The sequence below is a fragment of the Bradyrhizobium nanningense genome (genome assembly GCF_004114535.1).
Classification (GTDB): domain Bacteria; phylum Pseudomonadota; class Alphaproteobacteria; order Rhizobiales; family Xanthobacteraceae; genus Bradyrhizobium; species Bradyrhizobium nanningense.
The window spans coordinates 1-114,022 of sequence record NZ_LBJC01000079.1 but is presented as its reverse complement, the minus strand read 5'-3'; the positions used below and the strand labels follow the sequence as shown (position 1 = coordinate 114,022).

Below are 114,022 nucleotides of genomic sequence, written 5' to 3'. Positions count from 1 at the left end.
CGCGATGTCGAGGCCGTTGCCGAACGGCCGGACGGCTCCCGGATCTGTTTCGTGCCATATCCGACACCGCTGCGCGACGAGCACGGCCGACTGGTTGGCGCGGTGAACATGCTGGTCGACATCACGGCACGCAAGCAGGCGGAGCAGCGGATGATGCTCCTCGCCTACGAGGTCGATCATCGTTCGAACAATCTGCTCGCCGTGACCCAGGCGATGTTGCGGCTGACGAAGGCCGAGACCGCGGCAGAATTCCAGGCCGCGTTTCAGGGTCGGCTAAGCGCGCTGGCGAACGTGCAGAGGCTGTTCTCGGCATCGCGCTGGACCGGCGCGAGTCTGAAGACCATCGTCGAAGAGGAACTCCGGCCATACGGAAGCGGAGACGGCGAACGCATCCGCATCGCTGGAGAGGACATCCGCCTGCCGGCAACGCTCGCCCAATCGATCGCAGTCGCCGTGCACGAGCTTGCGACCAACGCCGCCAAATACGGAGCACTGTCGACGCCCTCGGGCAGGCTGGAGATCCGCTGGGAGACGGGAGGCGCAGAGCCTCTCGTGCTGCGCTGGTCGGAGCACGGCGGTCCGGAGGTCAAGGAGCCGACGCGCAAAGGCTTCGGGATCGGCGCCGTCGACGGTATCATCCGGACCTTGCAGGGACGGATTACCCGGCAGTGGAGGCCGGAAGGACTGGTTTGCGAATTGTCCTTCCCGGAGGCGTAGCCTTAGGCCTCGCGCACCACCGTCTTCAGATAATTATACGCCTTGATGATCTCGATCAGGCGGTCTTCGGTGGAGCGGTCGCCGCCATTGGCGTCGGGGTGGTGCTGCTTCACCAGCGCCTTGTACTTGGTCTTGACGTCGGCCAGCGTGGCGCTGGGGCCGAGGCCCATGACCTGGAGCGCCTTGCGCTCGGCGTTCATCACCTTGCGCGTCTCGGCCTGGGGCGCGGCTTCGGGGCCCTTGCGCCAGCTGGCGCGGCCGTTGATCTCGGAGAACATGCTGAACGGATCGGACGCCATATCGATCTCGGCTTCCGCACCCTTCTTGCCGCCATTGGCGCCCATCTTCCAGGTCGGGCGGTGACCGGTCAGCGCATCCTTCTGGTAGCGCGCGACGGCGTCGGCGTTCATGCCGGAGAAGAAATTGTAGTTCTGGTTGTACTCGCGCACATGGTTCAGGCAGAAGTGCCAGTACTCGCGCTGGTTCTCACGGCCCTTCGGGGCGCGATGCGCGCCCTTGTTCTGGCATCCGGCCCACTCGCAGCCGACGGCGGCGTCGCGCGGCTTCACTTCCGGCTGCTTGCCCCGCGGCTTGACCCGGATGGAGTCGAAGAATTTTGATGAATCGATCGGCATGGCTGACTTTGACTACGCAATGCAAAAACCTTCAAGTCTTGACATTGCAATTAGCTGCGAACCCGGCAATTAACGGGGCGTGATCTCTGCACCCGAATGGCACACACATGGCTATGCGCGACACTATCAGCAACAAGTTGCAGGAAGCTTTCACCCCGGAAAACCTGCAAGTCGTGGACGAGTCACATTTGCATGAGGGCCACGCCGGCCATCGGCCCGGCGGTGAGACACACTTCCGCGTCTATATCGTGTCTGATGCCTTCAAAGGGAAGAGCCGGGTCGAGCGCCACCGCATGATAAATTCGGCGCTGACCGCGGAACTCGCTGGCCGCGTCCACGCACTGGCGATCCAGGCAAAGGCGCCGGGGGAAGGGTAACTTCGCCTCAGCCTCCCGCGGAGGCTTCGCACGTAAACACACGAGGTCGTCATGCCCGGGCTTGTCCCGGGCATCCACGTTCTTGGTGCGACCGGAAAGACGTGGATGGCCGGGTCAAGCCCGGCCATGACGATGTGGAAGCCTCAGAGCCTCCAAACTGCCCCATTAAAACGACGTCCCCGCCCGTCTCGGCTTGGCCTCTTCCAGCTCCGCCTCGCGCGGCACCGGCGAAATACGGAGCGCGGTGATGCGGTTGCGTTCGCGGCGGAGAACGCGGAAACGGAAGCCGTGGAAGGTGAAGCTCTGGCCGCGGTCGGGGATCGAGCGCGCCTCGTGAATGACGAGGCCGGCGACCGTCGTTGCCTCTTCATCGGGCAGATGCCAGTCCATGGCGCGGTTGAGGTCGCGGATCGGCACCGAGCCGTCGACCACGACCGAGCCATCCGGCTGGGCGCGCACGCCGGCGACCACGACGTCGTGCTCGTCGGAGATGTCGCCGACGATCTCTTCCAGAATGTCTTCCAGCGTCACGAGGCCTTCGACTTCGCCGTACTCGTCGACAACAAGCGCGAAATGGGTTTTTCGCCGGCGGAAGGCCTTGAGCTGCTCGGACACGGGCCGCATCTCCGGCACGAACCAGGGCGGCAGCGCGATCGTGGAGACGTCGATGCGCGAGGTATCGCCGTCGGACGCGCGGATCGCGCGCAAGAGATCCTTGGCGTGGAGCACGCCGATGATGTTCTCCGGCTTCTCACGCCACAGCGGGATGCGGGTGTATTCGGTCGCCAGCACCTCGCGCACCAGCTCTTCCGGGGGCAGGTCGGCGTTGATCATCATCATCTCGGTGCGATGGATCATGACGTCGGAGACCTGGAGCTCGCGCAAGTCCAGGAGACCGCCGAGCATGTCGCGATCCTGCTTTTCGAACTTGCCCTCGTGATGCAAGAGATCGACCGCGCCGCGCAGACGCTCGGTCGGCGACAGGATCGCCTGGTGCTCGCCGGCGAGGCCGAACAGGCGCAGCAATAGGCGCACGATGACTTCGACGATGCGCAGCAACGGACCCAGCACGTACATGGTGAGCCGCATCGGGCGCGCGACCGCGAGCGCGACACGATCGGGCGCGTTGATCGCGATGGTCTTGGGCAGCACTTCCGCGAAGATCACGACCAGCGCGGTCATCACGCCGGTGGCATAGAGCACGCCGACATCGCCGAACCAGGCCGTGAAAATGGCGGTCGCGATCGCCGAGGAGCCGATATTGGCGATGTTGTTGCCGAGCAGCAGCGCCCCGATCAGGCGCTCGCGCATGTCGAGCAGGTCCGAGACGACGTCGGCGTCGCGATTACCCTGCTTGGAGAGGCGGAGCATGCTAGCGCGCGAGGCGCCGGTCAGCGCCGTTTCGCTGGCGGCGAAGAACGCCGAAACCAGCAGGCAGAGGACGACGATGGTGAATCCGAGCCAGTCCATGCACCACTCAAGTTTCTTTTGACGCGTTTTCCTGACGCGAACCGGTATCCACTTCGCTCAAAACGCTTTGGCAATCATCAGCCGCGCATCAAGCCTTCTGCGCAAGCTTCTCCTTGAGGAAGTCGCGCACGGGGACCGGATCGACATCCCTCGCGATCACCGCGCGCCCGACGGCTTCCAGCAGGATGAAGGTGAGCTTGCCGCGCTTGACCTTCTTGTCCTGCGCCATCAGGGCCATCAGCGCGTCGGCATCGGCAAGCCCTTCCTGCGCGAAGCCGGCGATATCCTGCAGGCGGGTCGGCAGGCCGGCTTCAATCAGATGCCGCTCGATGCGTGCGGCATCTGATTCTCCGATCATGCCGAGCTTTGCCGAGAACTGCGCCGCCAGCGTCATGCCGATCGCGACGCCCTCGCCATGGAACAAGCGGTCGGAAAAGCCGGTCGCCGCTTCCAGCGCGTGGCCAAAGGTGTGGCCGAGATTGAGCAGCGCGCGCTCGCCGGTCTCGCGCTCGTCGCGTGACACCACGCCTGCCTTGGCGCGGCAGGAAGTCGCGATCGCGTGCTCGCGCGCCGCGCCGCCCTTGACGATGTCCGAATGGTTCTTTTCCAGCCAGGAGAAGAAGGCCTCGTCGCCGAGCACGCCATATTTGGCGACCTCGGCATAGCCGGCGCGAAACTGGCGCGGCGACAGCGTGTCGAGCACGGCGGTGTCGGCGATGACCAGCACCGGCTGGTGGAAGGCGCCGAGCAAATTCTTGCCCTGCGGAGAGTTGATGCCGGTCTTGCCGCCGACGGATGAATCGACCTGGGCCAGCAGCGAGGTCGGCACCTGCACGAAATCGACGCCGCGGCGCAGGATCGAAGCGGCAAAGCCGGCGAGATCGCCGACCACGCCGCCGCCGAGCGCGATGACGAGATCGTTGCGCTCGATCTTGGCGGCGATCAGGGCTTCGCTGACCTTTTCCAGGCCGGCATAAGTCTTGGAGATCTCGCCTTCCTCGACCACGATGTGCGAGGTCGGGATGCCGCTCGCCGCGAGCGAAGCCTCAGTCGGCTCGAGCCAGTGCTTTGCCACGTTGCGATCCGTCACGATCGCTGTGCACACGCCGGGACGCAAACGCGCCACGCGCTCGCCGAGCGAGCCGAGCACGCCGCGGCCGATGACGATGTCGTAGGCGCGATTCTCCAGCGCGACCTCGACATTGATGGGATCGGAATGTTTCAACGGCGCAGTCATCTTAACGCACTCGCAACGTCGGCAGATGGTGGAGCGGCCCGGTCGCCGCAAAGATGGGCGCGCAGCGCCTCGATGCATTCCTCGACGATTCTGTCGTGCGGCACGTCGCGCGAGGCGATGGTGAGGTCGGCATGGCCATAGACCGGCTCGCGCTCGGTGAGCAGGCGCGTCACCGTCCCTTCCGGATCGGCGGTCCGCAGCAGCGGACGGTCGGCGCGACGGCGCACGCGGCGCATGATGACGTCGTGGTCGGCCTTGAGCCAGATCGACACCGCCTTTGCCGCGATGCGCGCGCGCGTCTCCTCGCGCATGAAGGCGCCGCCGCCGGTCGCCAGCACCATCGGGCCGCTGTCGAGCAGCCGCGCGATCACCCGCGCCTCGCCATCACGGAAATACGGCTCGCCGTGGCGCTCGAAGATCTCCGGGATACTCATCTGGGCCGAGGTCTCGATCTCGGTGTCGGCATCGACGAAGGGCAACTTGAGCCTGAGAGCCATGCGACGGCCGATGGTGGATTTACCCACCCCCATCATACCGACGAGCACGATCGAGCGTGTCCCGAGCGCCGACAGGATGTCGGCTTCGGGCGAAGCTGGTATCGGCAACGCGGCGTCGGACATGTCTCGCTCGATTGGATCTCGCTCGATCTGCCGCCCAAGGCGGCACGCTTTGGCCACCTATACGACCCCGGAAGGGGCCTCGCCAGAGGACTCTTGCCACGAAACGGCGAACATGTTGGATGATTTCATTGATTAATTTGCCCGTCTGGACCTTCTCCCGAGACCTTGCCCGATGCCCAGCCTGTTCCGCTTCCTGACGGTCGTCGCCGTGATCGCCGGCATCGTCTATGGCGTGGTCTTCGCACTGGCCAATTTCGTCAGTCCCAAGTCGCGGGAAATGACGGTGACGATCCCGCCTGACAAATTTCTCAAGAAATAGGAGCTAGGCTTCAGGGCATGCGCAACCCGCCCTCCGACGCCAAGCTCACCGGCCTGTTCCTCGACATGCTCGCGGCGGAACAGGGCGCCGGGCCCAATACGCTCGACGCCTATCGCCGCGACCTCACTGATTTCTCGGAGTTTCTGGGCCGCTCCGGCCACAGTTTTGCGGACGCCGAGACGCAAACGCTGCGCGACTATCTCGCCGATCTCGACAGCCGCGGCTTCAAATCCACCAGCGTCGCGCGGCGGCTGTCGGCGATGCGGCATCTCTATCGCTTCCTGCTGAATGAGCGCATCCGCAGCGAGGATCCCGCCGCGATCCTGTCCGGCCCCAAGCGCGGCCGCGGCCTGCCGAAAGTGCTGTCGATCGCCGACGTCGACCGCATGCTGCGCCGTGCCAAGGAATTGAGCGAGGCGGACGATGCCTCGCCCGCGAAGCGGCTGCGCTCTTTAAGGCTCTATTGCCTGCTCGAAGTGCTCTACGCCACGGGCTTGCGCGTCTCCGAGCTGGTGGCGCTGTCGCGCTCGGCGGCAAAGCGCGATGCCCGCATGATCGTGGTGCGCGGCAAGGGCAACAAGGAACGCCTGGTGCCGCTGAACGAGGCCTCGCGGCAGGCGATGGCGGATTATCTCGCAGCGACCGAAGCTGCCAAGGCCGACAAGAAGAGCAGCGTGGCCGCCTCGAAATGGCTGTTCCCCTCGTTCGGCGAGAGCGGACATCTGACGCGGCAGCACTTCGCCCGCGACCTCAAGGAGCTCGCGGTCGCCTCGGGCCTGCAGGCCCGGCTGGTTTCCCCGCACGTGCTGCGCCACGCCTTTGCCAGCCACCTCCTGCACAATGGTGCCGATTTGCGCATCGTGCAGACCCTGCTCGGCCATACCGATATTTCCACGACCCAGATCTACACCCATGTGGTCGAGGAGCGGCTGAAGAGCCTGGTGCGCGACCTGCACCCGCTGGCGGAGAAGTAATTGTCGTCCCTGCGAAAGCAGGGACCCATACCGCGCGATCTATCTGTGGCAGCCGCCGCGAGTACCGCGGAAGTCCTTTCACCGCCAGTCTTCGCCTAACTGCTCCCTGTGGTTATGGGTCCCTGCGTCCGCGGGGACCGACGGCGCAGGCCGAAACCGCCTTGACTTCGGCCACATCTCCGCAGAAAGAGCCGTGGCCTTCCGCATGATTTGGCTCCCTGCCAGGAGCGCACAAGCCAAACCATTGAAGACGCTACACTTCCTTCCGCGGCCCCGACCTCGCTTCGCTCTCAAGCCCCGTCCCCCTATATTGAGTTGATGCAAGACCAGATGCGCAGCTATCTCGACTTTGAAAAGCCCGTCGCCGAGCTCGACTCCAAGGTCGACGAGCTCAGGACGCTCGCGGCCTCCGGCACGGATATCTCTGACGAGATCGGACGGATCGAGGACAAGGCGGCGCAGGCGCTGGCCGACCTCTATCAGAACCTGTCACCGTGGCAGAAGATGCTGGTGGCGCGGCATCCGCAGCGACCACACTTCAACGACTTCATCAAGGGCCTGATCACCGAATTCACCCCGCTCGCCGGCGACCGCAAGTTCGGCGAGGACGAGGCGCTGGTCGCCGGCTTCGGCCGCTTCCGCGGCGAGCCGATCTGCGTGATGGGCCAGGAGAAGGGCGATTCCACCGAGAGCCGGATCCGGCACAATTTCGGCATGGCGCGGCCCGAAGGCTATCGCAAATGCGTGCGGCTGATGGAAATGGCCGAGCGGTTCGGCCTGCCGGTGCTGTCGCTGGCCGATTCCGCCGGCGCCTATCCCGGCATCGGCGCCGAGGAGCGCGGCCAGGCCGAAGCCATCGCCCGCTCGACCGACGCCTGCCTTGCGCTGACCGTGCCGAACGTTGCGATCATCACCGGCGAGGGCATGTCGGGCGGCGCTATCGCGATCACCACCGCCAACAAGGTGCTGATGTTGGAGCACGCGATCTATAGCGTGATCTCGCCGGAAGCTGCCTCCTCGATCCTCTGGCGCGACGGCACCAAGGCGCAGGAAGCGGCCAACAACATGAAGATCACCGCCCAGGACATGCTCCGCTTCGGGGTGATCGACCAGATCCTGAAAGAGCCGGTCGGCGGCGCCCACCGCGACCCCGCCGCGATGATCGCCACCACGGGCGAGGCCATCGCAACAGCCTTCGACGAGCTGCGGGGCCTGGACGGCGACGCCATCCGCAAGCAGCGGCGGCAGAAATTCCTCGATATCGGCCGGAAACTGGGCTGATTCGGGCCGATTCCGGTCTCGTAGGGTGGGTTAGACGGCGTCTGCGCGAAGCGCAGGCGCCGGCGTAACCCACCACTTTTGCCCCCGCGGATGCCAACAATGGTGGATTACGCCTTCGACTAATCCACCCTACGAGACCTCCCAGGTGGGCCTCCGCTAACCCCGCATTAACCCTTTTTTTGCCCAAATCGGCGATCTCTGTCCCCATGGGCCCAAAAGGCCCAAGTTCCGTCCAAAGTTCCGTCCAAAGTCGCGTCCATTCAGTCTTCGTTGACCATGCCGATGGGCCAACGGCCTCGTGATCCCCGCTCGGGTTGCGACCACATGACCCAGAGGTTAGAATTTTAATCAATGGCTTCAGGGCATAAGCGCTGGGGCGTGAGCTGAAAAAACCCGTCACGACGGGTCCGGTTGTCCGGTCGGATCATGCGCCAAACGAATTGGGGTTCGCGCTCTCTGCCCCGGCACGGTGTGGGGTCCATCTTGATTTCTCGTTCGCTTGCTCGCGCGCTCTTGGCTTCGGTTGCGCTGATGACGGCCAGCGTTCTGCTGGCCGGCTGCGACACCGACCAGGTCTCGCTCGCGACCAACGCCAAGGCCAATCAGCCGGTGCCGCCGAAGCTACTCGCCGCGATGGCCGAGAAGGATATGGATCTGCAATCGCCGATCCTGGTCCGCCTGTTCAAGCAGGAGGCGGAGCTCGAGGTCTGGAAGCAAACCCGCTCAGGCCAGTTCGCATTGCTCAAGACCTATCCGATCTGCCGCTGGTCGGGCGACCTCGGACCGAAGGTGCGCGAAGGCGACCGCCAGGCGCCGGAGGGATTCTACTCGATCAACCCGGGCCAGATGAATCCGCAGTCGGCCTATTACCTGTCGTTCAACACCGGCTACCCGAACGCGTTCGACAAGGCGCTGGGCCGCACCGGCTCGCAGCTGATGGTGCATGGCGACTGTTCCTCCCGCGGCTGCTACGCGATGACCGACGAGCAGATCGCGGAGATCTATTCCTTGGGCCGCGAATCCTTCTTCGGCGGCCAGAAGGCGTTCCAGCTGCAGGCCTATCCGTTCAAGATGACACCGGTGAACATGGCCAAGCACCGGAACAATCCGAACATGCCGTTCTGGAAGATGATCAAGGAAGGCTATGATCATTTCGAGGTGACGCGGCAGGAGCCGAAGGTCGATTTCTGCGAGAAGAAGTACGTCTTCGACGCGGCCAAGCCCGCGGATGCCAAGCGCGATCCGGTGTTCGACGCCTCGGCAAAATGCCCGGCCTATGTGATCCCCGAGGACGTCGTCGCCGCCGTGCGGGGGAAGCAAGCCAAGGACGAGGCGGAATACGCCAAGCTGGTCGCCAAGGGCACGCCGGTGGCGCGCATGAACACCGGCATCGACGGCGGCATGAACAAGATCTTCGCCGCGAAGATTCCGGAAGGCTCGACCGGCCTGTCCGAGGGTGCCGAAGGCACCACACTGCAGATGCTGGCGATGGCCAAGGCGCCCGGCACGATCCCGGGCCACGTCAATCCGCCGAAGCCGAATCTCGATGCGGTGGCGTCCGCGCCTGCGCCGCAGGAAGAGCCTGTGGTCGCCGTGCCCGCGGCTAGCACCCGCGTCGCGTCGGCCCAGCCTGCCGAAAAGTCCAGCGGGTTCTTCTCGAGTCTCGGCCGCAAGATGGGCATGGGCACCGCCGACACCACGGCGACCACACCGCCGCCGCAAGCCACGGCGTCCGTCGCTCCGGCCGCCACGACCCCGACACCCACGACCGCGGCGTCGAGGCTGAAAGCCGCCGTGACCCGGTTCGTGCCGGGGCACGACAAGTCCAAGGATACGGCGAAGGATGCGCCGAAGCCGGCCGTTGCTGCCGCCAAGCCCGCCGAGCCGGCAAAGCCCGACACACGCCTCGCCGCAACGCGGCCGGGGCTGAAGCCGTTGGTGTCGGATGGTGCCGCTGACAGCGGCCAGATGGCGGGTGCGGCGCCGGTGGTGTCGTCGAACTCGTTCGACAGCCGCTTTGGGGCGATGAAGTAGGAGCGGCGCCCGGCTTCCGGAGTAAGCCAAGCATAACAGCGTGATTGCCCTTCCTCGCAGATGGGCTCGCCGCTGCACTAGCAAGCCCAACCTTGCCGAGCGGGATGCCAGAAATCGCGACAAGAGCGCGACAAAAGCCGTCAAACCACTGCGCAGAGACGGGCCAAGGACGAAAAGTCGAACTAAATCAATATTATGGGGTCAGTGTGTCGCCCACCGTGTCGCGATCTGGCGCACCAAAGAGTTTTTGCATCCATAGACCTCACCGCCGCAGTTCCGCACGCACCCGTGTTTTCCCGATCGGGCAAGCGTCGGGAAGCGAACAGACCCGAGCCCCTGTGTCAGCAAAACTGACCGGGTTTCAATGCCGTGATGATATTGGCTAGCGCTCAGGCCCGGTGGTCTTCTAGGGTTGCGACTGCCGGGCCTGATTTGCTCTTCCCTGACGCAGATCAGCCGGCCGCACCCGCCTCGCGGTGCGAGAAGCCATGGACCGCAACGCGCTCCTCAGTGATGAGTGCGCGCCGCTCCGCCTCAAGCACGCGGGCGCGAAGGCTTTCCAATTCGGACAATTGAGAGGAGAGCTGTTCTAAATGCTCGTGCAGCTGCACAGCGGCGTCAACCGCTCGACCGGGATGTTCGTGCATGTCGTGTAAGCCCCCAACCAAGTTTTGAACCAAAACTTGGATCATGGCCGCCGTTGGCCAATCGGGAAAATGATGCAATCGCGACTGAAGTCCCGCCGGCGTTGTTCCGGCACTTACATTTGTGAATCCTATGTTGCTTTCGCCGAAAGTTAATGTGGGCTGAGTGCGGGCAGGCGCGGCGCGGATGCGCGGCCAAAGTTTGCGAGTGGGTGAAATGACCGACAGCCCGTAACCCGGATGAGCGCAGCGATATCCGGGAATGTCGCGAGCGCCCCGCATGTCGCTTCGCTCATGCAGGCTACGAAAGCTCGAGTTACGGTGCCAGATATCGCATCAGCTCCGGATTGCCCCTCACCTCGCCCGCCTCCCCCTGCAGCGCGACGCGGCCGCGATCGAGCACGTAGGCGTAATCGGCAACGCGCAAGGCGAGGTCGAGGTGCTGCTCGACGATGATGACGGCGATGGTCTTGGCGAGCTCGATCAGGCGCTCGGTGATCTCCTCGATCACGCCGATCCAGACGCCTTCGGTCGGCTCGTCCAGCAGCAGCAGCTTGGGATCGCCCAGCATGGCGCGGCCGATCGCCAGCATCTTGCGTTCGCCGCCGGAGAGCGTGCCGGCGGACTGGTCGAGGCGCTGGCCGAGTTTCGGGAAGATGGTCAGCACGCGGTCGACCGCGGAGGCATCCTTGTTCGCGAGCGAGCCGACCGCGAGATTGTCGCGCACCGACAGGCGCGCGAACACCGAATGCTCCTGCGGCACGTAGCCGATCCCGGCGCGGACGCGCTCCTGGGTGGCGCGGCGGCTGATGTCGCGGCCGTCGAAGGCGACCTCGCCCTTCCACGCCGGCAGCTCGCCGACGATGGTCTTCATCAGCGTGGTCTTGCCGGCGCCGTTGCGGCCGAGCACAGCGACGCCGCCGCGCCAGGGAATGCCGAGGTTGACGTCGAACAGCACCTGGCTGCGGCCATAGCCGGCATCGAGATGGCTGATGTTGAGAAATTGTTGCTCAGGCACGGCGCAGATAGATCTCCTGGACGGACGTGTTGGCCTGGATCTCCGACACGGTGCCTGACGCCAGCACCCTGCCCTGGTCGAGCACGGTGAGGCGGTCGCAGATGTCTCGGATGAAATCGAGGTCGTGCTCGACGATGACCAGGGAGCAGTGCTGCTTGATCGGCTGGAGCAGCTCGCCGGTGACGCGGCGCTCCTCCAGGCTCATGCCGCCGGTCGGCTCGTCCAGCAGCAGCAATTTCGGCTTGCCCGCGAGCGCCATCGCGATCTCCAGCCATTGCTGCTGGCCGTGCGACAGCGCCGCCGCCGCATCGAAGGCGCGGTCGGCCAGGCGGAACTGCCTCAGCATGTCCATGACCTGGTCGTGCAGCGCGTCCCGCGTGCGCGAGAACACCAGGTCGAACAGCGAGCAATGGGCCTGCAACGCCAGCAGGATGTTGTCGTACAGCGTCAACGACGGCAGCACGGATGTGATCTGGAATTTCAGGCTCATGCCGGCCCGCGCGCGCTCGGTCGGTGTGAACGCGGTGATGTCGGTGTTGACGAAGGCGACTTTGCCCTGCGTCGGCACTTCGGCGCCGGCGATGCATTTCATCAACGTACTCTTGCCGGAGCCGTTCGGGCCGATCAGGCCGTGAAACTCGTTCTCGCCGACGCTGAGCGCGGCATCGTCGAGCGCGGTGAGCTTGCCGAAGATCTTCTTGATGCCGGCGGCTTCAAGGAGCATCGCGCGTCTCCTTTTGCCCGGCACCGAAGCTGCCGACCCGCTCGCGTTCGCCCAGCACGAAGCTGATGAGACCGAGCGGCCGGAACAGAATCACAAGCAGCAGCAGCAATCCCAAAATGATCGGCCAGATGTCGCGGTAATTGTCCGACAGCCAGAAGCTGACGCCCTCGACGATCACGGCGCCGATGACGGCGCCGATCAGCGTGCCGGAGCCGCCGAACAACACGTAGAGCACCACTTGCGTCGAGACGACGACGCCGACCATATTGGGCCAGACGAAACCTTCGTGGAAGGCATAGAGGCTGCCGGCAAGCCCGGCGACGCCGCCGCCGACGGTGAAGATGATCGCTTTCAGGTGCTGCGCCTTGTAGCCGAAGAAGGCGATGCGCTGCTCGTTTTCGCGCAAGCCCGCGAGCGCGAGACCGAACTGCGAGCGCACCAGGAAGCGGCAGAGCAGGTAGACGACGACGAGAATGCCGAGCACGAGATAATAGAACGCCGGCCCTTCCGTGAACTCGTAACCGCCGAGCGTCATCGGCGCGATCGAGGGGATGCCGTTCTGGCCGCCGAGATAATACCAGCCGCGCGCCAGCCGATCGGCGGCGTAGGAACCGGTGAGCGTACCGAGCGAGACGAAGATCACGCTGGAGGGATGCCGGCCCAGCAGCAGGAAGCCGCCCAGCAGCAGCGCAAAGGTGAGGCCGATCAGCGTTCCCGCCGGCAGCACCAGCAAGATGTTGGTGATGTCGAGATCGCGCGCGAGCAGCGCCACGCCATAGCCGGCCGAGCCGAAGAACAGGGCCTGGCCGAAGCTCATGATGCCGGCATAGCCCCAGACCAGGTCGAACGACAGCGCGAACAGCGCCAGGATGATCACGCGCGTTGCGAACACCGTGAGATAGTCCTGCAGCACCAGCGGCGCGAGCAGCGCCGCGACGAGCACGACGCCCTCCACGATCGGCAGGACTTTTCGCCCTGCCTTGACGCGGTCCTTGGCTGGTCCCGCCGCCGCGCCTTCAGCCATCGCACCGTCCATTTCGTCGCCTGCATCGGCGACGATGGCCTGTCGTACCACACTCATCGGCTTCAACATTCCGCCTCAGCATTCCATTTCAGCATTCCTTGGGATCGACCAGACCCTCGCTGCGCGCGACGATCTCGTAGTTCCCGCCCTTGGCGACGGCGGTGTACATCTTCATCTTGCAGTGCCGCTTGCCCGGCACCATCTCGGCCGGTCCGCCGGGACCTTCGGCGATCTTGGCGTGGTCGAGCGCGGCGGCGACCGATTCGCGGTCGATCTTGCCGGCTTCCTTCACCGCGGCCTCCCATAGCTTCAGACCGCGATAGGTGCCCGTCGCAGCGCTGCCGGCGGCGAACAGGAAGTTACCCGGAAAGTCCTTCTCGTAGGCCGCCTGGATTTTTGCGTCGAACGGGTTCTCCTTGGTCAGCACCTTGAAATAGTCGAGGCAGCTGGCAAGACCCTCGATTTCCGCGGCCTGATTGATGTTGAGCGTGTTCTCGTCATAGTAGACGCAGGCGAGGCGCCCGCCGTTCTTGAGGAAGCCGGCTTCATAGAGCTGCTTGAAGAACGGACCGACGCCCGGCGGGATGACGGTGTTGAAGACGACATCGACCTTGTTGGAGATGATGCGGTTGACCGTCGCGGAGAAGTCGACCTGGTCGAGCGGATAGTATTCCTCGAACACGACCTCGCCGCCGTTCGCCTCGATCACCTTGCGGGCATAGACGTTGAGCGTGTGCGGCCAGACGTAATTGGCGCTGGGCAGCGCGAACCTCTTGCCGCCGTTCTTGATCAGCCAGGGGATGAACTCATCGCATTGCTGAGCCGGGGTCGGCCCGGTGCAGAACAGATAGGGCGTGCACTCCTTGCCCTCGTAGAGCTGCGGATAGATGTAGAGCGTCTTGCCGCGCGCCACGATCGGATCCTTGATCGCGTTGCGCATCGACGAGGTGATGCCGCCGAGCACCATGTCGACCTTGTCGCGCTGGATCAGCTTGCGGACGTTGCCGACGGCGACGGATTCGTTCGAGGCGGTATCCTCGATGTAGAGCTCGAGCGGACGGCCGAGCAGACCGCCTGAGGCGTTGATCTCCTTGATCACCATCTTGGCGACATTGGCGTCGGCATTGCCGGCATAGGCGATCGGGCCGGTAAGGTCGGTGGCGATGCCGACCTTGATCGGAGCCTCGGCGGCGTTGGCCCAGGGCGCCGGGATCACCCAGCTGCCGACACCGGTTGCGACCGCACCGGACGCGAAGGCGAAATTGGAGAGAAAGCGGCGGCGTGAGAGCTGAGTGCGATCGAACATGACTAAACCCCTTTTCCAGCGATGAGACCCTGCGGGCGGAATTTGATGAAGACAATGGCGAGCACGAAGACGAGGACGTCGGCGACGACGGGCGCCATCACCCATGGCAGCGCCGCGCTGAGCGTGCCGATGACGCCGGCGCCCGCGACCGGCCCGATGAAGGAGCCGACACCGCCGACCATGACCGCAACGAAGCCCTGGATCAGGAAGCGCAGGCCGAGATCGGCGAACAGGCTGAAGACCGGCACGATCAGCGCGCCGGCAAGGCCAGCGAGCGCCGCGCCGAAGGCGAAGGTGGCGCCGTAGATCAGCGGCGTGGAGATGCCCGAGGCGCGGGCGAGCGATGGATTCTCCAGCGTCGCCCTCACACGCAGGCCGAAGCTGGTGCGCGACAGCAGCAGATAGCAGCCACCCATCACCAAGAGCGTGATGACGATGATGGTGAAGCGCCAGGCCGAGATGTGCATGGCGCCGATGTCGATGGAGCCGCCGATCGGCTCGGGCACGGTGAGATAGAAGCCGCCGATCAGCCCGCGCACGGATTCGCGGATGATGAGGCCGAGCGCATAGGTGCCGAGCATGGCGACGATCGGCGCGGCGTAGAAGCGGCGGATGATCAGGGCCTCCAGCACGAAACCGAGCCCACCGACCAGGAAGGGCGCGGCGACCATGCCGGCCCAAATCGGCAGGCCCTTGGCGTAGGCGAGATAGGTGACGTAGGCCCCGAGCAGGACGAACTCGCCCTGCGCGAAATTGAAGATGCCCATCATGCTGGCGATGATCCCGAGCCCCAGCACGATCAGGACGATGATCGCGCCGAAGCTCAGGATCTCGAACGCTGCGACGAACGCGTTAGCCATGCGTTAGAGCCTGCATCAACGCCCCGCTCACATCTTCTTCCAGTCGCCGATCTGCTCGAAAGCATGCGCGGCGCGGTAGATGGTGGATTCCGCGAACATGCGGCCGACCAGCATCAGGCCGACTGGCAGGCCATCGACCATGCCGCAGGGCAGCGACATCGCGGGGTGATGGGTGATGTCGAACGGCGCGGTGTTGGAGATCATCTCCAGCGCGCGGGCGACGTATTCCTCGCGGCTGGCATTGGGCTCAGGCAGCTTCGTCGCCTTCATCGGCGTGGTCGGCATCAACAGCAGATCGTAATCGCTGAACGCCTTGTCGTAGGCGGCGGTCAGGCGGCGCGAGATGTTGAGTGCCTTGCCGTAGAAGCGCGGGCCGAAATTGTTGTTGATGTAGGTGCCGAGCATCATGAACAGCTTCGTGGTCTCGGACAGCGAATCCGCCTGCCGGCGCCAGCCGCGATGGAAATCCATCAGCGAGGTCGAATAGAGATCGCCGCGGCTGAGGCCGTAGCCGTCGCCGAACATCATGGTCTGGGTCAGGCCTTCGGTGCCGATCGGGGTCCAGATCGCGCCGCCCAACAGGTGCATCGGAATCGAGACGGTCTCGACGGTGGCGCCGAGATCCCTGAAGCGCTTTGCGGCCTCGCGCACGCTTTCATTCACAGCAGCCTCTGCGACCGGCTGCTCAAAACCTTCCTTGAGGATGCCGATCTTCATGCCCTTGACACCCTGGCCGAGCGCCTTGGTGTACTCCTCGACCTTCGGCGCCTTGATGCGCGGATCGTAGCCGTCGTCGCCGGCGAGCACTTCGAGCAGCAGCGCGTTGTCGGCGACTGTCGCCGTCATCGGGCCGGTATGGTCGACATAGATCTCGATCGGCATGATGCCGGTATAGGGGACGAGGCCCCAGGTCGGCTTCATGCCGTAGACGCCGCAAAACGAGGAGGGCATGCGGATAGATCCGCCCTGATCGCCGCCGATCGCCATGTCGACCTCGCCGAGCGAGACCACGACGCCCGAGCCTGACGACGAGCCGCCGGCCGAGTAGCCCATCTTGTGCGGATTGTGCACCGGCCCGTAGGAGCCGGTGTGGCTGCCGCCGGACAGGCAGAAGTGCTCGCAATGCACCTTGCCCTTGATCTCGGCGCCGGCATCCAGCATGCGCGTGACGATGGTGGCGTCGAAATCGGGTACAAAGCCTTCCAGCGTCGACGAGCCGTTGGTCATGGCAACGCCGGCCAGCATGATGTTGTCCTTCAGCGCGACGGTCTTGCCCTTGAGCTTGCCGCTGGCGGCACCTTTCACGGTCGACTTGCGATACCAGGCGTTGCGCGGGTTCTCTTCGGCCGAGGGCCGGTGGCCCGGCGTGCGCGGATATTTCACCTCGGGCACCTCGTCCGGCATCGCGGCAACGAGATTGTAGGCCTCGATCGAGCCCTGCATCAGGCCGCGGAATGAGGCGACGTCCTCATCGCTGAGCGAAAGGCCGCACTGCTCGGCGACACTGCGAAGTTGGGCTGGCGTGGGAAGGACAACTGTCACGGCGCTCTCCTGGAGTTTGGATCAGTCCTTTGGGCGTGCGGCCGCGTTTTGCGCCACGAGCGCACCGGCCCGGCCGAAACATTCAAAACGGAAATATTTTCCTTTTCAAGTATTATTTTGCACCTCCGCCCGCATGGATGGCCGCGGCGAGGTCAGAGCGGCTTGATCAGCTTGAAATCGAGACCGTCGGCCTCGGCGAGATGCATCGGCATCCGCGCGTGCCCGTTGCGGATGGCGACCGGACCGCGCGCGCCGCTGTAGACGATGTTGCGGCCGGCCGCGAGCATCGGCCGCATCGAGAGCGAGCCGGCCTTGTTCGCGACGGCTTCGAGAAACCGCAGGCCTTCGTAGCTGGACTGTCCGACCGAGCCGATCGGCGGCGCATTCGGCCCGAACATCGCGTGATAGCGGCTCTGGAAGTCGTCGTTGGCGCGCGCGCCGGTGCCGGTGAAATAGCCCGAGGCGCAGAACATGTTCTCGCTGTTGTCGGCGCCGATGCCGAGCAGCACCGTCTCGTCCATCGCGCCTGCGAGCCGCAGTGTCGTGGCGCCAAGCCCGCATTCACCGAAGGCGCGGTTGAAGGTGATGCTGTCGGTGCCGATCAGCGAGATCAGCACGACGTCGGGCCTTGCGGCGTGGATTCGCGCCAGATGCGGCTCGTGATTGTCCTCGCCGAGGGGAACGAATTCTTCGCCGACGACGTGGCCGCCGGTTTCCCTGATGTAGTTCTTGACCGCGCGGTGCGATTGCCAGGGCCAGACATAGTCGCTGCCGATCAGGTACCAGCGCTTGGCCTTCTTGACGTCGGCGAGCCAGTGGATGGCGGGGCGGCTCTGCCAGCGCGGCGTCTCGCCGATCGCCATCACGCCAGGGGTGCGCTCGCCGCCTTCGTAGACCGGCGTATAGATGTAGGGGATGCGATGGCGCGTGGTGACGTCGCGCAAGCCGACGCGAACCGCGCTGGTGTGCAAGCCGACGATGAGATCGACCTCGTCGAACGCGATTGCCTGCTCGGCGCGGTCCAGGACCTCATCCAGCGGCCCGCCGGCGTCGTAGATGGACAGCTCGATCTCGCGGCCGAGGATGCCGCCGCGCTTGTTGATCTCGGCAACCGCGAGCTGCGCGCTGTTGGTGGCGCAGGGACCCCAGACGCCGGGCGAGCCGGTGCAGCAGATGAAGCCGCCGATACGGAGCTTGTTGGCGCCGCGCCGCTTGAACAAGGCGTGATCGTTCGGCGACAACGCACCGCCAGCTGCCGATGACGACAGATTCCTGAACAGCAAAGACGGCAACGCCGAGCCGCCGTGAGCCGGGAAGTTCACCGTCGCGCGCACGCCAACTCCTGTCTGGGACCAGACCTGAAAGCACATTCTGCGGGCGGCCGCGGCTTCCGCCCCTTTGTTGGGCAATGATCCTATTTTGAAAATATTGAATATTCAACAATTGAAGTGCATATAGATGCAGCATTGATTGCAAGACATTCACTCAATTGGGTCAAGACGAAGTCTTAGCCGTGGCAAAACCGACCAAAGCAAACATCCCGATCACCGAACACCTCGCCTACCTGCTCGCGCAAGCCAACCGGGAGATCAACCGGCAGCTCGAACTGCGGTTGAGCAAGGAAGGGGTTCCCGTCGAGCAATGGCGTATCCTGAAAGTGCTGTCGGATGGCAACGGCCATTCGATGGGCGAGCTCGCAGAGGCCGTGCTGCTCAATCATCCGACGCTGACCAAGATGATCGACCGCATGGTCTCGGACACGCTGGTCTACCGCGTGCAGGACCCGAACGACCGCCGCAAGGTCCTGATGTTCATCTCCGACCGCGGCAAGGTGTTGAGCAAGAGGCTCAACTCACTCGCGGTCGACCAGGAGGAGCACATCCTGGAGAGCTATGGCGACAAGTCGACCAGCGAATTGAAGCGGCTGCTGGAGAGCTTGATCGACAGCTCGAATTGAGGGGGTGGCGCGTTTCACGAGGGTCGCGATACAGCCAACCCAACAAAGACTGTCGTCCCGGCGAACGCCGGGACCCATAACCACAGGACGTGGTTGTTTCAAAGACCAGTAGTTGCGGGTGTCTCGCGCGGTACGACGACTGCGCGCCGCCGATAGATTCCGCGGTATGGGTCCCTGCGTTCGCAGGGACGACGGCGCGGGGGCATTGCCCGCCTCACTCTCAACTGTCATCGCCCGATTCAATCGGGCGATCCAGTATTCCAGAGACGGTTGTGATGGAATCGAGAGGCCGCGGCGTACTGGGTCGCCCGGTCAAGCCGGGCGACGACAGTCGAGAACGAGGCGCGAGCATCACGCCTCACGCGCGGATGAAGCCCGAAACTAGCCGCTACGCATACCGCCCGTGGCAGTGCTTGTACTTCTTGCCCGAGCCGCAGGGACAATCCTCGTTGCGGCCGACCTTGCCCCAGCTTGTCGGGTTCTTCGGGTCGCGCAGCGCGGCGTCGGTGGCCTGGGCGCCGAGCGTGACGCTCGCGAGCGCCATCTCGTCCTCGCCGGTGTTCGGATCGAACTTGTGCGCTTCCATCGGCGGCAGGACGGGAGCTTCCTGCTCCGGCGGGACGATCTCGACGCGCATCAGCTGAGCCGTGACGGCCTCGCGCAAGTGAGCGCTCATCTCCTGGAAGAGATTGAAGGCCTCGGTCTTGTACTCCTGCAAGGGATCACGCTGGCCGTAACCGCGCAGGCCGATGACCTGGCGCAGATGGTCGAGCATGATCAGATGCTCGCGCCAGAGATGGTCGAGGGTCTGCAAGAGGATGGTCTTCTCGACGTAACGCATCACGTCGGGACCCCATTGCGCCACCTTGGCCGCCATGTGCTCGTCGGCCCTGGTCTCGATGCGATTGAGCAACTCCTCGTCGGCGATGCCCTCTTCCTTGGCCCATTCGTCGACCGGCAGGTCGAGATCGAGCACGCGCTTCAGCTCTTCCTTCAGGCCGGCCGTGTCCCACTGCTCGGCATAGGCATGCTCGGGCACGTGCTTGGCGACGAGGTCGTCGATGAAGGCGTGGCGCATGTCGGCGACGGTCTCGGCGACGCTCTCGTCCTTCATCAGCTCGACGCGCTGGTCGAAGATCACCTTGCGCTGATCGTTCTGGACGTTGTCGAACTTGAGCAGGTTCTTGCGGATGTCGAAGTTGCGCGCCTCGACCTTCTGCTGCGCCTTCTCCAGCGCCTTGTTGATCCAGGGATGGATGATGGCCTCACCCTCTTGCAGGCCGAGACGCTGCAGCATGCTGTCGAGCCGATCCGAGCCGAAGATGCGCATCAGATCGTCTTCCAGCGAGAGGAAGAACTTCGAGCGGCCGGGGTCGCCCTGACGGCCGGAGCGGCCGCGCAGCTGGTTGTCGATGCGGCGGGATTCGTGACGCTCGGAGCCGATGATGTAGAGACCACCCGGCTTCTTCACGGTCTTGGCGGGCTTGCTCCCCTTCGCCGGCTCGATCTCGACGGTCTCCTCGGCCTTCAGCACGATATTGCGGAAGGTCTCGATGTCGGCCTTGATCTGCTCGATCTTCTTGGCCTTCTCGGCCTCGTCCTCGATACCGACCGTCTCCTGCTGGATGCGCATTTCCAGCGAGCCGCCGAGCTTGATGTCGGTACCGCGGCCGGCCATGTTGGTCGCGATCGTGATCGCGCCGGGCACGCCGGCTTCCGCGACGATATAGGCTTCCTGCTCGTGGAAGCGCGCGTTCAGCACGGCGAACAGCTTGGCCGGCTTGCCGGCGCGGGCCGCCGCATAGAGCTTGTCGAGGGCGTGCTCCTTGCCGAAGTCGATCTGCTTGTAACCGTTCGATTTGAGGAATTCGGCGAGCACTTCCGACTTTTCGATCGAGGCCGTGCCGACCAGAACCGGCTGTAGCCGTGAATTGGCGCGTTCGATCTCGGCGAGGATCGCCTGGTATTTTTCCTTCTGGGTGCGATAGACCTCATCGTCCTCGTCGAGGCGCGCGATCGACAGATTGGTCGGGATCTCCACGACCTCGAGCTTGTAGATGTCGAACAGCTCGTCCGCTTCGGTCGCGGCCGTGCCGGTCATGCCGGCAAGCTTCTCGTACATGCGGAAGTAGTTCTGGAAGGTGATCGAGGCCAGCGTCTGGTTCTCGGGCTGGACCTGGACGTGCTCCTTGGCCTCCAGAGCCTGGTGCAGGCCTTCCGAATAGCGGCGGCCCGGCATCATGCGGCCGGTGAACTCGTCGATGATGACGACCTCGTCGTCGCGGACGATGTAGTCCTTGTCGCGGGTGAACAGCGTGTGGGCGCGCAGCGCCTGGTTGATGTGGTGCACGACGGAGACGTTCTCGACGTCGTAGAGCGACTCGCCCTTGAGCTGGCCGGCATCGCGCAGCAGCGTCTCGATCTTCTCCATGCCGGCTTCGGTCAGCGTCACCGTGCGCTGCTTCTCGTCGACCTCGTAATCGGACTTGTCGAGCTTGGGCAGGAAGCCGTCGATGGTGTTGTAGAAGTCGGAGCGGTCGTCGAGCGGGCCGGAGATGATCAGCGGCGTGCGCGCTTCGTCGATCAGGATGGAGTCGACCTCGTCGACGATGGCGAAGAAGTGCGGCCGCTGGACCATGTCCTCGAGCCGGTACTTCATGTTGTCGCGAAGATAGTCGAAGCCGTATTCGTTGTTGGTGCCGTAGGTGATGTCGCAGGCATAGGCCGCCTTGCGCTCGGCATCGTCGAGACCGTGCACGATGACGCCGGTGGTCATGCCGAGGAAGCCGTAGATCTGGCCCATCCAGCCGGAGTCGCGGCGGGCGAGGTAGTCGTTGACGGTGACGACGTGGACGCCCTTGCCGGCGAGCGCGTTGAGGTACACTGCAAGCGTGGCGACCAGCGTCTTGCCTTCGCCGGTCTTCATCTCGGCGATATCGCCCTCGTGCAGCACCATGCCGCCGATCAGCTGGACGTCGAAATGGCGCTGGCCGAGCGTGCGCTTGGCGGCTTCGCGCACGGTGGCGAAGGCGGGCACAAGGAGGTCGTCGAGGGTCTTGCCCTCGGCAAGCTGCTTCCTGAACTCGGCGGTGCGGGCCTTGAGCGCCTCGTCGGAAAGTTTGGAAACCTCGGGCTCCAGCGCGTTGATCGCGTTGACGCGGGACTGATATCCCTTCACCCGCCGGTCGTTGGCGGAGCCGAAAAACTTGCGGGCGAGCGCGCCGATCATGCCTAGTTCCTGTGTTCGCGATTCAACCGCGTTGGGCCCAAGAAGTTGTCCCCCGCCTGCCTATCAACTCACCGTGACGCCTCGCGGCGTCAGAGCCCGGACTGCGGGGGTCGTCCGCCATATGGGTGGGAATTGGGCAAGTCTGGGTTCAACGGCCAAAAACGCAGCAAAATAAACGCCATCGCCATGGTCGCGACCGGGCAGAGATATGGCCCGGTCAGGGCCTTGTCAACGGCGGGCGCATTGCGGCTAATTCATCATTTTGACAGACTTTTCGCGTTGCCAAGCCCCCCTGAATTGGGCGAGTGTCCGCCCCGCTCGAGCAGCCCCCTGCTTCAACATAAGGATTTTCCATGACCACCTCGTTCCCGGTAACCAGAACCGGCCTGCGCTTTGGCCTCGCCACCGCCCTCGTGGGCTGCCTTGCGCTGGCGCTGATCGCAGGTCCCGGCCGGGCTGCCGACGATCCGGTGCTGGCGAAGGTCAATGGCGCTGAAATCAAGAAGAGCGACGTTGCCATGGCCGAGGAGGAACTCGGGCCGAGCCTCGCCCAGATGGACCCGGCGACCAAGGACGAGAACGTCCTGTCGTTTCTGATCGACATGAAAATCGTCAGCAAGGCTGCCGAAGACAAGAAGGTCGCCGACAGCGAGGAGTTCAAGAAGCGCCTGGCCTTCGCCCGCAACCGCCTGCTGATGGACAGCCTGCTCGCAGGCGAGGGCAAGGCGGCCACCACCCCTGATGCCATGAAGAAGGTCTATGAGGAGGCCTCCAAGCAGATCACCGGCGAGCAGGAGGTGCGCGCCCGTCACATCCTGGTCGAGACCGAGGACGAGGCCAAGGCGGTCAAGGCCGAGCTCGACAAGGGCGCCGATTTCGCCGAGCTCGCCAAGAAGAAGTCCAAGGATCCGGGCTCGGCCGACGGCGGCGACCTCGGCTTCTTCACCAAGGAGCAGATGGTGCCGGAATTCTCGGCGGTCGCCTTCACGCTGGATCCCGGCAAGATCTCCGACCCCGTGAAGTCGCAGTTCGGCTGGCACGTCATCAAGGTCGAGGAGAAGCGCAACCGCAAGGCGCCGGATTTCGAGCAGGTCAAGCCCCAGATCGAGAGCTACGTCACCCGCAAGGCCCAGGCCGAATACGTCGCCAAGCTGCGCGCCGAGGCCAAGGTCGAGCGGCTGGACCAGCCAGCGGCGGACGCGTCGAAGGATGCGAAGCCGGCCGACGCGGCCAAGCCGTCCGACAGCAAGATGGCGCCGCCGGCGAAGAAGTAAGAATTCGCTGTCACTTCACGGACGCCGATAGTATCTAACGTCGCAATGGCCGGGCCAAAAGTGCGAAACACGTTTTCGCACTTGATGGTCCGGCCATCTGCATATTCAGAACCCATCAAGGCGCCCCGCGATGTCCTCAACCGTCTCCCCGCTCGCCCCGAAGCACGTTCCCGATATGCCCGTGATCGCGGGCGTCCGCCTGGCGACGGCGGAGGCCGGCATCCGCTACAAGAACCGCACCGATGTGCTGCTGGCGGTGATGGACAAGGGCACTGCGGTCGCCGGCGTCTTCACCAAATCGAAATGCCCCTCCGCACCGGTGGAATGGTGCCGCGCCAAGCTGAAGGGCGGCAAGGCGCGCGCCCTCGTCGTCAATTCCGGCAATGCCAATGCCTTCACCGGCAAGACTGGCCGCGCCTCCACCGCGCTGACCGCCAAGATCGCGGCCAAGGCGGTCGGCTGCAGCGAGGGTGAAATCTTCCTGGCCTCGACCGGCGTGATCGGCGAGCCGCTGGATGCGACCAAGTTCGACGGCGTGCTCGGCCGCCTCGCCGAGACCGCCGCGCCCGGCGATTATCTCACTGCTGCCAAGGCGATCATGACCACCGATACCTTCCCCAAGGTCGCGACCGCGACCGTCAAGCTCGGCAAGGCCAAGGTCACCATCAACGGCATGGCCAAGGGCGCCGGCATGATCGCCCCCGACATGGCGACGATGCTGTCCTTCATCTTCACCGACGCGCCGATCGCGCCCGCGGCCTTGCAGGCACTGCTCAAGAGCGGCGTCGAGGACACCTTCAACGCGGTGACGATCGACGGCGATACCTCGACCTCTGACACGCTGCTGGCCTTCGCGACCGGCGCTGCCGCCGAGCACGGCGCACCAAAGATCAGCCGCGCCAGCGATCCGCGCCTGAAAGCGTTCGTCAAGGCCTTCAATCAGGTGCTCGCCAACCTCTCCGAACAGGTCGCCCGCGACGGCGAAGGCGCGCGCAAGCTGGTCGAAATCACGGTCGAGGGCGCCAAGACCAAGGCCTCGGCGCGCAAGATCGCGATGTCGATCGCCAACTCGCCGCTGGTCAAGACCGCGATCGCCGGCGAGGACGCCAATTGGGGCCGCGTGGTGATGGCGGTGGGCAAGGCCGGCGAGCCGGCCGATCGCGACAAGCTCTCGATCTCGTTCAACGGCATCCGCGTCGCCAAGAGGGGTGCACGCGATCCGTCCTATGACGAGGCCCAGGTGTCGGAAGCGATGAAGGCGCCGGAGATCGCGATTCTGGTCTCGCTCGGCCTCGGCAAAGGCCGCGACCGCGTGCTGACTTGCGATCTCACCAAGGAATATGTCGCGATCAACGGGGACTACAGGTCGTAAGCTCAGGCATGGCCGATCTCAAACTGACACTGGTGGTGGCCTGCGCGCTTGTAGATGCCGACAAGCGCGTTCTGATCGCGCAGCGCCCCGAGGGCAAGGCGCTGGCCGGCCTCTGGGAATTTCCCGGCGGCAAGTGTGAGCCCGGCGAGCGGCCGGAGCAGAGCCTGATCCGCGAGCTGCACGAGGAGCTCGGCATCATTGTCGCCGAGCCGTGCCTCGCGCCGCTGACCTTCGCGAGCTACGCCTACGAGACGTTCCATCTGCTGATGCCGCTCTACATCTGCCGGCGCTGGGAAGGGATGGTGGCCGCGCGCGAGGGCCAGACCCTGGCCTGGGTCCGCGCCAACAAGCTGCGCGACTACCCGATGCCGCCTGCGGACATTCCGCTGATCCCGCATCTGATCGATTTGCTGATGTGAGTTGCCGTGCCCCGGACGCAGCGCAGCGCCCTTGCGGTGCGCTGCTGAGCCGGGGCCCATGCTCACCGCAGACTGGATCCCGGTTCTGCGCAGCAGCGTAAGAACGCTGCAGCGCGTCCGGGTCACACGTCACTTCTCTCCCGCCTTCTTCACCGCTTCCGCGAGACTCGCTTTCGCCGATCCCGGCTTCAGCGGCTGCTGCTGGCTCGCATGCGGGGCCCAGCCGGAGAGCCAGATGATGTCGAACGTCGCAGGGATGCGGCCATCGGCATCGGCAAAGCGCTCAGTGTAGATTTCTGCCATCCGCAGCAGCGTTGCGCGCCGCGACGGTGAGCGCCGCCGTTCGATCAGCACGTTGGCGGCGCCCATGCGACGAAGATCCTGCATCAAGGCGAACGCATTGGCGTAACGCACCACGACGCGATCGACATCGGTGACCGGCAGCGCAAAGCCCGCCCGCTGCAACAGCGCTCCGATGTCACGCAAGTCCGCAAACGGCGCCACTCGCGGCGAGACGCCGCCCTCGCATTCGGCCTCGGCCGCGGCGAAGGCTTGCCGCAGCTCGGTCAGACTGTCGCCGCCGATCATCGCGGCGAGCAGCAGCCCGTCCGGCTTCAGCGCGCGACGGATTTGCGCCAGCACGCCCGGCAGGTCGTTGACGAATTGCAGCGCCAGCGCCGAGACGACGAGATCGAGGCTTTCCGGCGCAAAGGGCAGCTCTTCTGCACCCGCCGCATCGAGCGCGATGTGCGCGCTGGACGGAAGCCGCGCACGCAGGGTCGCGAGACCTTCGCCTGGCGTCCAAAGATCGATCGGCGCGTGAAACTCGCGCATCACCGCGGCCAGCCGGTCGGACATGTCCTCGGCAACACGATCGAGCAGGAAGCTCACGGAGCCCTGCGCCTGTGCGCGCCGCTGCCGCGCATGCAACAAGGCACGATCAAACAGGGCGGGAGGAATTTGCGGAGGCTGAGCCATGCCGCTGGTTACGCTGATCGTGCGGGTCATTGCAATCTCTCTCGTGTCCCGGACGCGCTGCAGCGCTTTTGGCGCTGCTGCGCAGAGCCGGGACCCAGAAAGCAACACCGCAAGATGCCGAGAGATGGGCCCCGGCTCAGCAGCGCACCGCTCCGCGCTGCGCTGCGTCCCGGGCACGAGAGCGGCTTGAGCCAACAGACGCGGAACGCTAGCCTCCCCGCATGGAAGCCGACACCGCCCCTACCCGCTCCGTCGCCGCACCGCTCCGCGCCGCATGGACCGCTGGCCGCCACGTGCTGTCGCGCGCGGCACGGCTCGCGCTCGACATCGCGCTGCCGACGCTGTGCGTGTCCTGCCGCGAGCCGGTCGATGGCGAGGGCGTTTGCGCCTCGTGCTGGGCCCGGCTGTCGTTCATCGAGCGGCCCTATTGCCCGCGGCTGGGCATTCCCTTCGTCTACGACCCCGGCCCCGACATGCTGTCGATGGAGGCGATCGCGAGCCCGCCGGCCTACCAGCGCGCCCGCGCGGCGGTGCGCTATGACGACGTCGCCCGCACGCTGGTGCATGCGCTGAAATACCAGGACCGCACCGATCTGGCGCCCGCCATGGGACGCTGGATGGCACGGGCGGGCGGCGAGCTGCTGACCGGCGCCGACATGCTGGTGCCGGTGCCCCTGCACTGGCGGCGGGCCTGGCGCCGCCGCTACAATCAGTCCGGGGCGTTGGCGCGAATCATCGAGCGGCAGAGCGGGGTGAAGGTGCGGGGCGAAGTGCTGCGCCGAGTGCGCGCCACCGAGCAGCAGATCGGCCTGTCGCGGGCCCAGCGCGCCACCAATGTGCAGGGCGCATTCCAGGTATCCCCCGACCGTCAGGCCGAGGTCCACGGCCGGTGCATTGTCCTGATCGACGATGTCCTGACCTCGGGCGCAACGCTGGATGCTTGCGCGAGGGCCCTGCTGCGTGCCAAGGCCGCCCAGGTCGACGTGCTGGTCTTCGCCCGGGTTGTGGAGGTCAGGTAAAGTCCCATATAATTCAATGAATTCATCACATGAGAGCGCCAGACGAGATGAACGCTGCTGTCGAGATCTACACCCGGCCCGGCTGCGGCTATTGTTCCGCCGCCAAGTCGCTGCTGACCCGCAAGAAGGCGGCCTTCACGGAATTCGACGTCGCCAAGAACTCGTCCTGGCGGGCCGAGATGTATGATCGCGCCGGCCAAGGCTCGACCTTCCCGCAGATCTGGATCGGCGGAACTCATGTCGGCGGTTGCGACGACCTCTATGCACTCGATCGCGAAGGCAAGCTCGACGGCATGCTCGAAAGCGTGAAGGCCAACTCATGAGCGAGAACCGCACGTTCACCGCCGCGATGGTGCAGATGCGCACCGGCCTGATGCCGGGACCGAGCCTCGAGCAGGCCACGAAGCTGATCCGGCAGGCGGCAGCCAATGGCGCCGACTACGTGCAGACGCCCGAGGTCAGCAACATGATGCAGCTGAACCGCAAGGCGCTGTTCGAGCATCTGCAGAGCGAGGAAGACGACACCTCGCTGAAGGCCTACCAGGCGCTCGCGGCGGAGCTGAAGATCCATCTCCATGTCGGCTCGCTGGCGCTGCGCTTTTCACCGGAGAAGGCGGTCAACCGCTCTTTCCTGATCGGGCCCGAGGGCAACGTGCTCGCGAGCTACGACAAGATCCACATGTTCGACATCGAGCTGCCGGACGGCGAGAGCTATCGCGAATCCGCCAATTACCAGCCGGGCGAGACCGCGGTGATCTCCGACCTGCCCTGGGGCCGCGTGGGCTTGACGATCTGCTACGACGTGCGCTTCCCCGCGCTTTACCGTGCCCTCGCCGAGAGCGGCGCCTATTTCATCACCGTGCCCTCCGCCTTCACCCGCAAGACCGGCGAAGCGCATTGGCATGTGCTGCTGCGTGCGCGCGCGATCGAGACCGGCTGCTTCATCTTCGCGGCGGCCCAGGCAGGACTGCACGAGAACAAACGCGAGACCTACGGCCATTCGCTGATCATCGATCCCTGGGGCGAGATCCTCGCCGAGGGCGACGTCGAGCCCGGCATCATCATGGCAAAGATCGATCCGTCCAAGGTCGAGACCGCGCGCCGCGCGATTCCCTCGCTCCAGCACGGCCGCCGTTTCGGCGTGTCCGACCCCAAGGCGGGGCCGGATCATCTGCACCTCGTACGGGGATCGGCATGATCCGCTACGCACTGCGCTGCGACCGGGACCACGATTTCGAGAGCTGGTTTCAGAACTCGTCGGCCTACGATTCCCAGGTCAAGCGCAAGCTCGTGACCTGCCCGATCTGCGGCTCGGCCAAGGTCGAGAAGGCGATCATGGCCCCGCGCATCGTCGGCAAGAAGGGCCGCGGGCGTGCGACGCCACCGCCGGAAGCGACGACTGCTCCGACGCCCGAAGCCGCGCCGTCAGGTCCGACCTCGCTGCTGATGGCGCAGGAGAAAGAGCTGCGCGCCAAGCTGAAGGAGCTGCGCGATCATATCGTCAAGAACGCCGACAATGTCGGCGAGCGCTTCGCCAACGAAGCCCGCGCGATGCATTACGGCGACAAGGAGCACCGCCCGATCTACGGCGAGGCCTCGCCCGAGGAGGCGAAGTCGCTGATCGACGAAGGCATCGAGGTGTCGCCACTGCCGACATTGCCGGAAGACCGGAATTAACGATTGCTGTCGTTCCGGGGCGCGCGTTAGCGCGAACTCTGATGCGCAATTGCGCACCTGAGAACCTCGAGATTCCGGGTTCGATGCTTCGCATCGCCCGGAATGACGACTACACTCCCACCAGCACCGCCACCCCGACCACGATCAGCGCGATACCAAAAATCTCGCGCGGCGCGATCGGCTGCTTGAACGAGTAGTAGGCGACGCCTTGCGCGAACAGCACCTCGATCAGCGCAAGCGTGCGGACATTGGCGGCAGCCGTCAGCGCGAAGGCCAGAAACCAGAATTGCGAGGCGAAGGCGCCCGTGAAGCCGGCCAGCATCGACGGCCGCCACATCGCGAGGATACCCTGCAGCACCTTCGGCGCGCGCCAGAGCAGATAGACCGTCAGCACCAGCGTCTGCACGAACAGGCCGAGCACCAGCGTGACCGACGCCGCGGTCACGAAGGACACGCCTGGCACATTGATGATGGCGCCGCGAAAACCGACCGCGGAGAGCGCGAAGGCCGCCGCCGCAACGAGGCCGGTGATGGTGGGCTTCAGCTCCGCAAAGCTCTTCTCGCCGCCAGGGCGGAGCGCGGTGATGACGACGCCGATCGTCGCGATCACGATCGCCAGCACCTTCAGCCAGGTGAGGTGATCGCCGAGGAAGACGAAACCAAAGATCGCGGTCTGGATCGCTTCGGTTTTGAGGTACGCCGTCGTCACCACGAAGGAGCGGTCGTTCATGGCGAGCAGCATCAGACCCGTCGCGACGATCTGGCTGAGCGCCCCCAGCAGCAGCCACGGCCAGAACGCGGTCGGCGGCATGCCGAGACGGTCGCCGGTCGCGACCAGCACCACGCCCAGAAACAGCAGTGAGAACGGAAAGCCGAACAGGAAGCGGATATTGGTCGCACCCCACGTCCCCAGCGGCTTCGTCAACGACCGCTGCATCGCATTGCGCGCGACCTGCCCGAGCGCAGCGATGATGGTGAAGGGAATCCAGAGGCTGGCGACAGTGAACATGGGAAATGTGGATTAGGAAGGGATCTTGGGCCAACGTGCCGCTAGCGCTCAAGCAGGTCAATCACGCGGATGTCATGGGTGCGATGCTCTCGCAACAAACTCCGCTGTCGTCCCTGCCTAGTGCGCAATTGCGCACGAACGCAGGGACCCATTACCCCAGGGAGCAGTTTTGCGGACACTGCCGCCCCGAGCATCTCACACCGTCTATTCACCGATAGCTTCCGCGGTATGGGTCCCTGCTTTCGCAGGGACGACACCGCCCGGGAAGTGAGAACTCGCTCAGTCACGCCGCGCTCACACCATCGCTTCGGCCACCACCATGTAGTTGACGTCCATGTCCGACGAGAGGGTCCATTTGTCGGCGAAGGGGCTGTAGACGACACCGGTCTGCTCGGTGATGACGAGGCGGTTGTCGAGCAGGTATTTCGTCAGTTCGTCGGGGGTGACGAACTTGTTCCACTCGTGGGTGCCGCGCGGCAGCCAGCGCAGGACGTATTCGGCGCCGACGATGGCGAGCGCAAAGCTCTTCCAGTTGCGGTTCAGCGTCGAGACCACCATGAGGCCGTTCGGCTTCAGCATCGCGGCGCAGCGCTTCAGGAAGACGCCGACATCGACGACGTGCTCGACCACTTCCATCGCCAGCACGATGTCGAAACGCTCGCGCGGGTCGATCTCCTCCACCGTGGTGCAGCGGTAGTCGATGGCGAGATGGCCCTTGTCGGCGTGCAGCTTCGCCGCGGCGATGTTGCTCGCGGAAGGGTCGACGCCGATAACCTGCGCGCCGAGACGCGACAGCGGCTCGCACAAGAGGCCGGCGCCGCAGCCGATGTCGAGCACGCGCAAGCCGGCGAGACAGTTGAGGCTGCGCACGTTGCGCTCGAACTTGCGGCAGGCGGCATCGCGGATATAGCCGAGCCGCAGCGGGTTGATCCGGTGCAGCGGCGCCATCTTGCCGTTGGGGTCCCACCACTCCGCCGAGAGTTTTGAGAATTTCGCGATCTCGGCGGCGTCGACGGTCGAGCCCGGCTGGGCGGTTGCGGAAGTATCTTGCTGCATGCTCATGGTTACGCGCGGTCCTACCGCGTGGTGATCGAACTACGGAAAGCGAGCGGCGAGGCGATCGTCTTGATCGTCTCGATCCCCTCCCCGACGCCGCGAATCGTCACGTCGCCGTAGTTGAGAATACGTCCAAGAATCGTCTGATCGACGTCGACGCTCTCGACCTTGTCCAGCGCCATCTCGAAGGTGCGGCGCTTGATGAAGCCGGTCTTGTGCACGACCCTGAGGTTGGTGACGTCGGTCTCGGTGGTGAAGCGATGGAACCAGCCCTTCACGGTCCAATAGAGGGCCGCCAAAGCCACGAGGCCGGAGCCGACAAGGCAGAGCAGGACGAGCCCTTCGACCACGGTTTGCCGGGACAGGACGAACAGAGCCAGAGCCACGATCCAGGCCACAATGGCCGGAAAATAGAAGATCCAGTGCGCATTGGTCGAATACAGCACCTTCTCGCCGGGCTGAAGAATCTCGTCGATATAACGCGCCATGATCTCGGTTTACCCGCTACTCCCACACCCTGCCCCCGCAGGAACCCGCTTGCCCCCGGCTCCGCCCCTCTGTATACGCGCGGTCGGTGTCCGCCAGGCTCGTCCAGCGCGGGTCACCATACTGATCCTTATGAGGGAATGCACGCGTCGTCATGAGCCGCCTCGTGATGAAATTCGGCGGCACATCCGTCGCCAACATCGAACGTATCCGCAACGTCGCACGCCATGTGAAACGTGAGGTCGACGCCGGCCATGAAGTGGCCGTGGTGGTCTCGGCGATGTCCGGCAAGACCAACGAGCTGGTGGCCTGGTGCACCGAGGCCTCGCCGATGCACGACGCGCGCGAATACGACGCCGTGGTCGCCTCAGGCGAGCAGGTGACGTCCGGCCTGCTTGCCATCGTGCTCCAGGGCATGGGCATCCAGGCCCGCTCCTGGCAGGGCTGGCAAATCCCGATCAAGACCAGCGACGCCCACGCCTCGGCCCGGATCGAGGACATCGACGGCAGCGAGATCATCAAGCGCTTCAGGGAGCGCAAGGAGGTCGCGGTCATCGCCGGCTTCCAGGGCATCGAGCCCAAGACCAACCGCATCACCACGCTCGGCCGCGGCGGCTCCGATACCTCGGCCGTGGCAATTGCCGCCGCCGTCAAGGCCGATCGCTGCGATATCTATACCGACGTCGACGGCGTCTACACGACCGACCCGCGAATCGTGCCGAAGGCCAAGAGGCTCGACAAGATCGCGTTCGAAGACATGCTGGAACTGGCCTCCCAGGGCGCCAAGGTGCTCCAGGTCCGCTCCGTGGAACTCGGCATGGTCCACAACATGCCGATCTTCGTCCGTTCGAGCTTCGACAAGCCCGAGGATATCGACCCGCATGCCAACCAGCCGCCCGGCACGCTGATCTGCAGCGAGGAGGAGATCATGGAAAGCCACGTCGTCACCGGTATCGCTTTCTCCAAGGACGAGGCCCAGATCTCGGTGCGCCAGATCGAGGACAAGCCGGGCGTTGCGGCGTCGATCTTCGGCCCGCTGGCGGATGCCAACATCAACGTCGACATGATCGTGCAGAACGTCTCCGAGGACGGCAAGACCACCGACCTCACCTTCACGGTGCCGGCGGCCGATTATACCCGCGCCAAGGACACGATTACCGCCGCCAAGGGCAAAATCGGTTATGCGCGGCTCGATACCGCCACCGACGTCGCCAAGATCTCGGTGATCGGCAGCGGCATGCGCAGCCACGCCGGCGTCGCTGCCCAGGCGTTCTCGGCCCTCGCGGGACGGAATATCAACATCCGGGCCATTACAACCTCCGAGATCAAATTCTCGGTTTTGATCGACACCGCCTATACCGAGCTTGCGGTGCGCACGCTACACACGCTCTACGGTCTCGATCAGGCCTAGACGAATTTTCTCTTAGCGGCCGCAGCAAACGCTGAGGTGTCCACACTTTCGCGTTTGGCAGGCGTTTTGCTTGGCAAAACAAGCCCCAATTCGCTATACGGCGAACAGGGTGGGCTGCCAGAAACTGTGCCCCAGTTCAGGCGGTGCTGATTCGGCTCAGGCAACCGCCTGAGCCGGCGCCGGACGAGCAAACTTGTTGTTTTTCTGGATACTGGGCGAGCAGCCGCGGCCCCTTTCGGCCCCGGCAGACGGAGGAGATTGACGGTACATGCGGAGCGCGTCGGGAGGTCCCCGCGTCTTGTTGAGACGGCTCCGCGAGACCATGGCGGAGCAGGTCTCGGCCCAGGAGCGGCTGGACAAGATCGTGGTGCTGATCGCCGCCAACATGGTGGCCGAGGTGTGCTCGGTCTATGTGCTACGCATCGACAACACCCTGGAGCTCTACGCCACCGAAGGTCTCAACCGCGAGGCAGTGCACCACACCGTGCTGAGCGCCCATGAGGGCCTGGTCGGTCTCGTCGCCAGCGAGGCGACGCCGCTCAATTTGAACGATGCGCAGAGCCATCCGGCCTTCTCGTTCCGCCCCGAGACCGGTGAAGAAATCTACCACTCGTTCCTCGGCGTGCCGATCCTGCGCGCCGGCAACACGCTCGGCGTGCTGGTGGTGCAGAACCGCGCCAAGCGCAATTACGTCGAGGAAGAGCTCGAGGCGCTGCAGACCACCGCGATGGTGCTGGCGGAGCTGATCGCCTCCGGCGAGCTCTCGGCGCTGGCCCAGCCGGGCCAGGAACCGGCGGCGCGCCATTCCGCGCAGAAGGTCGGCGCCATCCTGTCGGAGGGCATCGCGCTGGGCCATGTCGTGCTGCACGAGCCGCGCGTCGTCATCAAGGACTACATCGCCGAGGACCTGCCGAAGGAGATCAAGCGGCTCGACACCGCGCTCGCCAAGCTGCGCGCCGATCTCGACCGCATGCTGGAGCGCGGCGACGTCGCCGAGGGCGGCGAGCATCGCGAGGTGCTGGAAGCCTACCGCATGTTCGCCAACGACCAGGGCTGGTCGCACAAGCTGCACGAGGCGGTCGCCACCGGCCTCACCGCGGAAGCCGCGGTCGAGCGCGTGCAGTCCGACACCCGCGCGCGCATGCTGCGCTCGACCGACCCTTATTTGCGCGACCGGCTGCACGATCTCGAGGATCTCGGCTACCGCCTGATGCGGCAGCTGGTCGGCCAGGACCACGCCCCCTCGCGCGAGCAGCTGCCCGACAACGCGATCGTCATCGCGCGCGCAATGGGCCCGGCGGCGCTGCTCGACTACGACCGCAAGCGCCTGCGCGGCATCGTGCTGGAGGAAGGCACCGCCAACTCCCACGTCTCGATCGTGGCGCGCGCGCTCGGCATTCCCGCGGTCGGCGAGGTGCCAAACGCGCCCGGCATCGCCGATCCCGGCGACGCCATCATCGTCGACGGCACCTCCGGCTCGATCTATGTGCGGCCCTCTCAGGAGGTCGAGGCGGCGTTCGCCGAGCGCGTGCGCTTCCGCGCCCGCCGCCAGGCGCAATATCTGGCGCTGCGCGACCTGCCCTGCGTCACCAAGGACGGCCAGAAGGTCGAGCTGATGATCAACGCTGGCCTCGCCATCGACCTGCCGCATATCGAGGACACCGGCAGCGCCGGCATCGGCCTGTTCCGCACTGAGCTGCAATTCATGGTGGGCCAGAGCCTGCCGCGCACCAGCGACCAGCTGGCGCTCTATCGCACCGTGCTGGATGCCGCCGGCACCAAGCCCGTCACCTTCCGCACCCTCGACATCGGCGGCGACAAGGCGCTGCCCTATATGGAAGCCGTGATCGAGGAAAATCCCGCGCTCGGCTGGCGCGCGATCAGACTCGGGCTCGATCGCCCAGGCCTGTTGCGCGGCCAGATTCGCGCGCTGCTGCGCGCCGGCGGCGGCCGCGCGCTACGCATCATGTTCCCGATGATCTCGGAGGTCGCCGAATTCGATGCGGCCAAGGCGCTGGTCGAGCGCGAGCTCACCTATCTGCGCCAGCACGGCCACACGCTGCCTGAACGAATCGACATCGGCACCATGGTCGAGGTGCCAGCCCTGCTCTATCAGCTCGACGAGCTCTTGCGGAAAGTCGACTTCATCTCGGTCGGCTCCAACGATCTGTTCCAGTTCCTGTTCGCGGTCGATCGCGGCAATGCCAAGGTCTCCGAGCGCTTCGACACCATGTCGGCGCCGATCCTGCGCGCGCTGCGCCAGATCTCGCAAAAATGCCATGCGGCGAAGAAGTCGCTCTCGCTCTGCGGCGAGATGGCATCCAAGCCGATCGGGGCGCTGGCGCTGATTGCGCTGGGCTACCGCTCGCTGTCGCTGTCGGCGACCGCACTCGGCCCGGTCAAGGCCATGGTGATCGATCTCGACGCGAAGAAGGCCGAAGCCATGCTCGGTCCCCTGCTGGACGCCCCGGCAGGCAGCGTCTCGATCCGGCAGAAGCTGACGGAATTCGCCGAGGCCGAAGGCCTGGCCTTGTAGCGGGCCTGTCGCCGCTTCCTGCCGCCTCGCCTCCTTCCGCCATTTGAGACTGAACCGATGTCGTCACTCCCCGAAGCCAAACTGGACGTGCTGCTCGCACATCATGCCTCGCTCGAGGCCGAATCGCTGGGGCAGCTCGCCTCCGAACGCTACGTGCAGATCACGCGCGAGCTCGCCGAGATCACGCCGCTGATCGAAGCGGTGAAGGCCTATCGTTCCGCCGTCAAGGAGCTCGCCGACACCGAGGCGCTGATCGCCGATCCCGCAACCGACGCCGAGATGCGCGGCATGGCGGAAGCCGAACGCGACGAGCTCGCACCGAAGATGGAGGAGCTGGTCCAGAAGATCCGCGTCGCGCTCCTGCCCAAGGACGCCATGGACGATCGCAACGTGGTGCTGGAAATCCGTGCCGGCACCGGCGGCGACGAGGCCTCGCTGTTTGCCGGTGACCTGTTCCGGATGTACGAACGCTTCGCCAGCTTGCAGGGCTGGAAGGTCGAGGTGATCTCGGCCAGCGAAGGCACCGTCGGCGGCTACAAGGAAATCATCGCTGAGGTGCAGGGCCGCGGCGCGTTCTCCAAGCTGAAGTTCGAATCCGGCGTGCATCGCGTCCAGCGCGTGCCCGACACCGAGACGCAGGGACGCATCCACACGTCTGCGGCGACGGTCGCGGTGCTGCCGGAGGTCGAGGACGTCGACGTCGACATCAAGAACGACGATCTGCGCATCGAGACCATGCGCGCGCAAGGCGCGGGCGGCCAGCACGTCAACAAGACCGAATCGGCGATCCGCATCACCCACATCCCGACCGGCATCGTGGTGATGATGCAGGACAGCCGCTCGCAGCACAAGAACCGCGCCTCGGCCATGAACATCCTGCGCTCACGCATCTACGACGCCGAGCGGCAGCGTGTCGACGCCGCGCGGTCGGCCGAACGCAAGGAGAAGGTCGGCTCCGGCGACCGCTCCGAGCGCATCCGCACCTACAATTTTCCGCAAGGCCGCGTCACCGACCACCGCATCAATCTGACGCTCTACAAGCTGCCGCAGGTGATCGCGGGCGAAGCGCTCGGCGAATTGATCGACGCGCTGACCACCGAGCACCAGGCCGCGCAGCTCGCCGCACAAGGCGCGGCGGCGTAGCGCGTGGGCAACTCCTTCTCCGGACAATCCATCGAAAGCGCGCGGCGCGCGCTGGCCGCGCAATTGAGATCGGCACACGTCGAAGAGGCCGAGCTCGACGCCCGCATCCTGCTCGGCGCGGTCCTCGGCCTCGATCTGACCGGCCTGATTGCGCAAGCCGCCCGGCCGCTCACGGAAGCCGAGGCGTCGCGGCTCACCCAGCATGCACAGCGCCGCATCGCCGGCGAGCCGGTGGCGCGCATTCTCGGCACACGTGAATTCTGGGGCCTGCCGTTTCGTCTGTCGGAAGCAACCCTGGTCCCCCGCCCCGATACCGAGACCGTGGTCGAGCTTGCGCTCGAGATCCTCCGCGAGCGGAAAGCGGCACAGCCTCCGCGCATCGCCGACATCGGCACCGGATCGGGCGCGATCCTGCTCGCGCTGCTGCACGAAATTCCCGATGCGTTCGGCATCGGCACCGATGTCAGCCTGACGGCGCTCAACACGGCGCGTGACAATGCCGCCGCTCTCGGCCTCGGCGGCCGCGCGGCTTTCGTCGCTTGCTCCTATGCGTCAGCGCTGCGCGGCCCGTTCGACCTCATCGTGTCGAACCCGCCCTATATCCCCTCGGCCGAAATTCCGACACTGAGCGTCGAGGTGCGCGAGCACGATCCGCATCTGGCGCTCGATGGCGGCAATGACGGATACGACGCCTACCGCGCCCTGATCCCGCAGGCGAGCGAGCGCCTCGCTCCCGGCGGCGCGCTGATCGTCGAGGCCGGACAGGGCCAGGCGAGAAATATTGAAACCCTTATGGCGGCAGCGGCGTTAACGATGGACAGGCCACCCAAGGCCGACCTGGCGGGCATTCCGCGGGCCGTTTCGGCCCGAAAAATGCCCCCATAAAAGCCGGATTGGCTTGCAAAAAGCTCTTGGAATATCCCTTGGGAACGACTACGTTCCGATCAACACATCGGTGCCGGCCCCGCAGACTTGCGGGTGAAAGCCGGGCTCTCGGGCGAGAGCTTTACTGATTACAGGTTCCAAGCCGCAGGTCCTGTGAAGCGCGATAGCCAGTGGAGCTGCGCTGCTCTCCGACCGCAACGTGAACGAAAGCCTGATATTGCGCTTGAAGACTTACGCAACACCGCTGGGCTTGTTTCGGCAAGCAAAATGAATGGATTCGCTGGCGATCAATGCTGGCGGGTGGGGAACGCGTCCTTGTTGAGCGCGACGGTCGACGAACATCGGCAGGGTTTGATCCGCTCTTGCGCGCGGTGCGCGCGTGCGACGTGAAACCGCTGTCACCAGGTCACTCCTAGCAATCAGTAATGCGTGCAACCTTTAGGGCTGGAATTAAAGGCAGGACATGAGAAACGGTCAGAACAAGCAGCGGATGCGCAACCGCAACAATAATAACAACAACAACAACCGGCGCAGCCAGAACCCGATGACCCGGGTCTACGAGTCCAACGGACCCGATATCAAGATCCGCGGCACCGCCTCGCACATCGCCGAAAAGTATCTCCAACTTGCGCGCGACGCGCGCTCCTCCGGCGACCCCGTTGCGGCGGAGAACTACTACCAGCATGCCGAGCATTATTTCCGCCTGATCGCGGCGGCCCAGGAGCAATTCCGCCAGAACCAGCAGCCGCGCGGCGACGAGCCTATCAGCAGCCATGGCGACGACGGCGAAGACGACGGCGAGAATTTCTCGAATTTCGGCCAGGAGCCGGGCTTCGTCCCGCAGCCGCCGCAGCAGCCTTTCGTGCGCGACCGCGACGGCCAGCGCGATCATCACCAGCGTGATCATCAGCAACGCGACAACCAGCAGCAGCCCTATCAGCGCGACCAGCAGCCGCGCGAGCACCGCGAACGCGATCATCGTCCGCAGCCGCAATATCAGCCGCAGCCGGCCAACCAGCCGCAGCCCGTCATCGCCGATACCGGCAGCGTCGATCGCCTGCCGTCCTTCATCACCGGCCCGCAGCCGCAAGTGAATGTCGGCGCAAGTGGCGGCCAGCCCGGCTTCGAAGGTGGCGGCGGCGGCGGTGGCGAACGGTTTCCGCGCCGGCGGCGCCGGCCGCATGGTCCGCGCCCCGAGCGCGAGGCAGCTCCGGCCGCCTCCAGCGATGAAGTCACCCCCGGCGAATAGGCTTTTTCTGACTTTGTGAACTGCAATCGTCCCGGCCTCGCCGGGACGATTCGTGTTCAGCCGCGCGTCACCGTCGAGGACGGCACCAGCACGGGCTTGGCCAGCGAGGGAATGAGCCGCGCCCGTTCGCGCTTGGCGGGAATCGCACGATAGACCTGCTTGGTGGCCTCGACGATGTGCACGCCGGCAAAAGGCAGCGACAGCGCCGCACCGGCGCGCTCCCACATCTGTGCCGATTTCAGCACCCAGCCACCGGCATAGGGCGGCATGAACAACGCCTCGCCCCATGCGGTCGGCGTGAACCAGGTCTGGCGCAAGAGATCGGTGATCTGCGAGCGCGAATAGGGCCGGCCGTGACCGAACGGCGTGCTGTCGGTGCGGGTCCACACCCCACGCCGGTTCGGGATCACCGCGATCACGCGGCCCGAGGGCGACAGCACGCGCCACACCTCGCGCAGCAGCGCGGCCGGATCGTCCGACATCTCCAGCGCGTGGACCAGGAGGATGCGGTCGACCGCGGCGTCGGGAAGCGGCAGCGAGAATTCGTCGACCAGCGAGGCCAGCGCCGGTCGCCCCGTTGGCCATTTCAGGACGCCCTGGGCCGCCGGCATGAAGGCGATGCATCGCTCGGCATCTTCGCGGAACAACCCCAGATAGGGCGTTGGATAGCCGAGGCCGAGCACGCGCTGGCCCTGCGCGCCCGGCCAGCGCTCCCTGATGCCGCGATTGATCATTTGTCGCGCCACAATCCCGAGGCGACGGGAATAGAACTCGCGGAGGTCGACGACGTCGATGGTCATGACCGCAATGTAACATGCGTAAGGCTTGGCCTGCGCGCGGAATATTGCATTGCCTGCGCAACGTTAACGCCATATTTGTCTGGCGGGGCTGAGCCCGATGGAGATGACATGGCCGCCGAAATTCGTACTTTCACCTGTTTAAACGACAATTTCGGTTATCTGATCCACGATGTGGAAACCAAGGCGACGGCGTCGGTCGACGCGCCCGAGGCCGGCCCCATTATGAAGGCGCTGGAGCGCGAGGGTTGGCAGCTCACCGACATCCTGATCACCCATCATCACGGCGATCATGTCGGCGGGGTCGCTGAACTCAAGCGGAAATACAATTGCCGCGTCGTCGCGCCGCACGACAAGACCACCGGGATCGCGAACGTCGACCTGCGCGTCGCCAACGCCGACGTGGTCAAGATCGGCAATCTGCTGGCGCGCGTCCTGGAGACGCCCGGCCACACGCTCGACCATGTCTCCTACGTGTTCGACACCGAGAAGACGGTGTTCGCGGCCGACACGCTGTTCTCGATCGGTTGCGGGCGCGTGTTCGAGGGCACCTATCCGATGATGTGGGATTCTCTCCTGAAGCTGCGCGCCCTGCCCGACGACTTCAAGCTCTATTGCGGCCACGAATACACGGCCTCCAACGTCAAGTTCGCGCTGACCGTCGATCCCGACAATGCGGCGCTCCAGGCGCGCGCGGCGGAGGTGGCGAAGCTCCGGGCCGAGAACAAGGCGACCATCCCCACCCTGCTTGGCGACGAGAAGCGGGCCAACGTGTTCCTGCGGGCCGACGAGCCACAGATCGCAGCCAGGCTGCACATGAAGGGCGCGGATGCCGCCGCCGTGTTCGGCGAGCTGCGCGAGCGCAAGAATAAATCCTGACACACAAGTCCTGACGGGGTTCGATGCCGACCGCAGCCGAGATCATCGCTCGCCTTGAACTGCGGCCGCATCCCGAGGGCGGCCATTATCGCGAGACGTTTCGCGACCAGATGACGGACGCCAACGGCCGTTCGCGCTCGACCCTGATCTACTTCCTGCTCGCACGCGGCGAACGCTCGCACTGGCATCGCGTCGATGCGGTCGAGACCTGGCATTATTATGCCGGCAGCCCCTTGATGCTGCGCATCGCCCATGACGGCTGCTCCCAGCACGAGGTGCGGCTCGGCACCGACCTCGCCGGCGGCGAGCGGCCGCAGGCCATCGTGCCGGCCCATGCATGGCAGATGGCGCAAACCACGGGCGAGTGGACGCTGGTCGGTTGCACCGTCGCGCCCGCGTTCGAGTTCGCAGGCTTCGAGCTCGCACCGCAGGGCTGGGAGCCGTAGCTCAAACCAGACCCATCGACCGCCACTCTCGCGCCATCGGCAACCTATTCCTTGCTGTCTTTCCGCACGGGCAGTCGACGAACAATCCTGGTCGGAAGCGTTTCGTAAGCCGGCCGATAATTACCGGCTCGATACTGCTCTTCCGTCAGTTGGATGAAGGATTTTCCATCGGTTATCGTCGCCGTCTCGGGACGGCCAACGATGCTCTCGTTCCGATGCATGCCCGTAAAGATCTCAGGGGATGCGCCGACTTGCGCCGAAGCGCTCGCGCAGACGAGTCCGACCAACACCGTCAGCGGGACCGCGATCGAGCGCATCATCGCTTCCTCAGCACCATGTCCTTGGCCGCGATCAGGCCACCGCCGGCAATCAGGATCGCGGCAATCGCGATGTTGGCGCTGGCCTTGGCAAAGCCGGCGGCGATGAGGAAGCCGGTCGAGAGCAGCGGCGTGGCATAGGAGGCTGCGCCGAGCACGCGGATGTCGCCGCGCTTCATGCCGATGTCCCAGGCGTAGAATGCGGCACCGACGGGGCCGATGCCGAGCGCGGTCACGGAGAGCCATTGCAACGTGGTCTCCGGCCACACCGTGATTTCAAGAAGGCCATGCATCAGCGCGGCCAGCACGGCGGTGGCAAGGCAGAAGCCCGCAACGGCATCCGTCGGCACCGCCTTCAGCCGGCGCGACAGCACCGAATAGGTTGCCCAGACGAACGCGGCGATGAAGGCTGCGATCAATCCCGGTACCGCCCCCGGCGCAAACCCGCTCGTGTTGCCGGCGAACAGCAGCACAGTGCCGACGAGGCCGAGCACGGCGCCGACGATGTGATGCAAGGCGAGGCGCTCGCCGGGCAGGAACGACGAGAACAGCACGATCAAGAGCGGCCACATGTAGTTCAGAAGGCCGGCCTCGGCCGGCGGCGCGAAGCGGAGTGCGAGGAAATACAGCGCGTGATAGCCGAACAGGCCGCCGACGCCCACGACCCAGACGACGAGCGGCTGACGCAGGCTTTTCGCCGCATCGCCGCGGCCGATCCAGGTGAGCAGGCCGACCAAGCCGCCGATCGCGAACGTCATTGCGGCGAGCTGAAACGCCGGGATCTTTCCGGTTGCCACCGTCATGACCGAGAGCAGCGACCACATCAGGATCGCGGTCAATCCGATCAGTGTGGCGGTACGGGGAGTCATCGGCCCAAAATGTTTCCGTCATGGCCGGGCTTGTCCCGGCCATCCACGTTCTTCGTGGCGACGGCTGTTGTAAGGCCGTGGATGCCCGGGACAAGCCCGGGCATGACGATGTGGGAAATATCAGCCCGCGTGATGCGATCGCATCACACCATGTACTGGCCGCCGTTGACCGTCAGCGTCGAGCCGGTGATGAAACCGGATTCGTCGGCGGCGAGGAACACGACCGCACGCGCGATCTCTTCGGGCTCGCCGAGCCGGTTGGCCGGGATCTGCGGGATCACGTTTTTCTCCAGAACGTCTTTCGGCACCGCCTGCACCATTTCGGTGTTGATGTAGCCGGGGCAGATCGCATTCACGGTGATGCCGCCCTTGGCATTCTCCAGCGCGAGCGCCTTGGTGAAGCCGATATCGCCGGCTTTGGCCGCGGAATAGTTGACCTGACCGAACTGCCCCTTCTGTCCGTTGATCGACGAGATCGAGATGATGCGGCCGAACTTGCGCGCACGCATGCCCTCGATGACCTGGCGCGTCATGTTGAACAGCGAACCGAGATTGGTGTTGATGACGGCGTTCCACTGCTCGAGCGTCATCTTGTGGAAGGCGGTGTCGCGGGTGATGCCGGCATTGTTGACGAGCACCTCGATCGGCCCGAGATCAGCCTCGACCTTCTTCACGCCTTCGGCGCAGGCGTCGAAACTGCTGACGTCCCATTTGTAGACGGCAATGCCGGTCTCGGTCTTGAACTTCTCCGCCGCCGCGTCGTTGCCGGCATAGCTCGCCGCAACCTTATACCCGGCCGCCTTCAGTGCCTTGCTGATCGCAGCACCAATGCCCCGCGTACCACCCGTGACCAATGCAACACGTGCCATATCGTATCCTTCCCTTGGACTCTCGGACGTTTCTGAAGCGATCGTTTTTAACGTTGGATTATGCGGTTGGTTTGACGGACATCAAGAACAAAACGCCCGGCGTTGAGCCGGGCGTTTGTATTTAGTCGAGGCCTGCGCGATTGCGAAGAATATTTGATTCGCAACCGCTGCCTTTTTAGTCGCGTGCAACGCACTCACTGACGTGTGCAGCGCACGCGCAAACTGCGCGTAAGCTACACGTCAGCTATCGTCAATCACGCGCAATGCACATCGCGATGCCCATGCCGCCACCGATGCACAGCGTGGCGAGGCCCTTCTTCGAATCGCGCTTCTGCATTTCGTGCAGCAGCGTCACCAGCACGCGCGCGCCGGACGCACCAACCGGATGGCCGATCGCGATCGCGCCGCCATTGACGTTGACTTTGGAGGTGTCCCAGCCGAGGTCCTTGTTGACGGCACAGGCCTGGGCCGCGAAGGCCTCGTTGGCCTCGATCAGATCGAGATCGCCGACATTCCAGCCGGCCTTCTTCAGCGCGGCGCGCGAAGCCGGGATCGGGCCGGAACCCATGATCTTGGGATCGACACCGGCCTGCGCCCAGGAGACGATTCGCGCGAGCGGCTTCTTGCCTTCCTTGGCCGCCTGCTTGGCGGTCATCAGCACCACGGCGGCAGCGCCGTCATTGATGCCGGACGCAGAGCCTGCGGTGACCGTTCCTTCCTTCTCGAAGGCGGGTCGGAGCTTGGCCATCGCGTCGAGGGTAGCGCCATGACGCGGATATTCGTCGGCGCTGACGACGACATCGCCCTTGCGGGTCTTGATGGTGACGGGGACGATCTCGTCGTTGAACTTGCCGGCCTTCTGCGCCGCCTCGGCCTTCTGCTGCGAGGCGACCGCGAACTCGTCCTGCTGGGCGCGGGTGATCTGCCACTGCCGCGCGACGTTCTCGGCGGTGTTGCCCATGTGGTAGCCGTTGAAGGCATCCCACAGACCGTCCTTGATCATGGTGTCGATGAACTCGACGGGCCCCATCTTGACGCCGCCACGCAGATACTGGGCGTGCGGGGCCATGCTCATGGATTCCTGGCCGCCGGCGACCACGATCTCGGAATCGCCGTTGAGTAGCGCCTGGTAGCCGAGTGCAACCGTGCGCAGGCCCGAGCCGCAAAGCTGGTTCACGCCCCAAGCCGGGCTCTCCACCGGGATGCCGGCGGCGATCGAGGCCTGACGAGCCGGGTTCTGGCCCTGGGCAGCGGTCAGGATCTGGCCCATGATGACTTCCGAGACCCGGCCAGGCTCGATGCCACCGCGCTCCAGCGCGGCCTTGATGGCGATCGCGCCAAGATCGTGGGCGGGAAGGGTCGCGAACGCTCCGTTGAAGCTTCCGACCGGGGTGCGGGCGGCGCTGACGATGACGACATCGTCTGACATGGGCATCTCCTGAGGCTTGAGGTTCTTTAAAGGGGGCAGGGCGGGGCTTTACGAAAAGGCTCGCCAGTCTCGTGAGCCATCCTGTTAACGTCGTTGAGGCATGTCAATCGGCCGGCGACCGAATTCATACCGCAACGCATTCAAAATAGCGTTCTTGGCGCTTTCGCAAGCAAGATTTTGCTCCGCGATTAACCGTGCCGCACAAAACGGTAGCGTGACCCCTTTGAAAATGCTTATTTTGTTGCGTTGCGTACTCTTCCCGCCCTGCGGCATTGCCCGTCGGGTTCCCGTTCTCCGCGCTTGCAAGTGAGAGCCCATGGCGAAATCAGACCAACCCACCACCATCAAGAAATACGCGAACCGCCGGCTCTATAACACCGGAACGAGCACCTATGTGACGCTGGAAGACCTCGCCGCAATGGTCAAGGAAGGCGAGGATTTCCTGGTCTATGACGCCAAGTCCGGCGACGACATCACCCGCTCGGTGCTCGCCCAGATCATCTTCGAGCAGGAGAACAAGGCCGGCCAGAACCTGCTCCCGACCACCTTCCTGCGCCAGTTGATCCGCTTCTACGGCGACAGCATGCAGATGGTGGTGCCGAAATATCTGGAGCAGTCGATCGCGACCCTGACCCAGGAGCAAGAGAAGTTCCGCAAGCAGATCGCCAACACGCTGTCCGGCACTCCTTTTGCTCCTTTGGAAGAACAAGTCCGCCGGAACATGGAGCTGTTCCAGCAGACCTTCTCGATGTTCAAGCCCTTCGTCCCGCCGCGCTCGGCGACGTCAGCTGAGCCCGAGTCCGACGCGACCACGGAGACGCCGAAGGACAGCAACATCGACGATCTGCGCCAGCAGATGAAGGAAATGCAGGAACGCCTGGAGCGGATGTCGAAGAAGGAGGAATAGGCCCTCCTTTTGCCCTGGCGTCAGGCGCCGGAGGATACGCGATGTCCGACCGAAGCACCCATTGGGAGCATGTCTACGCCACCAAGGGCGAGGCGGAAGTCAGCTGGTTTCAGGACAGCCCGGCGATCTCGCTCGAGATGATCCGCGCGGCCACGGGGGATCACGCCGCCGCCATCATCGATATCGGCGGCGGCGCGTCACGGCTGGTCGACGCTCTCTTGCAGCAGGGATATCGCGACGTCGCCGTGCTGGATCTTTCTGCCAATGCGCTTGATGCGGCGAAGCAGCGACTCGGCGGAGCCGCTTCGATGGTCGACTGGATCGTTGCCGACGCCACCACATGGCAGCCGGCGAAGACCTACGAGGTCTGGCACGACCGCGCCGCGTTTCACTTCCTGACTGACCCGCGCGACAGGGCGGCTTACGTCGCACGCCTGCGGTCTGCGGTTGCGCCCGGCGGCCACGTCATCATCGCGACGTTTGCGCCCGACGGTCCGGAGAAATGCAGCGGCCTGCCGGTGCAGCGCCATGACAGCGCCAGCCTTGCGGCAGACCTCGGGCCGGAGTTCGAACTGATCGAGACGCGCAGCGAGGTTCACCACACGCCGTGGGATTCGACTCAGGCGTTTCAGTTCGGCCGGTTTCGGAAGCGCGGCTAAAAAGTCGGTGTCATGCCCCGCGCAGGCGGGCATCCAGTACGCCGCGGCCCATCGGGTCAATCATTGCTGCCTCTGGAATACTGGATCGTCCGCCTTCGCGGACGATGACAGCGGATTCCCTGGCGCGTATGCGAGCCTACGCCGCCAGCTTCACCGCATGCGCAAAGTCCCAATAGAGCTTTCGCGCCTTGGTGTAGAGCGGACCCGGCTTCAGCTCGCGCTCGTCGATGCGGATCACCGGAGCGACCTTGGCGAAATTGCCGGTGGAAAAGATCTCGTCGGCGGCAAGGAAATCGGCATAGCGCAACGTCTTCTCGACCACATTGATGCCGTCGCCGCGAAGCAGGTTGATGACGCGCTGGCGCGTGATCCCGTTGAGGAACGTCCCGTTGGGAGCCGGCGTATAGACCACGCTGTCCTTGGCCATGAATACGTTGGAATTGCCGAACTCGGCGACATTGCCGAGCATGTCGAGCATCAGCGCGTTCTGGAAGCCGCGCGAAGCGGCTTCTGCGAGGGCGCGCGAATTGTTCGGATAGAGGCAGGCCGCCTTTGCCTCGACCGGTGCGCATTCGGCGGTGGGCCGGCGGAACGGCGACAGGGTGATGGCGTTGCCGACTGGCTTTGGCATCGGCGCCTCGTAGATGCACAGGCACCAATTGGTGGTTTCAGGGTCGAACAGCACGCCGCCGCCCGAGCCGTTCTGCGCCCAATACATCGGACGGACGTAGAGCTCGGCATTGGCCGCAAAGCGTGCAATGCCTTCGGTTGCGAGCCCGAGCCAGGTGCCGGTATCGACCACCGGCTTCAAGCCGAAATTGATCGCGGATTGATTGGCGCGCGCGACGTGACGATCGAGATCGGGCGCGACGCCCTCGAGCGCGCGCGCACCGTCGAACACCACCGAGCCGAGCCAGGCCGCGTGCGTGCGCGGGCCCATGATCGGCACGTTGCCGTCGTGCCATTTGCCTTCGAAGAAGGTCCAGCTCGGCGAATATTCGATCGGCTTCTTGATCTCGGCCATATCAGGCCTCCCTTGGAAATATCCGGGCACTATTGTCCCAATTTCTAAACGATTTGCTGCCGGACTAGCACCCTCCCCCGGAGGGTAAAACAGGCCAAACAGGCTATAATGAGGGCAAATGATAGGGAGTTTGCCATGCCGCTCGATCCACTCGCAAAGCGCTTGTTGACCATGATGGCCGCGGCTGCGCCGCAGGCGAGAGGCCGGCCGAGCGTAGAGGCGCGGCGGCAATCGCTGGCCAAGCTGATGCAGTTCGCGCGCGCGGATGCGCCGGATGTGACGACGCGCGACGGCATGCTGCCCGGCCGTGCCGGCGAGGTGCCCTATCGCCTCTACACGCCTGCAAATGACGATGAGCTTGCACCGGGCTTCGTGTTCTTTCATGGCGGCGGCCTCGTCGCCGGCGGCATCGCCACGCATGATCGCATCGCGGCGGCGCTGGCGCATGCCACTGGTTGCCGCCTGATCTCGGTTGACTACCGGCTCGCGCCGGAGCACAGATTTCCGGCCGCCGTCGACGACGCCATCGCCGCCACCGAATGGGTTGCGCGCGAGGCCGCCTCGCTCGGCATCGATGCGGACCGCCTCGTGGTCGGCGGCGATTCCGCCGGTGCAACGCTCGCTGCGATCGTATGCCAGGAGGCGGCGCAGACCGCCGGGCTCGCCATCGCCGCGCAATGCCTGATCTGCCCGGTGCTGGACTTCGAGGAAACCTCGCCTTCACGGGAGGCCTTTGCCGAGGGTCATCTGATCGATCGCGTCACGATCGAGGCCGATCTTTCCGACTATCTGCCTGACGGCGTCGACACGGCCGACCCCCGCGTGTCTCCTCTGCGCGCCACACGGCTCACCGGCCTGCCGACCGCGATCATCCACACAGCTGAGTACGATCCGATGCGCGATGAAGGCAACGCTTATGCCCGCAAGCTGCTCGCCGCAGGCGTCGCCGTCGAGCATGTCTGCCACGACGGCATGGTTCACAATTTCCACGCCATGGGTGCGATCCTGCCGCAGGCGCAGCTCGTGCTGTCGCAGATCGGCGAACAGGTGCGGCGAGCGGTGGAGAAGTAGAGCGAATCACACGCGCGCGTCGAGCACGGCCCTGGCTGCCATGACATAGTCAGGCCAATGTGCGTCCGCATAGCGTTCGGCCTGGCCGGCGCAGGTGACGTCTGGCGCATGCGCGGCGGCAATCATGCGCGCAAAGCGTTCTTCGGCAACCGTCGTGTCATCGCGCACTGGCGCTGGTGCGGCGGCTACCGCGGTCGGAGCGACGGCGAGCCCTGCCATTCCGGCGAGCAGGATGCGGCGTGACGTGGTCATGGCTGTCGTCCTCCATTGTCCGGCCTGCTCCGGCCGGCGAGCGTGTCGGTTCAGTCACGACAAGGTAGCCGTGCATCTCGAAGCAGTCCATGGTTTGCGGATAGCGCTTGACCGCGGCAGCGGTCACGTTCCATCTAGCACCCGATTTCGCCCACCACGGCCCACGCGTCGGATTGTCACGTGTCCCCCCACAGCACATCGCATCGTCCGACCTTGCGCGCTGTCGCGATGGGACTGACCTGCCTGACGATTTCGGCCAGCGCCGCTTTCTCCGCCGACGATGAGGAGGACACACCGGCGAAGCCTGCGGCCCCGAACCTCTATCTCGATCTGCGCACGACCTATGCGTCGGTTCCGGCGGGAGCGCTCGGGCTCGGTTTCGGCACGACGTCGCTGTCGGCCGCGCTCGAAGCCCTGGCGGTGCGCAGAGGCGCAACGCCGTCGAACGGTCTGCCCGCCGCGAAATCGATTGCCGTCGACTTGCCGCTGACCGTCGACGTCAACGACCGCGTCTCGCTCTATGGCGGCGTAACGGGCACGACGACCGACATTGGCGGCGGCTGGTCGACGTTCGACATCACGAGCTGGAATATTGGCGTGCAGGCCGACCTCCACCGGCAGGATGGCGGCGCGATCCCGACCATCACGTTGCAATCGACCCTGACGCAATCGGTGCCGAACGATCAGGGCATGACGAATTCGCTCAACAACATCCTGGAATTCGACTACGCGCTCGACGAGGACGAGACGCGGGGCTGGCTGGCCGGCTTGCAACATACCTACACCGCCATCGCCAGCCCGTTCGCCAGCATCCGGTCGAACACGATCCTCTATGCCGGCGGCTATTACCAATGGCCGAGCAACTGGAAGTTCACCGGGCGCCTCGGCGTGCAGTCGTTCGGCGGGGCGCAGCTGGCGGGCCGGACGCTGGCCGAGTCCTTCACGCAGCCGATCCTGCGGCTCGACCTCGATCGCATGGACGACAACGACAACCGCCTGTTCGGCATCACCGCACAGATCGCCTGGACGCCGAAGCCGTCCTATCAGGTGACGGTGCGAACGCCGCTCTACGCCGTGCGCAACTGAGGTAGCCGATCGCATCCGCAAACGCGTGATGAGCGCGCAGATCGTCACCGGCAAGCAGGTCGGCGGATTGATCGAAGGACGCAGCTATTGCGGCGGCACCGGCGCGTCGAACGCGCCCTGGGGATTTGCGACGTCGTCGATGGCGAGCGTCAGCGGCTCGCCCGTCGCAAGGAACGACGACAAGATGGCCTCGAACGGCGCCGGATCGAGGCCGCGCGCCTTCAGCCACTCCGGCTCATAATAGGTCTGCCGATAGCGCTCGCCGGAATCGCAGATCAGCGTCACCAGCGATCCCATCGCGTTCGCCTGGCGCATCTCCGAGGCGAGCCGGCACAGCGCCAGAAAATTGGTGCCGGTGGATCCGCCCACCGGACGACGCAGCCGCCGCGACAACACGTTCATCGCCGCGATCGTGGCCGCATCCGGGATCTTCATCATGCGGTCGACCACACCTGGCACGAAAGAGGGCTCGCAACGCGGCCGGCCGACACCCTCGATCAGCGACGGGTGGTCGCAAACATGGGAGCGGTCCTGCGAGCGGAAACAATCGAAGAAGGCGGAATGCTCGACATCGGCGACGCACAGCCGGGTCGGATACTGGCGATAGCGCAAATATCGTCCGATGGTGGCCGAGGTGCCGCCGGTGCCCGCGCCCATCACGATCCAGTCCGGCAGCGGGCGCGGCTCGCCCTGCAATTGGCTGAAGATCGATTCGGCGATGTTGTTGTTGCCGCGCCAATCGGTGGCGCGCTCAGCGAACGTGAACTGATCCATGTAATGGCCGTTCAGGCGAGCGGCGAGCGCGGCCGCTTCCGCATAGAGCGCGCGGCCATCGTCGATCAGGTGGCAATTGCCGCCATAATGCTCGATCGCGGCGATCTTCTCCGCCGAGGTCGTGCGCGGCATCACGGCATAGAAGGGTACGCCGATCATCTCTGCGAAATAGGCTTCCGAGACCGCCGTCGATCCCGATGACGCTTCGATGACGGGTGTGCCTTCGGCAATCTGGCCGTTGCAGAGCGCGTAGAGGAACAACGAGCGCGCGAGGCGATGCTTCAGGCTGCCGGTCGGATGGGTGGATTCATCCTTCAGATAGATGTCGATGCCTGACAGCGCCGGCACGATCAGCCGGATCAGATGCGTGTCGGCGGTTCGGCACTGGTCGGCCTCGATGGCGGCCACGGCCTCGTCGACCCAGCCGCGCCGATAGGCGGGCCCGGCCGGATTGGAGTGGCGGAAGGGAAGCGGCTCCATCGGCATGATCCGGCGATTCCTTGAAAACTGACGTCCATCTAGCACGAGGGCGCTTGGTGTACCGCGCTCAAAATTCCAGCGGTGCGTTGTCGACGACCTCCTTCATCACGAAGAAGGTGCGGGTCTGGCGCACGCCGGGCAGCGCGATGAGTTGCTCGCCGTGGATGCGGTTGAAATCCTCCATGTCGCCGACGCGGATCTTCAGGAAATAGTCGAAATCGCCGGCGACGAGGTGGCAATCGAGCACGAATTTCAGCCTGGCGATCGCCTGCTCGAAGGTGGCAAAGCTCTCCGGTGTCGAGCGGTCGAGCACGACGCCGACCATCACCAGCGTGCCCTTCGCTACTTTCTTCGGCGCCACCATGGCGCGAACGGCGGCGATGAACCCGTCCTCGAACAAGCGCTGGGTCCGGCGATGGCAGGTGGCGGGGCTGATTGCAACGGTTTCAGCCAGCTCGGCATTGCTGAGCCGGCCGTTATTCTGCAGCAATCTCAATAATTTAAGGTCGATCCGATCGAGGCGAGATGTCATGAAAGAAACTTTCATTCCAGGCTACTATTATGGAAGAATTATCAGCCTCTCACGCCATTAGTGCAAGATACGGCGCAATATTAGGGCAACATTCGAGAGCACATTTCTTTTGCATGATGCTAGGCAGCTGCCGGCACCAACACCAATCGGGATGACCCATGAAGCTCGACAAATTTCCGCGCTATCCGCTGACCTTCGGCCCGACACCCATCGAGAAGCTGGAGCGGCTGTCGAAACATCTCGGCGGCAATGTCGAGGTCTATGCCAAGCGCGAGGACTGCAATTCCGGCCTCGCCTATGGCGGCAACAAGCTGCGCAAGCTCGAATACATCATCCCCGATGCGATCGCCTCCAACGCCGACACGCTGGTCTCGATCGGCGGCGTGCAGTCGAACCACACCCGTATGATCGCCGCCGTCGCGGCCAAGATCGGCATGAAGTGCCGCCTGGTGCAGGAAGCCTGGGTGCCGCACGAGGACGCGGTCTATGACCGCGTCGGCAACATCATGCTCTCGCGCATCATGGGCGCCGACGTGCGCCTGGTCGACGACGGTTTCGACATCGGCATCCGCAAGAGCTGGGAGCAGGCGATCGAGGAAGTGAAGGCCGCGGGCGGCAAGCCTTACGCCATTCCCGCCGGCGCCTCGGTGCACAAATATGGCGGCCTCGGCTATGTCGGCTTCGCCGAGGAGGTGCGCAAGCAGGAAGCCGAGCTCGGCTTCAAGTTCGACTACATCATCGTCTGCACGGTGACCGGGTCCACCCATGCCGGCATGCTGGTCGGCTTCGCCGCCGATGGCCGCGTCCGAAAAGTGATCGGTATCGACGCCTCCTTCACGCCGGCGCAGACGAAAGCGCAGGTGCTCGAGATCGCGCAGAACACGGCTGAACTCGTCGAGCTCGGCAAGGAGCTCGTCGCCGACGACGTCGTGCTGATCGAGGACTACGCCTATCCCGCCTATGGCGTGCCGTCGGAAGAGACCAAGGAGGCCATCCGCCTCAGCGCGCGCCTCGAAGGCATGATCACCGACCCCGTCTACGAGGGCAAGTCGATGCAGGGCCTGATCGACCTTGCGAAGAAGGGCTATTTCGAGAAGGACGCGAAGATCCTCTACGCCCATCTCGGCGGCGCGCCCGCTCTCAACGGCTACGCGTATGCATTCAGGAATGGGTGAGTGAGGGCATAGCTCTCGCCTGACACATCGGTGTCGTCCCGGACAAGCGTCAGCGCAAATCCGGGACCCATACGCCGCAGCGATAGTTTTGCGAAGACTCGTGGTTGCCGGCGTGACGCAGCAACTTCGTCCTGTGGTTGTGGATCCCGGATCTGCGCGCGCTTTGGGCGCGCTTGTCCGGGATGACGTGTTGAGAGAGGTAGGCGCAGCAGCACCCCCAGCCCCTACCGCGTCCTGACGATCTGCAGCAGCTCGTCGCCGTAATGCTCAAGCTTCTTGTCGCCGATGCCGGGCACGTTGCGAAGTTCGTCGAGCGTCGTCGGCCAGGCCCGGACGATGCCGTCGATGGTGGCATCGTGCAGTACCACATAGGCCGGCACGCCGCGCTCGCGCGCGATCTCCGAGCGCCACGAGCGCAGCCGCGCGCGCAGTTCGGGATCGACATCGCCTTGCGGGGCGCCGGCGGCCGGCGCGAGGTCGCCGCGGAGGGATTTGCCGCGGCTTGCGCGAATGCGCGTGCCGGGCGCTTCCTCGCGCAGCCACACGTCCGTCTCGCCGCGCAGCACGCCGCGCGCCGTCTCCGTCAGCTTCAGCGCACCATAGGCTTCGCTGTCGCTCTGCAAATGGCCCATCGCCACCAGCTGCCGCAGCACGGTGCGCCACTGCTTTTCGTTGAGCTCGCGGCCGATGCCGAACACAGACAATTTGTCGTGGCCGAACTGCGTCACCTTCTCGGTCAGCCGTCCAACCAGCACGTCGATCAGGTGCATCGCGCCAAAACGCTGTCCGGTGCGATAGACGCAGGACAACAGCTTCTGCGCCAGCACCTTGCCGTCGCGCATCTTCGGAGGCGTCAGGCAATTGTCGCAATTGCCGCAGGTCTCGCCCATCACGATCTCGCCGAAATAGGCGAGCAGCCGCCGGCGCCGGCAGTGCGGCGTTTCGGCAAGGCCAACCAGCGCATCGAGCTTGCCGATCGAGACCCGCTTGAATTCGTCGGAGGCGCTGGACTCGTCGATCATGCGACGCTGCTGCACGATGTCCGAGAGCCCATAGGCCATCCAGGCCGCAGACGGCTCGCCATCGCGGCCGGCGCGGCCCGTCTCCTGATAATAAGCCTCGATGCTCTTGGGCAGGTCGAGATGGGCGACGAAGCGCACATCGGGCTTGTCGATGCCCATGCCGAACGCGACGGTCGCGACGATGACGATGCCGTCCTCGTTGAGAAAGCGATCCTGGTTGCGCGAGCGCACGCTGCCGTCGAGCCCGGCATGGTAGGGCAGCGCCGCAATGCCGGCGTCTTGAAGCGCGGCGGCGACCTCCTCGACACGGTTGCGGGACAGGCAATAGACCACGCCGGCATCGCCCGCATGCCGCTCCCGGATGAACTCCTTCAGCTGCGATACCGCGTTGCGCTTGTCGACGATCTCGTAGCGGATGTTGGGCCGGTCGAAACTCGAGACGAATTGCGGCGCATCCGCGAGCTGCAGCCGCGCAACGATCTCCTTGCGCGTCAGCTCGTCGGCGGTCGCGGTCAGCGCGATGCGCGGCACCTCGGGAAAGCGCTCGGCGATGATGGAGAGGCCGACATATTCGGGGCGGAAGTCATGGCCCCATTGCGAGACGCAATGCGCCTCGTCAATCGCGAACAGCGCCACCTTCGCCTGCGCCAGCAGCGACAGGCAGCGCGGCGTGACCAGGCGTTCCGGCGCGACATAGAGCAGATCGAGATCGCCCGCGAGCAGGCGGCGCTCGATATCGGATGCTTCCTGCGGCGTCAGCGACGAGTTCAGCGCGGCAGCGTTGACGCCGGCCTCGATCAGCCCGGCGACCTGATCGCGCATCAACGCGATCAACGGCGACACCACGATGCCGCAGCCTTCGCGCAGCAATGAGGGAAGCTGATAGCACAGCGACTTGCCGCCGCCGGTCGGCATCAGCACCAGGCAATTGCCGCCGCCCGTGACGTGGCGGATGATCTCGCCCTGCGCGCCGCGAAAACCCGGCAGACCAAACACCGAGTGCAGCACCGACAGCGCATCGCGGCCGTCGGCCGGCGCAGGCAGCGGGGCGGTGGAGGGGGCATTCATGAGCGGGATGGAACCAGGCCGTGAGATTCGTCTCAAGGCCAGTCGCATGCTGGCGCGGGCGTGGCAAGTCCATCTTCTCCCTCTCCCCACCCGCGGCAGGGGGAAACGCATATGGCATTTTGCACGACCTGAGGGCACGCCTCGTCCTTCGAGACGACCGCTTCGCGGTCTCCTCAGGATGAGGCTAAGCAGCATCGGTACTCGTTGAAGATCACAGCCGCGCACTCGATCCTCATCCTGAGGGCCCGCCAACGGCGGGCGTCTCGAAGGATGGCCACAGGGGAAATCGATCCGACGTGCGATCACCGTGACGCGAGCCGGGAGAGGTGAAGAGCTACGCCCCAATCCTCCGCAAGGCCTCTGCGACCGTCACGATCGGCATGCTGCGCTTTCCGGCGGCCTCCAGTGCGTGACGCATCAAGTCCGGCGTGCAGCCATAGGGACTGGGCGCGTTCGCAACGTCATGGCCATAGAAGATGAGCCAGCCGCCGCTCGCGACGGCCTCGTCGAAATAGCGATCGACGCCTGCTCTATCGATCTCACGATCGACCAAGGGCGAAGCGCGCAGGAACTGGAGGTCGATGACGCCGCTATTGACGCCGGGCAGGATGCCGCGCGCCGAACGGAAGGCCTTGGCGAGCTGCGGCTTGCGCCAGACCGAGGCAATCCCATAGGGATAGGCGAAATTCTGCAGCGCGATCGAAGAATCGATCGCACGAAAACAGCAGCGGTTCCGCTCGATCTCGCGCGCCATGGCGGCCTCGTCGAGATTGGCCGAGCTCTGGTGCGAGAAGGTATGGCAGGCAATCTCGTGGCCGGCGCGGTGAAGCCGGACGATCGCGTCATCCGACAAGCCATGCCAGTGGTCCGACGGCCGATCGATCAGGCTGCCGGCGAGATAGAACGTGCCCCGGCCGCCATGCTTCTCAAGAAGCGCGGCGCCTTCGCCTGCGGCGCTGGCGGGGGCGTCGTCGAAGGTAAAGCTCACGATCGGCGCGTGCGCAGGCAGCCGGTGCGGCGCGGCGCGGAAATGCCGGGCCAGCCGATTGCTCACGCGTCCCTGGAGTGCCGACCACACGACTGCGTTTCCCGTGATTTGCGTACTTCTGTACTGAAACATTCGCGCGCCGGTTGAGGCAAGCCTAACGCTTGGGTAATCCTAACGCGGGACCAATATCCTTTGGCTGGCACGCTGGGACCGACGCATCGGCTTCCACGCTGAGATATTGCAGCCAATTGCGAAAGAGCGCTGCCGCCGCACTGCCGGCGCCGATATCAGCGCGCAAATTCAGCCCAGGCAGCTCGTTGGTGAGCGCCGGATGGCGTTGGTGCACCGCCTTCTTCTCGAAGCGGAGCAATTTCTCTTCCGTCGCTGCGTCAAAATAGCTCACGGGCGGACGCGGATAAGTCTCGCGCTCCCGCGCGAGATAGCGGCCGATATCGCGCAGATATTCGCGCTGGAGCGACAGCGCGTCGTATTCCGGGTGGCCCTGGAAGAACACGAAGCGGCTGGCATATTGGCGGACGAAAACGTCGACACCGGCCTCTTCCGAGCGTGTCAGCACCTGATAACCGGCCTGCACCAGGTCGTTCTCCACGATCTCGTTCAGCCGCGAATGCGAGACCTTCAACGGCGCCGGCGCTGCACTCGTCAGCGGATCGCTCGTCACCACGTCGCAATCGAAGATGCCGTGGCATTTGGCCGGCAGCGGTCGCCGCGCGATGCCGTCGAGGTGCAGCACCGCCGCGTGCGCGGCAAGGCACGACCAGATCGTCGAGCGCGTGTTGGCCTTGGCCCAGTCGATGAGCCCGGTGAGGTCGCGCCAGTACGGCTCCTGGTCGAGTTCGGGCGCGACGGGTTCTGCGCCTGTTACGATCAGCCCGTCGAATTTCTGGCGCTTGAGGTCGGACAGGTCGGAATACTCGCTCTCCACATGCCACTTCGCTTCCGGCGAACGCTTCACGCTGGGAAGCGAGAAGCAGTGGAAGCGGATGCGGCACGGGCCTGCTGCGGCCTGGAGCAGCTTCATGAACTGCCGCTCGGTCGCCTTCAGCGCCGGATCCGGCATGTTGTTGACGAGCCCGATCGTGAGATCTCGCGCGAGATCGCGCTCGCTCGGCACCAATCCCGGGCCCGAGATGACTTGATCCCTGTCGATCAAGATAGTCATTGGCGGCCCGGCCCTACTCCGCGGCCTCGAGGCGCGCCGAGCGGCAGGCCTTCTCCAGCGCCTGGTCGATGTCCTCGATGATGTCCGAGACGTGCTCGATACCGATCGAGAGCCGGATGGTCTCCGGCAGCACGCCGGCAAGGCGCTGCTGCTCCGCCGACATCTGGCGGTGGGTGGTCGAGGCCGGATGGCAGGCCAGCGACTTGGCATCGCCGATATTGACGAGGCGCGTGATCAGCTTCAGCGCATCATAGAAGGTCTTGCCGGCCTCCATGCCGCCCTTGATACCGAAGGTGAACAGCGAGGAGGCGTTGCCATCGAGATATTTCTGCACCAGCGGATAATAGGGACTGTCGGGAAAGCCGGTGTAATTGACCCAGGCAACGCGCGAATCCTCGCGGAGGAATTCGGCGACCTTGCGGGCGTTCTCGACATGGCGCTCCATCCGCAGCGCCACGGTCTCGACGCCCTGCAGCAGCAGGAAGGCGTTGAACGGCGACAGCACCGAGCCCATGGTGCGCTGATAGACGCTGCGCGCGCGCTCGATATAGGCGGTGCGGCCGAACCGTTCGGCATAGACGAGGCCGTGATAGGAGGCGTCGGGCTTGTTGTAGGCCGGGAAACGATCGGCATACTTGGCCCAAGGGAAGTTTCCGGAATCGACGATGGCACCGCCGAGCGTGGTGCCGTGACCGCCCAGGAACTTGGTCAGCGAATGCACGGCGATGTCCGCGCCATAGTCGAACGGCTTGAGCAGGATCGGGGTTGCGACCGTGTTGTCGACGATCAGCGGCACGCCATGCGCATGCGCGATCCTGGCCAGCGCCTCGATGTCGCAGACATTGCCGGCGGGATTGCCGATGGTCTCGGCGAACACGGCACGGGTGTTCTCGTCGATCAGCTTCTCGATCGCGTCAGGCCTGTCGCTCTCGGCGAAGCGGCCGATGATGCCTTGCCGGGGCAGGATGTGCGAGAGCAGCGTGTGCGTGGTGCCGTAGAGCTGCGGCACGGAAACGATGTTGCCGCCGTGATCGGCGACGTTGACGAAGGCAAAATGCAAGGCCGCCTGGCCGGTCGCGACCGCGAGCGCGCCGACGCCGCCTTCAAGCTGGGCAATGCGCTTCTCCAGCACCGCGCTGGTCGGATTGGCGATGCGGCTATAGCGAAAGCCCTCGGCTTCGAGATTGAAGAGCGCCGCGCCATGATCGGCGCTGTCGAAGGCGTAGGCCGCGGTCTGGTAGATCGGCACCGCGACCGCGTGCGTGGTCGCTTCGGGCTCGTAGCCGGCGTGAATAGCGATCGTCTCGTTGCGCATCGTGCCACCTCCGCGTGGAGCGGTCCGCACTTATTGGCCTAGAATGAGGCATGTGCGTTGTCCGCCGTCCCTCTGTTAGAGGCGGGTGGTAAAGCGGACAATAATTCGCTTAGAGATCGAGGAAGTAACCCTAACGGTTGTTGGCGAATTAGCTAAAATTCGAGTTAAATTGGATCGATCAATCACTGCGCAGCGAAGACACCCTCTTCCCGCAAGGAGCGAGGGTGCACCGCCGACGCCGCGATCGCTCGCAGTCTCAGCCCATCCTCTGCCACAGTCGATGCGTGAGCACGCCGGCGCGCTTCTCGATCGCGGCCGCGGCATCGAGCGCGAGATCCTCGCGATAGCGACCGGCAATGAGCTGCACGCCGATCGGCTTGCCGTCATGGAGGGCCACCGGCACCACCGCGCCGGGCAGGCCCAGCACGTTGATCGCGGAGATGAAACGAATCTCGCCCCAGAAGATCTCGCGCGCGCGCTCGGCGCTGACCGTGTCCTCGCGCGGGCCCGGCGTCGGCTTCACCGTGGTCGGCGCCAGCACGACCGGATAGTCCTCGAAGAACGATTGCCAGGCACGAATGTGGCCGTTGCGCGCGGCAGTCGCCTGCATCCAGCCCTTGAGATCAAGCACGTTGGCCTTGGCCTTCATGCCGCCCCAGGCCCTGTGAAAATCCTCCGAGGTAACCTTCAGCATGCCGGCTTCCTGCATCACCACGGTCTCGTTGGTGATGATGTCGCACCAGGTCTGCCAGACACCGTTGATGTCGGGCACCTCGACCTCGCTGACGCGGTAGCCGGAACGTTCGAGATGGTCCGCAGCCTGGCGCAGCGCCGCCGCGACGGCCGGATCGACGTCCATATCGTCGGGGATTTTGGCGAGCGCCACCTTGATCGGCCTCTTCGGCTTCTCGCCGACCAGCGGCGCCGGCACCCACCAGGGATCGCGCGGATCGCGCTGGCTCATCGCCTCGAGCGCAAGACGAACGTCCGCGACGTGGCGCGCGAGCGGCCCCTGCGCCGACATCAGATGCGCCAGCATCGGCCGCTCGGCCGCTGCGCTCGCGTTGAACGCGGGAATGCGTCCTTGGGTCGGCTTGATGGTGGCAACGCCGTTGCAATGCGCAGGCCAGCGCAGCGAGCCGCCGATGTCATTGCCGTGGGCGATGGTGCCGATGCCGGCGGCGACCGCCGAACCCGCACCGCCCGACGAGCCGCCGCAGGTGATATCCGGGTCCCAGGGATTGAGCGTCAACCCGTGCAGGGGATTGTCGGTGAAGCCGCGAAAGGAGAATTCCGGCGTGTTGGTGAGCCCAATGACGATCGCGCCGGCCTTCTTCAGGTTGCGTACCACGGGCGCATCCGACGGCGCGATCAGGCCCTTGTTGGCGGGCACGCCGTTGAAATTCGGCCGGCCCTCGTAGTCGACGTTCTCCTTGATCGTGATCGGCACGCCGTGCAGAAGGCCGAGCGCACCACCCTTGGCGCGCTGCTTGTCCGCGCCGTGCGCAGCCTTCAGCGCTCCCTCCGAGAGATCGACGACCACGGCGTTCAGCTTCGGATTGACCGCGCGCATCCGCTCGAGATGCGCTTCGACCGTCTCGACCGCGGAGATCGCGCCGGAGCGGATTGCGGCCGCGGTCTCCACCGCCGACCATTGCCAGGCCGGTCCAGACGGGCGCCGCGGCTTCGTCGATTTGCCGGTGGCGGCTTTGCTGGCCGGCTTCGCGGCGGCCCCCTTGCGGCCGGAGCTAGCCTTGCTCGAAGCCTTCGCCGGTCTCTTCAAGACACTTCTCTTTTTGATCGCCGTCTTCTTAGCCACGCCAGCATCTCCCTAAATCGCGCGGCGAGGTTACGGACAACATGCGGCCCTGTACAGGTACGTTCCCGCATGGCGCGTTGCCGTGAGCATCGATGCGACCGATCGTCAGCAGGCCCCACGGCTTCGCCCTACTCCGCGGGACAAGGCGCGCCAGACCTTCTACGAGCGCTCCCTGCTCATCGTCCGAGACAGAGGAGCCCGTAGTCGGCTTGCCCTTCCTCAACGTGCTTCCACCACGGCTCATATAAGTTGACTGCACAACTATTACTTGCACCAAATTTCGCGCCCTGCCGCGAGGAGCTAACGACCTGACTCAGTGATGACCGCAATCGACGCCAACTATAGAGGACGAGATGCGCGAAAACGGCTGGCACTCAGGCATGACCGCTTTGCTTGCGGCAAGCTTCATCTTGTTTCGCGGGTCGAGCGACGTCAGAGCCCAGAACATCGAGTTCGCTCCGGTTGCCCGAGACATGTCCGAGTTCGGCTACATCCTCAACGCCACCAAATGGCCGTGGGGGCCTCTTGAATCGAAGAATTTACGTGTGTTAGGAAAATCCGCAGCCCACTTCTGCCACCCAGATGAACGCGGTCCAAATGGCCGTAACGCAGACATGGCAAGCTAATTCAGCGTTGAAATTCGACGGTTGGAATCGAACTTGCGCCGATGCAAGTGTCGGACTCAGAATGAAGATTTCTGACGAAGGTCCTGACGCAAAGGGGCTTGGAACGCAAATTGATAAAAAGCCCGCAGGGATGGTCCTAAACTTCACCTTCGAAAATTGGAGCCGTGCTTGCAAGGACGCGAGCATGTACGAGAAGTGCGTGGCCAGCATCGCCGTTCATGAATTTGGACACGCGCTCGGGTTTGCGCACGAACGGAATCGACCTGATACCCCCGGGGAATGTGCAAACCGGGCGCAAGGCGGCAATGTGGCGGCGTTGGCGGATGCATGATTCCCCTCCTTTCAACGGTTGGCGACCATTTCTTCGTCGGCCTTCGGCCTGGAACCGTTTTGGACGAACGCGATCGTGCGCTGCCGAGCGATCTCCAGCCGGCCGGCGTCATCCTCTACAAGAGCAATTTTCGTCACGACGTTCCCTACCGGGAATGGCTGTTGAGCCACAAAGATCTGATCGCCTCGATCCGCGACGCCTCGCAGCGCGAGAAGCAATTCATCGCCATCGATCATGAAGGCGGGCCGCGTGTGCCGCACGCCGCCCCCGATGACACGCTTTTCCTATGCCGCGCGATGGGCCGGTACCGCGGAACAGGTCGGCGAGGCCATGGGCTCCGAGCTCGCCTCGCTCGGCTTCAACCTGAACTTCGCGCCGGTGCTCGACATTCACAGCAATCCCGCCAACCCGGTGATCGGGGAGCGCGCCTTCGGCCGTACGGCCGAGGACGTGGTCAAGTCGATGCTTCCGTTCACCAAGGCCATGGAACGTCAGGGCGTCCGGGCCTGCGGCAAGCATTTTCCGGGACACGGCGACACCCAGGTCGATTCGCACCACGAATTTCCGGTCGTCGATCTCGATCTCGACCAGCTGAAATCACGCGAGCTGCTCCCGTTTGCCGCCGCGATCGATGGCGGCATCGAGATGATCATGACGTCGCACATCCTGTTCCGGCAGCTCGACTCCAGGAATCCCGTCACGCTGTCGCGCCCAATCACGACCGGACTCCTGAGTGAGGCGATGAAATTCGGCGGCGTGATCGTGTCTGACGACGTCGGCATGCGTGCGATGACCGGACGGCTGGACACGCCGGACGCCGGCGCGCGCTTCATGGCGGCCGGAAACGACATGCTGATGATCTGCGCGCACTGGACCGACACCGAGCGCGCTCGCGGGCTCGCTCGGTCCATCGTCGATGGTGTCGATTCGGGCGGCCTCGATGCGGCCGTGATCGCGGCGTCGGGCAAGCGCGTGCGCGGTCGACCTGGATGCGGCCGCCGACCAAGCCATCTCCTTCGGCGGCCACACTCCAGAGTGCTCTTCCGCCGCGCCAGGATGAAGATTGGCGCCGATGCGAGCTGGATGGCTCGGCCGAAAAGAACGAATCCGCACCCGGGCCTTGATCAGTGCCCACCTTGTTGTTTGATCCCCCTTGCGCACAAGTCGAACGCGTCGTTGTGCGTAGCAATGTAGGTCGGCCAAAGAACCTTCACAGCCAGTTGATCGAGACAATCAGGGAGACTGGCGTGAGGTCGCCGTTATCGAAATACGCACAGGACGTCCTGTGCCCGCTATTGGCGTTCACGATTGGAATACATCGACCATGAGCCGCAGTTCGGATTTCCGTTTCGGCTTGGAAGCAGAATTTCTGCTGGTCGATGCCGTCTCATGCCGCCCCTTATGGCATCCCGAGCTTCGGTTTGAGGAACTCAACCTCATTCTGGAGGGAATCGATGTCTGCGATTTCGATCACGAGGGGCTGGATCTGATCCCGCTTCATCGCAAGAGAATGCCCTTCGTTGTCGAAGGCTATCAGCTCCCCGGCCCGGACCTGAAGCCGACGGCGTTGTTGCCCAAGGGCGTAGAGATTCGCACCCCGATATGTAACTCAATTGAGGCGTGCGTCGACGCATTCGCCACACTGCACGGGCGGATGCAACGATCTCTCTCCGAACGCGGATATCGCGCCGCAACGCTCTCCTTTCACCCGATCGAAGACCATTTTGAGGGACCGCAGAACAAGCGACGATACGATCATTGGCAGTGGGCCATGGAGGCGATGACCACCTACGGGCCCGATATCAACGTCAGCGTCCCATCTGATGTGGCGGAACGACTGGACTTGCACGAACTCCATGGCAAGGTGAACTATTACGCCCCTGCCCTCACCGCACTCACCGTTGCCTCGCCGCTCTATCGTGGTGACCTTTGGCGCATCCGCGGCGGCGTTGGAAAGTCTGTGCGCACCTATCACCGCAGCACCATTGCGCCGGCGATTTCCATCCACCCCAAGGAACACCTTCGTCTCGAATTCAAGCCGCTCGAAATGACGCCATATCGCGTCGACTATCACGGCTATTTTCTGCTGTGGCTCGCGCTGATCCTCGATGAGAGCTTGCTCGGGCGCGCGACCGAGCAAACGCGGATCTACGACATGGGACAGGTTGCCCGGTTCGGCCTTCGTGCCGAAGGTGCCCGCGAGCGCGCCCATGAAGTCCTGTCGAAGGCACCGAATGCGTTGGGCGCCTGGGACTTCGACTGCCAGGCGCTGGATCACTTCCATGTACGGCTGGAGACCGGTCGCGTCCCCGCGGACGACACCATTGATCGCTACGAGCGCGAACAATCGATCCCCAACGTGCTGCGCGATCTGCTCGACTTGCGGTGATTTCTGCTATTTTTCGCTCGCGATCCGGTCCAGGCGCAACCGATGCCGGTGGTCGGTGAGCAGACGTCCACCACCGAGGACTGCCGCAAGCGTTCCCAGGCCCGTGCCGCCTGCAATCAGGAACATGATCAGCAGTTGATATTTGACGGCGTCGCCCGGTTCGACGCCCGCGAGGATCTGACCGGTCATCATTCCGGGGAGAGAAACAAGGCCAATCGCCGCCATGCCGTTGATGGTCGGCATAAAGCCGCTTCGCAGCGCGTCGCGGATCACGGGGAGCAGCGCCTGATAGCGCGTGCCTCCCAGCGCGAGGCAGGACTCGACCGCAGCTCGTTCGCGCACCACGCCATTGACGAGCACGTCCAGGCCCAGGCTTACCCCGGTCATGGTGTTGCCGAGGATCATTCCCAATAGCGGCAGCGCGTAGCGCGGATGATACCAGGGGTCAGGACGTAGCTGCGTAAGGAGCGAAAACATCGTGACTGTACCGGCAGCGAGCAAAGTGCACCCTGCACCCAGGCCATAGGTCCAAAGACCCAGTAACCGTCGTTTCTGACGAACGACGATCTCGCGCGATGCAAACATGACCATGATGAACGCCGCGAGCGCAGTCCACAATGGCGAGACAGCAGCGAACAGAAACGTCAGCACGTAACCGACGAGCACGAGCTGAACGACCATTCGCACGCTCGCGACAGCAAGTTGCCATTCGAGCCTGAGATGCAGCGCCAGGGAAAGTGCGCCATTCATGACCACGAGGAGTGCCGGCAGGATCAAGTCGTTGTAGCCGAGCTGGATATAGCTCAAAGCAGATGCTCCTCGACCCGACCACTGGACATCATGAACAAGCGCGATCCGACGCGCCGCGCCTGGGCGCTATCGTGGGTGCTCCACAGAACGCTTGTGCCGGTCGACACACGCTCGGCGACAATGGCTTCGACGGACGCGGTCGACACCGCGTCGAGTGCCGAAGTAGGTTCATCCAGCAACAGCACGCGCGACTGCAACAGGAGCGCACGCACGAGCCCGAGCCGCTGCTTTTCGCCGGTCGAGAGCCGGCGGATCGGCCAAGTCCCGCAATCGGGCGGCAGCCCCAGCCTTTCGGCGAGATTTAGCGCGTCATCCCAGGCGACGAAGTGCTCCTGCACCGTGTCCGCCCACCAGCCTGGCTCAGCGGCGACGTAAGTCACCGCTTTTCGCCAAACGGGAGCCGGCATGGCTTCTCTCGGCGTGCCGTCGAGCTGGATGGAGCCTTCATTCGGATCGAGATCGGCAATGGCGCGCAGCAGAAGGCTCTTGCCGACCCCGGACGGGCCTTGCAGCGCAATGCATTCTCCGTCGGCCAACTTGAAGGAAACCGAGACATGCAGGCGCTTCAGGGTGTCGACGATGAGCATCGTTAAATGACCTTAGAAGGCGCCTTGCTATGACCTGGTTCCCTACCTAGGTTATTGAAACGGGGACTTCCAGTCTCCCCGTCAGACGGGTTCCGTCCAAGCACTGACCAATGCTCACTTGTTGAGATGGTTGTTCATGGACCGACCCAGTCTAACTTCCCATCATAGATTTGACCCTGCAGGGGCGTCAGCGCCTCGCCGCATTCGGCGTGAACAGCACGCTGTGGAGGCGGTCGCTGTCCTTTTCGCCGGACTAAGCGCCCCCATGTACACCCACGAGAAGGTCACGCTATCCGTGGTCGCGAAGAGCATCGCGCGCCTAATTGAACACCCTTTTGTAGGGGAATTTGATCCAAGAGCACATGTCGCCGGTCATTTTTTCTTCGTTCCCAGCGACACGCTGATGCGCGATGAAGCTCAGGATCTTGGTATTCATTCTTCACATCAGCTCTATGGCGCGGTGGTGCCCTACCCCTTCGTCAAGACCAAAGCGATCACGCATCGCCTGGTTGCCACGCACGCGGCATGCCCCTCTGGCTGGTCATCAGCATTCGCGGATGGTGTCCATAGTGCGGTTCTTCCGGGGTTCACGGCATTTTCCGCTGACGATGCAAGATTGGCCGCCGAACGAATCTTGACGCTGGGGACAGTTCACCTGAAGGAGCCGCTGGGCGACGGCGGTCACGGGCAAGCCGTTGTCAGGAGCCTGGGTGAACTGGAAGCGTATTTAGAGAATTTCCCCGCTGAGAAGCTCGCCTCTCATGGCCTGGTGCTCGAGACCAACCTGCGTCGCGTCCTGACCCGAAGCGTCGGCTCCACGACCATCGGAAATCGGTCGATCGCCTACCATGGCACACAGCGTACGGTTACGAACAATCACGGACTCTCGGTCTACGGAGGCTCGCATCTTATTTGTGTTCGAGGCGGCTGGTCAGCACTTGAGGGTCTTCCCATGGAAGCCGAAGCTAGGCTCGCCGTGAAACAAGCTCGAATATACGACCGCAACGCTGCCAAATTTCCCGGTTTCCTGGCCTCACGCCGCAACTACGACGTCGGACAAGGCATTGACGAGCACGGACGGTGGCGATCCGGCGTGTTCGAGGCCTCCTGGCGTTCGGGTGGCGCAAGCACTGCGGAACTCGCCGCTCTGACTGCCTTCGCCAATGATCCGGGCCTACAGGTGGTCGAGACTGCGTCCGTCAAGGAATATGGAAAGCCGCGCAAAATCCCGGTTGGCGCCGCCATCCATTTCCACGGTGACGATCCGGAGGAGGGACCACTGGTCAGATACACGACGGCGATACGGGCGCTGTGCCAAGTGGCGTAAGCTTGTCAAACGATGCCGGAAGTACCTCTAGCACCTGCCGCGTCACGCGGCCCGCCATCGCGGGTGCATACGATGCAGGACAAGGCGGGCCAGCGTTAATATAGCCAGGGTTCCTACCGCAGCGATGACCGCGAAATGAGGCATTGCTATCGTCAGGCCAATGCATCCCACGATTCCGTACCACGAGATGATCGAGGGATAGAGGCGCTTCCGAACCGGTAGATTCAACGCAGCAAAATGCGTGATGAAATACCACACGAGCATAAAGGAGCCGCCGACTTCGATGAGGGGCCGAAGATCAAAGATGAAGGCGGCGCTTGCGCTGAGCACGCCAAGGCAGATGACCGCATGACGCGGCGTCCGCGATCGCTGGTGAATTTTTCCCAACCAACTGGGAAGCTCGTGGGCCTCTGCCATCGGCAGCACGACGCGCGAAGCACTCAGGAGATCGCCCAAGATCTCCGCAAGCGCGGCAGCGATCGCGCCTGCCAAGATGACCCATTTGCCCCACGGGCCGATTGCCTTTAGCGCCGCTGCGAGCAGCGGGGTATCCTGCGCCCCGACGTCGTCGGGCCCGAGCACGCCGAGGGTAATCGCGGCCGCACCGACAAACATGACCGCCGCGATTGCTACACCTCCAATGATGGCGATCGGAATAGTGCGACGCGGATCTTTGACCTCCCCGGCCATGATGGCCATTCGCATAAAGCCGTCCCAGGTCCAAAAAAAGATAGCCGCGCCACTGGCGATGCCCATCAGTCCATTGGCCCCTAAGACTGGAACGAAGTGACCCTGCTCGATCCCGTGCAGCGAGAACGCTCCATATATCGACAGCACAGCGATGACGAACAGCAGGAGACTGATGAGCACCCGCGAGGTCAGCTGGATCCCAAACAGGTTCAGAATGGTGATAGTCACGACCGCAGCCGCCGCGACGAAGTGAACGGGAATCGCCGGAATGACCTGCCCCAGGTAAGTGGCGAAGGCGAGTGCGATGACACTGACCGAGATCAGATTTTTGCCGAGATATCCGCAGCCCGCAATGAAGCCGAGCGTAGGCTGGTGGACATCGCGCGCCCATGTGAAAGCGCCGCCTTCGGTCGGATTGTTCGCACCCAATTGTGCGGCGCTGATGCCGGTCGCAAGGGCAACACTGCCGCCGAGGAGTATGGCAATCAGGATGCCGCTCCCCGCGGCTGCGGTGGCAGCACCGATGGTGGCAAAGATACCGATGCCAACCATCATCCCGGCTGTGAAGAGTGTAGCCGTGATCGGCCCAAGCTCGCGCCTTAAGCTCTGTTGTCGTGCATTCTTGCCCATGCGAGTTTGTCCGGACGGGCTCGCGGCTTCGGGAGTTCATGCAGCGCAGCGCGAACGCAATCCTTCTAATGTCCAGGCGCGTCGCATAGCGCTAACGCTCCGGCCGTTCACTACCTGCCAGGAAAGTCAGTGGACCTTCTCATGCAGAATGTAAAAAACGAATCGAACCCTTGGTCAGTTCCTCGCCGGAACACTGCCGTTGCGGCGCTACATCGCCGGGAGCTTCCGCGGCCAGCACAATCGCTAGCGAGCACCGACCGCTGCCATCAGGAGCGCAAAATCGCAGAACATCGTAGTTTGGCGTACAAAATCGTGCAAATGGCGGAGGGAGAGAATCTATAAAAAAACTTGCTCGACTGCTGCTGCTCAGATCCTCTCGCTAGGCGAGAGGGATGGGATTTCCCGGCCTCTCCGCGTACCGCCGCGGGTCTAGACTGCCGTTGGACGCGGCATCGTTGTACCTGCACAGGCTAATCCAGACGCGCGCAACCCTGCCCGGCTAGCCATTGGATGGCAAAGCCAAACAACACCTGGGCAGGCGGTACAAGCCCGCCTAGAGTTCCCCCAGCGGCTTCCTCCAACCAGCCAAGACTTGATTCCAGGGGCTCCTTTAGGTGGCCCCTCAATGGGCTCCGCGGACCGGTGAGGGCGACGGATTTTCGAAATCCTGCGCGGCTTTGTCTTGTTTGCCGACCAAGCCGGCTTATTTTCGGAGCGGCCAGCACTCGCTACCTTCGACTGCTATTTCAAAAAGCGACTAGAAGATAGGAGGAGAGCATGAAATTCCGTCCGCTTCACGACCGGGTCGTGGTCAAGCGCATCGACGCGGAAGAGAAGACCGCCGGTGGCATCATCATTCCCGACACGGTCAAAGAAAAACCCTCCCAGGGTGAAGTCATCGCCGTTGGCCCCGGCGGTCGTGACGAAAACGGCAAGCTGATCCCGATCGACGTCAAGGTCGGTGACCACGTGTTGTTCGGCAAGTGGTCGGGCACCGAGGTCAAGATCGGCATCCAGGAGCTGTTGATCATGAAGGAGAGCGACATCATGGGCGTTCTCACCGACGTGTCTTCCAAGAATAAGAAGGCCGCCTAATCCGTCGCTCAAGCGCCTGTCGAGCGCCTCATCAAGGGTGATGACTAAGTCAAAAACTCAGGGAAACCCACTATGTCAGCCAAAGAAGTCAAATTCGGAGTCGAGGCCCGCGACCGCATGCTGCGCGGTGTCGACATCCTCCACAATGCGGTAAAAGTGACGCTCGGTCCGAAGGGACGCAACGTCGTGCTCGACAAGTCGTTCGGCGCTCCCCGTATTACCAAGGATGGCGTCACCGTCGCCAAGGAGATCGAGCTCGAGGACAAGTTCGAGAACATGGGCGCCCAGATGGTGCGCGAAGTCGCCTCCAAGTCCGCAGACGCGGCTGGCGACGGCACCACCACCGCGACCGTGCTCGCCGCTGCGATCGTCCGTGAAGGCGCCAAGTCGGTTGCCGCCGGCATGAACCCGATGGATCTGAAGCGCGGTATCGACATGGCCGTGGAAGCCGTGGTCTCCGATCTCGTCAAAAACTCCAAGAAGGTCACCTCGAACGAGGAAATCGCCCAGGTCGGCACGATTTCAGCCAATGGCGATGCGGAGATCGGCAAGTTCATCGCCGACGCGATGAAGAAGGTGGGCAACGAGGGTGTCATCACCGTTGAGGAAGCCAAGTCGCTCGAGACCGAACTCGAAGTTGTCGAGGGCATGCAGTTCGACCGTGGCTACATCTCGCCCTACTTCGTCACCAACCCCGATAAGATGCGCGTTGAAATGGATGATGCCTACGTCCTCATTAATGAGAAGAAGCTATCTCAGTTGAATGAACTACTTCCCTTGTTGGAAGCGGTGGTGCAGAGCGGCAAGCCGCTTGTGATTATCGCCGAAGACGTCGAAGGCGAAGCGCTCGCCACCCTCGTTGTCAACCGTCTCCGCGGCGGCCTGAAGGTCGCCGCCGTCAAGGCGCCGGGCTTCGGCGATCGCCGCAAGGCCATGCTGCAGGACATCGCGATCCTGACCGGCGGCCAGGCGATCTCGGAAGACCTTGGCATTAAGCTCGAGAACGTCACGCTCAACATGCTCGGTCGCGCCAAGAAGGTCATGATCGACAAGGAGAACACCACGATCGTCAGCGGCGCCGGCAAGAAGGCCGACATCGAGGCGCGGGTCTCCCAGATCAAGGCGCAGATCGAGGAGACCACCTCGGACTACGACCGTGAGAAGCTCCAGGAGCGTCTTGCCAAGCTCGCAGGCGGCGTCGCGGTGATTCGCGTCGGCGGCGCGACCGAGGTCGAGGTGAAGGAGCGCAAGGATCGCGTTGATGACGCGATGCATGCGACCCGCGCGGCGGTCGAGGAAGGCATCTTGCCAGGCGGCGGCGTCGCCCTGCTCCGTGCCTCCGAGCACCTCAAGGGCATTCGCACCAAAAATGACGACCAGAAGACCGGGGTCGAGATCGTGCGCAAGGCGTTGTCCTACCCAGCCCGCCAGATCGCAATCAACGCGGGCGAGGACGGCTCGGTCATCGTCGGCAAGATCCTCGAAAAGGATCAGTACACGTATGGCTTCGACTCGCAGACCGGCGAATACGGCAACCTGGTCTCCAAGGGCATCATCGATCCGACTAAGGTGGTTCGAGTGGCGATCCAGAACGCAGCCTCGGTTGCAGCCCTGCTGATCACCACGGAAGCCATGGTCGCCGAGCTGCCCAAGAAGGGCGGCGCCGGTCCGGCGATGCCTCCGGGCGGCGGCATGGGCGGCATGGACTTCTAAGTCCGACATTCAGAGCTCGACAATAAGAAGGCTCGGCAGCGACGCCGAGCCTTCGCCGATTTCCTTGCGGTCAGATGGGGTCCAATCCTGGCACACGGTATTGCGCGAGCGCGTCGAAGCCCGCGCCGCCCACAAATGTCAGGCGGCGAGTTCGAGGGGACACCGCGAGCGACTGGTCGAGCACGAGTATTTATCGTAAACGGATGTGCCTGGTCCAGAAATCCTGCAATCGCAGATTGAAGACGCGCGAAGGAGCATCAAAGACCTTAAGCTCAGCCTTGAAGCCTATGTCGAAACGCAAGATATGTTTAAGCGCGCTGGCGCGCCGATGGCATCGATCCCCGCTCCGGCAAGCCTGTCTGCATCCACGTGATCGACATTTGCCGTTTCGACAACGGGAAGCTTGTTGAACATTGGGGGGTACCAGATCGGTTGCACTACTGCACCAAATCGGAGCACTTTCGCCGCCACCGAGATAATTGGTTTCTCGCCATTTGAAAGCGCTCGGCATAAGCCCTTTTGGTCCGCAACGGGTCAATCGCGTCGGTTTGACAGGACACCGAGGGCTTCCGGTCAAGCCTGGTGAACAGACATGGTCAGCACTGATCAGTTGTCTCAAACGGGCCACAAGCAGAAGACACAACAGATCTGTATCTGCGCGTCCGACTAGCAATGCGGTTACGGCTAGCGGAAGGGGTCTAATTGAGACCGTCACGTTCCTTCTTGATGATCGCTCGCAGAGCGTCCGCGTACTCTTCGACAATGGCCAACCGATCCCGCTCTGACTCACCAATCGGCGTTTTTTCGATAAGGCCTTCCCATTCGCGCCAATGCGTTGGAAACACATGCACTGGCGAACCGGTCTGTGAATTCACCCAGCCCCGTAGCACGCGGCGGCAGGGGAAAACTAGCGCATGTACCTGACCGGCAGTGTCGATTACTGCGAGTTGTAAATTGCGATCAAACGGTGCCGTTGCCGTGGATTTCCACATGGCGTGCTCCCTATCTTATGCAGGCGGGAGCGCAATCGGTCTCTCAGCCACCGACGCTACGGGCTGAGTTTCGGCCGGTGATAAAACTCAGTATATCTGGTTTCGGCGGGGACCTGTAGAAATTGTTCCGCTCGATTTGATTTTCGCGCGCAGGCGATGACAAAAATCTTCAAGCACCGTCCTCAAGTTTTCGCAGCTTACAAGCAGCTGCTCCGCTTGTTCGCGGTCCGTTGTGCCGAAGGGGTGCCTATCCCTCATATCCCTGACATGGTTCACTCTTTCACGGCACTCAACCGCTCTTTTCTCGATAAATTCGAGATGTTCGAGGTCATGCGCGAGCTTATCCAACTCGGCGATTAGCAGCCTGGTAAGACCCGCTCGTTTGTCAGCAGTCAGATCACTGCCGTTCAGAAGGCCGATAAAGTGATCTACGTTGGCTCTGGCGATAAATCGGTGCATTGGACCCCCCGTGATCCACGCCTTTGATGCATTTTGAACTCAATCCGAAGGGTAGGAAATATATTTCTTGGTCACGTCGGCGTGACGGTACAAAAAAGGCCGCCGTGGGGGCGGCGGCCCTTTGTCGCTATGGGTGGGTGCTCCGCACTCAGGGGATGAGTGCAACGCCTTTGTAGGGGACATCGCAACGGTCGTTTTGAGCAGGATCAAATTCGGACGATCATGTCTGCTCGGGGTCAACGGGCGCCGTCCTGACCGCCGCCGGTCACGTCCGGTCTACCGCGACAACCAGACGATTTCAGAGCCGGTCTGGGCTTCGCGTTCGGGCCAGAAGAGACTCATGCATTGGGCAGATTGCGAGTTGAATGACAGCGCCCCAGTTCATCGCACTCTCGTGCCGTGGAGGAGCTGTTCACAGGATTCAACCTCACATCGGCCCATGACTTGTGCGATCGCTTCGTTTCGAAAACGGCGTCAGCGTGGGAAAGCAGGAAAGACTTCGAAACAAAATGTCAGGCAGCACGCTGCCATTCGGTTCCATAGGGCCGGTTTAGAAGGACGTCTCGGCGAGAGCTGCTTCGGGTGTTGGGCTATTTTTCGTCGGCGAGCCACTTCCCTCACGACTTTTGTTTCAGGCTCATGTACGTGATGTACCGTATTGGGGCAGCGTCAGCCGCGGCGTAAATTGTGCAAGGTAATTTCCGGCGGACAATTGAGTCGCACGGGAACGACGCTCGAGCCCGCACCAACGGAAGTATAGCCGGTCATATCTCTGTACTGCCAAGGCCCAGCTCCCATCCGTCTTGGCAGCACCGCCTCGAGCTTGATGGGAATGGAGCCGGGGAGACAAATCTGACCACCGTGGGTGTGTCCGCTCAGCATCAGATCAAAGTTGGCATGCGCAGCCTGACGATAGACCTCCGGTGTGTGAGACAACAAGATCGAGAACTCACCGCGGGGTATTGAGAGAGCGGCCTTTTCGATGTTGTCCACTCTGAAGAAATGTGCATCGTCGATTCCCGCCAGATAGATCCGCTGGTCATTGCGAACAATTGTTTCGCATTCATTGAGCAGCACGCGAATACCCATAGCTTCGAGCCCGGGGACCATTTGAATCGTGTCGTGGTTGCCGAGCACCGCATAGATTGGCTTTTTCAGATGAGTTGCCACTCGCGCGACACCATCCAGCGCGGGCTGGAACGGCCCAACAGTCCGCCCCCGATAATCGCCAGTTAGGACGCACACATCGTACTGCATGCTGCCAACGAGCTCGATGAGTTTGTTCATGGCAACTTCATTCATATCCACGTGAAGGTCGCTAACGTGGAGAATGGTGAAGCCCTCAAAGAGGGGCGGTAATGTCTTGAACCTCATTTCGTTTCGTTTGACGAGAATGCGTTCTGCGTTCTGTCGTGCACGCCAGTAGAGCCCTGTTGCCTTCAGAACATTTCGAATGATCCACTCGGCCCAAGATGAGTTTTCAAGGTGAAAAAATGTGAGGCCCTGGCCAAATACCTGAGCTTCGTGATCTCTCTCAATCCCCAATCGCTGCCGGGCATGGAGCGGCCCGAGACGGATCTCGAGTTTGCGCAGGATGTCTTCGTCCACCAGCTAGTCCTTTTGAACGGCCTTAGGGTAGATATAGCGTATTCTCACGAGGCCAAGGTCAACCCGACAGTGGCTAATTCACACGCTTGAGCTATTTAACTCGTGCACTGCAGCAAACTGCATCGCTATTTGATCGCGTCGGCGCAGCCACAGCGGCGGCGACTTCATCGATGAGCTCGACGGTGCTGCCTTGGATGACCGGCGCAAGACGTTCCCCTGGAGGGCGCCCACAATGGTCAATGAAGATCGAACTAACCTCGGGTGCAACTATAAGCTAAGCTGAAAAAATGCAATTTCTGCATATTTTGCAATTATTGGTTTTAATGACGTTGGCGAACGGCACACCGATCGTTGCTAAGAAGATTCTTGGCCCACGTTTTTCCTTCCCGCTGGATGCCGGCACCGTATTTTTTGATGGGAGGCCGTTGTTTGGGCCATCGAAAACCATCCGCGGTATTTTGATTTCAGTCCTCATCACGACAGCAAGCGCCTCGCTTATCGGTCTGGATCTTACGATCGGTGCAATCGTAGCAGGCGCGGCTATGGCGGGCGATTTGTTCTCCAGTTTCCTGAAGCGCCGCCTAAACTATCCGCCGAGCAGCCAGGCACTCGGGCTCGATCAGATTCCCGAATCCCTATTTCCGATGCTGGCATGCCGCGACGCGCTTTCATTGACGATCGCAGACATCGCGCTTGGCGTCGGAATCTTTTTTATTGGCGCGCTAATTCTGTCTCGTTTTCTATTCCGAGCCCACCTGCGCGACGAACCATATTAGCCCGCCGTTAGCCCGAACGAAGGCGGTGCAGGGTGATTTCTGGTGGACAGTTGAGACGAACAGGAACGACGCTCGATCCAGCACCCACAGAGGTGTAACCAGCCATGTCGTGATACTGCCAAGCTCCCGCCCCCATCCGTCGAGGCAAGACTGCATCAAGTATGATCGGAATAGATCCTGGCAGACAGATCTGCCCACCGTGCGTATGCCCGCTCAGCAACAAATTAAAATCGGCATGAGCCGCCTGACGATAGATCTCCGGTGTGTGTGACAATAAAATGGAGAACTCGCCATACGGAATCTGCAACGCAGCTTTTTCGATATCGTCGGCCTTGAAGCAGTGGGCGTCATCGATCCCGGCTAGATAGATTTGCTGATCGCCGCGCACAATCGCCTCACTCTCGTTGAGCAGCATGCGTATTCCCATGGCTTCCAGCCCTGGAACCATTTGGATGGTATCGTGGTCGCCCAGAACTCCATAAACGGGCTCCTTTAGATGCGCTCGCACTCGTGCGACGCCGTTCAAGGTTGCCTCGAACGGTCCAAAGTTCTTCCCCCGATAATCGCCGGTTAGAACACATAGATCGTAGCGCATGTCGCCGACGAGTTCGATCAGGCGCTGCATGGCAGCTTCATTCATGTCCACATGCATGTCGCTAAGGTGGAGGATGGTGAAGCCGTCGAAAAGCGGTGGCAACTCCTTGAACATAGCGTCGTTGCGCTTAACGAGAATGCTTCCTGTATTTCGGTGTCCGCGCCAGTAGAGACCGGTCAGCTTAAGTGCATTTCGAATGACAGAATGGACTGGATACCAGTTCCTAATGTGAAAGGAGAGGAGGCCCCGGCCGAAGATTTGTGCCTCGTGGTCCGTCTCGATACCCAATCGCTGTCTCGCATGGAGCGGTCCGAGACGCTCCTCCAATTTGCGCAAGATCACTTCGTCCATCGAACAAGTTCCTCCCAAATTGGCTCGACCTTCCATGGACGTGCGGTACCGGCGCACACGGTTGCAGCGACCTTGAGCATGCCTCGGTTGATATAGTCACCGAGATTGCAAAAGTCGGACTCTCCATTCCGCGCAATAGACATCGCGAATTCATAAACCATCAGCTCCGGTCTGCGTTAGTTTACCAGATCCCTTAAGCTTTCTCGTCCGCGAGCATGCAATGGTGGCTGCAGATCGGGGACGAATCTCGACAGGGAAGCGTCAGGGTCGGGCCGCATGGCGGCCTGACCCGTTATCTCGGGAAGGCAATGCCTACAAAAACAACACACAAAGGCCAAAACGCAAGAAGTCAAAAGTGAACTCGTTGCCGTCCTCCGCGGCATCGATGCTATCGGTGGCCACGCAAGACCTAATTAGTATGGTCGCAGTATCCGCCGTCACGCGCACAGCTCTGCTCGGGCTTCTTGCCGTCAAGCATTTTTGAAGAGCAGCATTCGCGTATGCGTTGTTATGGAAGAACTCGGGCAAGGCCGACGCCTGTTTTGATCCGCTTAGCGGACTTGTCAACATCCAGAGAAGACGTCAGCAATGGGCCAAAGCGGACGCTTGTCTCAGTTGCACGAAGAGGTGGCCACTGACGCGGCCTTACTTTCCTTATTGGTCAGGTAGACGGTGAAGTTCCCTCAATTCGATGTGCAGTGGAGCCTCACATCGTGTTTGCCGAGATTGCTTGATGGCCTGCCGGGCCTCACTGATTGCCTCGTCGGTCTCGGGGCTGAACGGCTCCGGCAAGACGCGCACGTCGGGCTGAAACAAGCTTGGCCCGTCCTTCTAGCGCCGAACGCGCAGTTATCGCGGATGCGCCCTCAGCCGAACCCTGAGGCCAGGATCGAGCCTTTCGTAGGAAGTTTCGCCTTCCAGCTGTTGGGCGAGTAGCTGCTCGATTCGCGAGCCCAGTCCGCCCGGGTCTGCTCCCTCAGGCAGGCCCACGCCATTGTCGGAGACCGACAGCTCGATGCCGCTGCCGCTCGAGAACGTGACCACTATGTGGCCGGGTCGGTCGTCGGGAAAAGCGTACTTATCGAGTTCGTCACCAGCTCGTTCGTGATCATGCCGATCGCGAGCGCGTGGTTGCTGGCAAGGTCGACGTCCTCGCACGTCACCTGGAACGCGATCGGTCCGAAAGGCGCCAAAGATTGGAAGACCTTCTCGACGACGTCGTTCAGGAAGTAGCGCATGTTCACCGAGCGGGAGTCCCGCGTAGGGGATAGGTGGTCGTAGACCTCCGCCATCACCTGCAGCCGACGGGCGGTGGCTGCCAGAGCGGCCCCGACTTCCGGACCGCCGTGCCTCGCCTCCAACCTGATTATCCTGCCGAGTATCGCTAGGTTGTTCTTGGTCCGGTGAGCCATCTTCTGAAGCATCAAGGCCTTCGTCTTTTCCGCCAGGACTACCCGGCGCAGTTCGGCGCGTTGGAATTCCGCGACGGCGGCCGTCCCGTTCGCAGTGATAGCGAAGAGAGCATTGGTCGCCAAATAGTCTATCCCGTTACTGCCGCCAAAGCTGACGTAGGCGCCGACGGCGACGGCTATGACCGCTGCGAATATTCCGGACCCGCGGTCGAAGATAAGGCCCGAGAGAAACACGCCCGGAAGCAGCAGGAAGTACCCCGGCGAGCCGGTCTGCATCTCCATCGCCATCTGCAATACGGCGCAGGCCAGCATGATGCTCGCGGAGATGCCGTACCGGACGGCAGTGGGAAGCCGGTGCTCCAGAACCAGCGGGTAGAGCCTGTTCATGAATTGTAAAACCACCTGTCCCGGACAGCCGTTCCTCGCCTTGGTACTCCAGGTCTAAGCAACGACCCGTCTGCAAGCCTCCATCGGATACCGGAACGACAGACCTGTTAAGCCGTTCGACTGGTTGATGACGCAAGCGACGCCTTGAGAGCCAACAGTGAGCATACTTCTCGTCGAAGACGATCCTCTGATCCGCGAATTCGTCGTCGAAGCCTTGCGCGAGGCAGGCTATCACGTGATCCACGCGAGCACGGGAGAGGAGGCGCTGGCCTGGTGCCAACGCCGCGTCGCGGATGTGTTAGTCACCGACGTCAGGCTACCCGGACAGATCGATGGGTGGCAGATCGCGGAACGCTATCGGGAGCAGTATCCGCATTTGCCGGTTGTCTACGCGACCGGCTTCTCGCCCGTCCCACCACGCCCAGTCCTAGGCAGCCGCATCGTGAGAAAGCCCTTCCACCCGGACGAGATCGTGCGAGTGGTCAAGGAGCTCGGCGAGGTGAAGGGTGCACCCCCGGTTTAGCGATTCTACTCGCGGCCGCACCTTTCACCGATCTCAGCAAGGACGATGCGCGCAGATCTAAACTTCCCTGCGCACGCAGGAACGAAGGCGCCAGTGCCAGGTTTTCCCAATGCTCCTGCCCCAGGGGCAAACCCCGTACGGGCCCCAGCTCATAGCCCCCAGAGCTGGGGCCTTCATCTCCGGCAGGATGTCCTTCGGAAAAGCTTCACGGAAACCGCTCGCTGAGCACTATTCGTCGGCCGCGGCAGCGGCGGAATCTTGGCTGCCGAGCAACTTTAGCGCCGTCTCGATCTTCGCAAGCAGCGCCTGGATTTCGGCCCGCTCGTTCGGACCCGGATCGGTCTCGAGGCTGGCGAGCAACTGCTCCTTCTGATTCAGGAGCCTGGCGACAGCAGACATCTCATTCCCGCACAGATGGAGCAGACGTCGAAGGGGCCGCTCTTCGAGCGGCCCCTTCTTGATTCACCAGCTTCGGGTGCCGAAGCTGAAACCGATGCTCGGGCCACCGCCATAGTAGCCGTAGCCGCGATCGTAGTAGCCGGGGCCGCCATAGTAGCCGTAGCTTCGGCGGACCACATAACCGTCATCCCCGCCGTAGTAGCGCTGGACATAGCGGGGGCCGCGGGTCCGGTAGCAGCGGCCATACTCGTCACAGACGAGCCGGACCTGCTCAACGCCACCGAGCTCGGTCGACGCGATGGCCGCAGGCGCGAGGGGGGCGGCATTGGCGGATGCCGCCATTAGGGTCGCCGTGAGCGCTCCCAGCACAATGGTCTTCATGATTCTTCTCCATACGTTGCGAGATCAATCGATCTCTTCGATGACACGACGTTCGTGGGGTTCGACGATGTAGGTGCGGCTGTCCCGGTTGATGTACCGGTACTCGCGAAGGGTCGGAGCATCCCGATAGACCTCTTCAGGGAACGCCTCGATCTCCACGCCCTCCGGCACGCGCTCACCGGTCCGGATCTCGGTCCGAACCGAGCTGCCGGTGGTCACCCGCTTCTCGCGCTCGACCGGGCGCGCCTTGGCGTGCTTGCGAATGACTTCGCGATCGCGGTCGCTGAACGTTACCTTGCGCTGCTCGGTGCGCGCCGGGGCCGATGCGGTCGACCGGCCGGAGTACGGCAGGACCGTCACGATCTTGTAGGTCGACGGTTCGACGATGACGATCTCGTCCTTCACCAGCACGAAGTTGTAACCGCGGTACTGCGGCACGATCTCGACGACCTCGGCCGGCAGCGGCTGCAGGCGGACGTCGCGCGGGACGACGGTGCCCACCGAAAGTGAGAAGTTCACGTTGGCGAGCGGCTGCACGTTCAGGTGCGAGATCGACGCGCTGATGCGGGTCCGCTGCTGGTCGTTTATGTTCACCGACGCGTTCATGTTGGTGTTCGACGAACGGTCCGCCGTGTTCTGCTGATTGTTCGGCTGCTGGGCCGGGTTGGTCGAACCGCTACCTGACGGCGACTGCGCCTGGTTCGTGCTCGAGGACGGCGGGTTGGCGCTCTGCGTCTGGTTGTTCGTGTTCGAAGGGGTGTTGGTCTGCGCCTGGTTGGACGGCGTCGTGCTCTGGCTGGAGGGACTGGTCTGAGCCTGGTTGGTCGAATTGTTCGAGGCAGGCGCCTGCGTCGTGTTGGTGCCGCTGCCGGAATTGGACGACTGGCCCGCGGCCGTCTGACCGGTCGAGGACGGAGACTGGGCGGAATTCGTCGAAGGACTGGTCTGCGCGGATCCCGAAGACGATCCGGGCGACGTGGTCTGTGTCGACGGGGACGTCGTCGATGTGGAATCCTGCTGACGCTGCGTCGCGGACGGACTGGAGCTCGACGTGCTCGGAGAAGACTGCGCGAACGCCGAAGTCGCGATGGCGACCGCAGCGGTCGTGGCCAAGAATAAACGCTTGTTCATCTGAAACCTCCCAAATGTGGACGCCGATCAACCCTCGGCGCGGCCTTCGGTTCCGAATCGGGAAATCTCGGCAATTGGCGCGAGAGATCGAAGCGGAGTCCCCCCAAGACCGGAGATGCTGCTTCGCCGAATGGCAAGCGAGCGTTAACCAAGAGGCCGCCGCTGCGACGCGCGATCGGATGCTCGGGGGCCGGTGTCTCACGGGCTCTGGAGCATCGTGGCCGGCTGTGTATCTTTTGATACTTTCGCGGCCCGGCCGAGCTGCTACGACTTACCAACACAAAGCGGCGCGCGGCCCATGAAACGACTGAAGGATTCCTTCGGGGAAGTCGGCAACCCGACCTGTCCCAATTGCCGTGTAGCCATGACATGGTTTCGATCCGAACTCGTTCGGGACAATCCCACGACGCTGATCGCGCACCTCTTCGTCTGCCCCAATTGCAAGCGCGCCCAACGACAAGACGCGGACTTCGCGCCGGTCGTCGTGCCGCCTGAGAAGCTGGCCGCCCCGCGGCTTCCGGTAATCGACTGGGGTAAGCAGGCCACCTGAAAGCCCGACGTTCCATCGGCCTGAGGAAGCGCCCCACGACCGGGAATAAGTGGAACTTCGGCCGAGCCCGTCTCGTTAGCAGTGACTTACAAACCGCTTGAGGAGGACACCATGAAGAAGCTAATCGTATGCGGCGCTCTGGCCGCTTTCGCCCTCGGCACCCAGACCGCGAGCGCCGCCGAGTTCTACATCGTCCGCGACGCGACCACGAAGAAGTGCACCGTCGTCGACACCAAGCCGACGACCACCACCACGACGGTCGTGGGTAACGGCGTCTACAAGACCAAGACGGAAGCCGAGTCCGCCGTGAAAACCACCAAGGTCTGCACCGAGCAGTAATCGCTCGGCGGCTATTCTGACAAGCTATTGGAGAACAGGCCTGTCTTGATTTTATGGGCCGTTCCCGCCGTGCTCGTTGTCGGCGGCGTCGGCTATTTCCTGGTTCACATGCACTAAGCGAACAGATTCTGACGAACGGCTCGTCCGGTACGCCGGGCGGGCCGCTTTTCGTTTCGGCCATCCCACGAACGATTTCCTCGACCGAGGTCACCTGCAAGCGACCAGTTCGCGATACCGGTCTTCGTACTCTCTCGCCATCCGACTGGCGACGAACCGCTCCTCGAATCGGGCGCGGACTTTTCTTCGATCCAAGCTGACGGCTTTCTCGATCGCCTCGATCGCCTGCTCCTCGCCGTCCACGATGAAGCCGGTGACGCCGTCCTCCACGACCTCCGGCACCGATCCGGAGCGATAGGCGATCACGGGCGTCCCGCACGCCATCGCCTCGATCATCACAAGGCCGAAAGGCTCGGGCCAATCGATCGGAAAGAGCAAGGCGGCGGCACCAGCGAGGAACGGTTGCTTGCGGACTTCGTCCACCTCGCCGATAAGCTTGATCTCTTCGCCGTCGATCTCAGGCTCGAGCTTCTTTTTGAAGTACGCCGTCTCCGCGCGAGGAGTTTTGGCCGCGATCCGCAGCGGCATCCGGACGACGCGAGCGATGCGTATCGCAGCTTCTGGCCCCTTCTCCGCCGTCAGCCGCCCCAGAAAGGCCAAGTACGAACCGCTTTCGAAGGAAGGCCGAAACAGGCCCTTGGGGAGCCCATGCGAGATCGTCGCCACCCAGTTCGCCTGCGGAAGGGGTCGGCGCTGGTTCTCGGAGATCGAGACAAAGGGGGCCTGTGGGAAAGCCCCGATCACGTCGGACAAGCCTGGAAGGTCGAGCCGACCATGCATCGTGGTCAGAAACGGCACGCCGGTCCGGCTCAGGACGGGCAGCGGCAACCAGTCGACATGGGAGTGGATCACGTCGAACTCGCGAGCGCGCCCGGCAATGGCCTCGATCAGCAGTGCGCAGGCGGCGCTCGGATCGACGCCCCTCCGCCCCAGCCGCAACGCGCGCGGCCACACCGCGTGGAGCCTGCCGGTCGTCTTCGAATCCCCGCTCGCGAACAGGGTGACGTCGTGCCCGAGTTCGACCAACGCATCCACCAGCCAGGCAATCACACGCTCCGTGCCGCCATACAGTTTTGGAGGAACGCTCTCGGCCAACGGGGCAAGCTGCGCGATCCGCATCGATCAGTCCCCAAAGACGACCCGCAAGCCGATCACGACGACCGCGGAGATGAGAAACGAGATCGCGAGTAGCGTCCAAAAGGGCCTTGTGCTTCCGCGAGCTACGCGCGCGACGAGCATTTTCACGGTCCTCAACATTCGTCTCGGGGAAGCCGGTGCAGGTAGGCGATACCGAAGCTGGCGAGTTCTTCGGTATCGCTGTCGCGCGCTTCCCATCTCTTGTGCAGGTGGCGCTTCAGCAAACAGCGTCGGCTGTCGCGTGCGCCGACATCGGGGTGCCGCGCCCGGTAAACTGTCCAGGCGGTCTCCGTGGCATTCTTCAAGACGACATCGTCGACCATCTTTGAGACTCCCCTCGACCGATCCGATCGCTGGCAACTCAAGACGGTCAGCAAAGTTTCCAGTTTTTCCCGGTCGGGCGAAGTGAGTCGGAGAACACGCGCGTTCAGCACGCTTTGGCTCGGGCCCGTTCGCGTGCCGCGCGGCGGCGCTGCAGGCGCTGGCTTCGGCCGGAGCGCCTTGCGGCAAGAAGCGAAGACGCTTGGGCTGATGCCAGAGGCTCCGCTGCTGCGACAGGGCTCTCCGTCCGCATCTCGGCGGGCCTTGCTTCCATGAATTCGAGCACGGCACGACCCTTCTCAGTGATGCGCCATCCGCCATTCAGACGCTCGACCAATCCTTGCGAGAAGATATCGAGAGCGGGCACGCGAGCGGCGAGGCGCTTGGTCCGCTCGGCCCAGTCGCGCCCGCTCGTCGCCAGAATCGCCATATCGCGCTTGAGCTCCGCCATGACGGCGAATCCATCGGGATAGCTCACCAGGATCTTGAGCACAGTGACCTGGAGTTCACCCCGCCTTCCTCCGCCTATCGCCACATGGTTGGCGCGTCGTGGAGGGCCTCGCGTCCCACCTGCTTCAGCTTCTCCGGCGAGCTGTCGCCGTCGGTCGCCGCTTCCAGAATGCTTGACGCTACATGGGTGCGTGCCTCGGTTTCGTAGCGCGAGACGTCTTCGCAGACCTCGTCGAATACGGCGCGCAGAAGCGCGGTCGTGGCCGGATCGAACACGGAAACCCCCAACGCAAGAAGAGTTAGCCTACTGCGGAAATGCTGTGCGGCGAATCAACAAAGTTAACGCGGCCATATGCGGCTATGCGTCCAGCGAGCACTTCTGCGGCGCAGTATGAACTGAACCTAGCCTAACGCCTTCGTGCCGGCCGTCCAGCATCCATTGCCCGCTCGCCGGGCCAGCGGCACGACCGGGACCGGCGAGAGCAGCCCAGCCGAAGTCAACCAAGATCGCCTCCAAGGCGCGGCCTTTTCCTTGGCCGCATCACGCGCCAGCACTCACCACCATCCGCCGGCAAATGGATCGGCCCGCTCGAAGGCGAGACGCCGGTCGGGTGTCCTTTTCTGCAGTTTTGCCGAGCGCTTAGGATGCATGCGGGCGGCCACGGAGGCCCGCACGGGCGACTCCTTCACCTCCGCGGCCGGCGCTGCAGGCATTGCGGCCATGGCCTCTCGCACTTGCTGCCGGGGGTCTTCAGGGAGCGGATCGGTCTGCGCAATTATCGGCAAATCGGCGCGCGGACGCGTGTCGAACACGATCTTCTCCGGAAGCGTTCGCGCCGAGGCGATCCGGATGATGGTCCTGTCGGGATCGGACGGGCCCGCGCGCTCGACGGGAGCCGGGAGGTACCGATCCGCAGCGAAGAGCAACGCCAGCAGCAGCCCGCCGACGAAGAGGAAATAACGGATGATCGGCATGTACGGCCGCTCGCAAATGAGAAAGCAGGTATCGGGGCGCCGGATCGGAAGAGCGGGCCGCTGCCTTCAGCGACCCGCCACTGAAAGCTCAGTCGATCTCCTGGACGACCGTGCGGGTCGACGGATCGATCAGCATCACGCGTTCGCCCGAGTAGACGAAACGATACTTGGTGAGCGAGGGACCCCAGTCGGCAGGCACGGCCTCGAGCTCGACCTCACGCGGCACCGGCTGGCCGACCACAATCTTCTCGCGGGTTTGCTCCGGGCGAACTTTGTGTTCGGTCACGAAGGTGCGGATCTTCGTGCGGTATTCCGGCTCGATCTGCACGGCTGCAGCATGGCTGGTGCCGGTGGTGACGACCGTGGACTGCGCCATGGCGCCCGTCGAGATCAGGGCGGCGGTAGCACACATCAGCATCAGCTTCTTCATCGAGATCTCCTGTCCGCAGAATGCGGCCTGCAAGAACCCGCGAATGATGGCAAGGTTCCGCAGTTGCGACGGGGCAATTGCCGAATTTTCCCGCGACCGGCGGAGCCAAGTCCGAACTCCATGCCGGAGCGATACTCCCGAAGATGGTCCCCTTGAGCCCCAGCCGAAATGGACGGATGCTAGACCTTGGTGCAGCAACGGTGGAGAGATCAGTGAAACGTCGTACCTTCATCGCCTCCGCGGCGGCCTCGGCCACCATGGTCCGAAGGCAAGTGCGTGCGGCATCCAGGCTCTTCCGGATAGGCTGGCTCACGGCCCAGCGGGAGGCCAGCCTAACCCCCTTCCTTGCGGCTTTCCGGGAGGGACTTGCCGAACTCGGCTATCGCGAGGGGGACAACCTGAAGATCGAATATAGGTATGGTGACGACGACCGGACACGAGTCGGGCCGCTGGCCGCGGAGCTTACCGGTCTTCCCGTCGATCTGTTGGTAGTCCAAGGAGCGGCCGTTCCGATCGTGTTCGGCTTGAAACTCTCCACGCCATCCGTTTACGCCTTCAGTGGAGACCCGGTCGTCGCCGGCTTCGCCGACAGTCTCTCGCATCCGCGCGGCGGCATGACCGGCCTGACCTTCATGGCGGCCGAGCTGAATTCCAAACGTCTCGAGATGCTGCGGGATATCGTGCCCGGATTGAAGCGCGTCGCCATCATCGCCAATCCCGAACATCCAGGGTCCCAGATCGAGCGGGCCTATTCCGAAGAGGCCGCGAAAAAACTCGGGCTGGCGCTCGAGTATTATGGGACGGGCACGGAGAGCCAGCTCGCAGACGCGTTGGCGACCATGGGCAAGAGCCCTCCGCAGGCCATGTCGCTCTTCTCCGACGGCTTCGCCATTCAGTACCGGCAACGGATCATCGACTTCGGAATTGAGCACCGCGCGCCTGTCATCTCGGGCTGGCAGGTCTTCGCGAAGAGCGGCGCCATCTGCACGTATGGACCCAACCTCTCCGAAAGCTATCGCAGATTGGCCTACTACGTCGACCGGGTCCTCAAGGGGGCGCCGACATCACAATTGCCAATCGAGCGGCCGACCAAATTCGAGACGGTGGTCAACATGCGGACCGCCAAAAAGCTCGGATTGACCATTCCGACTTCCATGCTCGCCTCCGCCGACGAGCTGATCGAATGAACGCATCGCGCCGCCCCGCGCTTCCCGCCTCTCCTGCAGACGGCGATCGAGAAGGCAGAGGGGAGGACACGCGGGAAATGGCACATTGTTGGCTCAATGGAGCAAGGAGCCGTGGACAACCGCCGGAGGACCGGCGGATGCCATTAGCCAACCTCAGTGGTGGTGATGCCGTCGGTTGCCGCGTCCGATGTACCATCCGTAGTGGTGGCCGCGGTTGCCGTGCCATCCGCGGTGGCCTCTCCCGTGACCGTGACCATGCCCGCCTTTCACCTGGATCAAGCTTTCGTCCTGCATCGCCGTGGGCGCCATGCCCAATCTCGCCGAAGCGACATCCGCGCCCCCCAGCATCGCTATAGTCAATACTGCCGCCGTCCATCCGAGCTGCTTCACCGAAAATCCTCCCGCGCGGGATCGCGCCCGGCATCAAGCAGATCTTGATAGATTTGTTCCCAACGCCGGGGCCCCGCGAAGTTGAGCTGCATCGAAGGAATTCAATTCCCACCGCGACCGCTGCGTCGCCGATCACTGAGGCGATCCGTCCATCCGAAATTTCTGCGCGTGACCTGTAGAATGTGTACCTTAGCTTCAAGAGCGGAGGAAACAATGCGAAGGCGCGATTTCATCCGAGCGTTTGCCGTCGCGGCCGGCCTGCCGGCAATCGCGCGGGCTCAGCAGGGGCAACCCGTCGTCGGATTTCTCAGCACTCGATCGCCCAAGGAATCCCAAACTCACACGAATGCCTTTCGGCGGGGACTCGAAGAGATGGGGTACGCCGAGGGTCGCAACGTCGTCGTCGAGTACCGCTGGGCGAAAGGCGATTACGACCAGTTGCCCCCGCTCGCCGCCGATCTCCGCGATCGGCGGCCCTCGTTGGTGGTGGCGGCCGGCGACCCCGCGGCGAAGGCCGCGAAGGCGGCGAACTTTCCGGTCCCGATGGTCTTCGTGGTCGGCGAAGATCCCGTGCAGGCCGGCCTTGTGAAAAGCATGAATCGTCCCGGCATGGCGACTGGCGTCAATTTCTTCACCGGCGACTTGGGAGGAAAGCGACTGGCGCTCCTGTGCTCGATGGTTCCTGCGGCCCGTGTGCTGGGACTACTTGTGAACCCGCGCTTCGGCGCCGAGGCGGCCGAAGAACATAAGCAATCCATCGCAGCCGCCGCCCGCACGCTCGGGCGCGAGCTCCGGGTCCAGCAAGCGAGCACCGATGCCGAAATCGACTCCAGTTTCGCGGAGCTGGTCAAGGCAGGGATCTCGGGACTCATCGTGCAGAATGATCCCTTCTTCGACAGCCGGCGCGAGCAAATCCTGACACTCTCGTCCCGAGATCGTCTGCCGGGCATCTTCCATATCCGGGAATTTCCGGCTGGAGGTGGCCTCATGAGCTATGGCGCCAGCCTTTCCGATGCCTATCGCCAGTTGGGCGCGTACGCAGGCAAAATCCTCAGAGGCGCGAAGCCCGACGAGCTTCCGGTGTCGCGACCGACGAAGTTCGAACTGGTCATCAACACCAATACGGCCAAGACACTCGGCCTCGCCGTGCCTCCATCCATTTTGATCGAAGCGGACGAACTGATCGAATAATCGCTTATAAGAGCCGATCCTCTCGCTACTCCTTCGAAGTGCCCGCTAGGCCAACCCCTCATCGCTTCTGCAGCACGGTCGAGAGCGTCGAACCGTCGTTCAAGATCGAGAGGACTTCCCGCGAAGACAGATGCGCCGCGGCTTCCTGGAAGGTATCGCTTGCATCGACTTTGGCGCGGCCGACCGCCAGGTTGGCGTCGACCGTGTCAGGCCGGGCGGCGCGAGGAGGCGGCAGCTGCGCCAGGTGGAAGGCAAGCAACGCGGAATCTTCCCGCAGCTCCATCAGCGCGGGCCTGGCTTCGAGATCCGCCGAAGCGCTCAATTCGTTCGCCCGGCGCAGGACCGGGGGCGGCTCTCGTTCTTCGGGCGTGACGAACAATCTGCCGGTTGCGGGCCTGGCGGTCAGCGCGCCGATAGGAATGGCGAACAGCAGCCCGACGATCACCGGCGACATCCAGAGCAGCAGGGGCAGCGAAACGGCGTAGGCGCTTGCCGCCATCGCGACGCCGCACAGGGTCGGAACGCCGTATTTCCGATAGAGCTCGCGGCGCTCCACCGTGCCATCGTCGCGTCTTTGCGTCTGCCAGCCCGCATCGCGGCCGGACAGTATCTCCACGACCGCGATCGACTGGAAGATCATCATCACGGGCGCCATCAGCGCGGACACGGCGATCTCTGCGAGAACACCGGCGGTGGCACGCAATGCGCCGCCAAATTGCCGTCTCACCGGTCGCTGCGTCCAAAGCAGGATGAGGCTGAAAAGCTTCGGCAGCAGCAGCAGACCCATGGTGGCGACGAACACCCAGATGGCGAGCACGGGATCCTGAGCGGGCCAGGTCGGAAACAGGGAGAAGCCCTTCGGAAAATACTCCGGACGCACGAAGCGGGCCTGCAGCGAGATCATCATTCCCAGCAGCAGGAACAGCAGCCACAGCGGCGCCGTCAGATATGCCCCGATGCCCACCATGAAGTGGAGGCGTGACACCCAATGGAGACCTCGCGCAGGGGCCACGGCCAGATGCTGAAGATTGCCCTGACACCAGCGTCGGTCGCGCGCCGCGAAGTCGAGCAGCGACGGCGGCACCTCCTCAAAGCTGCCTCCGAGCGTCGGCAGCATGTAGATGCCCCACCCGGCCCGCCGCATCAGCGCGGCCTCGACGAAATCGTGACTGAGGATGTGCCCGCCGAATGGCTTGCGGCCCCGCAGTTGCGGCAGCGCCGCCGCTTCGGCGAACGCCTTCACCCGGATGATCGCGTTGTGGCCCCAATAGTTGCCTTCCGAGCCGTGCCACCAGGCGACGCCGGCGGCGATCATCGGTCCGTACAGGCGGCCCGCGAACTGCTGGACGCGACTGAAGAGACTTCGCGCATTGACGATCATGGGGAGCGTCTGGACGAGCCCGGCGCTCGGGTTGCTCTCGATGGCATGGACCAACCGGACGATGGTCTGCCCGCTCATCAGACTGTCGGCATCGAGCACGATCATGAAGTCGTAGACGGCGCCGAACCGCATGATCCACTCCGAGATGTTTCCGGCTTTGCGCGCTGTGTTGTCGGCGCGGTGGCGATAGTACAGCCGCGTTCCTACCGCCTGTCGCAGCGCGAGGAGGGCCTTTTCTTCGGCGACCCAGATGTCCGGATCGGTGCTGTCGCTCAGAACGTACCAGTCGAACAGCTTTCCGTGAGAGGTCGCCTCCAAGGACTCGATGATCGCACGAAGCCGTGCCGTCAATCGGTGCGGGTCTTCGTTGTAGGTCGGAAGCAGCATGGCGGTGCGGCTCGATATGGCAGGCAATTCCGCGCCGGTCGCCGCGTCCGGACGATGCGCCAGCAGCACGAAGAAGCCGGCCAGCGCGGACGCGAACGAAAAGGCGACCCACGCGAGCAAGACCAGGAAGAGCGCCAGCACCATGGCTTCGAGGACGGTGACGCCGCCGACCTGCAGCACCCGATACATCTCGTAGCCGCCCGCACCCGTAAGCGCCGCGGTCGAGAGCAGGATGAGGCCGCGCCGCCAGGCCATCGCCGCGCCGGCCGGCGCAGGAACACGGTCGGGTACACGGCTTTTTCCGAGGTCGCCAGGAGCCATCGGAAGGGGCGACTCGCGCGGCAGCAGGCGCTGGGTCGCGATATCGCCGGCGACCGGGCGGGGCGCCGGGCTCACGGTGCCCATCGGTAGACCCACACTTCCGACAAGGGCTTGTCGCCCTCGGTCAGAAACGCCCGCAGCTCGATCGGCTCTCCCTTCACCTGGCACTGGAAGCTCAGCCGCCAACCGCCGGTGTAGGGATTGGGCTGCGTGACGATGTTCTTCACGTCGGACTTTTCCGCCGTCACCACGCCTTTGACACCCGCAGGATCGATGCCCTTGAGGTTGTCGCCGAGCAGATCGAGCACGAACAGGCGCGCGTCCTCACCCCTCGCCCCGATGCCGCTTCGCGTGAATCTGGCCAGCGAATGCGGTTTCGGGCTATCCGGTCCCCAATGCAGCCGATAGGTGTAATTGTGTTCGCCCTTGGCCTGCAGCGGATTCTTCGGCCGCCAGAATGCGGCGATGTTGTCGTGAACCTCTTCCTTGGTCGGAATCTCGAACAGGACGACCCCGCCATCGCCCCAATCGCCGATCGGCTCCATCCAGAGACTTGGGCGCTTTTCGAAGCTGGATTCGAGGTCCTGGTAAGCGAAGAAGTTTCTCTCCCGCTGCATCAGCCCGAAGCCGCGCGGATTGAGATCCTGGAAGGTGCTGATCTGGAGGTCGCGAGGATTGCTGAGCGGCCGCCACAGGCTTTCACCCTTCCCATTGAAGATCGCAAGACCGTCGGAATCGTGGACTGACGGACGGAAATCGTCGATGTCGTTGCGATCGTTCGGACCGTAGAAGAACATGCTGGTCATAGGCGCGAGACCGGCCCGCGGCATTTCGACGCGCGGATAGACCGACATTTCGACATCGAAGACCGTCGTTTCCCCGGGCCGCACGGTGAAGCGGTAGCTCGCCGCGCAGCTTTTGCTGTCGAGCAAGGCATGGATGACCATCGAGGTCGCACCCGGCACCGGCCGCTCGAGCCAGAACGCCTTGAACAGCGGAAACTCCTCCCCCTTGGCTTCGCCGGTGTCGATCGAAAGTCCTCGGGCGGAGAGCCCGTACGTCTGCCCCTTGGCCACGGCTCGGAAATAGCTCGCCCCGAGGAAGACGCAGACCTCGTCGTAGTAGTCCGCGCGATTCATGGGCGCGTGGATGCGGAAGCCCGCGAACCCGAGATCGACGTCCTCGAACGCGGGGACCTTCTCGCCGAAGAAAAAGTCCGCCTTGCGGTACTTGAGCTCGGTGGCCTTTCCGTCCGCGACCTCGAAGATGGTCACTCTGTTCTTGTAAAAGAAGCCGCGATGGAAGAACTGCGCTTCGAACGGAAGATTTTTGCCGCGCCAAAGCGCCCGCTCCGGCAAGAAGCGGATCGAACGATACTGATCGTAGTCCAAGTCCTTCAATCCGCTCGGGAGCTTCTCGTCCGGAGCCTCGTGCGGCTTGGCCGCCAGCATACGGGCCAGGTCCCTCACCGTTGACGGCCCAAACCCATCGTCCGACGCCGCGGCGAAGCCGCTGCGCGAGACGAGCAGCAACGCCGGCAGCACCGCCGACCCTTGAACAAGCTGGCGTCGGTTCACGTGCTCTCCTACTCGCTACTGCTGCCGCGGTCATGCAACGACCATCACGCCCGCGAGTTCCAGTGGCCGTCACCACTGGCCGATGGGTCGCCGGAGGTTGGGATTCAAAGAGGCCGGCAGCTGAGGCGGCGTTACTGCCGTTCGACGTTTGGAGGCCGTGTGTGGCTCTCCCGGCGGTGCGGTGTCGCGCGATGGATCAAATGACACCCAGCACAGGGAAAGCTCTCGCGAGCCCTAAGAGCCGACATCGAAGCGGGGCGACACGCCGGAGGGCTGTTCGCCAGCATCTAAGGAGATTCGGATATCAAACGTTATGGAAGAACTCGGCCAGCGGCCGACTCTGTTGCTGTCCGAGTCTCCAAGCATACGGTTGAGCGAAAGGCTTTGATTCCCTCAGACCTCCTGGAGACACCAATTGAGTAAGGATCAGCGAAGCAGATCTAGTCTACATTTCGTCAAGGACAAAGCCTGCATCGCCTTCAGGGGCAAAGCCAACAAAATAGGCTTGGCCCTGATAAAGGTATCCGACGTGGCCTAATTCGTTCACGAAGACCTTGCTAATTTGTCTTCCGCTCCGATAAACATCTGCTAGGACCCTTTGAATCCCTTCTAATCGCTCCCGCTTCTCTGGATCCGGCTCCAACTCCGCTGGTCTGACAAATCGAACTTGCCCTCTTTGCTTTACAGCAATGAGCCTTCTGTCCCTTTGGAGGACAGAAAAGGTTTTCCCGTGAGCCAACTTGGATGGATAAATTTCCCCAGGAAGAAGATTGTTGAGCGTCGCAGCATTTGCTGATGTCCCTCCGGAGGGAAAGGCGTTTAGACGCCCCAAATAGATCGGCGTAGACTGCGCTGCGAGCCTAAGAACGTAAAACCGATTGGGAGTTACAATAAAGCGTCCTCCGGACGGAAACTCCGATAGGTAGCTCTCGAGAAGCGGATCGGGTTTGATCAGCTTCTTATCCGCATCAAAGATCGTCCCGGTAGTATCTACCGAATAGATTCTGCCCTCAACTCTCCCCGGATATTCGCTACCTCGCGATAATTGATAATCGTCAATTTCCGAATCAGATGGGATGTAGGCTCTCGGAGGCGACAATTGCCTTTCTGGTTGCTCGTTCAAAACATCAGTCCATCGGAAGTATTCATTCCGCTCGGCACCAACGAAGGCATGCCAATCAGCTTTCTCATAGATCAGTTCGTCGACAGTGTTTGCGGCAAACAAGACGACTAGCCTTGCTCTCTTCGTTTCACCCGCGCCGCGACGCAAGAGACGTCCAAGGGTCTGTATCCGCTGGCGCACTGACGAAGACGCAGCCACGACTATCCCTATGTCGGCCGTCGGCACGTTGAAGCCCTCGATCAAAGATTTTGCTGATACTATTATGTGCGCCGTTCCCTCCCGAAACAGTGAAATTGCTTCCGCTCTGAGACGATCTGGAAACTCGCTGTGCTCAGCAACAACGGCATAACCCCGCAGCCGTAGCTGAGCAAACAGCGTCATAACCTCCGCAATGCTTTCGTGAAAGATAATGATCCTACTATTTTGATCGGCAGCAGTAGCCTCAGATATTAGGCGATCGACGGCTCGAAACCGCTCCTGAGCCCGGTAAAGCAACTGCTTCCTGTCGCTAATTAGCGCTATAAGACGCCTCGCGCTTGGATTCTTTGAGCCCCCGGCAGAGCGGCACCAGCGAATAAGAGCGAGGCCACGCCTCGAGCCGGTCTCAAGCTCCCTTCTTAGATCTGTGATCTCCTGAGAAAGCGCGGAATATTTAGTTTGCTCAGGCCCGCTCAATGAAAGCGCATAGTGTTCTATGATAAAGGGCGCAAGAATGCCCCCATTTATCGCTTCTGCGTAAGTCATCTCGTAAACGACAGGGCCTATCTCTCGTTCCAGGACAGTCTGATCTGGATTGCGTCCCATCGCATTATCAGAATCATTCTCATCATCCGGGTCATCCTCCCGTTCTGGCGTAGCAGACAGCCCTACCGTATACGCACGCGGAACATCAAAGAGCTTCCGCATTTCGGCTGCGCCTGCACGATGGCACTCATCCACCACCAAGAGCAGCCGCTCACCGAGTGATAAACGACGGACTTCAAAGGGGAGCTTTCTCGAAGCAGAATTGAGAACGCAGATAAGAATGCGCCGCTCATCATCAAATTCGTCATTTTCGCCTGCACCCAATACACCGATCGCGGTGCGAGGCAGGTTCGATCGAACTAGAATTTCTTGTCGCCATTGCTCAAGGAGAACGACTGTGGGGACTACGATTGCGACGCGGAGATCGCGATCCGTCCTCTGAAGGCGTTCAGCGATCGCTAGCGCGAGTAGCGTCTTCCCCGCACCGGTAACGACTTTGATGATGCCTCGCTTGCCAGCGGCAAACCATTGCTGCACCGCAGCTTCTTGCCAGTCGTAAAGTTTGATGTCGCGCACCAAGGCCCAATCAGTGGGCAGCTCTTCGACTTTCTGTGATTTTAGATTGGGGCTAATCTCATCTTCTGACTTGGGTTGTCGGGACGCCCATGAGCTCAGCTGCTCCAATTGCAGGAGCTGCAACTGCTCGGGCCCACTAAGACTAAAGTTGCTGTCGTCCCTTACCACAACCATATTGTAAAAATTCCGAATGCTGTAAGTGGTTGATGCTCAGGAGATTGGCATGACTGTTTTTATAAGTCGCGAAGTAAAATCATCGTGGGGGCTTCCTTGCAATCAAAATGCGGAAGGCGAACTGTGGGCAGGGAAGGGATACCAGAAGCGTCTGGCCGGCCAATTTGGGAAGAAAGTAGAATCCGAGATACTGGCCGCTCTTAGTTCCGGCCGCGGCGACCGCAACGGGCGCTTTTGGGTGGATCTCGAAGACCGCGTCGTCACGATGATGGTAGGCGAGGCGGCCGATAATAAGTACAAGAAAGTTGCGTTCTAGATCCGGCCTTTCAGGCAGCATTCTCGTCTGATTTCGGCTGCTATCGATTTTACCTCAGGGGTATCTCTGATGAAAATGAATAAGCGTCCGCTTCCGCTTGCGACCATTTGCAACTACGAAAAACGGATCGATCCGACATCGGACTGTCAGCGTTCTCCAGCATGGTCCCGCAAGCAGAAACAGTTGCTGTTGGATACCATCCTACGAGAGTACGACATCCCAAAAATGTACTGGCGTGCTGTTAAGCGGCCCGACGGCATCGAATACGAGGTTGTTGACGGGCAACAGAAGTTGCGAACAATTTGGGAGTTTTGAAAAGGCGAGTTCGGATTGGCACGGCAAAACCATTGTAGCGAATGGACAGGTTGCTTGTCCCGATTGCAACTTCGCTAAGGGCTAAGCAGCGTCTCTTGTTAGTGCCGCTGAGTGAGGCGTTGGGTCCTCCCAAGCCGATCGGCGAGTACTGCGCGGAGAGATTCGCAAATGAGACATTATGGAAGAAATGGGCCGTTGACCGAGTGCCGAATGGGTTGCGCGCCGCAATCGACCAAGTAGTCGGCTAGCCGGTCCATCTCCAACGGCGATCTGGTCGGGTCCGATTCATCTCCCAGAGGTACCCAAATCACCATTCCCTCACGTGCCCTGGTCAGAAGAACACGATACTTGTTGATCGTGTACTCCCGCTCCCTCGCCCGCCTCACGTTGGTCCATTTGGCCCCGCGGAACGTCCGCGGCAGGAGTTCACCGTCGCCGACGGTCAGGTCCCATCCCCAGCAAACGGCTACCCTGTCCAACTCGAGGCCCTGGCACTCGAATTCCGTCGCCGCGGTCTCCAATGCAAATGACGATCGCAAATCACCTCTCGGCGCGGTGAACCATTCAGCGTAGTCCAATTCCTTCCTGAACCCGGCGGCGACTTCGACCCCGTATGGCCTTAAGCGAGAACAACCCGAACTTGCGACCAAGCCGAAGCGCCTTGAGCCGAGAGTTGTCTTGCGTAGCCACGCCCTGGCATCATCGATACGCCTGACCAGGGCGATCGGAAAGCCAGCCTGATCCATGTGTTGGCGCGCATCTTTGGGACGCCCCGTCAGTACCGCGTCAACCCAATCAGCATGCTCCGACGCACGGTGACTGCGGATTGAGCTACTCAGATGCATACTTGGCCAGACCTCCAAATTCGCGCCTGCGGCGTTCACGCCTGCTCGTTCAATTGCGGAAGGGCTACAAATAAGCCGCCAGTTGGCATAGGACAGATTTCGGGCGGCGATCCATTCTCCAACACCAGCTTCCCCATCATGGATCTCTTGCCCGCTTCCGCAGAGAGCCACGACCATGACGCCGCCGGCATGGCGGTTCATTACTTCCAAAATCTGAACCGGTTCCGAAGTTGCCGCGACGGGCGGAGACAATTCGGACACGGCACCAAAGCTGCGTTGTCGCGCCGCCATCTTCTGCATCTTGGCTGCATCCCAGGCGCGCTGCGCTTCGTCAAAAATCACAATGCTCTCCGACGGAGGCGAACCGGTCTTTTGGGCTTCGGCAAGGTATGCATGCACGCTATGAAGCAAGGATTCAGCATGTCGCTGCGCTACTGCTTTAGTGCAGCCCTGATGGTCCTTGTAGTCCACCGCCAAAGCGGCTTTTAAGACTTTCAACAGTGGACCGTTTCCCGACAGGAAGACGCTCCGCCAACCGGCTTTCATAAATTCCGGACTATGCGCGATACGAAGTCCGGTTAGCGTCTTGCCAGCCCCGGGTACGCCCGTGAGAAGGCACAACGTCTTTTGGCTCCGCTCGCGAGCGTCTCTCGCGATACCTTCGATCGCCTGCATAGAGCGATCGATCGTATCGCGGTCGGCTAGCGCTGCGTTGATGTCGTCCGAGCCGTGCTTGTTGAACAGACTCACCGTGGTCTCGATGACTCCAGGAATCGGCCGATAGGAGCTCGCGCACCACCGCTCGTGCGAAATATTATCCGATGGCTTTTTCTTGTCGTCGTTCGCGATGCGAGTTAGCAGCGCTGCGAAATCAGCTCCCCCGACGCATTGTGTGTCCTCGATCAACGTCGCATCGGATGTCGGCACCACCTGGCTGGACTCGGCCTCTGTTGAGCACACGATGGGAACAATCTTCAGCCCTTGGCTTTCCGCGTGATAGTAGGCCAGATCAAGACAATAGTCGGCGACTTGAGCTAAAGCGTCGCTCCTCGCGGAGGAACTCCCCGCTTTAAACTCAACGATTGCGATTGTTCCGCCAAATAGGAAGGCAGCATCTAACCTCTTTTCACGGCGAGGGATGCGGTATTCTAAGACCACGCCGACATCGGAATATCGTATGTCAGTGGCGATGAGCTGTTTGCAAGCCGATTTCATAAGCCGAACGGCTTCACCCCACGACCATCCTTGCTTATGAGAGAACTGGCTGAAGCCAGAAACTGCATCACTTCGAACCAGCCGGGCGAAGATTGCATCGTCCGGCGAAGTGAGAAATTCTTGAGCCGTATAGCTCGCATATGCGACCATCTCGAAAGTTCATCCCGTCTTATCTGCGCGACAATCCCTAAAATACTGATCGCTAAAGGCGCAAGTGTCCATAAGGGGGCGGCTCAGCCCTCTCCGCTCTCTTCATCAAAAAGTGGCAGCTGATCTTGTGGGGGCAACGATATCCGGCTCCGGCTTGCAGGCGTGAAACCGAACTCCGACGCAATGCGCATCATGATCTCTGCCTGTCGATTGGCGATTGCTAGGTAGGGTGACTGTATCGGATATCCTGTCGGTGATTTGACCATCGTACCGAATTTGTGGATCTGCTCCATCGCTTCTGCCCACATCGCATAGGCGCCGCAATAGGTAGCTAGGGCGCCGCGATCGAGGTGAGTTATGAGGCCGAGCTTTGAAAGCTCGGCGGTCAGCCGCACCCATTCGCGCTTGGCAACCGAATTGAGTTGCGGTGGACACTCAGGTAGCGCGGGTTCAGGCCGCGGCTCGTGCACATTGAGGGGGCGTTTCCCCGGATTACCCGTCAAAGCCTTGATCCTCGTTGGTTTTGGACGACGGCCACGCATATTCGTTCCAATCACACTAGCGGATCGCGAGCGTCAGCTGGGGATTGCGTTCCCTCCTCTAGCGCTTCAAAGAACGCGCCATCTCGTTCACGAATTGCCTTCTCACCTGTGAAGGCCTGCCATCGGCGGATGGCGACATCGACGAACAATGGATCGATCTCGGATGCCAAGCAGATGCGCCCACATGATTGAGCCGCGATCAGGGTCGTTCCGCTTCCAAGGAAGGGTTCATATACCGCCTGTCCGGGACTCGAATTGTTCAGCATTGGCCGGCGCATGCATTCGACTGGCTTTTGGGTCGAATGCTTGGTTTCGGCATCCTGACCACCGCTGCTGATATTCCAGACCGTCGTTTGCTTGCGATCGCCGGTCCAGTTTCCTTTTTTTCGGACTGCATACCAACAGGGCTCGTGCTGCCAATGATAGTCTCCCTGGCTCATGACCAAGCGCTCCTTGGCCCAGATGATCTGCGCGCGAATCGAAAAGCCGCTCTTGAGGAGGCTTTCGGCTACGATGGTCGACCGTAAAGCACCATGCCAAACATAAGCGACTTCGCCCGGATATAGGCCCCAGGTAGGCGCCCAGTCGGCGATCTCGTCGTTGCGGATTTTTCCTGTACGCTTCGAATTGTTGACGCCGCGGCGATGACGCCATTCCGGGTCGTACTCGACGCCATAGGGCGGATCGGTGACCATCAATTGAGGCAAAGCACCAGCCAGCAGGGAGTGGACGAGAGCTGCATCTCGACTATCGCCGCACGCAACGCGATGAGCGCCGAGCTGCCAGATGTCACCGGGTCCGGAGACCGCGGCCTCGACGATAGCGGGGGTATCGTTCTCGTCCGTTAAGCCGCTCTCGACCCTTGATAGCGCTGCCGCCAGCTCCTTTTTGCTAAAGCCAATGGATGCGAGATCGGCACCCAAACCAGACAGGTCAGCCAGTTCGAGGGCGAGCATCTTGCTGTCCCAACCTGAATTTAGCGCAATCCTATTGTCGGCAAGCACCAACTGGCGGCGTTGCATCTCCGTCAACCCCCGGAGGACCACGACCGGTGCCTCTATCAGACCAAGCTTGCGAGCAGCCGCCAGCCGGCCGTGTCCCGCGATAATATCTGCGTCTTCACTGACGAGGATCGGATTCGAAAAGCCAAAGGCGCGAATGCTGCCGGCGATCTCGGCGATCTGAGCCTGACTATGCGTGCGCGCGTTGCGCGCGTAGGGGATCAGCCGATCAAGCGGCCAGTATTCGATTTGAAGCCTTGCGTTGGATTCTTCGGGATACGTCGCTTGTTGTGTCATCTCTTGGCCTCTGCGGACTGCGCCCTCACCGGGCACCCTCCCCCTGGGGAATTTCGCGACACTTTTTTCCAAGCCACCGCCGTTGTTTTGGTTGGTCTTTCTTGCGCTGGCCTGCCGATGATCACTCTTGCTGCGACGGAAATAATCGTCGGTTTTGCGGGCTGCTCACGAGGTTCAAACACACGGCGAGTGAGGCAGAAAAAACGACGGCGAAAAAGTCGCACGCGATCAAACGGTTACGACGCCCAACAGTCCACGCAGATGTTTCGTTGATTGATGGACCCGAAATGCAACCCACTACAGGCCCGAAAATTCGCCTGCGCTGGAAAAAAATCCCTGAATGAAAGAGGGGCCGGTCCGCTCGTTGCGAACCGACCGACTTTTGACCCGCCCCCGTCCCCCGGCAGCCCGACATCACTTCTCGCCCGATCGCAGCATGCGTGAACCCAGGTCGATAGAGCCCTCAAGATATCGCTCTACGATAAGCAGGCTGCCACGGCCGCGCCTGCAAAGTTCGGCGTCCGTTGCCGCTGTTTGCAGCCTCTCATCGATGAAATCGACCACGCTCGCATAAACAGCGGGGCGACCCGAGAATTCTCGTAATAGATCGTTGCTCCAACGACGCTCAGCTGCAGTGCGGGCTGCGTCTAACGACCGCGTCGATGTTTTTGTAGGACTGGCTGTCGCGAACAATGCAGGCTGTCGGGTCTCAACTGCAGAGCCCTCGCTAGTTCCTAAAAGGCCCCGCCGGCCGTCGGTTGCATCGACGCGGCGATCCGACGAGGTTAGCTTAGATTGGTTAGAAAAGCAGGTTTGGGGGACGCCGGGGTCACCAGTATTGTGACTTTCGGGCCCTGCTAAAGATGACATCCCTGTCCGGCGCTCGCGGGCGGCGGCCTCGAACCGGCTGCGCCATCTGGCTTCGAGATCAGTGAACCTGGACCAGATTGGTTCGTATTGGTTGCGGTGTGAATGACCGCCATGCCGGATTTTACGGAATAGTCCTTGAGCTTCGAGTTTGGCGGTAGCCCGGATCACAGTGCGGCGGTGGACATTCAAAAGGCCCGCGACTCTCTCAAGACTGGGATCGCATTGCCGGGTTTTCCGATTGAAGCTGTCGAGCAGGGCCGCACCCACCCGGCGCTCTACTGCTGACATGTCGTCCGTTAGCGCGAGGACCTTAAACGCGATTAGTATCGGGAAGTCCCCGGGCTGATTTGTGCGACCCATGCTGTCCATTCCTGTTGCACGCATACAGAAGGATTTCGGCACACTGGATGCAAGCTCGTGTGACGGAATGGAGTAGTTGCGAGTAAGGGAGCGCAACCGAATATCCACATGACATCAGGGAGCCGGTGCCAAGGACATATGAACGGCGAGCTAAGATGACGAAAACACCCGAATCAGCGACGCTCTAAGCCGGTGAAGGGTTAAGCCGAGGAAATGCTATGTCGCTCATGCCAACTCGACCAAAGCGGGGGCTTGATCCGGAGAGCGCCTTCAAGAAATGGACTGACGAAGCGCGGTTAACTCAATTGGCGAGGCTCTCAGGCAAGGCTGAGCCGCCCTCTGATGTCGCTGTTCATCGCGTCATTGGAGATCCAGTTACTCTGCGCGAATATCAGAAGCTGCGTGAGGCAGCCGACCAAGCATTTAAGGAACTGCTGTCGAACGCGGACATCATCGGATCCGGAATCCCGGAAGGTGGCTCTGGGCGCATTCCTATCGAGCCAAGCCTCTGGGACATTCTCGAAATCGACTATGAATTCTTCGAAGCCGTCGGAGAACATCACAAGTTTGAAAAGCTCGAGTTTTTCGAGCTATCTATTGTGCCCCTCAACATCAGGACGATCCCGAAGTGGCTGGACGACGCTCTTGGTCAGCTCGGCTACAACAAATTTCGCCATGCCCCAGATTATCGTCACATATGGCTGCACGGGATCAGTTACGATTTGTCGCCACAGTGGGCCAACATCGTGCGTGTTCTGCATGAGGCCTGGCTCGACGACAGCAGCGGGTGGCGAAACGGTAAAAAAATATTGGAACTCGCCGGCTCATCGCAGCTGAAATTGAGCGATGTGCTGAAGACCAGGGAGGACGGAAGGTCAATCGTTCAATCTGACGGTAAAGGTATGTATCGCCTGGCGATCGATCCCCCTCGGGAGCCTCCGCCCAGCCTCCCGCCAGTCAATGAAACCAGAATGCGTTGAATTTTCAATGCTTGGGCTTACCGCCAGACGACCTCCTTAGGCCCGCCGACAATTGGATCGCGAATCAACAAACTCCGCTGCGTAGTCGCAGGTACTAGCAGGGAGATTTGGCAATGGACGCGCACCTCAGCGAAAAGGCATTAGCACGACGCCTTTCGATTTCGCACCGCACACTGCAGCGTTGGCGGCAAGAGGGCATCGGCCCCGGGTACCTCAAGATTGGCCACCGGGTGGTCTATCCATTGGACATGGTCGAGGCATGGGAGAAGAGCTGCAGCAAGTCGCGCTCTTTCTCATGATCAAAGCCCCAGATTCGACTTCCGTTTCGGATCGCTCGGAACATCTCACAGATATCGCCGAGATATTGGCAGCCGGCCTACTGCGCCTTAACGCCGGGAAGTCCAGTGCAAAATTCGCGAACTCCAGAGAAAGTTCGCTTCACTTCTCGCCCAGCCAGAGCGGTGTTCGACCCGTACCGGAGAATGGGAATCGGCCATGAAATCATCCGTGCTGGCGCAGCTGGTGGCCCTGAAGGGCGCCTCCGCCCCCGCTTTGAAGGCGCGCTGGCGTGAGCTTTTCAATACCGAGCCCCCTGCCTATAACCGCCGTTTCCTAGAGAGCCGGCTCGCCTACCGCATCCAGGAATTGGCCCATGGCGGCCTGTCTCGCGAAACCACCGAGCGGCTCAAAGCCATGGCCAAGCAGTATGCGGACCAGAAGCCGGCGGACCGGAAGGCTAGACCGCTTTTGCGTCCCGTCGCCGGGACAAAGCTGATCCGCGAATGGGAAGGCGTGGAGCACTGCGTGACCGTGCGCCACGACGATTTCGAGTATCTCGGCCGCCCTTACAAGTCCCTCTCCTCGGTCGCCCACCAGATCACGGGCACCAAATGGAATGGCTGGGTCTTCTTCGGCTTGAAGAACTCGGTGGGCAAATGACCTCCCGCAGACCAGCGAAGGGCCTGACTAGCCCATTCGCGAATTCCTTCGAGGCAGCTCGCTCGACCCCCGGCTCGGTCCGTAAACTCCGCTGCGCGGTGTATACCCGCAAGTCGAGCGAAGAAGGCCTCGACATGGACTTCAATTCGCTCGACGCCCAGAGAGAGTCATGTGAGGCTTACATCGTGAGCCAGCGGGCAGAGGGTTGGACCGGTGTGTCCGATCGCTACGATGACGGCGGTTTCTCGGGTGGCACGCTCGAACGACCCGCTCTGAAACGTCTTCTGGCTGCCGTCCAAGCCGGCAAGATAGACGTCATTATCGTCTATAAGATCGACCGGCTTTCGCGGTCGATGCTAGACTTCCTCAACCTTGTGGAGCTCTTTGAACGCCATGGAGTGACGTTTGTCTCAGTCACCCAATCGTTTAACACCAAGGATGCCATGGGCCGCATGGCGCTGAACATCCTGGTGACCTTTGCCCAATTCGAGCGCGAGCTGATCGGGGAGCGCATTCGCGACAAGGTCGCGGCCTCTCGCAAGCGCGGCAAATGGATGGGCGGCTGGACGCCGCTCGGCTACGAAGTCCGCGATCGCAAATTGCTGATTCACGAGGCCGATGCGGAGCGCGTTAGGGCCATATTTCGGCGCTTCGTACAGCTTAAGTCCGCGACCCTGCTGGCCCGCGAGCTCGTCGCGGCTAACGAACGAACGCGATACGGGCACCTCCTGGACAAGGGTGTGCTCTACAAGATTCTCCACAACCGGGTCTATGTTGGCGAGGCTGTTCACAAGGGCACCTCATATCCGGGCGAGCACGAAGCGATCATCGAGCGGAAGCTCTGGGACCAGGTCCACGCCATCCTCAAGGAGAGCCCGCGCAAGCGCGCCAACAATAGCCGGGCACAGACTCCTGCTCTGCTCAAGGGTCTGCTGTTCGGGCCCGATGGCGCGGCGATGTCTCCAACTCATACCCGGAAGTCCGGCCGGCTCTATCGCTACTACATCAGCCAGACCGCGATGAAGCAGGGCAGATCAGACTGTCCCGTAAAGTTGGTGCCCGCCGCCGAGTTAGAGCGTATCATCATCGATCAAGTTCGACGGTTGCTGCAAACACCTGAAGTCATCGTTCAGACTTGGCGTGCTCTCCGCAAGCAATCCGCCGACGCTAGCGAGGCGGAGGTGCGGAGCGCCCTCCTCGGCTTTGACGCGCTCTGGGATGAGCTGTTTCCGGCAGAACAGGCACGAATCGTCGCGTTACTCGTCGAGCGCATCGACATGCATGCCGAGCGGATGGACATTACCTTGAAGATCGAGGGACTAACCTCCCTCTCCACGGACCTGCAACCACAACCCTTTCAGCAGGCAGCCGAATGAACAGGCCGACCACCCTCACACTTGGGCCCATCGGGCGACCGAAGCTCGGTCGGGATGGCCGAACCGTGGTCGTGAGTATCCCGATCTCATTCCGCCGGCAGGGTGGGCGCAAACGGGTGGTTACCCCCGCGAATGCGGAGGCTTGGTCACCGCCGAAGCCTCAGGTCGACAACACGTTGGTCAAAGCCGTGGCGCGGGCGCATCGCTGGCGTAGCATGCTCGAGTCAAACCTATTTAGCTCGGTGCGTGACCTCGCCAAGGCCGAGAGAATCAACGAGTCCTATCTTTGTCGCGTGCTCCGGTTGACGTTGCTCTCGCCGGCGATCACCGAAGCCATCCTGAATGGCCTGCAGCCTGACGGACTTGAGCTAGCGCAGCTGTTGAAATCCATCCCCGCTGACTGGGACGAGCAGCAGATCCTCATCAGCTCAACGACCAGGAAAGCCGCAAGCCGCTAACCCGCCCACGCTGGAAACGGCACCGGCGCGGATTCGCGCATCGAATGTTATGGAACTTCACATCGCAGTTCTGGAGGCAGAAAGTCATACGCCCTTTCTCCGCCGGATCGTCTAGTAGGGTCCCGTACAACAGAATTATTGCCCTCCGAAGGCAACGGCCAGCCTTCCTAAAACAGAAGTAATACGGGCGCTCGACGCCGGTCTTACTGGTTGACCAACAGGCGCTCATCGGCTTGCCGCACGAGGCACAGCTCAATGCGCCGCGCAGCGAAAAGTCCGAACGGATGTCTGCTCGCAGCGGAGCGCGTGCGGTTCCATTGATACAGCTCTAGGTCCGCTCGAACGTCTCAAGGCTGACCAGCGGTTCGTGCTTACCCTGGTGTATCGTCCATCCGTGAGTCTTCCAATATCCACGCTCACGACCATCGAAAATAAAACCCTTCGTCCGCAGCCAGGCGACGAATGCGTCCACCTCGAATTTGAAGCGCCTTGGAGGATTGCGATTTACGATCTGTGCTGCAGTTTTGAGGCCGTCGAGTCCGGAAAGCCTACCAGCGACACGGCCACCGGTTTCAGCCTTTGTAGATCGACTGGACCTAGATTCGGCCTCGCTATTTCGCTGCATCGAAGAACCCGATTCTGAAATTAATGGACTATAACACGCCTCGTTGCTGCGCATCCCAAGATGGGTGCGGTAATATCCGCACCATCTTGGCAAGGGGGTCCCGCTGGCACGCCCCGTTGCATCCTCCGGCCCATGGCGCGGTAATGAACCATCGAGCCTCACCGCGCCTCAGATCACTCGCCAGTCTAGAGCTTTCCCCGCTCCACCGGCACCGAACCGTGGAGGACCGTTATGGCCGATCCAGCATCACTCGGGTAAGAGCCTCCATGCTGCCCGAGCCCCCATGGCCAACCGTCCGCCGTTTGGATGCCGCCAGCGTCTTGCCGCTGGACAGCGTGCAGGGAGATTTCGGCTCTCCCCGCCCCCATCGAGTCGGCGCAGAAGCGCAGGTCAATAAGGCATCGACCTTCCCCTTGCCGTACAGTATTAGTTGTACGTTCAACCACAGCTGGCGGGAGCGCGTTCGTTTTCTTCTGCAGCGCCGACACAACGTTGAAAGTGCCGACTGCAGATGAAATTCGCCGACGCCACCGCAGTACTAGCCGAGTCTGACCGCAAAGGTTGGCGGCGGGTACTCGTGATTACGGCGCTCCCGTTGGAAATGGCGGCGGTCAGGGCGCATACTGTCCATACGGCTTCTTGCGAGGGCCGCGACCACAACATTTTTGAAATTGGCCATTTTCGTGGTTCCAGTTCCGAATGGCTGGTGGTCGTCGGGGAAAGTGGCGCGGGTAACCACGTGTCACAGGCAATCGTAACCAATGCCTGCATTCAGTTCGGTCCATTTGAACTGATTTTATTCGTCGGAGTGGCTGCAACTCGGAAGCCAGATGATGCTCCGATTGGCAGCGTGGTTATCTCCGAGCATGTCTATTGGCCTTACGCGGGGAAATACCGGCCCGGCGAATTTCAGGGCCGGGCACGCAGCCTACCAATCGACCCACAACTCGTTCGTCTTGCGAAAAAGGTGGTCCGTGATGAAACTTGGCAATTGCGACTCCAACCACCCTACGGCGGCGCGAACCCAGGTGATCAATACTATCCGCAGCCGTTTCCTCCTGCCGCGAAAACGGCTCCAATTGTCTCTATCGAAGCCGTCTCGGCTGACCCTTCTTCCGCTCTCGAAGAACACATCACAAGTAACTATCAGGATGCGACGGCCCTTGAGATGGAGGGGTACGGAGCGATTTTCGCCGCCGAGGAAGAAGGAAGAACACCTTGCATCATCATCCGGGGCATATCGGATGACCGAGCCGGCAAAGACCAAAAGTTAGACAAGATTCATCAGCCGATAGCTGCCGCTCACGGCGCAGCTTTTGCCTACGAGTTATTGGACTACTGGGGTGACAACCGTCGCGCGCCTGAACGGACCGATGTTGTGGGCCCACTAAGCACAATTGAGCCGACGCAACAGGATCCGGGCCCAGTCGACACTTTACCCATACAACCTGCAACAATTGCAGAAGATGTTTTAGACGGGACCTGTATCGCGGTTTTGAGCTTTGCTGGAAGCGAGGCAGATTTTTCTCAAGCTCGTCAGAAAGTCATCCTCGATGTAATACGAAACATCACGGGCAATTCAGCTATTGAAATCGTCGGTAGCCAAGCCGGGTCATTCTATCTTTTCCTCCGTGTAAAGGAGCCTGACCTGGTTTCGCTTCAGTCGCCAGAATTGCGCTCTGCTCTCTCGGAAAAGGCCGAAGCAAGGCTTCTCGGGGTCGCGAGCAAGGAAGATTTCGAGCGCTCCCGCCAGGAAATTGAAGAGCTGCTGACTGCATCACGTTCAGTTTTAGACTGGCCGCGCGCGTTGCCGGACGGAACAGTTATCGAACGACCGGAAATTCATCAGCTGCTAGAACCAGTGCCCGATCATCAAGGCCGGACCAAAGCGGTGATCGGCGATCCGGGTTCAGGCAAGACCGCTTTATTAGCGGCACTTGCCGAAAGGTTGAGAAATTCGCGAATCCCGTTCCTCGCAATCAAGGCTGACATTCTAGATACGAGTATTACGAGTGAAAACGACTTGCAGCGAGATCTCGGTTTGTCGGATTCGCCGAGCCGAATCCTCACCCGGCTTTCCCGCCGTGGCCCCGTTTATCTGATTATTGATCAGCTAGACGCTCTCGCTGGGTATGTCGATCTACGAACGGGGCGCCTGAGTGTTCTGCTGAGCTTAATCCGCGCTTTGGGCAATCAGCCTAATGTGTGCGTCGTCGTTTCTGCACGTCGGTTTGAGTATGAACATGATACGCGTTTGAAATCCGTGCAGGCAGAAAGCCTCTTCCTAGATTTGCCTCCGTGGAGTGAGGTCCTCAAGATTTTGGAATCGCATGGCATCCAAGCGGCTGGCTGGCCTACGGATGCGCAACAGGTAATTCGCTCGCCTCAATCTCTCGCAACGCTCCTTAAACTGACGGGTGCGTCGCAATCGGTCGCGTTCGACGAGTATCAAAAAATGCTGGAACGGCTCTGGCAAGAACGCATTCTTACTCGTCCGGACGGAAGCCGGGTCGCGACTCTCGCGGGCCGCATCGCGGAAGAAATGGCGAGTAAAGAGACATTATGGCTCGCGCGCTCGCGTTATGATGCTGAAAATGATGATTTAAAGACGCTATTAGCTGAAGGAATTTTAACTACTTCGGCTGGTTCGCCGGGCAGTATTGGGTTTTCGCATCAAACGGTGTTCGAATTTGCTCTCGCGCGATCGTTCGCTCAAGCTGACGGGCGACTCTCCGGTTACATAAAGGAACGTGTCGCTTCTCTCTTTGTTCGCCCGAAACTTTGGGCGGCCTTAACATATTTGCGTGGAGTGGAAGTCGCCACGTACGAGCATGAACTGCGCGCGATTTGGGCACTCCCGAATCTGCGACCGCATCTACGAAACCTCGTTATCGAATTTATTGGTCAGCAGAATTCACCGATAGCTTCCGAAGTGACGATCATGAAGGAGTCTATGGGATCGCCCGACCGTAGACTGGCTCTTCAAGCCATCATTCGCAGCCCTGGCTGGTTCGAACTGTTCAAGAACACCGAAATCACAAAAGCGATGACAGATGTTGCTGAGGCAAGTGTCGCTTCGGCCATACTTTCACGAGCGGGAGAATACGCTTCTGATGACGTCATCGAGCTGCTGGAGAGAAACTGGCTCCCAAACACTAAGTTCGACTCCTTTGCGTGGTATGTATTGCAAGACAACCCTGAATGGTCTGATCGGCACTTAGCCCTGGCTACGACGATAGTGCAGCGAATCGACGTTGACGCCTACGCGTTCGACCATATGGTTTCAACAGTTGGCACGGACCGACCGGTTATGGCGATTAGGCTGGTTCGCGCCCGGCTTGACGTAATGCTTAAAAAAGCCGCGACAGAGGCGCTGTCCCGAGCGGAATCGATAAATACTCATGAGGATTCGACAGGGCTGGCTGCGTATATGTCATCTCCTGCGCAGGGTATCGAAAACGTTATTGAGCGTTCAGAGGGTTGGGACACGCTTGAGGCACTTGGAAAGTCGGAACCCGCCTTTTTCGTGAGATCGATTTGGCCGTGGTTTCAAGAGGCTCTGGAAGCCCTCAAACGTTACAAGAAATATGCAAGCGAGTTCACCTATCCACTTTCGCACAATCTGGACTTTCGCTTCGAAAGTGAAGGTACTCTTGATCTTCCTGAGCCGTCCTTGTTGGCCGGCCTTCGTTCAGCGGTAGAACAGTTTGCGGCTGCGGATACGGTTGCCTTCAAGACTTGGTTCGATGAAGCTAAGACCCAGGAAGCTGCTCCAGCGCAAAGGCTTCTTGCTCATGCACTTTCAACGCAGCCGGAAATCTATGCCTCTTTTGCTTTGGAGTTTCTGCTCGGCGATGACCGTCGCTTCCATCTCGGAAATATTGAAGATGAGTCGGAAACAACAAAGCGACTGATCTTGGCGGTAAGCCCATTCTGGACGCGTGAACAGATCGACGATTTCGTTGCCGCTTTGTTGAGTTATGCGCCTCGTCCAGTCGGTGACCGAGATGCAAAATCTCGCCAACATTTTTATCAGTTAGTGGGACAGACCCGCTACGAGCTTGCAGCGTGTTTACCGAAGGAGAAAATGCCGTCAAACGCAATTGCTTTGGTTCAAGAAGGAGAACGAAAATTTGGATCTTCACGGCGGGGAGCAACGTTCCACGGCCCCACGTGGGTCGGCCCCTCTATGTCTCCGGATGCAATGGGGCATGCCGCTGACGAAGACATCTTGAACGCATTTCAAGAGCTTCCAGACGAAACAGGATGGGAAAATCCGAAGAATTGGCGGCACGGAGGCAACGTGCAGCTGTCGAGATCGTTCGCGGACTTCGCAAAGAATCACCCCGACCGTGCAATCGAGCTGATGCGTCAGTTCACGCCCGATATTGGAGCTCGCGCAGTCGGCTATGCAATCGATGCAATGGCAGAAGCAGTCGATCCATCCCTATTGTTGCCGCTTATTCGAGAATTCGACAGTCGTGGATTCTCTACCGAAGAATACCGCGACAGCGTCGCGCGCGCGGTCGAAAGGCTGGTCAACCGTGGCGCCATTATCGATGACATAACGCTTTCTATTATTGAGGGATGGCTGGGCTCTGCTGCCGTGCCGGCGGTGGACAACGACGCAGATTCTGAATCTATCCAAGACGATGATGAGATAAAGGATATAGAAGAAGAAAAAGACAGTCGTAGTATTCTTTGGGGCATGGGTGGCTTGTCGATATTGCCTCATGGAAATTTCCCGATTCTCGAAGCAATCGCACGGATTTATCTGCAACGGAAGAACTACGACCGTCTTTTGGAAGTGTTTAGCCAACACCTCGACAGGCCAGAAGAAGAAAAAGTTTGGCAAGCACTGTTTCGGCTCTTCCCGCATATCCGGACCGAAAAGAAGTCGGAGCTGGCATCCTTCTATAGGGTTCTTTTCGAGAAGTATCCGGCGCTTGCGATCAGCCACGAAGCGATTTTGCTTTTTGCGCACATTCACTGGGCTCTGCCTGATTTGGTCCGCGATATCATTTCTGGTTGGAAGGATTCCCCAACCAACTTTGCTCAGCAAGCCTACGGCGAACTCAGTTCCTTGATTTGGCTAACGCATAAAGATCTGGATTGGGCCGCCAATATGGTGCGAGGTATTCTCGAAAGCGAAAATGAATCTCCGATGCGCGTCGGCGCTGCTTATGCCGCAGTTCACGTTTGGGCAGATCTTCCCGATAATAAGAATGCGCCCATACTGATCCGCGACCTTACTCACAATGCCAGCGGGCGTACGTGGGCCGCTATCATCGATCTATTCCGATTGGTAGATGAGATTTCACCTGATCCGGACTGGGTGATGATATTGCAAGCAATTGCAGAAGAGATACCGCGACAGCCCACCTTTGGGTCTCATTTTGTCACGGAGAGGCTGCAGACCCTGTTGCCCCACGAAGCAACTTTAGTTGCTTCCATCGTAAAGGGATTGGTCGACAAGTGGCGAAATGATTTGGGCGACGTTCGTACCTCGCACGCATCAATAGCGCCAGAACTGGTCGACATTGCTATCACACTCCATCGGCTCAACGACGAGACGCGTCTGCCCGGTCTCGAGATCTTCGAGCAATTGCTCGCTATCAACGCGTATACGGCGCGAGAGACGCTGGATCAGGTTGACAATCGTTTTCGGTCTACCCAGCCGCCGCAACGTACACGTCTACCCCGTCGAAATCGTCAATCCCGTCGCGCGCAGAGACGGTCGCCGCGAGCATAGCCTTTCGGCCACGCGGTGCGCATGACATCCCGCCATGTGCTGACCGGCACTTTCCACCACGCCGCCGTACGCATTCCCAGTTTTCTATTTTGGTTGAGCGAGAGAGATTCAAACCGCGCCCCAAATAAGCCCCTGGTTTTCCTCAGAAAACCGTACTGGACCGATTTTGCATGTTCTAAGTTTCGGAGAAAATTCGGTTCTCCAGACCTATCTGGCACCAATTTGGGCGGGTGAGCGGTCGTCTCGTTCGGCAAAAAAGCGGGAAAAACGGCCGCATTTCTGGCCTCTCTCCACATCGAAGTACGAGATTGTTTCGATGGGGATGGCGGAGAGAGTGGGATTCGAACCCACGGTACGGTTTCCCGCACACACGCTTTCCAAGCGTGCGCCTTAAGCCACTCGGCCATCTCTCCGGAGCGCCCTCTCTTGAAGGGGCGCCGACGATTTTGCAAGGGATCGCGAGGAAAACGGGCGAATTTTCCGCAACTTCTTGTATTTACAGGATAATATTCGACGCTGCGGATGCCCTGATCGGCCTGCGGGCTGAACCCGTGACGGGTTTGGCGCGACGATTCACTTGAGGATACCGAGCACGACCGGGGACGCCATGACCATCCGCAAGACCATCGCCATCCTTGGCCTGATTTCAGCCCTCGGCTCCGCCCTCGCGGTGCCCGCTGCTGCCCAGGTCTGCACACGTCAAGGCGTCGACGTCAGCTGCAATGACGGGCGGCGCGGGGTGCTGTCGGGCGATGCCATCATCTGGCCGGACGGCACCCGCTCCAGCTCGACGCCGCATCAGAGCGTCATCATCGGCAACAAGAGCTCGATTCATGTCGGGCCCGGCGTGTTCGTCGGCCAGGGCAAGGGCGTGGTGCCGATGGACGATCCCAACGCACCGAACAAGCGGCAATGTGCGATCCTGGATGGGGTCTCGTATTGCTATTGACGTTCTCGTTTTCACCTCTCGCCGTAAGGACGGGGCGAGGGAGCAGAAAGTCAAATCAACCGCACGCCTGAGATCGCCGACTTCAGCCAGCGCAGCGCCTGCGGCGGTTGCGCGGCGAGCGGGGCGACGGCGGCCTTCTCGGTCCGGCACTTCTCGAGCTCGGCGACGAAATCGGTGGACCATTGCTGGATGGTGTGACCGCGCAGCTTCTTCATCATCGCCTCCCACCGCAACTTGCGCTCGGTGAGCGGCATTGCGGCTGCGACCGCGATCGCGCGCGCCATGCCGTCGATGTCGTGCGGATTGACAAGCAGGGCGGTATCGAGCTCGTTGGCGGCGCCAGCAAATTTCGACAGCACCAACACGCCGGGATCGGCCGGGTTTTGCGCGGCGACATATTCCTTGGCGACGAGGTTCATGCCGTCATGCAGCGGCGTCACCACGCCGACCTGCGCTGTCCGGTAGAGACCAGCGAGCACAGCCTGGCTAAAACCCTTGTTCAAGTAGCGGATCGGCGTCCAGTCGACCTCACCGTGCCGGCCGTTAACGTCGGTGACGAGGCGCGCGACCTCGTTCTGGAGATTGCCATAGGCCTCGATCGCACCGCGCGAGGGATTGGCGATCTGCAGAAGCGAGATGCTGCGCGCAAACTGCGGCTGCTCGGTCCAGAGCCGGTCGAACGCGCTGATGCGGTTGACGAGGCCTTTCGAATAGTCGAGGCGGTCGACGCCGATCGCGAGCCGCTCGCCGTTGAGGCTGCGCCGCAGCCGCGACACGTCGGGATGCGTAGCCGACTTGGCGGCATAGGCCGCGAACTTCTCCGCATCGATACCGATCGGAAACACTTCACAGCGCGTGCGGCCATGCTGCGAGATCGCAACGCCATCCTCGATGGCAAGGCCGAGCTCGCCGCCCACATAGGAGAGGAAGTTCTGGCGATCCTCCTCGGTCTGGAAGCCGAGCAGATCGTAGGCCAGCATCGCCGAGATCAGCTCGCGATGATTGGGCACGCCTTGCATCACCGCAGCGACGGGCCACGGCGTATGCAGGAAGAAGCCGATCGGATCGTCGACGCCGAGATCACGCAGCTCGGCACCGAGGGCGAGGAAGTGATAGTCCTGCACCCAGAACGCGGTTTTTGTTTTTCGGAAGCGCATCAAGGCGCGCGCCATGAAGGCGTTGACCTCGCGATAGCTGACATAATCTTCGCGCGAGACGCGGATCAGATCGCTGCGCGAATGCAGCGCCGGCCACAGCGCGGAATTGGCAAAACCCTCGTAATAGCCGCCATAATGCGCCGCCGGCAGATCCAGTGTCGCGATGGCGCCCGTGCCGAGCGCTTCAATCTCAGCGAACGGTTGCTTTTGATGGCCGTCCCGTACCCGGCCCGAAGACCCCACCCAGATCGCGCCCGAATGTTCCACCACCGGCAACAAGGCCGCCGCGAGGCCGCCCGTCATGGGCTCGTTAGGCTTGCCGCGGGCGACGCGATTTGAAACGACGACTAAGTTCACAGGTCGTCCCCTCCTGTTTCATTCCACCCCGTTTAACTGCCGTTCATCAATATGGTTCCTGATCATCGTTTCAACCAATTGAAACCAAAATCGGGCGCGTGCGTTGGAACTGGTTTCGCTCGCGGAACCCGAAGATTTCGCTGCAAAGACAGCTTGTGCGGTCTGCTGCGCAGCAAGTATTGCGGCGCCCACCGCACCGTTCCGACCGACATTATGTCTGCGAAATGGCGCTGCCTTCGTTTCACCTTGGAGCGAGCAGGCGCGCGAGGAAGGCACGCACGTCGTTCGGCGTGTCGAAATGGCCATTCACGCCCATGGCACGACGACCGACCGAGAAGGCAAGCCCGTTCATATCAGGCATGATCGCGAATACGGTTTCATCGGTGACGTCATCGCCGATGAAAATCGGACGCCGTCCTTTGAATGGCTCCCGCTTCATCAGTTCGCGCACGCCGGTCGCCTTGGTGAAGCCGGAATGCTTGATCTCGCAGACGAACTTGCCGGGCAGTACCTCGATCGGCGCGTTGGGCAGATCGGCGCGGATCACCGAGACGGATTCGTAGATCGCCTTCTCCGCATGCGGCGCCAGGCGGTAATGCAGAGCGAGCGAATAGCCCTTGTCCTCGAGCAGGATGCCGGGCGAAAGCTTGGCGATGGCAGCCAGCCGCCGCTTCAGCTCCTTGTCCAGTGGCGGCGCGTGCACGTCATCGGCCTCACTGTCCACCGACAGCCGCATCTCGGCGCCGTGGCCGGCAACTGCGCGAAACACCTCGGGGGCGAAGATCAGGTCGATGTCGTTGAGCGAGCGGCCGCTGACCAGCGCCAGCGCGCCGGAGGTAAGCTCCGTCAACCGGTTCAGCGTGTCCGACAGGCCCGGCGGCACCCACACCTCACGCGGCGTCGGCATCAGGTCGAGCAGGGTCCCGTCGATGTCGAGCAGAATGGCGGTCTCGTCGAGATGCGGCACGAGCGCATGCGGCACCGGCACCGTTTCGGGCGCCTCGTCGTCGCGTACAATGGGCTGCTGGTCCAACGCCATTTCTGCAAGTTCCGATTTCATCAGTCTACTCCATAAAGGCGAGCGGCCGCGCGATTTGTTCGAGCGATTTGCGCTCCGCCGAGACGGCATAGCGCCACGCCACGATCGCGGCCGCGATCATCAGGACTGCCCCCAGCAAATAGCCGGCGAACACGCTGGTGCGTGATCCCGTATCGATCAGCGCGCCGAACAGCGCCGGCCCGATCACGCCGCCGATGCCGGTGCCGACCGCGTAGAACACGGCGATCGCCAGCGCGCGGACTTCGAGCGGGAAGGTCTCGCTGACGGTGAGATAGGCCGCGCTGGCGGCCGGTGAGGCAAAGAAGAAGATCACCATCCAGGCGACGGTCTGTCCCTGCGCCGTGAGCACGCCGATGGAGAACAGATAGCCCGAGAGCGCCAGCAAGAGGCCTGACACGCCATAGGTAAACATGATCATGGCGCGGCGTCCCAGCGTATCGAACAGCCGGCCGAGCAGCAGGGGGCCGAGGAAATTGCCGGCGGCAAAGGGAAGCAGATACCAGCCGACGTGATCGGCCCTGATGCCGTAGAAATCGGTCAGCACCAGCGCGAAGGTGAAGAAGATGGCATTGTAGAAGAACGCCTGCGCGCTCATCAGCACGAGGCCGACCAGCGCGCGCCGGCGGTATGCCGAGAACAGCGTGTGCACGACCTCCGGGATCGGCGTGTGATCGCGCATCTTCAGCCGAATCTTGGCGAAGTGCCGCTCGCTCGTATCCTGGTCATGGCCGATCACGGAGCGCTCGATCTCGTCGACGATCGCATGGGCCTGATCGGGACGGCCGTGGATCATCAGCCAGCGCGGACTTTCCGGAATCCACATGCGCATCAGGAGCACGACGAGACCGATGCTGGCGCCGATCAGATAAGCGAGCCGCCAGCCGAGATCGGGCGCGATCATGGCGGGGTCGAGCAGGACGATGGCCGCGACCGCGCCCATCGCAGCGCCGATCCAGAAACTGCCGTTGATGACGAGATCGGTCCAGCCGCGATAGCGCGCCGGCACCAGCTCCTGAATGGTCGAGTTGATCGCAGTGTATTCGCCGCCGATGCCGGCACCGGTGAGGAAGCGAAACAGTGCGTAGCTCGCGACGTCCCACGACAGAGCGGTCGCGGCCGTTGCCGAAAGGTAGAGCGCCAGCGTGATGAAGAACAGCTTCTTGCGGCCGATGCGATCGGTCAGCCAGCCGAAGCCGAGCGCACCGAGCACGGCGCCGGCGAGATAGGCGGAATTGGCAATGCCGAGATCGAGATTGGAGAAGTGCAGCGACGGACTCTGTTTCAGAGCACCGGACAGCGCGCCGGCCAGCGTCACCTCGAGCCCGTCGAGAATCCAGGTGATGCCAAGCGCGAGCACGACGCGGGTGTGAAAGCCGCTCCAGGGCAGCGCGTCGAGCCGCGAGGGAATACTGGTCTCGACGATGCGGTCGGTCGCGGCCGCCGAGACCCCTGGTGCATAGTTCAGCGCTGGGCTTTGTTGCAATTCCATCGGGCTGTTGCGTTCGATCAATGGCAGCGGCCCCGGTTTCACGGGATGTGAACGGGGTCGTTCCGATCATCGGGGTGCGGCATTCCGCCTGCCACCTGCGACAACGTCTGCGACGAGGTCGGGTTCCCCGGGGAACGGTCCTTGGGGCCGCCCGTTTCCGTTGGTGCCGCAAGGAGTTGACGCATGGCTCACGTCAGAAAGACGACACAATCTCGCAAACCAGCGCATAAGAAGGCGAACGCAAGACGCAGCACCGCGCGCAAGAGCTCGAAGCGTGCCGCACCCAAGCGCTGGTCGCAACGCGTGACCAAGGAGAGCGACGCGCTCGACCTCAAGCAGGGTGTGTTCAAGCTGGACAGCCCGAAGAAGATCGCGACCTCGTTGAAGCGATCGGCCGAGCACAGCTCACGCCGCAAGACCGGCGCCTATCGTTCGGCGCTGTCGATGCTGACCTTCTACATCAACCGCGCCGGCAAGACCTTGCCAAAGACGCAGCGCGCGCGGCTGGAAAAGGCGAAGGTCGAGCTGAAGCGAGCGTTTGGAAGGGAGTGAAGACGAAGGATCGCGTCCCTTGCTCCGCTGTCGTCCCGGGCAAGCGTAGCGGCTGGCAGCGCGAAGCGCTGTCAGGCGAAGAGCGTCGATCCGGGACCCATAGCCCCGGGGTGGTTTGGCGAAGACTCGGAGTTACCCGCTCGCTCCATAACCGCTCCCTGTGGTTATGGGCCCCCGCTTTCGCGGGGGCGACAGTGGAGAGTGGGACACCAGCGGAGCGTTTAATTCACACCGAACCTACGCGACTTACGCCGCCCGGATATTGCCCATGAAGCGATCGAGCTCGGCGCGGAGGCGGATGCTTTCGGACGACAGCGTCTTGGCCGAGTGCAGCACCTCCTCCGAGGCCGAGCCGGTTTCGGCGGCGCCGCGGTTGACCTGGCCGATATCGG

Annotated in this window: 109 protein-coding genes and 1 tRNA gene (1 of these 110 cut by a window edge); 50 read left to right on the top strand and 60 right to left on the bottom strand. The window is 62.3% G+C overall.

The annotated features are described in order from the left end of the window. A protein-coding gene (locus XH84_RS35955; RefSeq protein WP_128919128.1) for a sensor histidine kinase crosses the window boundary here: on the top strand, window positions 1-717 show its 3' portion. It extends 318 nt beyond the left edge of the window; 717 of the gene's 1,035 nt are visible here — the last part of the coding sequence; the start codon falls outside the window, past its left edge; its stop codon occupies window positions 715-717. Window positions 718-719: 2 nt separating this feature from the next. Here XH84_RS35955 and XH84_RS35950 read toward each other — a convergent pair whose 3' ends face one another. Further along, entirely contained in the window at window positions 720-1,352 is a 633-nt protein-coding gene (locus XH84_RS35950; RefSeq protein ID WP_128919127.1) for a J domain-containing protein, read from the bottom strand. 107 nt (window positions 1,353-1,459) lie between these two features. Between XH84_RS35950 and XH84_RS35945 the strand changes: the two genes are divergently transcribed. Then, window positions 1,460-1,729, top strand: coding sequence for a BolA family protein (locus XH84_RS35945; protein ID WP_128919126.1), 270 nt, complete (start codon window positions 1,460-1,462; stop codon window positions 1,727-1,729). A gap of 165 nt (window positions 1,730-1,894) precedes the next feature. On the opposite strand, the gene XH84_RS35940 is transcribed toward XH84_RS35945, so the two are convergent. From XH84_RS35940 to XH84_RS35930, 3 genes are all read right to left on the bottom strand, one after another. Further along, window positions 1,895-3,199, bottom strand: a complete 1,305-nt coding sequence (locus XH84_RS35940) for an HlyC/CorC family transporter (protein ID WP_128919125.1) — start codon at window positions 3,197-3,199, stop codon at window positions 1,895-1,897. A gap of 88 nt (window positions 3,200-3,287) precedes the next feature. Then, the gene (aroB, locus tag XH84_RS35935) at window positions 3,288-4,436 is read right to left on the bottom strand and encodes a 3-dehydroquinate synthase (protein WP_128919124.1); all 1,149 of its coding nucleotides are present in this window, start codon (window positions 4,434-4,436) and stop codon (window positions 3,288-3,290) included. Then, the gene (locus XH84_RS35930) at window positions 4,433-5,056 is read right to left on the bottom strand and encodes a shikimate kinase (RefSeq protein WP_128919123.1); all 624 of its coding nucleotides are present in this window, start codon (window positions 5,054-5,056) and stop codon (window positions 4,433-4,435) included. Before XH84_RS35930 ends, aroB begins: the two co-directional genes overlap by 4 nt. Window positions 5,057-5,228: 172 nt before the next feature. Between XH84_RS35930 and XH84_RS35925 the strand changes: the two genes are divergently transcribed. The 4 genes from XH84_RS35925 (at window position 5,229) to XH84_RS35910 (ending at window position 9,664) form a co-directional block, all read left to right on the top strand. Further along, entirely contained in the window at window positions 5,229-5,375 is a 147-nt protein-coding gene (locus tag XH84_RS35925; protein ID WP_014439243.1) for a hypothetical protein, read from the top strand. Window positions 5,376-5,392: 17 nt separating this feature from the next. Next, window positions 5,393-6,349 carry a site-specific tyrosine recombinase XerD gene (gene xerD / locus XH84_RS35920; RefSeq protein ID WP_128919122.1) on the top strand — a complete coding sequence of 319 codons (957 nt, stop codon included), beginning with the start codon at window positions 5,393-5,395 and terminating at the stop codon, window positions 6,347-6,349. A gap of 318 nt (window positions 6,350-6,667) precedes the next feature. Next, window positions 6,668-7,630, top strand: a complete 963-nt coding sequence (locus XH84_RS35915) for an acetyl-CoA carboxylase carboxyltransferase subunit alpha (protein ID WP_128919121.1) — start codon at window positions 6,668-6,670, stop codon at window positions 7,628-7,630. A gap of 531 nt (window positions 7,631-8,161) precedes the next feature. Next, window positions 8,162-9,664, top strand: coding sequence for a L,D-transpeptidase family protein (locus tag XH84_RS35910; protein ID WP_181769414.1), 1,503 nt, complete (start codon window positions 8,162-8,164; stop codon window positions 9,662-9,664). Window positions 9,665-10,116: 452 nt separating this feature from the next. Here the strand turns inward: XH84_RS35910 and XH84_RS35905 are convergent, their stop codons facing one another. The 8 genes from XH84_RS35905 to XH84_RS35870 form a co-directional block, all read right to left on the bottom strand. Next, window positions 10,117-10,311 (bottom strand): hypothetical protein, encoded by a 195-nt coding sequence (locus tag XH84_RS35905; protein WP_128919119.1) that lies wholly within the window; start codon window positions 10,309-10,311, stop codon window positions 10,117-10,119. 313 nt (window positions 10,312-10,624) lie between these two features. Next, on the bottom strand, window positions 10,625-11,326 hold the full coding sequence (locus XH84_RS35900; protein WP_128919118.1) for an ABC transporter ATP-binding protein: 702 nt from the start codon (window positions 11,324-11,326) through the stop codon (window positions 10,625-10,627). After that, on the bottom strand, window positions 11,319-12,050 hold the full coding sequence (locus XH84_RS35895) for an ABC transporter ATP-binding protein (RefSeq protein WP_128919117.1): 732 nt from the start codon (window positions 12,048-12,050) through the stop codon (window positions 11,319-11,321). The genes XH84_RS35900 and XH84_RS35895 overlap by 8 nt, the downstream gene beginning before the upstream one ends. Further along, window positions 12,040-13,143 (bottom strand): branched-chain amino acid ABC transporter permease, encoded by a 1,104-nt coding sequence (locus XH84_RS35890; RefSeq protein ID WP_128919116.1) that lies wholly within the window; start codon window positions 13,141-13,143, stop codon window positions 12,040-12,042. The genes XH84_RS35895 and XH84_RS35890 overlap by 11 nt, the downstream gene beginning before the upstream one ends. Before the next feature lie 19 nt (window positions 13,144-13,162). Continuing rightward, window positions 13,163-14,380: a substrate-binding protein gene (locus XH84_RS35885; RefSeq protein WP_128919115.1), complete on the bottom strand. Its 1,218-nt coding sequence runs from the start codon at window positions 14,378-14,380 to the stop codon at window positions 13,163-13,165. 2 nt (window positions 14,381-14,382) lie between these two features. Next, window positions 14,383-15,240, bottom strand: coding sequence for a branched-chain amino acid ABC transporter permease (locus tag XH84_RS35880; protein ID WP_128919114.1), 858 nt, complete (start codon window positions 15,238-15,240; stop codon window positions 14,383-14,385). 27 nt (window positions 15,241-15,267) lie between these two features. Next, window positions 15,268-16,782, bottom strand: a complete 1,515-nt coding sequence (locus XH84_RS35875) for an amidase (protein WP_128919113.1) — start codon at window positions 16,780-16,782, stop codon at window positions 15,268-15,270. A 152-nt stretch (window positions 16,783-16,934) separates the two neighbouring features. Next, a complete protein-coding gene (locus XH84_RS35870) occupies window positions 16,935-18,116 on the bottom strand; it encodes a substrate-binding domain-containing protein (RefSeq protein WP_164936214.1) in 1,182 nt (393 codons plus the stop codon). Between the two features lie 179 nt (window positions 18,117-18,295). Here XH84_RS35870 and XH84_RS35865 point away from each other — a divergent pair, with 179 nt between their 5' ends. After that, window positions 18,296-18,739, top strand: coding sequence for a MarR family winged helix-turn-helix transcriptional regulator (locus XH84_RS35865; protein WP_128919112.1), 444 nt, complete (start codon window positions 18,296-18,298; stop codon window positions 18,737-18,739). Between the two features lie 388 nt (window positions 18,740-19,127). Here the strand turns inward: XH84_RS35865 and secA are convergent, their stop codons facing one another. Then, window positions 19,128-21,968, bottom strand: coding sequence for a preprotein translocase subunit SecA (secA, locus tag XH84_RS35860; protein WP_128919111.1), 2,841 nt, complete (start codon window positions 21,966-21,968; stop codon window positions 19,128-19,130). A 353-nt stretch (window positions 21,969-22,321) separates the two neighbouring features. On the opposite strand from secA, the gene XH84_RS35855 reads away from it, so the two are divergent. The 3 genes from XH84_RS35855 (at window position 22,322) to XH84_RS35845 (ending at window position 25,033) form a co-directional block, all read left to right on the top strand. Then, complete coding sequence (locus XH84_RS35855) at window positions 22,322-23,242, top strand: peptidylprolyl isomerase (protein ID WP_128919110.1); 921 nt, start codon at window positions 22,322-22,324, stop codon at window positions 23,240-23,242. Between the two features lie 130 nt (window positions 23,243-23,372). Next, a complete protein-coding gene (gene argJ, locus XH84_RS35850; protein WP_128919109.1) occupies window positions 23,373-24,614 on the top strand; it encodes a bifunctional glutamate N-acetyltransferase/amino-acid acetyltransferase ArgJ in 1,242 nt (413 codons plus the stop codon). 8 nt (window positions 24,615-24,622) lie between these two features. Next, window positions 24,623-25,033 carry a (deoxy)nucleoside triphosphate pyrophosphohydrolase gene (locus XH84_RS35845; protein WP_128919108.1) on the top strand — a complete coding sequence of 137 codons (411 nt, stop codon included), beginning with the start codon at window positions 24,623-24,625 and terminating at the stop codon, window positions 25,031-25,033. A gap of 129 nt (window positions 25,034-25,162) precedes the next feature. On the opposite strand, the gene XH84_RS35840 is transcribed toward XH84_RS35845, so the two are convergent. Beyond that, on the bottom strand, window positions 25,163-26,041 hold the full coding sequence (locus tag XH84_RS35840; RefSeq protein ID WP_128919107.1) for a methyltransferase domain-containing protein: 879 nt from the start codon (window positions 26,039-26,041) through the stop codon (window positions 25,163-25,165). A 191-nt stretch (window positions 26,042-26,232) separates the two neighbouring features. Between XH84_RS35840 and XH84_RS35835 the strand changes: the two genes are divergently transcribed. The 4 genes from XH84_RS35835 to XH84_RS35820 are packed head-to-tail and all read left to right on the top strand — an operon-like array spanning window position 26,233 to window position 28,707. Beyond that, the gene (locus XH84_RS35835) at window positions 26,233-27,030 is read left to right on the top strand and encodes a ComF family protein (protein WP_128919106.1); all 798 of its coding nucleotides are present in this window, start codon (window positions 26,233-26,235) and stop codon (window positions 27,028-27,030) included. A gap of 47 nt (window positions 27,031-27,077) precedes the next feature. Then, window positions 27,078-27,353, top strand: coding sequence for a glutaredoxin 3 (grxC, locus tag XH84_RS35830; RefSeq protein WP_128919105.1), 276 nt, complete (start codon window positions 27,078-27,080; stop codon window positions 27,351-27,353). Then, window positions 27,350-28,228 (top strand): carbon-nitrogen hydrolase family protein, encoded by an 879-nt coding sequence (locus tag XH84_RS35825; RefSeq protein ID WP_128919104.1) that lies wholly within the window; start codon window positions 27,350-27,352, stop codon window positions 28,226-28,228. The genes grxC and XH84_RS35825 overlap by 4 nt, the downstream gene beginning before the upstream one ends. Then, window positions 28,225-28,707 (top strand): DUF1178 family protein, encoded by a 483-nt coding sequence (locus tag XH84_RS35820; RefSeq protein WP_128919103.1) that lies wholly within the window; start codon window positions 28,225-28,227, stop codon window positions 28,705-28,707. The genes XH84_RS35825 and XH84_RS35820 overlap by 4 nt, the downstream gene beginning before the upstream one ends. Before the next feature lie 109 nt (window positions 28,708-28,816). Here the strand turns inward: XH84_RS35820 and XH84_RS35815 are convergent, their stop codons facing one another. From XH84_RS35815 to XH84_RS35805, 3 genes are all read right to left on the bottom strand, one after another. Next, window positions 28,817-29,716, bottom strand: a complete 900-nt coding sequence (locus XH84_RS35815) for an EamA family transporter (RefSeq protein ID WP_128919102.1) — start codon at window positions 29,714-29,716, stop codon at window positions 28,817-28,819. 294 nt (window positions 29,717-30,010) lie between these two features. After that, window positions 30,011-30,778: a bifunctional 2-polyprenyl-6-hydroxyphenol methylase/3-demethylubiquinol 3-O-methyltransferase UbiG gene (gene ubiG / locus XH84_RS35810; RefSeq protein WP_164936213.1), complete on the bottom strand. Its 768-nt coding sequence runs from the start codon at window positions 30,776-30,778 to the stop codon at window positions 30,011-30,013. Window positions 30,779-30,792: 14 nt separating this feature from the next. Further along, a complete protein-coding gene (locus XH84_RS35805) occupies window positions 30,793-31,260 on the bottom strand; it encodes a PH domain-containing protein (RefSeq protein ID WP_128919101.1) in 468 nt (155 codons plus the stop codon). A gap of 152 nt (window positions 31,261-31,412) precedes the next feature. Between XH84_RS35805 and XH84_RS35800 the strand changes: the two genes are divergently transcribed. The 5 genes from XH84_RS35800 to XH84_RS35780 all read left to right on the top strand — a co-directional run bounded on the left by XH84_RS35800 (window position 31,413) and on the right by XH84_RS35780 (window position 38,482). Then, window positions 31,413-32,669, top strand: a complete 1,257-nt coding sequence (locus XH84_RS35800; protein ID WP_128919100.1) for an aspartate kinase — start codon at window positions 31,413-31,415, stop codon at window positions 32,667-32,669. A gap of 268 nt (window positions 32,670-32,937) precedes the next feature. After that, complete coding sequence (gene ptsP / locus XH84_RS35795) at window positions 32,938-35,205, top strand: phosphoenolpyruvate--protein phosphotransferase (RefSeq protein ID WP_128919099.1); 2,268 nt, start codon at window positions 32,938-32,940, stop codon at window positions 35,203-35,205. A 57-nt stretch (window positions 35,206-35,262) separates the two neighbouring features. Further along, window positions 35,263-36,348 (top strand): peptide chain release factor 1, encoded by a 1,086-nt coding sequence (prfA, locus tag XH84_RS35790; RefSeq protein WP_128919098.1) that lies wholly within the window; start codon window positions 35,263-35,265, stop codon window positions 36,346-36,348. A 3-nt stretch (window positions 36,349-36,351) separates the two neighbouring features. After that, window positions 36,352-37,233 carry a peptide chain release factor N(5)-glutamine methyltransferase gene (gene prmC / locus XH84_RS35785; RefSeq protein ID WP_128919097.1) on the top strand — a complete coding sequence of 294 codons (882 nt, stop codon included), beginning with the start codon at window positions 36,352-36,354 and terminating at the stop codon, window positions 37,231-37,233. Window positions 37,234-37,696: 463 nt separating this feature from the next. Further along, on the top strand, window positions 37,697-38,482 hold the full coding sequence (locus XH84_RS35780) for a DUF4167 domain-containing protein (protein WP_128919096.1): 786 nt from the start codon (window positions 37,697-37,699) through the stop codon (window positions 38,480-38,482). A 56-nt stretch (window positions 38,483-38,538) separates the two neighbouring features. Here the strand turns inward: XH84_RS35780 and XH84_RS35775 are convergent, their stop codons facing one another. Then, window positions 38,539-39,282 (bottom strand): methyltransferase domain-containing protein, encoded by a 744-nt coding sequence (locus XH84_RS35775; protein ID WP_128919095.1) that lies wholly within the window; start codon window positions 39,280-39,282, stop codon window positions 38,539-38,541. Between the two features lie 108 nt (window positions 39,283-39,390). Here XH84_RS35775 and gloB point away from each other — a divergent pair, with 108 nt between their 5' ends. Then, entirely contained in the window at window positions 39,391-40,158 is a 768-nt protein-coding gene (gene gloB, locus XH84_RS35770) for a hydroxyacylglutathione hydrolase (protein WP_128919094.1), read from the top strand. Window positions 40,159-40,181: 23 nt separating this feature from the next. Next, window positions 40,182-40,604 (top strand): cupin domain-containing protein, encoded by a 423-nt coding sequence (locus XH84_RS35765; RefSeq protein ID WP_128919093.1) that lies wholly within the window; start codon window positions 40,182-40,184, stop codon window positions 40,602-40,604. A gap of 44 nt (window positions 40,605-40,648) precedes the next feature. On the opposite strand, the gene XH84_RS35760 is transcribed toward XH84_RS35765, so the two are convergent. The 4 genes from XH84_RS35760 to XH84_RS35740 all read right to left on the bottom strand — a co-directional run bounded on the left by XH84_RS35760 (window position 40,649) and on the right by XH84_RS35740 (window position 44,088). Continuing rightward, a complete protein-coding gene (locus XH84_RS35760; protein WP_128919092.1) occupies window positions 40,649-40,924 on the bottom strand; it encodes a hypothetical protein in 276 nt (91 codons plus the stop codon). Then, a complete protein-coding gene (yddG, locus tag XH84_RS35755; RefSeq protein ID WP_128919091.1) occupies window positions 40,921-41,790 on the bottom strand; it encodes an aromatic amino acid exporter YddG in 870 nt (289 codons plus the stop codon). The genes XH84_RS35760 and yddG overlap by 4 nt, the downstream gene beginning before the upstream one ends. Before the next feature lie 143 nt (window positions 41,791-41,933). Next, complete coding sequence (gene phbB / locus XH84_RS35745) at window positions 41,934-42,659, bottom strand: acetoacetyl-CoA reductase (RefSeq protein WP_128919089.1); 726 nt, start codon at window positions 42,657-42,659, stop codon at window positions 41,934-41,936. Window positions 42,660-42,909: 250 nt separating this feature from the next. Then, window positions 42,910-44,088 carry an acetyl-CoA C-acetyltransferase gene (locus XH84_RS35740; protein WP_128919088.1) on the bottom strand — a complete coding sequence of 393 codons (1,179 nt, stop codon included), beginning with the start codon at window positions 44,086-44,088 and terminating at the stop codon, window positions 42,910-42,912. A 316-nt stretch (window positions 44,089-44,404) separates the two neighbouring features. On the opposite strand from XH84_RS35740, the gene phaR reads away from it, so the two are divergent. Beyond that, window positions 44,405-44,995: a polyhydroxyalkanoate synthesis repressor PhaR gene (gene phaR / locus XH84_RS35735; RefSeq protein WP_128919087.1), complete on the top strand. Its 591-nt coding sequence runs from the start codon at window positions 44,405-44,407 to the stop codon at window positions 44,993-44,995. A 41-nt stretch (window positions 44,996-45,036) separates the two neighbouring features. After that, a complete protein-coding gene (locus XH84_RS35730) occupies window positions 45,037-45,654 on the top strand; it encodes a class I SAM-dependent methyltransferase (protein WP_128919086.1) in 618 nt (205 codons plus the stop codon). 136 nt (window positions 45,655-45,790) lie between these two features. On the opposite strand, the gene XH84_RS35725 is transcribed toward XH84_RS35730, so the two are convergent. Continuing rightward, window positions 45,791-46,678 (bottom strand): branched-chain amino acid aminotransferase, encoded by an 888-nt coding sequence (locus XH84_RS35725; RefSeq protein ID WP_128948686.1) that lies wholly within the window; start codon window positions 46,676-46,678, stop codon window positions 45,791-45,793. A 135-nt stretch (window positions 46,679-46,813) separates the two neighbouring features. Between XH84_RS35725 and XH84_RS35720 the strand changes: the two genes are divergently transcribed. Further along, window positions 46,814-47,749: an alpha/beta hydrolase gene (locus tag XH84_RS35720; protein WP_128919084.1), complete on the top strand. Its 936-nt coding sequence runs from the start codon at window positions 46,814-46,816 to the stop codon at window positions 47,747-47,749. 6 nt (window positions 47,750-47,755) lie between these two features. On the opposite strand, the gene XH84_RS35715 is transcribed toward XH84_RS35720, so the two are convergent. Further along, window positions 47,756-48,001, bottom strand: a complete 246-nt coding sequence (locus XH84_RS35715) for a hypothetical protein (protein WP_128919083.1) — start codon at window positions 47,999-48,001, stop codon at window positions 47,756-47,758. 213 nt (window positions 48,002-48,214) lie between these two features. Here XH84_RS35715 and XH84_RS35710 point away from each other — a divergent pair, with 213 nt between their 5' ends. Further along, window positions 48,215-49,087: a hypothetical protein gene (locus tag XH84_RS35710; RefSeq protein ID WP_128919164.1), complete on the top strand. Its 873-nt coding sequence runs from the start codon at window positions 48,215-48,217 to the stop codon at window positions 49,085-49,087. Between the two features lie 84 nt (window positions 49,088-49,171). Here the strand turns inward: XH84_RS35710 and XH84_RS35705 are convergent, their stop codons facing one another. Beyond that, window positions 49,172-50,341 (bottom strand): PLP-dependent cysteine synthase family protein, encoded by a 1,170-nt coding sequence (locus XH84_RS35705; protein ID WP_164936220.1) that lies wholly within the window; start codon window positions 50,339-50,341, stop codon window positions 49,172-49,174. Between the two features lie 67 nt (window positions 50,342-50,408). Next, on the bottom strand, window positions 50,409-50,873 hold the full coding sequence (locus tag XH84_RS35700; protein WP_128919081.1) for an Lrp/AsnC family transcriptional regulator: 465 nt from the start codon (window positions 50,871-50,873) through the stop codon (window positions 50,409-50,411). Window positions 50,874-51,031: 158 nt separating this feature from the next. Here XH84_RS35700 and XH84_RS35695 point away from each other — a divergent pair, with 158 nt between their 5' ends. Beyond that, window positions 51,032-52,048, top strand: a complete 1,017-nt coding sequence (locus XH84_RS35695) for a 1-aminocyclopropane-1-carboxylate deaminase (RefSeq protein WP_128919080.1) — start codon at window positions 51,032-51,034, stop codon at window positions 52,046-52,048. Between the two features lie 224 nt (window positions 52,049-52,272). On the opposite strand, the gene recQ is transcribed toward XH84_RS35695, so the two are convergent. The 5 genes from recQ to XH84_RS35670 form a co-directional block, all read right to left on the bottom strand. Continuing rightward, window positions 52,273-54,138, bottom strand: a complete 1,866-nt coding sequence (gene recQ, locus XH84_RS35690; RefSeq protein WP_128919079.1) for a DNA helicase RecQ — start codon at window positions 54,136-54,138, stop codon at window positions 52,273-52,275. Between the two features lie 334 nt (window positions 54,139-54,472). Then, on the bottom strand, window positions 54,473-55,216 hold the full coding sequence (locus XH84_RS35685) for a polysaccharide deacetylase family protein (RefSeq protein WP_128919078.1): 744 nt from the start codon (window positions 55,214-55,216) through the stop codon (window positions 54,473-54,475). Between the two features lie 64 nt (window positions 55,217-55,280). Then, entirely contained in the window at window positions 55,281-56,309 is a 1,029-nt protein-coding gene (gene metA, locus XH84_RS35680) for a homoserine O-succinyltransferase MetA (protein WP_128919077.1), read from the bottom strand. Window positions 56,310-56,322: 13 nt separating this feature from the next. After that, window positions 56,323-57,624 (bottom strand): O-acetylhomoserine aminocarboxypropyltransferase/cysteine synthase family protein, encoded by a 1,302-nt coding sequence (locus tag XH84_RS35675; protein WP_128919076.1) that lies wholly within the window; start codon window positions 57,622-57,624, stop codon window positions 56,323-56,325. Between the two features lie 256 nt (window positions 57,625-57,880). After that, a complete protein-coding gene (locus XH84_RS35670; RefSeq protein WP_128919075.1) occupies window positions 57,881-59,443 on the bottom strand; it encodes an amidase family protein in 1,563 nt (520 codons plus the stop codon). Window positions 59,444-59,796: 353 nt separating this feature from the next. Between XH84_RS35670 and XH84_RS40250 the strand changes: the two genes are divergently transcribed. After that, window positions 59,797-60,069 carry a hypothetical protein gene (locus XH84_RS40250; RefSeq protein ID WP_164936212.1) on the top strand — a complete coding sequence of 91 codons (273 nt, stop codon included), beginning with the start codon at window positions 59,797-59,799 and terminating at the stop codon, window positions 60,067-60,069. Further along, window positions 60,026-60,400, top strand: a complete 375-nt coding sequence (locus tag XH84_RS35665) for a matrixin family metalloprotease (RefSeq protein ID WP_128919074.1) — start codon at window positions 60,026-60,028, stop codon at window positions 60,398-60,400. Before XH84_RS40250 ends, XH84_RS35665 begins: the two co-directional genes overlap by 44 nt. 11 nt (window positions 60,401-60,411) lie before the next feature. Here the strand turns inward: XH84_RS35665 and XH84_RS41260 are convergent, their stop codons facing one another. Beyond that, complete coding sequence (locus XH84_RS41260; protein ID WP_245471983.1) at window positions 60,412-60,636, bottom strand: hypothetical protein; 225 nt, start codon at window positions 60,634-60,636, stop codon at window positions 60,412-60,414. A gap of 34 nt (window positions 60,637-60,670) precedes the next feature. Between XH84_RS41260 and XH84_RS35660 the strand changes: the two genes are divergently transcribed. Both XH84_RS35660 and XH84_RS35655 read left to right on the top strand, forming a co-directional pair. Then, window positions 60,671-61,594, top strand: coding sequence for a glycoside hydrolase family 3 N-terminal domain-containing protein (locus tag XH84_RS35660; protein WP_245471982.1), 924 nt, complete (start codon window positions 60,671-60,673; stop codon window positions 61,592-61,594). A gap of 130 nt (window positions 61,595-61,724) precedes the next feature. After that, entirely contained in the window at window positions 61,725-62,789 is a 1,065-nt protein-coding gene (locus XH84_RS35655; protein ID WP_128919073.1) for a glutamate-cysteine ligase family protein, read from the top strand. 6 nt (window positions 62,790-62,795) lie between these two features. Here the strand turns inward: XH84_RS35655 and XH84_RS35650 are convergent, their stop codons facing one another. Together XH84_RS35650 and XH84_RS35645 are read right to left on the bottom strand one after the other, a co-directional pair. Continuing rightward, window positions 62,796-63,596, bottom strand: a complete 801-nt coding sequence (locus XH84_RS35650; protein WP_128919072.1) for an ABC transporter permease — start codon at window positions 63,594-63,596, stop codon at window positions 62,796-62,798. Then, window positions 63,593-64,186 (bottom strand): ABC transporter ATP-binding protein, encoded by a 594-nt coding sequence (locus XH84_RS35645; protein WP_128919071.1) that lies wholly within the window; start codon window positions 64,184-64,186, stop codon window positions 63,593-63,595. Before XH84_RS35645 ends, XH84_RS35650 begins: the two co-directional genes overlap by 4 nt. Window positions 64,187-64,451: 265 nt before the next feature. Here XH84_RS35645 and XH84_RS35640 point away from each other — a divergent pair, with 265 nt between their 5' ends. Continuing rightward, window positions 64,452-65,513 (top strand): DUF3182 family protein, encoded by a 1,062-nt coding sequence (locus XH84_RS35640; protein WP_164936210.1) that lies wholly within the window; start codon window positions 64,452-64,454, stop codon window positions 65,511-65,513. 42 nt (window positions 65,514-65,555) lie between these two features. On the opposite strand, the gene XH84_RS35635 is transcribed toward XH84_RS35640, so the two are convergent. Continuing rightward, window positions 65,556-66,833, bottom strand: a complete 1,278-nt coding sequence (locus XH84_RS35635; RefSeq protein WP_128919069.1) for an APC family permease — start codon at window positions 66,831-66,833, stop codon at window positions 65,556-65,558. Window positions 66,834-67,610: 777 nt separating this feature from the next. On the opposite strand from XH84_RS35635, the gene XH84_RS35630 reads away from it, so the two are divergent. The 3 genes from XH84_RS35630 to XH84_RS42000 all read left to right on the top strand — a co-directional run bounded on the left by XH84_RS35630 (window position 67,611) and on the right by XH84_RS42000 (window position 70,139). After that, complete coding sequence (locus XH84_RS35630; RefSeq protein WP_128919068.1) at window positions 67,611-67,928, top strand: co-chaperone GroES; 318 nt, start codon at window positions 67,611-67,613, stop codon at window positions 67,926-67,928. A 72-nt stretch (window positions 67,929-68,000) separates the two neighbouring features. Then, window positions 68,001-69,641 (top strand): chaperonin GroEL, encoded by a 1,641-nt coding sequence (gene groL / locus XH84_RS35625; protein ID WP_128919067.1) that lies wholly within the window; start codon window positions 68,001-68,003, stop codon window positions 69,639-69,641. Between the two features lie 333 nt (window positions 69,642-69,974). Further along, window positions 69,975-70,139: an ester cyclase gene (locus tag XH84_RS42000; RefSeq protein ID WP_128919163.1), complete on the top strand. Its 165-nt coding sequence runs from the start codon at window positions 69,975-69,977 to the stop codon at window positions 70,137-70,139. A gap of 200 nt (window positions 70,140-70,339) precedes the next feature. Here XH84_RS42000 and XH84_RS35615 read toward each other — a convergent pair whose 3' ends face one another. The 3 genes from XH84_RS35615 to XH84_RS35605 form a co-directional block, all read right to left on the bottom strand. Continuing rightward, window positions 70,340-70,633, bottom strand: a complete 294-nt coding sequence (locus XH84_RS35615; protein WP_128919066.1) for a hypothetical protein — start codon at window positions 70,631-70,633, stop codon at window positions 70,340-70,342. Window positions 70,634-70,720: 87 nt separating this feature from the next. Next, entirely contained in the window at window positions 70,721-71,092 is a 372-nt protein-coding gene (locus XH84_RS35610; RefSeq protein WP_164936209.1) for a hypothetical protein, read from the bottom strand. 669 nt (window positions 71,093-71,761) lie between these two features. Further along, entirely contained in the window at window positions 71,762-72,700 is a 939-nt protein-coding gene (locus XH84_RS35605) for a metallophosphoesterase (protein ID WP_128919065.1), read from the bottom strand. 287 nt (window positions 72,701-72,987) lie between these two features. Here XH84_RS35605 and XH84_RS35600 point away from each other — a divergent pair, with 287 nt between their 5' ends. Continuing rightward, entirely contained in the window at window positions 72,988-73,476 is a 489-nt protein-coding gene (locus tag XH84_RS35600; RefSeq protein WP_128919064.1) for a CDP-archaeol synthase, read from the top strand. A 7-nt stretch (window positions 73,477-73,483) separates the two neighbouring features. Here XH84_RS35600 and XH84_RS35595 read toward each other — a convergent pair whose 3' ends face one another. Together XH84_RS35595 and XH84_RS41255 are read right to left on the bottom strand one after the other, a co-directional pair. Continuing rightward, window positions 73,484-74,422: a metallophosphoesterase gene (locus XH84_RS35595; RefSeq protein WP_128919063.1), complete on the bottom strand. Its 939-nt coding sequence runs from the start codon at window positions 74,420-74,422 to the stop codon at window positions 73,484-73,486. A 1,043-nt stretch (window positions 74,423-75,465) separates the two neighbouring features. Beyond that, window positions 75,466-76,221 (bottom strand): histidine kinase dimerization/phosphoacceptor domain -containing protein, encoded by a 756-nt coding sequence (locus XH84_RS41255; RefSeq protein WP_245471981.1) that lies wholly within the window; start codon window positions 76,219-76,221, stop codon window positions 75,466-75,468. Window positions 76,222-76,378: 157 nt separating this feature from the next. Here XH84_RS41255 and XH84_RS35585 point away from each other — a divergent pair, with 157 nt between their 5' ends. Beyond that, window positions 76,379-76,744, top strand: a complete 366-nt coding sequence (locus tag XH84_RS35585; RefSeq protein ID WP_128919062.1) for a response regulator transcription factor — start codon at window positions 76,379-76,381, stop codon at window positions 76,742-76,744. Between the two features lie 228 nt (window positions 76,745-76,972). Here the strand turns inward: XH84_RS35585 and XH84_RS40245 are convergent, their stop codons facing one another. From XH84_RS40245 to XH84_RS35575, 3 genes are all read right to left on the bottom strand, one after another. Next, window positions 76,973-77,143, bottom strand: coding sequence for a hypothetical protein (locus XH84_RS40245; RefSeq protein WP_164936208.1), 171 nt, complete (start codon window positions 77,141-77,143; stop codon window positions 76,973-76,975). A gap of 63 nt (window positions 77,144-77,206) precedes the next feature. Then, window positions 77,207-77,524 carry a hypothetical protein gene (locus tag XH84_RS35580; protein ID WP_128919061.1) on the bottom strand — a complete coding sequence of 106 codons (318 nt, stop codon included), beginning with the start codon at window positions 77,522-77,524 and terminating at the stop codon, window positions 77,207-77,209. Between the two features lie 24 nt (window positions 77,525-77,548). After that, window positions 77,549-78,655, bottom strand: coding sequence for a DUF1236 domain-containing protein (locus tag XH84_RS35575; protein ID WP_128919060.1), 1,107 nt, complete (start codon window positions 78,653-78,655; stop codon window positions 77,549-77,551). 298 nt (window positions 78,656-78,953) lie between these two features. Here XH84_RS35575 and XH84_RS35570 point away from each other — a divergent pair, with 298 nt between their 5' ends. Next, window positions 78,954-79,205, top strand: coding sequence for a hypothetical protein (locus tag XH84_RS35570; protein WP_128919059.1), 252 nt, complete (start codon window positions 78,954-78,956; stop codon window positions 79,203-79,205). 111 nt (window positions 79,206-79,316) lie between these two features. Continuing rightward, window positions 79,317-79,544, top strand: a complete 228-nt coding sequence (locus XH84_RS35565) for a hypothetical protein (protein WP_128919058.1) — start codon at window positions 79,317-79,319, stop codon at window positions 79,542-79,544. A gap of 207 nt (window positions 79,545-79,751) precedes the next feature. On the opposite strand, the gene XH84_RS35560 is transcribed toward XH84_RS35565, so the two are convergent. From XH84_RS35560 to XH84_RS35535, 6 genes are all read right to left on the bottom strand, one after another. Continuing rightward, a complete protein-coding gene (locus tag XH84_RS35560; protein WP_128919057.1) occupies window positions 79,752-80,780 on the bottom strand; it encodes a glycosyltransferase family 4 protein in 1,029 nt (342 codons plus the stop codon). Between the two features lie 131 nt (window positions 80,781-80,911). Next, on the bottom strand, window positions 80,912-81,121 hold the full coding sequence (locus XH84_RS35555; protein ID WP_128919056.1) for a hypothetical protein: 210 nt from the start codon (window positions 81,119-81,121) through the stop codon (window positions 80,912-80,914). A gap of 104 nt (window positions 81,122-81,225) precedes the next feature. Further along, the gene (locus tag XH84_RS35550) at window positions 81,226-81,570 is read right to left on the bottom strand and encodes a hypothetical protein (protein ID WP_164936219.1); all 345 of its coding nucleotides are present in this window, start codon (window positions 81,568-81,570) and stop codon (window positions 81,226-81,228) included. A 74-nt stretch (window positions 81,571-81,644) separates the two neighbouring features. Continuing rightward, complete coding sequence (locus tag XH84_RS35545) at window positions 81,645-81,845, bottom strand: hypothetical protein (protein WP_128919054.1); 201 nt, start codon at window positions 81,843-81,845, stop codon at window positions 81,645-81,647. A gap of 279 nt (window positions 81,846-82,124) precedes the next feature. After that, the gene (locus XH84_RS35540) at window positions 82,125-82,544 is read right to left on the bottom strand and encodes a hypothetical protein (protein WP_128919053.1); all 420 of its coding nucleotides are present in this window, start codon (window positions 82,542-82,544) and stop codon (window positions 82,125-82,127) included. Window positions 82,545-82,632: 88 nt separating this feature from the next. After that, window positions 82,633-82,974: a DUF1236 domain-containing protein gene (locus XH84_RS35535; protein ID WP_128919052.1), complete on the bottom strand. Its 342-nt coding sequence runs from the start codon at window positions 82,972-82,974 to the stop codon at window positions 82,633-82,635. A gap of 152 nt (window positions 82,975-83,126) precedes the next feature. Here XH84_RS35535 and XH84_RS35530 point away from each other — a divergent pair, with 152 nt between their 5' ends. Both XH84_RS35530 and XH84_RS35525 read left to right on the top strand, forming a co-directional pair. Beyond that, window positions 83,127-84,161, top strand: coding sequence for an ABC transporter substrate-binding protein (locus tag XH84_RS35530; RefSeq protein ID WP_164936207.1), 1,035 nt, complete (start codon window positions 83,127-83,129; stop codon window positions 84,159-84,161). A gap of 603 nt (window positions 84,162-84,764) precedes the next feature. Further along, entirely contained in the window at window positions 84,765-85,742 is a 978-nt protein-coding gene (locus XH84_RS35525; RefSeq protein WP_164936206.1) for an ABC transporter substrate-binding protein, read from the top strand. A 58-nt stretch (window positions 85,743-85,800) separates the two neighbouring features. Here the strand turns inward: XH84_RS35525 and mdoH are convergent, their stop codons facing one another. The 3 genes from mdoH to XH84_RS35510 form a co-directional block, all read right to left on the bottom strand. Beyond that, complete coding sequence (gene mdoH, locus XH84_RS35520) at window positions 85,801-87,915, bottom strand: glucans biosynthesis glucosyltransferase MdoH (protein WP_128919049.1); 2,115 nt, start codon at window positions 87,913-87,915, stop codon at window positions 85,801-85,803. Beyond that, window positions 87,903-89,408 (bottom strand): glucan biosynthesis protein G, encoded by a 1,506-nt coding sequence (locus XH84_RS35515; RefSeq protein ID WP_128919048.1) that lies wholly within the window; start codon window positions 89,406-89,408, stop codon window positions 87,903-87,905. The genes mdoH and XH84_RS35515 overlap by 13 nt, the downstream gene beginning before the upstream one ends. Window positions 89,409-89,853: 445 nt before the next feature. Then, window positions 89,854-92,025 carry a DEAD/DEAH box helicase gene (locus XH84_RS35510; protein WP_128919047.1) on the bottom strand — a complete coding sequence of 724 codons (2,172 nt, stop codon included), beginning with the start codon at window positions 92,023-92,025 and terminating at the stop codon, window positions 89,854-89,856. A gap of 49 nt (window positions 92,026-92,074) precedes the next feature. On the opposite strand from XH84_RS35510, the gene XH84_RS35505 reads away from it, so the two are divergent. Beyond that, window positions 92,075-92,341 carry a hypothetical protein gene (locus tag XH84_RS35505; protein WP_128919046.1) on the top strand — a complete coding sequence of 89 codons (267 nt, stop codon included), beginning with the start codon at window positions 92,075-92,077 and terminating at the stop codon, window positions 92,339-92,341. Window positions 92,342-92,410: 69 nt separating this feature from the next. After that, window positions 92,411-92,656, top strand: a complete 246-nt coding sequence (locus XH84_RS35500; protein WP_128919045.1) for a DUF262 domain-containing protein — start codon at window positions 92,411-92,413, stop codon at window positions 92,654-92,656. A gap of 176 nt (window positions 92,657-92,832) precedes the next feature. Here XH84_RS35500 and XH84_RS35495 read toward each other — a convergent pair whose 3' ends face one another. From XH84_RS35495 to XH84_RS41995, 4 genes are all read right to left on the bottom strand, one after another. Next, the gene (locus XH84_RS35495; protein ID WP_128919044.1) at window positions 92,833-94,866 is read right to left on the bottom strand and encodes a DNA/RNA helicase domain-containing protein; all 2,034 of its coding nucleotides are present in this window, start codon (window positions 94,864-94,866) and stop codon (window positions 92,833-92,835) included. Window positions 94,867-94,949: 83 nt separating this feature from the next. After that, window positions 94,950-95,408 carry a phage terminase small subunit P27 family gene (locus XH84_RS35490; protein ID WP_128919043.1) on the bottom strand — a complete coding sequence of 153 codons (459 nt, stop codon included), beginning with the start codon at window positions 95,406-95,408 and terminating at the stop codon, window positions 94,950-94,952. A gap of 11 nt (window positions 95,409-95,419) precedes the next feature. Beyond that, the gene (locus tag XH84_RS35485) at window positions 95,420-96,706 is read right to left on the bottom strand and encodes a site-specific DNA-methyltransferase (RefSeq protein ID WP_128919042.1); all 1,287 of its coding nucleotides are present in this window, start codon (window positions 96,704-96,706) and stop codon (window positions 95,420-95,422) included. Between the two features lie 414 nt (window positions 96,707-97,120). Beyond that, a complete protein-coding gene (locus XH84_RS41995) occupies window positions 97,121-97,864 on the bottom strand; it encodes a helix-turn-helix domain-containing protein (RefSeq protein ID WP_430642015.1) in 744 nt (247 codons plus the stop codon). Window positions 97,865-98,154: 290 nt separating this feature from the next. On the opposite strand from XH84_RS41995, the gene XH84_RS35480 reads away from it, so the two are divergent. From XH84_RS35480 to XH84_RS35455, 6 genes are all read left to right on the top strand, one after another. Then, the gene (locus XH84_RS35480; protein ID WP_128919041.1) at window positions 98,155-98,916 is read left to right on the top strand and encodes a hypothetical protein; all 762 of its coding nucleotides are present in this window, start codon (window positions 98,155-98,157) and stop codon (window positions 98,914-98,916) included. Between the two features lie 113 nt (window positions 98,917-99,029). After that, window positions 99,030-99,215 carry a helix-turn-helix transcriptional regulator gene (locus XH84_RS35475; protein ID WP_128919040.1) on the top strand — a complete coding sequence of 62 codons (186 nt, stop codon included), beginning with the start codon at window positions 99,030-99,032 and terminating at the stop codon, window positions 99,213-99,215. A 196-nt stretch (window positions 99,216-99,411) separates the two neighbouring features. Next, a complete protein-coding gene (locus XH84_RS35470; RefSeq protein WP_128919039.1) occupies window positions 99,412-99,855 on the top strand; it encodes a DUF2924 domain-containing protein in 444 nt (147 codons plus the stop codon). Next, window positions 99,852-101,231, top strand: coding sequence for a recombinase family protein (locus XH84_RS35465; protein ID WP_283811987.1), 1,380 nt, complete (start codon window positions 99,852-99,854; stop codon window positions 101,229-101,231). Before XH84_RS35470 ends, XH84_RS35465 begins: the two co-directional genes overlap by 4 nt. Window positions 101,232-101,296: 65 nt before the next feature. Continuing rightward, a complete protein-coding gene (locus XH84_RS35460; RefSeq protein WP_245471979.1) occupies window positions 101,297-101,689 on the top strand; it encodes a hypothetical protein in 393 nt (130 codons plus the stop codon). 1,136 nt (window positions 101,690-102,825) lie between these two features. Then, a complete protein-coding gene (locus tag XH84_RS35455) occupies window positions 102,826-108,066 on the top strand; it encodes a phosphorylase family protein (RefSeq protein WP_128919037.1) in 5,241 nt (1,746 codons plus the stop codon). Between the two features lie 323 nt (window positions 108,067-108,389). Here the strand turns inward: XH84_RS35455 and XH84_RS35450 are convergent. Next, window positions 108,390-108,479, bottom strand: a tRNA-Ser gene (locus XH84_RS35450). 194 nt (window positions 108,480-108,673) lie between these two features. On the opposite strand from XH84_RS35450, the gene XH84_RS35445 reads away from it, so the two are divergent. Beyond that, on the top strand, window positions 108,674-109,015 hold the full coding sequence (locus XH84_RS35445; RefSeq protein WP_164936204.1) for a hypothetical protein: 342 nt from the start codon (window positions 108,674-108,676) through the stop codon (window positions 109,013-109,015). Between the two features lie 50 nt (window positions 109,016-109,065). Here the strand turns inward: XH84_RS35445 and XH84_RS35440 are convergent, their stop codons facing one another. The 3 genes from XH84_RS35440 to XH84_RS35430 all read right to left on the bottom strand — a co-directional run bounded on the left by XH84_RS35440 (window position 109,066) and on the right by XH84_RS35430 (window position 113,078). Next, window positions 109,066-110,529 carry a trehalose-6-phosphate synthase gene (locus tag XH84_RS35440; protein WP_128919036.1) on the bottom strand — a complete coding sequence of 488 codons (1,464 nt, stop codon included), beginning with the start codon at window positions 110,527-110,529 and terminating at the stop codon, window positions 109,066-109,068. A 241-nt stretch (window positions 110,530-110,770) separates the two neighbouring features. Then, entirely contained in the window at window positions 110,771-111,589 is an 819-nt protein-coding gene (gene otsB, locus XH84_RS35435) for a trehalose-phosphatase (protein ID WP_128919035.1), read from the bottom strand. A gap of 4 nt (window positions 111,590-111,593) precedes the next feature. Next, window positions 111,594-113,078, bottom strand: a complete 1,485-nt coding sequence (locus XH84_RS35430) for an MFS transporter (RefSeq protein WP_164936203.1) — start codon at window positions 113,076-113,078, stop codon at window positions 111,594-111,596. A gap of 183 nt (window positions 113,079-113,261) precedes the next feature. Between XH84_RS35430 and XH84_RS35425 the strand changes: the two genes are divergently transcribed. Continuing rightward, window positions 113,262-113,630 carry a DUF3175 domain-containing protein gene (locus tag XH84_RS35425; RefSeq protein WP_128919033.1) on the top strand — a complete coding sequence of 123 codons (369 nt, stop codon included), beginning with the start codon at window positions 113,262-113,264 and terminating at the stop codon, window positions 113,628-113,630. Window positions 113,631-114,022 lie beyond the last annotated feature (392 nt).

Coding starts and splice junctions, on each gene's coding strand:
- XH84_RS35655 (WP_128919073.1), top strand. CDS start 61,725: ATGAGCCGCAGTTCGGATTTCCGTTTCGGCTTGGAAGCAGAATTTCTG.
- XH84_RS35640 (WP_164936210.1), top strand. CDS start 64,452: ATGTACACCCACGAGAAGGTCACGCTATCCGTGGTCGCGAAGAGCATC.
- grxC (WP_128919105.1), top strand. CDS start 27,078: ATGAACGCTGCTGTCGAGATCTACACCCGGCCCGGCTGCGGCTATTGT.
- phbB (WP_128919089.1), bottom strand. CDS start 42,659: ATGGCACGTGTTGCATTGGTCACGGGTGGTACGCGGGGCATTGGTGCT.
- XH84_RS40245 (WP_164936208.1), bottom strand. CDS start 77,143: ATGTCTGCTGTCGCCAGGCTCCTGAATCAGAAGGAGCAGTTGCTCGCC.
- XH84_RS35630 (WP_128919068.1), top strand. CDS start 67,611: ATGAAATTCCGTCCGCTTCACGACCGGGTCGTGGTCAAGCGCATCGAC.
- XH84_RS35445 (WP_164936204.1), top strand. CDS start 108,674: ATGACCATCCGCAAGACCATCGCCATCCTTGGCCTGATTTCAGCCCTC.
- aroB (WP_128919124.1), bottom strand. CDS start 4,436: ATGACTGCGCCGTTGAAACATTCCGATCCCATCAATGTCGAGGTCGCG.
- XH84_RS35465 (WP_283811987.1), top strand. CDS start 99,852: ATGACCTCCCGCAGACCAGCGAAGGGCCTGACTAGCCCATTCGCGAAT.
- XH84_RS35945 (WP_128919126.1), top strand. CDS start 1,460: ATGGCTATGCGCGACACTATCAGCAACAAGTTGCAGGAAGCTTTCACC.
- otsB (WP_128919035.1), bottom strand. CDS start 111,589: ATGAAATCGGAACTTGCAGAAATGGCGTTGGACCAGCAGCCCATTGTA.
- XH84_RS35505 (WP_128919046.1), top strand. CDS start 92,075: ATGACTGTTTTTATAAGTCGCGAAGTAAAATCATCGTGGGGGCTTCCT.
- XH84_RS35840 (WP_128919107.1), bottom strand. CDS start 26,041: ATGACCCGCACGATCAGCGTAACCAGCGGCATGGCTCAGCCTCCGCAA.
- XH84_RS35555 (WP_128919056.1), bottom strand. CDS start 81,121: ATGGTCGACGATGTCGTCTTGAAGAATGCCACGGAGACCGCCTGGACA.
- XH84_RS41255 (WP_245471981.1), bottom strand. CDS start 76,221: ATGAACAGGCTCTACCCGCTGGTTCTGGAGCACCGGCTTCCCACTGCC.
- XH84_RS35895 (WP_128919117.1), bottom strand. CDS start 12,050: ATGCTCCTTGAAGCCGCCGGCATCAAGAAGATCTTCGGCAAGCTCACC.
- XH84_RS35490 (WP_128919043.1), bottom strand. CDS start 95,408: ATGCGTGGCCGTCGTCCAAAACCAACGAGGATCAAGGCTTTGACGGGT.
- XH84_RS35805 (WP_128919101.1), bottom strand. CDS start 31,260: ATGGCGCGTTATATCGACGAGATTCTTCAGCCCGGCGAGAAGGTGCTG.
- XH84_RS35675 (WP_128919076.1), bottom strand. CDS start 57,624: ATGCGCAACGAGACGATCGCTATTCACGCCGGCTACGAGCCCGAAGCG.
- XH84_RS35845 (WP_128919108.1), top strand. CDS start 24,623: ATGGCCGATCTCAAACTGACACTGGTGGTGGCCTGCGCGCTTGTAGAT.
- XH84_RS35800 (WP_128919100.1), top strand. CDS start 31,413: ATGAGCCGCCTCGTGATGAAATTCGGCGGCACATCCGTCGCCAACATC.
- XH84_RS35480 (WP_128919041.1), top strand. CDS start 98,155: ATGTCGCTCATGCCAACTCGACCAAAGCGGGGGCTTGATCCGGAGAGC.
- XH84_RS35775 (WP_128919095.1), bottom strand. CDS start 39,282: ATGACCATCGACGTCGTCGACCTCCGCGAGTTCTATTCCCGTCGCCTC.
- metA (WP_128919077.1), bottom strand. CDS start 56,309: ATGACTATCTTGATCGACAGGGATCAAGTCATCTCGGGCCCGGGATTG.
- XH84_RS35495 (WP_128919044.1), bottom strand. CDS start 94,866: ATGGTCGCATATGCGAGCTATACGGCTCAAGAATTTCTCACTTCGCCG.
- XH84_RS35485 (WP_128919042.1), bottom strand. CDS start 96,706: ATGACACAACAAGCGACGTATCCCGAAGAATCCAACGCAAGGCTTCAA.
- mdoH (WP_128919049.1), bottom strand. CDS start 87,915: ATGGGCACCGTGAGCCCGGCGCCCCGCCCGGTCGCCGGCGATATCGCG.
- XH84_RS35700 (WP_128919081.1), bottom strand. CDS start 50,873: ATGACATCTCGCCTCGATCGGATCGACCTTAAATTATTGAGATTGCTG.
- XH84_RS35835 (WP_128919106.1), top strand. CDS start 26,233: ATGGAAGCCGACACCGCCCCTACCCGCTCCGTCGCCGCACCGCTCCGC.
- XH84_RS35455 (WP_128919037.1), top strand. CDS start 102,826: ATGAAATTCGCCGACGCCACCGCAGTACTAGCCGAGTCTGACCGCAAA.
- XH84_RS35880 (WP_128919114.1), bottom strand. CDS start 15,240: ATGGCTAACGCGTTCGTCGCAGCGTTCGAGATCCTGAGCTTCGGCGCG.
- phaR (WP_128919087.1), top strand. CDS start 44,405: ATGGCGAAATCAGACCAACCCACCACCATCAAGAAATACGCGAACCGC.
- XH84_RS35635 (WP_128919069.1), bottom strand. CDS start 66,833: ATGGGCAAGAATGCACGACAACAGAGCTTAAGGCGCGAGCTTGGGCCG.
- gloB (WP_128919094.1), top strand. CDS start 39,391: ATGGCCGCCGAAATTCGTACTTTCACCTGTTTAAACGACAATTTCGGT.
- XH84_RS35925 (WP_014439243.1), top strand. CDS start 5,229: ATGCCCAGCCTGTTCCGCTTCCTGACGGTCGTCGCCGTGATCGCCGGC.
- XH84_RS35595 (WP_128919063.1), bottom strand. CDS start 74,422: ATGGACGAAGTGATCTTGCGCAAATTGGAGGAGCGTCTCGGACCGCTC.
- XH84_RS35580 (WP_128919061.1), bottom strand. CDS start 77,524: ATGAAGACCATTGTGCTGGGAGCGCTCACGGCGACCCTAATGGCGGCA.
- XH84_RS35430 (WP_164936203.1), bottom strand. CDS start 113,078: ATGGAATTGCAACAAAGCCCAGCGCTGAACTATGCACCAGGGGTCTCG.
- XH84_RS35425 (WP_128919033.1), top strand. CDS start 113,262: ATGGCTCACGTCAGAAAGACGACACAATCTCGCAAACCAGCGCATAAG.
- XH84_RS35910 (WP_181769414.1), top strand. CDS start 8,162: ATGACGGCCAGCGTTCTGCTGGCCGGCTGCGACACCGACCAGGTCTCG.
- XH84_RS35610 (WP_164936209.1), bottom strand. CDS start 71,092: ATGCACCGATTTATCGCCAGAGCCAACGTAGATCACTTTATCGGCCTT.
- prfA (WP_128919098.1), top strand. CDS start 35,263: ATGTCGTCACTCCCCGAAGCCAAACTGGACGTGCTGCTCGCACATCAT.
- recQ (WP_128919079.1), bottom strand. CDS start 54,138: ATGAATGCCCCCTCCACCGCCCCGCTGCCTGCGCCGGCCGACGGCCGC.
- XH84_RS35560 (WP_128919057.1), bottom strand. CDS start 80,780: ATGCGGATCGCGCAGCTTGCCCCGTTGGCCGAGAGCGTTCCTCCAAAA.
- XH84_RS35475 (WP_128919040.1), top strand. CDS start 99,030: ATGGACGCGCACCTCAGCGAAAAGGCATTAGCACGACGCCTTTCGATT.
- XH84_RS35660 (WP_245471982.1), top strand. CDS start 60,671: ATGACACGCTTTTCCTATGCCGCGCGATGGGCCGGTACCGCGGAACAG.
- XH84_RS35930 (WP_128919123.1), bottom strand. CDS start 5,056: ATGTCCGACGCCGCGTTGCCGATACCAGCTTCGCCCGAAGCCGACATC.
- secA (WP_128919111.1), bottom strand. CDS start 21,968: ATGATCGGCGCGCTCGCCCGCAAGTTTTTCGGCTCCGCCAACGACCGG.
- XH84_RS40250 (WP_164936212.1), top strand. CDS start 59,797: ATGCGCGAAAACGGCTGGCACTCAGGCATGACCGCTTTGCTTGCGGCA.
- XH84_RS41260 (WP_245471983.1), bottom strand. CDS start 60,636: ATGATCGATGGCGATGAATTGCTTCTCGCGCTGCGAGGCGTCGCGGAT.
- XH84_RS35760 (WP_128919092.1), bottom strand. CDS start 40,924: ATGATGCGCTCGATCGCGGTCCCGCTGACGGTGTTGGTCGGACTCGTC.
- XH84_RS35815 (WP_128919102.1), bottom strand. CDS start 29,716: ATGTTCACTGTCGCCAGCCTCTGGATTCCCTTCACCATCATCGCTGCG.
- XH84_RS35825 (WP_128919104.1), top strand. CDS start 27,350: ATGAGCGAGAACCGCACGTTCACCGCCGCGATGGTGCAGATGCGCACC.
- xerD (WP_128919122.1), top strand. CDS start 5,393: ATGCGCAACCCGCCCTCCGACGCCAAGCTCACCGGCCTGTTCCTCGAC.
- XH84_RS35820 (WP_128919103.1), top strand. CDS start 28,225: ATGATCCGCTACGCACTGCGCTGCGACCGGGACCACGATTTCGAGAGC.
- XH84_RS35715 (WP_128919083.1), bottom strand. CDS start 48,001: ATGACCACGTCACGCCGCATCCTGCTCGCCGGAATGGCAGGGCTCGCC.
- XH84_RS35500 (WP_128919045.1), top strand. CDS start 92,411: ATGAAAATGAATAAGCGTCCGCTTCCGCTTGCGACCATTTGCAACTAC.
- groL (WP_128919067.1), top strand. CDS start 68,001: ATGTCAGCCAAAGAAGTCAAATTCGGAGTCGAGGCCCGCGACCGCATG.
- ubiG (WP_164936213.1), bottom strand. CDS start 30,778: ATGAGCATGCAGCAAGATACTTCCGCAACCGCCCAGCCGGGCTCGACC.
- XH84_RS35905 (WP_128919119.1), bottom strand. CDS start 10,311: ATGCACGAACATCCCGGTCGAGCGGTTGACGCCGCTGTGCAGCTGCAC.
- XH84_RS35780 (WP_128919096.1), top strand. CDS start 37,697: ATGAGAAACGGTCAGAACAAGCAGCGGATGCGCAACCGCAACAATAAT.
- XH84_RS35550 (WP_164936219.1), bottom strand. CDS start 81,570: ATGGCGGAGCTCAAGCGCGATATGGCGATTCTGGCGACGAGCGGGCGC.
- XH84_RS35885 (WP_128919115.1), bottom strand. CDS start 14,380: ATGTTCGATCGCACTCAGCTCTCACGCCGCCGCTTTCTCTCCAATTTC.
- argJ (WP_128919109.1), top strand. CDS start 23,373: ATGTCCTCAACCGTCTCCCCGCTCGCCCCGAAGCACGTTCCCGATATG.
- XH84_RS35950 (WP_128919127.1), bottom strand. CDS start 1,352: ATGCCGATCGATTCATCAAAATTCTTCGACTCCATCCGGGTCAAGCCG.
- XH84_RS35720 (WP_128919084.1), top strand. CDS start 46,814: ATGCCGCTCGATCCACTCGCAAAGCGCTTGTTGACCATGATGGCCGCG.
- XH84_RS35615 (WP_128919066.1), bottom strand. CDS start 70,633: ATGTGGAAATCCACGGCAACGGCACCGTTTGATCGCAATTTACAACTC.
- ptsP (WP_128919099.1), top strand. CDS start 32,938: ATGCGGAGCGCGTCGGGAGGTCCCCGCGTCTTGTTGAGACGGCTCCGC.
- XH84_RS35940 (WP_128919125.1), bottom strand. CDS start 3,199: ATGGACTGGCTCGGATTCACCATCGTCGTCCTCTGCCTGCTGGTTTCG.
- XH84_RS35765 (WP_128919093.1), top strand. CDS start 40,182: ATGCCGACCGCAGCCGAGATCATCGCTCGCCTTGAACTGCGGCCGCAT.
- XH84_RS35470 (WP_128919039.1), top strand. CDS start 99,412: ATGAAATCATCCGTGCTGGCGCAGCTGGTGGCCCTGAAGGGCGCCTCC.
- XH84_RS35855 (WP_128919110.1), top strand. CDS start 22,322: ATGACCACCTCGTTCCCGGTAACCAGAACCGGCCTGCGCTTTGGCCTC.
- yddG (WP_128919091.1), bottom strand. CDS start 41,790: ATGACTCCCCGTACCGCCACACTGATCGGATTGACCGCGATCCTGATG.
- XH84_RS35600 (WP_128919064.1), top strand. CDS start 72,988: ATGCAATTTCTGCATATTTTGCAATTATTGGTTTTAATGACGTTGGCG.
- XH84_RS35565 (WP_128919058.1), top strand. CDS start 79,317: ATGAAGAAGCTAATCGTATGCGGCGCTCTGGCCGCTTTCGCCCTCGGC.
- XH84_RS35915 (WP_128919121.1), top strand. CDS start 6,668: ATGCAAGACCAGATGCGCAGCTATCTCGACTTTGAAAAGCCCGTCGCC.
- XH84_RS35725 (WP_128948686.1), bottom strand. CDS start 46,678: ATGGCCGAGATCAAGAAGCCGATCGAATATTCGCCGAGCTGGACCTTC.
- XH84_RS35695 (WP_128919080.1), top strand. CDS start 51,032: ATGAAGCTCGACAAATTTCCGCGCTATCCGCTGACCTTCGGCCCGACA.
- XH84_RS41995 (WP_430642015.1), bottom strand. CDS start 97,864: ATGTCAGCAGTAGAGCGCCGGGTGGGTGCGGCCCTGCTCGACAGCTTC.
- XH84_RS35510 (WP_128919047.1), bottom strand. CDS start 92,025: ATGGTTGTGGTAAGGGACGACAGCAACTTTAGTCTTAGTGGGCCCGAG.
- XH84_RS35540 (WP_128919053.1), bottom strand. CDS start 82,544: ATGCCGATCATCCGTTATTTCCTCTTCGTCGGCGGGCTGCTGCTGGCG.
- XH84_RS35705 (WP_164936220.1), bottom strand. CDS start 50,341: ATGGAGCCGCTTCCCTTCCGCCACTCCAATCCGGCCGGGCCCGCCTAT.
- XH84_RS35645 (WP_128919071.1), bottom strand. CDS start 64,186: ATGCTCATCGTCGACACCCTGAAGCGCCTGCATGTCTCGGTTTCCTTC.
- XH84_RS35890 (WP_128919116.1), bottom strand. CDS start 13,143: ATGTTGAAGCCGATGAGTGTGGTACGACAGGCCATCGTCGCCGATGCA.
- XH84_RS35570 (WP_128919059.1), top strand. CDS start 78,954: ATGAAACGACTGAAGGATTCCTTCGGGGAAGTCGGCAACCCGACCTGT.
- XH84_RS35575 (WP_128919060.1), bottom strand. CDS start 78,655: ATGAACAAGCGTTTATTCTTGGCCACGACCGCTGCGGTCGCCATCGCG.
- XH84_RS35535 (WP_128919052.1), bottom strand. CDS start 82,974: ATGAAGAAGCTGATGCTGATGTGTGCTACCGCCGCCCTGATCTCGACG.
- XH84_RS35665 (WP_128919074.1), top strand. CDS start 60,026: ATGAACGCGGTCCAAATGGCCGTAACGCAGACATGGCAAGCTAATTCA.
- XH84_RS35740 (WP_128919088.1), bottom strand. CDS start 44,088: ATGTCAGACGATGTCGTCATCGTCAGCGCCGCCCGCACCCCGGTCGGA.
- XH84_RS35730 (WP_128919086.1), top strand. CDS start 45,037: ATGTCCGACCGAAGCACCCATTGGGAGCATGTCTACGCCACCAAGGGC.
- XH84_RS35525 (WP_164936206.1), top strand. CDS start 84,765: ATGCGAAGGCGCGATTTCATCCGAGCGTTTGCCGTCGCGGCCGGCCTG.